Raw genomic sequence first — 95,977 nt, 5'->3', positions numbered from 1 at the left:
CCGAAGTGGTGCAGGGAAGTGAAAGAGTGTCGCTGAAGCTGCTGAAGCAAGGCAATTAATAACAGGATGTCCTCTATCATGATTATAGGACCGGCCGGAAGGCCGGTCCTTTTTTTTGTGCCCTGCCGTCTGGAAGCCATAGACGATATCAAGAAGCTGATGCACCAGAGCAGCCGGTTCATCAGCCTGAGCGGGTGGAAGGAAGGACCGATGTAGCCCCAAACGGCCTTATCCGGATCAGTGGCGATTATCAGCCGGGCATCTACCTGATAGCAGTAAGGCCGGGAAAAATCAGGCGGACCTTAAAGCTGGTGAAGCTGTCCAATAAAGCGGCGGCTTCTTTGTTATTATACCAGCTGAAGGTTGCGCGGGATTTTGTTAAAAATTTCTAAAAGGGAAAAGAGAGCACCTCCTGAAGAGCTTTTGGAGCGGTTATTGGTAAAAAGAGAGAGCAAAATAATTTGAAAAGAGAATGACCGATCTGCGATAGAAGAAAATACATATAGAACGACCTGGGTGTTTTTCGGGATTATATTGGCCCTCAATAGTTAACCGACACACCACCTATAAAAAAAAGAAGGCCCGCTCTTGAAAGAGCCGGCCGTTGCTAACCTATGAAAAACACCAAGGTCAAATATAGTGCATATTGCCGTATTTACTGCAATATGCTTTCAATTCTTTTATTAAATCGGTCATTTTTATTTTGCATCCGCTCCTGTCTTACCTTTTTCACTTCGTCTACAAAGTCCCGTTCATACGTAAAAACGTCATTACTACGCTTTTCGCCGATGATCGGACGAAACTGGTCGCGGTACTGTAAGCGCAGCTCCACGATCTTTTGCTGCAGCACCAGCCGGTCGCCGCTGAAATCCCTTGCGATCTTGCGTTGGTCCTTTACATAATTCAGGAAAACCGGTCCAAAGCGTTCGGCTTCGGCCCGCGACAGGCCTAAGCGCTTTTGTATGGATTCGGTCATAAGTTCCCGGATCTTTTCTCCGCCTGCATCGTGGCCGCCCTGGGCCAGGGTGGCAGTGGACAAAAGAAGGAAAAAGGAAAGCAGGTATAAAAGTCTCTTCATATAAAGCTTGTTAATTAATGATGGATAGGTCTTCGTTGTCGGAAGGCACCTGGTTTAAAAAGGCATCCAGCTCGTTGTCCGGTACGTTGGACAACTGCCGGCGCACATCGTTCTGGGCCTTTCCGGAAGCGGTTTCCTGTCCCGTGAGGGTCTTTGCGTCGGCCTGTTGGATAAATTCTTCCAGGTCCTGGTTGGTAACGTTTTTCAATTTGTTGGCGATCCATTGCTGCGGGTGGCTTACCAGGTCGGCGGTGGATTTATTGTCCTTATTGAAAAGCAGCAGGCCCCCCAACGCGATCGCCCCGGTTACCACGGCTGCCGCCGCATACCGCATCCATTTCCCCAGCCGCATGGACACCAGCCGGCCGCCGCTGCCGCCGGTAGCGGTCACCTTCGCCAGTACCGTTGCGGGGAATTGCTCAAAATATCCTTCCGGCGCCTGGTAGGGCGTCAACCGGGCCCCCTGTTGCAATAGGGGGGACAGTTGCTCTTCCTGCACCAGGGAGGAAAGTCCGTCCAGGGATTGTTCAAAATAATTTGCGGGCACCGAATAAGGTGTCTGGCGGGAGATCCCGGCCAGGAGCGGGGAGAGCGCCTGCAATTCTTCGGTCACCTCATTTGGCTGCTGTTGCGGCTCCCGTACCTTGGAAAGGATGGAAGCGGCCAGTCCGTCGAAATAGCCTTCAGGAACCGAAAACGCAGGGTTGCGCGAAATGCCTGCCAGCAACGGGGGGGCTTCTTGCTCTGCGCCGCCGGTGGCCGCCTGCTGCTCCCGGATTCTTAAAAGCACCGAGTCGGCCAGCCCATCAAAATACCCTTCCGGGACCGTGTAGGTCCGGGGGACTTCTGGGGGAAGGTTGCTGTTCAGTTCTTTCAGTTCGTTCCGTATGTCATTCCTGTTTTTCATTATCGACCATTAAGACCCGGAGGGGGTCTGAAAGTTTAATAATCAAAAAAAAATTAATGATTAAGGATGTAATCCTCAATTTTCTTGGCCGCATGATGGTAGCTGGCTTTCAGGGCGCCTTCGCTGGTTTCCAGCACCCGGCTCATCTGCTCATACGGCATCTCGTCGTAGTACCTGAGGTTGAATACAATGCGCTGTTTTTCAGGTAGCTGCTGTATCGCCAACTGCAGTTTCCATTCCAGTTTGTTGGCGTCAAAACCTTTGTCGGCCTTGATTTTATTGCTTAGCCCGGTTTCCACGTCGCTGAGCGACACGGCCGAGCGCTTTTTCTGTCCTTCCAAAAAGGTCAGGCTTTCGTTGGTGGCGATCCGGTACAGCCAAGTGTAGAGCTGGGCGTCTTCCCGGAAATTCTGCAAGCCGTTCCATACCCGGATGAAAACGTTTTGCAGCACATCGTTGGCATCGTCGTGGTCCACGACCATGCGGCGGATGTGCCAGTACAGCTTTTCCTGGTATTTTTTGATAATAGTGGTAAATGCCCCTTCTTTGGTTTCCGGGTTCCGGAACTGGATCAACAATTCGGTATCTGAGCGGTCCGCTAATGCCATGAATATTCCTCCTGCGTAAAGATAACGCCCTGCGTGGGAATTGGTTAATTGGGATATTGGTTAATTGGTTAATTGGGTATTGGGGTATTCGGCTGGAGGCCCCTAAAAAAATAGGGAAGCATGGTGACTTCCCTATTTTTTAGAATGTATTTCTGTCGGAGGGTATTCCTAATACCCTAATTAACCAATTAACGAATTCCTCAATTAAATTGGGATTTGCTGGGGTCAAAAAGCTTCTCGTCCTCTTTCAGCCGTACTTCCCATTTCCAGGCGGTCGACATCATGTCGTCGAGGGACAGCTGTGGGTCCCAGCCCAGGTTTTGCTTTGCCTTGTCGTTATTGGCGTAGATGGCCACTACGTCGCCCGGGCGGCGGGGGCCGATCTCGTAATTGAGCTTCTGGCCGCTCACCTTTTCAAAGGTGTTGATGGCTTCCAGTACCGTTACGCCGTTGCCGGTACCCAGGTTGAACACCTCGCAGCTCGAGCTGTTCCGGCCTTCCTGCAGGTATTTGATGGCCAGGGTGTGGGCGTGGGCGATGTCGCATACATGGATATAGTCGCGCAGGCAGCTGCCGTCGCGGGTAGGGTAGTCGTTGCCCCACACCATCATCTTGGGCAGCTTGCCGATGGCGGTCTGGGTAATGGCCGGCACCAGGTTCTGGGGGCGTCCTACCGGCAGCTCGCCGATCAGGGCCGAGGGGTGGGCGCCTACCGGGTTGAAATAGCGCAGCAGGATGCATTGGGTGCCGGTGCTTTTGCGGAACTCGTTGAGGATCTGCTCGCCCATCTGCTTGGTGAAGCCGTAGGGCGACTCCGCCGGCTTGGGGGAGGTTTCCTCGGTCACCATGGTCTCGTCGGGGTTGCCGTAAACGGTGCAGGACGAGGAAAACACAAACCAGGGCGTATGGAACTCCTGCACGCATTTCAGCAGGTTGATCAGCGAAACGAGGTTGTTCTCGAAATACATCAGGGGCTTTTCCACCGATTCGCCCACCGCTTTATAGGCGGCGAAATGGATGATGCCGGCGATGTCTTCGTTTTCCTGGAAAATGGCAAAAGTATCATCGTAGCTGCACAGGTCGACCTTGTAGTGCTTTACGGGCTTGCCGGTGATCTCTTCAATCCCTTTTAAGATGCCGGGATTGGAGCGCACGTTGTTATCCACGCAGATGACGTCGTACCCGCTTTCAATAAGGTCAACCAGGGTGTGGGAGCCGATGTAGCCGCAACCACCCGTAACTAAGATTTTTGCCATTGGTTCTGTTTATAGGCCAAAACTCGGAAATATCACCAAGATTTATTCGAAAAAGTGGAATACATAGTACACAATGGCGGCCAGCAGCGCGCTCACCGGGATGGTCAGGATCCAGGCCCACAGCAGGTTGATGGTGACCCCCCAGCGTACGGCCGACAGGCGCTTGGTGGCGCCCACGCCCATGATGGAGCCGGTGATGGTATGGGTGGTACTTACCGGGATTTTAAGCGACTCGGTCACAAACAGGGTGATGGCCCCGGCCGTTTCGGCGGCCACCCCTTCGAAGGGCGTTACCTTGGTAATGCGGGTGCCCATGGTCTTGATGATCTTCCAGCCACCGCTGAGCGTACCGAGACTGATGGCCGAATAACAGGCCAGCGGTACCCAGAATACCATATGGTCGATGCTGTAATGGGCCGGGTCGTAGGCGGCCAGGGCGGCCATGATGATCCCCATCACCTTTTGGGCGTCGTTGCCGCCGTGGCCGATGCTGAAGGCCGCCGAGGACACCAGTTGCAGGCGTTTGAACCAGGCCGTGCCTGCCGCCGCATTCAGCGTATTGAGCCAGAAGGTAAAGACGGCCATGATGGTAACGATAAAGGCCAGCAGGATCCATTTAAAGTTTTTGGAAAAGAACACCACTTTCCAGACATACGATTCGTAATGCGACTGGATTTTGGTGGCGTCGGTCTCCAGGTTGGCATACAGCGCATAGAGCACTGCTGCGATGATCGCCATAGACAGTATCCGTGGACCCATGGTTTTGCGGAACGAGTAAATGAACCAGATGGAAATGATAAAGGCCATGAGCATGCCCACCAGGGGCGCCAGCAGGATAAAGGAAGCGGTTTTGATCACCGGTTCGGAGTTGATGGCCCCGAAGCCGCCGTGCGCAATGGCCGCGCCTGCAAAGCCGCCGATGAGGGTATGCGAGGAAGAGGAGGGGATGCCGAACCACCAGGTAAACAGGTTCCAGGCAATGGCGGCAATAAGGCCCGAAAACACCACGGGCAGGGTGATCCAGTCTTCCTTGACCGTTTTGGCGATGGTGTTGGCCACGCCGTGGTCCTTAAAAATAAAAAAAGCAGCAAAGTTGAACAGTGCTGCCCAGAGAACCGCCTGGAAAGGCGTAAGCACCTTGGTCGAGACGACCGTGGCAATGGAGTTGGCGGCATCATGAAAGCCGTTAATATAATCGAAGATCAATGCCAGTGCTATGATAACAACAAGAAATGTCATAACTATAAAGTACAAGTGTAAAAATAGACCTGTGCGAAAAGATAGATGAAAATTTTAATAAAAGAGGGCAGCCCGGGTTGCTGGCGGGTTTATGCTGCCATTTTTTTTCCAATGGACCCGGATGCCTGCTGCATCAGGCGTATTTTACAATGATGCTTTCAATTACATTGGCGGCGTCTTCGCATTTGTCGGTAACGTCTTCGAGCACCTGGTACATTTCGCGTTTTTTCAGGATCTCGCGGGCATCCATTTCCATGCTGAACAGGCGTTCGATATAGATGTCGCTGATGTCGTCGGCCTGGTTCTCGAGGCTGTTGATCTTTACCAGGGCGTCGGTGATATTGCGCATATTCTTCATGTCGCGCAGCTCCATCACCGCTTTACGTACTTCCTTGGTGGCCTGGCATACCAGGTCGGTCAGCTTGTGGATGGCTTCGTCCTTGATGTCGACGTGGTACAGCTTGATCTTCTTGGCGCAGGAGTAGATGTAGTCGGCGATATCGTCGAGGGCGGTAGCCAGCAGGTGGATGTCTTCGCGGTCGAAGGGGGTAATGAAGTTGCGGCCCAGTTCGGTAAAGATTTTGTGGGTCAGCTCATCATTGGCATGCTCCAGGTCTTCAATGGGCTGGGTTAAGGTAGCCCGCACGTTCCGATCGGGTTCTTTTACAAGGGCGGACAGCTTTTCGGCCATCAGTGCCCCGTTGGTAGCTGCCTGCTCGAACAAATTATAAAAAACTTTGTCCTTCGGCATGAAAAATTTCATAAATGAGCTTGCCATAGAGTCTTGTTTAAAATATGTGCGAAATTAAGTGGAAGCGGTCGCAGGACCGGAACCGGGGCTAAAATTAATGATTAGTTAATATAGCCTTAATAATTAGGCAATATTCGCACCGCATATGATAAACGGTTCCTATGCACCTCTGCGTCCCTGGCGGGCTTGGGGCTCCCGGCGGGCCCGGCAGGGGCAACAAAAAAGGCCGGAACGGCCGGCCTTTTTTGTTGATTGCGTTACTGTCCTATTAAAAGTTCAGCTGGGCCTGCAGGCGCAGCAGTTGTCCTTTCTGCCGGTTGTTCATCTTGCTGAAATCCTCGAACGTCCGGTCGGAGATGGTGTATTGGGCCACCAGCTCGAAGGCCCTGAAGGGTTGCCATTCAACGCCGAACTCGCATTCCTTCACTTTGTAGCTCCGGGCGTCGGTCTCGTGCTTTTTGCCGCCATCGTAGTATTGGAGGCGTACAAAGGGATAAATAAATTGCTTGTTGGCCTGCAGCAGGTAGTTGAAGGTGGCATAGCCGCCCTTCAGGTTGCGGGTTTCGATGGTGCCGGTGTATTTATTGAACTGGGGACCGCGGCCAAAATTGTACTCGGCCTGGATGCCGAAAGGCTTGGGATACAGCACCAGGGAGCCGGCCACCCGTTCGTCGCGGTAGCTGCCGCCGTCCTGGATTTTTACGCCCGAGGTCATCTGGTCGCTGGTCACTACATAGCGTCCTTTATAGGCCTGGATCGAAGGTTCGATGATCTGCGAGCCGACCTCGAAGGGATAGGTCAGGCGGGCCACCACGTGCAGGTTGTTGTTTTGCTCGGGTTTGTTGGCGGTTTGGCCGTTGAAGACGCCGAAGCCGAACACGCCGTAATCGCCGGAGCCTTTGAGGCCTTCGCTGACCAGTGAGGAAAAGCGCTTGCGGATCTTGTCGGGCGCCCAATAGAAAAAGCCGGCGATGTCGCGTTCATTAGAGAAGGCGCTGTTCAGGGCGTCGTTACGGTCGAGGGGCAGGCGGTTCTGACTGGACTGCATGTTCTCGAAACCGAAGGGAATCTTGCTTTGCCCCAGGCGCAGGCGGAATTCATTCTTTTTATCGATACCCAGGTCGATATAGGCGTCGCGGATCTGGGCGAAGTTCAGGGCAGTGGAGGAGGCATTGCTGGCGAAGTCGGGCTGGATATAGAAGTACACGCGCTCGTGGATCTGGCCGAAGAAGATGATGCGGGCGCGGCGGATGAACAGGCCGCCGTTCTCACCTATGGAGCGGTCGCACTGGTCACATTTTAATTTGGGGTTGGTTTCCAGCAGGCGGTTGTAGCGCACCTGTACATAGCCCCTCACGGAAATATTCTCATACCACTTTTTGGGCTTGGGCTTGCCGTCCTCCGCGGCGGGTTGGAGGAAGGTTTTTTGTTCTGCAGGGACGATGGTCTGCGGGGCTGCGTTGGTGGCAGTGTCTGTTTGTCCGTAAGCCCCGAGCGAACAAAGCACCAGGCCGATTAACAATTTTTTCATGATAATTTAATGATAGATCAAAGGTACCTGCCTTAAATTTTAATGCCCGGTTCCCTATTTTAAGTAATTATTAAGTTTCCAATAATTAATTAAAAAGAGTACCGGGCATTGGGGCTGCAGGCGGCCGTTGCCTACTTTTTATGGGAATGTTTGATCACTTTGGCTTCCACATAAAAGATAATTTCTTCCGCAATATTCTTGGCCTGGTCGCCGATGCGTTCCAGCTTGCGGATGATGGAGAGGGCGTAGAGCGCCTGGTCGATATCTTCGGGATGGACCTTCAAATAATCGATGACGTTCTCGTTGGCGCTGCGGTTGATCTTGTCCAGGGTTTCGTCCTTGGCGAAGATGCCCCGGGCCAGGGCGGTATTCTCGGCCTGGAAGGCGCCTTTGGTTTCTTCCAGCATCCGGATACCGGCGTCGAACATTTCGATCACCTGCGTTTTATCCAGCAGGTCCTGGGCAAAGGGCTGGTCGGCATTGATCACGAACTTGGCCACGGCCTCCGCGATGTCGCCGGTACGTTCCAGGTTGGAGTTGATCTTGAGGATCGCCAGCAGGAACCGCAGGTCGATGGCTACGGGCGAGAACAGGGCGAATACATTTTCGCAATCCCAGTCGATCTGTATTTCGGTGGCATTCACCCTTTTCTCCATGAACACCACTTCGCGGGCCAGGTCCTTATCGAAATTCAGCAGGGACGACAGCGACTTTTGCAGCTGCGATAATACCAGGTCCCACATCAGGAGGATGCCTTCCCGGACCGCTTTTATATCTGATTCTAAATGCGACATACTGTGTGTTTTTTGCTTCAGTGGTGATGGGTCGATGATCATAGGTCAATAGTCATTAGTCATTAGTCAATTTTCCGGAAAGTAACTCAGGAACTCAGGAACTTGAAGTTAGCTGAACCTGCCTGTAATATAGTTCTGCGTCCGGCTGTCCTTGGGATTGGTGAACATGGATTTGGTGGATTCGTACTCCACCAGCTCGCCCATGTAAAAGAAGGCCGTCTTGTCGCTGACGCGGGCCGCCTGCTGCATGTTGTGGGTAACGATGATCAGCGTATAGTTCTGTTTCAGCTCGTACAGCAGGTTCTCGATGCCGGCGGTGGAAATGGGGTCGAGGGCCGAGGTGGGCTCGTCGAGCAGCAGCACTTCGGGCTCCATGGCAATGGCGCGGGCAATGCACAGGCGCTGTTGCTGGCCGCCGGAAAGGAAGGTGCCTTTTTTGTGCAGGGAGTCCTTCACCTCGTTCCACAGGGCGGCCTTGGTGAGCGACTCCTCCACGATGCGGTCCTTGTCGGCCTTGGGCAGCTTCATGCCGTTCAGCTTATAGCCGGCGATCACGTTGTCGTAGATACTGAGGTTGGGGAAGGGGTTGGGGCGCTGGAACACCATGCCGATCTTCAGGCGTACGAAGATGGGGTGCATGCCGTAGACGTCGTCTTCGTTGAGGAACATCTTGCCCGCGCTGGTGGCGCCGGGAATGAGTTCGTGCATGCGGTTGATGCAGCGCAGGAAGGTGGTTTTGCCGCAGCCCGAAGGACCCATGACGGCGATGACGTTGTTTTTCGGAATTTCAATATCCACGTTCTTAACCACGTGGTTGCCGCCGAAGTAGGCGTTGAAATCCGTGCAGCTTATAATTGGACGTTCCATTTTTTGGAGATCAGCTTTGTTGAGATGTTTAAGATTAAGATCCAGACCAGTAAGATCAGCGAAGCGCCCCAGGCCAGGTTGTGCCATTCGTCGTAGGGCGAGGTGGCGTAGTTGAAGATCAGCAGGGGCAGGCTTTGCATCGGCTTGGTGATGTTGGCGGTCAGGTAAGGGTTGCCGAAGGCGGTGAACAGCAGGGGAGCGGTTTCGCCGGCAATGCGGGCCACCCCCAGCATGGCGCCCGACAGGATGCCGCTCATGCCGCAGGGAACGATCACCTTCAAAATCACCTTGTGATAGGGCAGTCCCAGCGCCAGGCCGGCTTCCTTGAGGGTCGAGGGCAGCAGCTTGAGGGTTTCTTCGGTGGAGCGGATGACGATGGGCAGCATCATGATGGCCAGGGCCACGCTCCCCGACAGGGCCGAAAAGGTGCCCAGGGGTTTTACCAGCCAGAAGTAAATGACGATCCCCACCACGATGGAGGGAACACCCTGCAGGATGTCCACCGCCAGCCCGCTCCAGTAGGCGAGCTTCGTATTGCGGTTCTCGCTCAGGTAAATGCCGCAGAAGATGCCCAAAGGAATAGCTATAAGGGCCGCCGCGGTAATGATGATCAGGCTGCCCAAAAGCGCGTTGGCGATGCCGCCGCCGCTTTCGCCCACCGGTTTGGGCAGGTTCACGATAAAGTCCCAGTTGACCTTCGTAATGCCTTCCCGGATCACGAAGAACAGGATGAAGACCAGGGGCAGGGTGATCAGGAAAGCAAAAAAGAGGATCAGCCCTTTGAACAGGTTGCTCTTGGCAATGCGGTATTTTAATTTTGCTTCCATAACTATTCGGTTGTAAAGCGTTTGATGATCCGTTTGCCGATGATGTTGATCACCACCGTTACCAGGAAGAGGACGAGGCCCAGCTCGATGAGGGCGGAGAGGTAAATGGTGCGGTCGGCTTCGGTAAATTCGTTGGCGATGACGCTGGCCATGGTATTGCCGGGGGCGAAGATGCTGTCGGGGATGATGCTGGTGTTGCCGATGACCATGGTCACGGCCATGGTTTCCCCCAGGGCCCTGCCCAGCGACAGCAGGATGCCGGCAAAAAGGCCCGACCGGGTGTAGGGCACCGACACGTGCCGGATCACCTCGTAGCGGGTGGCGCCCAGCGAATAAGCGCCTTCCTTGAGGCTGGAGGGCACCATGCGGATCATCTCGCGGCCCAGGGAGGCGGCATACGGAATGATCATGATGGCCAGTACCAGCGAAGCGGTGAAGATGCCGATGCCGTAAGGGGTGACGCCCATTTTGGTTTCGAGGTTGCGTACGATCGGCACCAGCACCACCAGCGCCCAGAATCCGTAAATTACCGAGGGAACGGCGGCAATGAGTTCGACAATGTTTTTCAGCGTGTTGGAAAGCCAGCCCTTGGTGTTGTATTCGCCCAGGTAAACGGCGATGGCAAAGGAAAAGGGGAGGGAGATGAACAGGGCCAGGAAGGAGGTCAGCAGCGTGCCTAACAGGAAGGGATAAGCGCCGTAAACATCGCTGACCGGGTCCCAGGTCTTGCCCCAGAGGTAACTGATTCCCAGGTGTTTCAGCGAGGGGATCGACTGCACCACCAGTGTCAGGAACAGGCCGGTCACCAGTACCACCAGCACCAGGGCGGTAAGGATCAGCGTTCGCTGGAACACTTTCTCCATGCGGACGGTGCCCTGGGAGAATTTTACTTTTTTCACGGGAATAGTGGTTGCGTTATGTGCAAAGCACTTATCCCCGGATTGACCGTCGGAGATAAGTGCTGTAGGATTGTTATTCATAGATCCTTATTGTTGTAAGATGGTCTTTCCGTCGTAGGTGGCCGACTTCAGGATGGTTTCCGCTACGGTAACGGCAGCAGGGGAAAGGGGTGCATAGTGCAGGCTTTCGCAGTACTGTTGCCCTTCGTGGATGTTCCACCACAGCAGCTTCACCAGGCTGGTGGCTTTTTCGGCGTCGCGGTTGTTGTACTTCTGTTCTTTATACAGCAGCGCCCAGGTAAACCCGCTGATCGGGTAGCCGTCGGCGGCATCGGTATTGGTCAGCGACACCTTGGCGTCGGCAGGCAGCTGGATGTTGCCGGCAGCGCTGGTAGAGGCTACCGAAGGCGTGATGAAGTTGCCGCTCTTGTTCCGGATCTTGGCATAGGCCATTTTGTTCTGCATGGCGTAGGCCAGCTCGATATAGCCGATGGCGCCGGGGGTTTGCTTGACCAGTCCGGCCACGCCTTCATTCCCCTTTCCGCCCAGCCCGGCAGGCCAGTTCACCGAAGAACCCTTGCCTACTTTCTTTTCCCAGGCGGGGCTTACCTTGGTCAGGTAGGTGGTAAAGATGTTGGTGGTGCCGCTGCCGTCGGAACGGTGGGCGATCACGATGGGCATATTGGGCAGCTGTACGCCGGGGTTCACGGCCGCTACCGGCGCATCGTTCCATTTTTTTACCAATCCCAGGTAGATGTCGGCCAGCAGGTCGGGCGTCAGTTTGATGGTATCTTTCAGTTCGGGCAGGTTGTAGCTCAGGACTACGGCGCCGGCGCACATGGGCACGTGCAGCACGGGCACTTCCATTTTTTGGGTCTGTTCTTCGTTCAGCGGCGCATCGGAAGCCCCGAAGTCCACCGTTTTATTGGTCAGCTGCAGGATGCCGCCGCCGGAACCGATGGATTGGTAGTTGACCCGCAGGCCCGTAGACTTGTTGTATTCTGAAAAAAGCTTGGAAAACAGCGGGTAGATAAAGGTGCTGCCGGCGCCCAGCAGGGTGCTTTTATCGCCGGAGGCCTCACCGGCCATGCTTTTGGGGTTACTTTCGGAGCCGTTGCAGGCCAGGAGGGACATAGACGCAGCCGCAACGCCCACAGTAAAGAGCTGTTTAATTCCAGATAAGATATTCATTGTGGTTAATTTAATCGGATCCTGTTGCAGCAGCCGGAACACTTCCCGCTGCTTTTGCTTGGTGGTTTTCAGGTACCGGATTGTATTTGCAGTGCAAGATATTTTCATTGCCAGGCTGCAAGGGTATAAAGTGTATTACCAAATTATTAATTCAAAATCTCAGCCCAAGCGGGCATCGCTTCTATTCGATAAATTGCTCGTTATTAATTATATATAGCGTGAAAAAGATAACGGTAGTTCTGAATGGCACCCTGCCGCCGCGGCACGTGATCGCCGCGGCCGTTCAGGCGGCCCGGGCAGGAGATGCGCTGCTGCATGGCGTGTTCCTGAATTGCGGGGAAACGGACGTCGATTACCCCTTTCCCAACGACCTGGCGCTGACCGGCTCCGGGCTGACCGCAGAAAGCGAGGCAATCGATACGGAGCGGCTGATTGCCGCCAATATACGCGTATTCCGCGATGAATGCACCGCGGCCGGTGTTTCCTGCATCTGCGACCAGTACGAGGAAACCTCCCTGGAACACCTGGTGCTCCAGAGCGTGTATTCCGACCTGGTCATGGCGGATGCCCGGGACGGGCGGGACGACTTTCCTTTAAAGGATTTACTGGTGGAGGCGCATTGCCCGGTTTACCTGGTGGCCCCGAATGCCGGGGAAGTGCAGCGGGTGTTCCTGGCCTATGACGGCAGCCCTTCCAGCATGTATGCGATAAAGATGTTCAGTTACCTGTTTCCCGAATGGTGTTCCCTGCCCACCTGCCTGCTGTCGGTGCAGGAAGGGGGCAACGGTCCTGTAAAGAATGAGCCTTATATCCGGGACTGGCTGCCGCTGCATTTCGGCCGGTTGGAAACCTGTACCCCCAGCGGCCCCGTGGCCCGTGAGCTGGTGCATTGCCTGGAGGAAGAGGCCCCCCGTTCGCTGGTGGTCATGGGCGCTTACGGGCGGGGCGTCGTTTCGCGCTTTTTCCACCAAAGTCTTGCCAATACTGTGACCCGGGAAACGGAGGCTTCTTTATTTATTGCCCACGAACGCTGAGGTTGGTAGCTCTCTATACAAGGAAATAAGGGCATTGGGGTATTCCGGTGTGTTTTTCCCGTGCCCGTAACATTTCCCTAACATTCCCTTCATCTTTCCTTAAACTTCGAGTAACGTTATCGTAACACCATCAGAGTTCCTTTGTGGAAATAACAAGCTGATGTTTACCCGTTCTTTTACACTCCTGCTCTTTCTCATTGGTTCCTTAACCGTGATGGCCCAGAACATAAGGCTGACCGGTAAAGTAGTTAATGATAAAAACGAGCCGCTGACCGGCGTGTCCGTCAGTGCCGGCGGCGCAGGAACCACCACCGATGTTGACGGAAACTACACGTTGTCCCTGACGCCCGGTAAAAAATACGAGCTTACGTTCTCCGCCGTGGGTTATGCGGTCAAGAAAATAAGCGAAACCGAAGTGGCCTCCGGCGCCTCCAATGTTTTAAATATTACCTTATCCGTTGCGGCCAGGGACCTGTCCGCGGTTACCGTTACCGCCGCCCGCTCTGCCCGCCGCGAATCGGTAAACTCCCTGATACAATTCCAGAAAAATACCAATACGGTGGCCCAGGTGGTATCGGCCGAACTCATTCGCCGCTCCCCCGACCGCAGCACCGGCGAAGTGCTGAAGCGCGTACCGGGCACCAGCGTCCAGGACGGCAAATACCTGATCGTACGGGGCCTTTCGGACCGCTACAACCAGGCCATGCTGAACGGCATCCTGCTCACCAGCACCGAAGCCGACCGCAAGACCTTTTCCTTCGACCTCTTCCCCGCTGCGGTGATCGACAACATCATCATCAACAAGGCGTTCGTGCCCGAGCTGCCCGGCGAATGGGCCGGCGGCCTGGTGCAGGTAAATACCAAGGATATCCCGGCCAAGGGCTTTTTCCAGGTACAGGCCGGCATCGGCGGCAACACTCAGACCATGGGCAAGGACTTTTACCGCTACAAGGGCGGCAAGTACGACTGGCTGGGCTTTGACGACGGTTCCCGCGGCCTGCCTTCCTCCTTTCCCCTGAAAGGCCAGTTCAACAGCCAGAACACCACGGTAGCGGACCGCATCGCTTATGGCAACAGCCTTCAGAATGTATGGTCCGCCGAGGGGGGCAACGCTCCTGTGAATACCTCCTTCCAGGTGAACGGCGGCTTCAATACCCGCGTATTGGGCAAGAAAGCCGGCGGCGTGCTGGCCCTGACCTACAGCCGCAGCAACCGCAACGTGGATTTTCAAAACTCCTTCTACAACATCAACGACGGCAAGGCCGACTCCAGCTTCCGCTACCAGAACAACCGCTATGCCCAGGACGTGCTCTGGGGCGCCCTCGGCAACCTGAGCATCCAGCTGGCCAACAACCACAAGATCAGCATCAAGAACCTGTTCAACGTCAACGCTTCGGATTACGCCACCCTGCGTACCGGCCGCGACTACGAAAGGGGACCCGACCAGCCCGAAAACGTCCGGGCCCGCGAGCTGGGTTTCCGCTCCACTATCTATAACAACTCACAGCTGATCGGCGAGCACAGCTTCGCTGCCGGCCGGCTGCGGGCCAAGTGGTACGGCGGCTTTACCATCCTGGACCAGTACACCCCCGACCAGCGCCGGATCCAGTACAACCAGGCGATCGGCGTACAGAACGCCCCCTACATCCTGCTGACCTCGGATAACATTTCCCAAAAATCCGGCAGCCGCTTTTTCTCCAACCTGAACGACTATATCTACAATGGCGGCGCCGACCTGTCGGGTACGGTAAATGCCTTTGGCTATAAGCAAACCATCAAGGCCGGATATGCCCTGCAGGTGCGGGACCGCCTGTTCGACTCCCGTCCGTTTGCGGCCTACCTGTACAAAAGCGACGCCTCCAACCTGGGTATGCTGACACAGGACGAAAGCACCATCTTCAGCCCCGAAAATTTCGATGCCAGCGACGACTACAAGTTCAAGTTCGGCGAGCTGACCAGCAACCGTTTCCGCTACATGGCCAACACCATCCTGAATGCCGGTTACCTGCAGTTCGACAACCAGTTCAGCGAAGCCATCCGCCTGGTGTGGGGCGCCCGCCTGGAACACTTTGACCAGGTAGTGGGCAGCATGCACACCAAGGACGACCGCCATGTGCACAACTCGGTGCTGGACGTACTGCCCGGCGTGAACCTGACGCTGAAAGTAAACGACCACACCAACGTACGCCTGTCGGGTTCGCAAACCGTGATCCGCCCCGAGCTGCGCGAACTGGCCAGCTTTGCCTTCTTCGACTTCGAACTGGGCGCCACCGTACTGGGCAACCCCAACCTGCAGCGCACCAAGGTCACCAATGCCGACCTGCGCTACGAGCTCTATCCCCGGGCCGGTGAAATGTTTACCGCCGGTGTGTTCTACAAGCGGTTCAAAAATCCCATCGAGCTGTATTTCAACCAGTCGGGCGCCGGCACCAGCAATACCTTCAACTACGTGAACGCCGCAAGGGCCACGGGCTTCGGCCTGGAAGTGGAAGGCCGCAAGAAGCTGGATTTCACCCCTTCGCTGGAACGCTTCACCCTGTCGGGCAACCTCTCCTACATCTTCAATAAAGTGCAGGACGAAGAGTTCAATATCGACCGCCCCATGCAGGGACAGTCGCCCTACGTGGTCAACCTGGCGCTGCAATACGATATCCAGAAAGCGGGCCTCAATACCACCCTGCTGTTCAACCAGATCGGCCGCCGGATCATTTACGTGGGCAACGACCAGATCCCCGCCATCTGGGAAAATCCCCGCCCCGTGCTGGACCTGCAGCTGGCCAAGAAGCTGCTGAACAACAAGGCGGAAGTGAAGCTGAACGTGTCGGATGCCCTCAACCGCCGCGCCTACTTCTACCACGACCTCGATAACAGCAAAAGCTTCCAAACCTCGAAGGACGCCATCGCCATCAACCGCAAGTACGGCACCTCCTTCAGCCTGGGCTTCACCTACAACATCAAGTAACCACCGAACCACAATACCTCAAAGCATCCATTCAAAAACCACAAGTATGAAGAAGATATTTTTATGCGCAATTTCCGCCGCCCTGTTCGCCTCCGGCTGCCGTAAGATCGTTGAAGACGGCGAAACCATTGTGATCAACAACCCTGGTGGCAGCAACAATACCACCGGCCAGACCATTACCCTTACCGGGAAGATCAATAAAGACACGGTACTAAGAGCCAATAACACCTACCTGCTGGAAGGCATGGTGTACATGACCAACAATGCCACCCTGACCATCGAGCCCGGCACCACCATCAAAGGCGCTTATACCGCCAGCAAAGTGGGCGGACTGGTGATCACCCGGGGTGCCAGGATCAATGCCAGGGGCACTGCCGAAAAGCCCATCGTATTTACCTCCAGCGCTGCTTCGCCGCATGCCGGCGACTGGGCCGGGATCGTGATCCTGGGAAAAGCTAAAGTCAATGCTTCGTACAACGGCCAGGCCGGCCTGGGTGAGATCGAAGGCGGCGTGAACGATGCCGACGGCAACGGCCTGTATGGCGGCACCGACGATACCGATTCTTCAGGCGCCCTGCAGTATGTGCGGATCGAGTATGCCGGTTACGCCTTCCTGCCCGATAAAGAGATCAACAGCCTTACCCTGGGTGGCGTGGGCAATAAAACCCGGATCGACCACGTACAGGTAAGCTATGCCAAGGACGATGCCTTCGAATGGTTTGGCGGCAGCGTGAATGCCTCTTACCTGATCGCTTACCGTACGCAGGACGATGACTTCGATACCGACAACGGTTTCAGCGGCAAGGTGCAGTTCGGCCTGGTCGTACGCGATTCTTCGGTAGCGGATATTTCGAAATCCGAAGCCATGGAAAGCGACAACGATGCCAACGGTACTTCGCTGACGCCGCAGACCAGCGCCGTGTTCAGCAACCTGACGCTGATCGGGCCCAAGGCCGCCCTGGGCAATACCGGCAATAGCAACTATCTGGCTGCCGTACAGATCCGCCGCAATTCTTCCATTTCCATTTTCAACTCGGTGATCCTGGGCTGGCCCATTGGCGTGCTGATCGACGGCAGCAAGGGCCGCTTTACCGAGCTGAATATTGCCGACAGCTCGCTGCGGATCCGCAACACCATCATTGCGGGCTGCGATGCCGCCGTGAAATATGCTGCCAATACCTCTACTCCTTCCGGAAAGACCGATGCCGACATGCTGACCTGGTTGAACACGCCCTTCTTTGGGAATACGATCTATTCCAAAGTGGATGATGCCCGTTTTGTTAATCCGTTCCAGTACACCAACCCTGACTATTCGCCTTTCGGAACATCCGCTGCGGCTACCGGCGCCAGCTTTGCCGATGCCAAGCTGAGTGGCATGAAGTCCGTAACCTTCCGTGGCGCTATTGCTGCCGCAGGCGAAGATGCCACCTGGTGGAAAGGTTGGACAAAGTTCAACTAACCAACGCCCTTCATTGTGGTTCATTCAGGCCGCTTCCGCTCTGTGCGGGGCGGCCTTTTTGTTGCTAAGAGGAAAAGAGGGGAAAGAGATAAAGAGTATGTATTGAAATTGGTTCGTTATACCGGGTAGATGGTCCCTCTGACAAGGACCAATGGGCTGGCTTTACGTTCACGAACAAGTTTAAGGCTGTCATCCTGAGGACTCATTTGGATGCAACAATCATAAACCTGGTAACGACCTTTAAGACTGTCATGCCGAACGCAGTGAGGCATCCCCTCGGGAAGGGAGGATCATTTCATTTCGAAGGAGGGGTTTATTGTTCCAGAAAAAGACTTTTCAGGCATCGAGGGGATGCCTCCCCCGCTGAGGCGGGGCGGGATCTGCGTTCGGCATGACAGTCTTAAAGGTCGTTACCAGGTTTATGATTGTTTCGCTAAAATGAGCTGGTGGGATTTGTGCGCATCAAAGTATTCCCTGAAACTCTTTGGCATTTGCAAGCCTGCTCCTTATCTCTTAGCATAAAAAAAAGCCCGTTGTAGAAACAACAGGCGTTAACGATTGCTTGCCATATGAATACTCTAGTAATGGCAAATTGCTTGCCAGAAGTTTTTTATTTTGTTTCTCCCCGGCAAAAAGTACAGGGCCGGTTACCGGGAGTAGCTGGTATCGGTAAGCGTTTTCAGGAAGGCTACCAGGGCACCCTTTTCCGGGGCGGTCAGGTGCAGCCGGTCTTCGGGCAGCGTCTGGTTTTCGATCTTCATGCCCATGCCGGCGCCGCCGCCACGGTTATAAAATTCCACCACCTCTTCCAACGTCCGGAACACGCCGTTGTGCATGTACGGAGCCGTCAGCGCAATGTTGCGCAGGGTGGGTGTTTTAAAGGCATGGCGGTGCAGCTCGATCTTGAAAACATTGTATTTCCCCGGGTCTTTATCCAGGCGGGGCTTCACCGTATCGGCGGTGGCCGGCACGCCAATGATCTCGGCGTCGATCTTGTCGCATTGCGGCGGCACCGAGCCGTTGAAAAGAGGAACAAAATGACAGGTGGCGCATTTGGCTTTTCCCATGAACAAATTGAAACCCTCGATTTCCGTGGGGGTCATTGCGGAAAAATCGCCACGCATGTATTGGTCAAATGGGGCATCCAGCGAAGTAAGCGAACGGATATAGGAAGCGATCGCATTGCTGATGGCGTCTTCCGTGGCGGTATCGCCGTATGCCTTCTGAAACAGTTTCCTGTATTCTTCCCGTTGATTGAGCTGTCGCACCGCTTTTTCCAGCGAGCCGCCCATTTCTTCTTTGTTTTCCACCACCTCCCTGATCTGGTCCTCGAGGAAAGCAACGCGGTTGTCCCAGAACAGCGAGGGCTGCAGCCCGGCATTCACCAGTGAGAGGGCATTGCGTTGGAGCGGTTTGCCGTGCACCGACATGCTGGTGGGCAAACCGTCGGTAAAGGCCTTCTGCGGCTGGTGGCAGGTGACGCAGCTTCTTTTGCCGTCGGCCGATAAGCTGTTGTCGTAAAAAAGTGCCCTGCCCAGGGCGATCTTGTCCGCCGTCGTTACTTCAGAGATATTGGGGAGGTAATAGTTGGCGTTGAAAATGCCCTTGGCGAACAGGGTTTTGGCGCCGGCACGAATGGCGCGGGGCTCCTTGAACACGGGGAAGTTCAGTTGCTGCTGCGCCGCCAGCAGGTGCTCCGAGAGCGGGTTCAGGCACTGGGTGATCAGCTGCATGCGGTCAAAGCTGTTGAAGTCCCGGTGTTGCTGCAGGTAAGCCTGCGCCTGCCGGAAGGTGGCCTCCAGCTTCTGGTCCAGCTCGGGGTCGGCCTTTTTTACCTCTTCGCGGTAAAAGGAGTAAGCCTGCTCCAGGGCCTGCAGGCTGGCGGCCGCTTCGGGCAGGCTGTGGCGGGCTACCGGCGAATCGAAGCCGGAAATGCCCAGGGCGATGATGCGGAACACTTCCAGGCGCAGGGCGTCGAACAGGTAGGCGCCGGAGGTTTGGAGGTAATCCGAATTGTTGCGCAGCCGGCCGATATTCGATTTCAGGATTTTACATTGCTGGATGATGGCCGCCTTGCCGCTCCGGTCGTAGGTGGGGAACAGGTATTCTTCCACTACCTGGAAACCCTCCGGTTCGATAATGGTGGTCTTTTGCTCGGGGTCAACCTCGGGAATGGCCGGTCCGTTGATGAATTTGGTGGTATAAGCATTGAAGTACTCGGCCATCCATTCGATCTTTTTATAGGCGGTCCGGGTCTTTTTAAACTGAAGTTGTACCTGCTTTGTCCCGGCGCCGGTTTCGGCCAGCTGGGTGAGCAGGGTCACTTCCCGGGTCAGCAGGGTAAGGTCCTGCTGGTATTGCCGGATCACCAGTTGTTCGGTGGAGAGCTTTTTGGTGCGGCCAAAACTGGCGATAGCAATAGCTCCTGCCAGGCAAACGCAGAAGAGCAACCGCATTTTTTTCATGGTTGAGTGGTATTAGCGTGTTTGGGATTGATTTTCCGGGTGTAACCCGCCACTTTCCGCTTTTCCCGGTCTTTAAATTTACCGAATTACCGGAAGCTTGTCAAGTAGGCCCTATTATAGGAAAACCCCCGGCAGAAATGCCGGGGGAGGAGGTCACAGGGTATGGATTAAAGAAGTATTTAGCGGGGCAGGCCCTTGATGAGAACGATCTCGCTGCCTTGTTTTTCGGTCAGGCGTTTGCTGCCGCCGTCCACGCCGGCAAACCGGGCATCGGTCCAGGAGTGGGGTTGTACGCACAGCACAAAGGTGTTTTCCAGGCCAGTTTCTTCCGATACGTCGAGCAGGGCGCCGTACTCCCAGCTTCCTTTGGCGGAGGTGCCGCCTACGTTGTATTTGGCAGCATCCGGGGCGGTCCTGCGGTGGTCCAGTTCCAGCACCTTTTTCAGCTCGCCGGTGGCGATGTTGTACTGGTAGATGTAGGCGTCGTGGTCTTCGGAGCCGTAGGTGTTCGAGTCTTCCTGGATGTATACGTAGTTGGTGGTCACGCACAGGTTATCGGGGTTCTGGAAGTCGCGGGCCGGGCCGTTGTCGTTGTCGCCGTCGAGGATGCAGGTCAGCTTTCCTTTCAGGGGGTTGCTGGCATCCAGCACCAGCTTGTACACGCGGCCCATGACGGTGCGTGAGCGGTCGGCATTGACGCCCACGGGGTCCTGGCCGGTCACGTTGAAATAGATCTCGCGGTAGTTGGCGGCGCTGCCCTTGCGGGTATCGATATCTTCCACCCGACCGAACTTGATGGCCTGCAGGGGAGCAGCCAGGGCCTGCATCTGGGCGCCGGTGATGGTTTTATGGTTGTCCACCTTCACAAATTCCACGTCGTAGGCGGTGCCGGCGGCCATGTCGGTTTCTTTGGTGTTGCCGTCCACGCGCTTCATCATGTACTGGGTGCCGTTATCCAGGTTGCCCACCGAATGGGACAGGTACAGGGCTACCTGGCCGCCGCTGGCATCGGAGGCGTCCTCACCGGTGAGGATCACGGTCTTGCCGGGGTAGGCTTCCTTGTACAGGGGCACGGCGTTTTCGCCGCTCCAGCGTCCCAGGCCGGGCAGGCCGCGGGGCGTGCTGGGGGTGGAGAAGCTGGCGTAGGGGTCCAGGGCGTGCACCATGGCTTCGGCGCTGCTTTCACCTACCGACAGGTACATGGGGCCGAAACCGTGGCGGGCGGGAGTGGCCATGGTGCCCGAGCACAGGCGCCACTGGCCGCCGTCGGAGTTCAGGGCGTATTCGCCTTTGAAGGGCTTCAGGTTCTTGTCGAGGTACAGTTTGGAAACGGCGTAGTTATCCTCGTTGTTGACCATCATGATAAAGCCGCTGTCGTTCTGGGCCTTAATGAAGCCGGCGCCGTCGGCGGAGCCGCCAAAGCGGAAGTTGGGCAGGGAGTCTTCGCTGCTGATGAGGGTAAACAATTCCAGTCCTTCAAAGCCGGAAAGCTTTTTCAGCAGGGCAGGGGTGGCGGAATAGTTCCGGACCTGGGGAAGGGCGGACCCGGCAGCTGTCGAGGGCGCATCATCATTCTTGCGGCACGCATAGGCCAGGGCGAGGGTGGCCCCCAGGGTGCACAGCACCAGGGGAGTGGCGAACTTCTTATTCATACAATTGGTTTGATGGCCGCGAAATTGCAGGCCCCACGTTACCGCAGAGTTAAGCCAATGTCAACTGTGTGTAAAGACCGCGTGGAGGAATAAGGAATTGGTTCATTGGGATATTGGGAATCAGGGAACAAACTTCTAACCCAGGAACTCAGGAACTCAACTCGTAAACTCGTGAACTTGTGAACCCGTAAACTTTTCCCTCGCTTCCCCCAAAAAGGCCCTTACAAAATGCCCCGAGGCTTTGATGGTGCGCTTTTGCGTGGGGTAGTCTACGTATACCAGGCCGTTGCGGTGGTGGTAGCCGGCGGTCCATTCAAAGCTGTCGGTAAGGCCCTGGTGGAAAAAGCCGTGTACCGGTACGCCCTCTTTTTTTGCCCGCAGCACCTGTTCGAGGTGGGCGTTCAGGTAGCGGATGCGGCCCTCGTCCTGCACCTGCCCGTTGTGCAGGCTGTCGTCGAAGGTAGCGCCGTTTTGGGCTACCAGGAGGCTTTTGACCTGGGGGTAGGCGGCAAACCGTTTCAGCTGGTGGTAGATGCTCTGGGGGCGGATCTCCCGGTGGCGGGCGGTCAGGGGCACCTTGCGGTCGGCGGCCTTTACGATCCGGGCGTGGAGGTAGGGCATGACGCGGCTGTATTTGACCACCTCGCGGGAATAGTGCTGCAGGCAAAAGAAGTCCATGTCGAAGCGGAGCGCTTTTTCGTCTTCGGGGCGCAGGAAGGGTTCGAGGTGGTGCAGGAAGTCCAGTTCCCCGAAGGGGTAGCCAAGGCCCAGCAGGGGTTCCAGGAACAGGCGGTGGAACAGGGCGTCTGCTTTGAGGGCCGCCTCGCCGGCGGTTTTGCTGTCGTCGGCCGGCTCGAACTGGACGGAAGAAAGCGCCGTGCCCACCTTTAGGTTGCGGTTCACCGATTTAAGCACCTGCCCGCCCAGCGACTGGCAGAGGGCCGCGTGGTGGGCGGCGGCCAGGAAGTTGGTCAGGCCCTTGCGGCCCGGGGCATGGGTGCCCAGGAAGTAGCCGGCGCCGGTAAAGACCACCGGTTCGTTCAGGACGGTCCAGTGCTTTACGCGGTCGCCGAAGCGCCGGGCGCAGGTCTCCACGTAGCGGGCAAACCAGTCCAGGATGTTGCGGTTGGTCCAGCCGCCTTCCCGTTCCAGGGCATGGGGCAGGTCCCAGTGGTAGAGGGTGATCCAGGGTTCGATCTCCATTTCCAGGCAGAAGTCGATGATGCGGTCGTAAAAGTCCAGGCCGGCTACGTTTCTGCCGCCGGTGCCGTTGGGGAAGATGCGGGGCCAGGAGAGGGAGAAGCGGAAGTGGCGGCAGTTCAGGTAGTGCAGCAGCAGGATGTCGTGCAGGTAGTGGTTGTGGAAGTCGCAGGAGACCTGCGGGTGGTGGCCGCCGGCAGTAGTGCCGGGCAGGGACGAAAAGACATCCCAGATCGATAAGCCTTTTCCTTCCTCGATGTAGCCGCCTTCCGTCTGGCAGGCCGATGAAGCGATGCCCCAGAAGAAGTTCTTCCCGAAATCGTTGACATGTATCATGCAGTATCTTATTAGCGCAATTCGTTAGGGCCTTCCAAGGGAGGCTTCTTCAAAGAACGTCCGGGAGTATGAAGCGAAGGTTATGGCAGGTTTATGGAAAGGTTAAAGGCCTATCCCTTGGCGTCGAGGGTAAAGCCGATGGTGGTGCCGACGGCTTCCTTGCTGCGCACGTGGATGCCGTGGCCATGCGCCTCGATGATGTGTTTGCAGATGGCCAGCCCGAGGCCGGTACCGGTAATGCTGCGGTTGCGCCCTTCGGGGGAGCGGTAGAAGCGTTCGAAAATGCGGTTCAGGTTCTTTTCCGGGATGCCCATGCCGTCGTCGGAAATCTCGATAAGGATGTTGTTGTCGTCGGTATTGTACATGCTGGCGGTGGTATGGCCACTGATGCGGCCGTACTTGATGGAGTTGTCCACCAGGTTGATGATGACCTGCCGGATCTTTTCCTTGTCGGCAAACACGGCCATGGGTTTTTCGCACCCTTTTTTAATGGAAAAGGAGATGTGCTGCTGTTCGGCCTTGAGTGACAGGCTTTCGAAAACCTCCCGCACCAGGTCCTGGATGACGAAGGTCTGCTTGCTCAGGCGGAGCTCGCCCCGTTCCAGCTTGGAGATCTCGTCCAGGTCCTGGATGAGGTGTACCAGGCGGTCGACGTTCTTGCCGGCCTTTTCCAAAAAGCGCTTGTTCACGTCGGGGTTCTCCATGGCGCCCGCCAGCAGGGTGTCCACATAGCCCTGGATGGCAAAGACCGGGGTTTTGAACTCGTGCGACAGGTTTTGCAAAAATTCCTTGCGGAACGACTCGTTCCGTTTCAGCACCTCGATCTCCTTTTTGCGCTGCTCGGCCCAGGCTTCCACGTCTTCCCGCACGTCTTCAATGCTTTTCTGGGGCAGGATATATTTATAGTACATCTCTTCCTTGCGGTTGGCCTTGGTCTGGTAGATGAATTTATAGATGAGCTTGATCTTCCGGTAGATAAAGCGCTGGAAGATGGCGAGGATCAGGGCGAAGCTGCCCATGAAAAAGACCGCGAAGGCGCCCCCTGCCCAAGACCATTTGCCGCTCAGAAAGAAAACGAACAGGCCTGCCGGCACCGACAGGATCAGGGCGGTAAGAGCGGAGAGTTGGCGGGGGGACAAATTTTCTTTATCGAGCATCAGCTTCTTTAGAGTTTACGAGTTCACAAGTTCACGAGTTCACAAGTTCAGTTCCGGAGCTCAGAGGAAACTACAAAAGTCTTCAAGACTTTTGTAGTTTGGCGTTCCTGCAGGTTACTTCCCGGCGGCGTTACGCCAACTTTGGAACTCGTGAACTTGTAAACTCTGGAACTTCTCAGAGTTCAAACTTATAACCGACCCCTTTGACGGTGGTAATGCAGTCGAGGTCGAGTTTCTGGCGGATCTTGCGGATGTGGACGTCGATGGTGCGGTCCCCGACGATGACGTCGTTACCCCAGATCTGGCTGAGGATCTCGTTGCGCAGGAATACCCGGCCGGGTTTGGAGGCCAGCAGGTACAGCAGCTCGAATTCCTTCTTGGCCAGCACGAAATCCTTTCCTTCGTATTCCACCACGTAGCGTTCGGGGTCGATCTTCAGCCCGCTGACCGTCACGGCCTTGGTCTCTTCCTTGTGGATGCGGCGGAACATGGAGTTGACCTTGCTCAGGAAAACCTTCGGACTGATGGGCTTGCTGATGTAGTCGTCGGCGCCGGTGGTCAGGCCCCGGATCTGGGTGGCGTCATCGCTCAGGGCGGTGAGGAACATGATAAAGGTATCTTTGAAGGCGGTCTGGGCCCGCAGGATCTCGCAAACCTCCATGCCCGATTTTTTCGGCATCATGATGTCCAGGATGATCAGGTCGGGCGACGCCTGCTTGGCTTTCTCAATGGCGTCATCGCCGTCTATGGCCGTCACCACGTCGTATCCTTCCGTTAACAGATTGTATTTCAGGATCTCAATGATGTCCGGCTCGTCATCGGCGATCAGGATTCTTCCGGTGCTCATGTTCATGGTGGGGATGTTTGGGCAAACCTACAGGAAAAAGGCCGGAAAGGGGATTAGTTAATAATTTCTTAACCTGTAACGAATTCATTGGCATGAACAAATTGCCAATTGGTAATAAGCAATAGGCAATTGGCAAGAATCCGGGCCAGGAAGCGTTCATCATTTCCGTAAAGGAGGGCCCATTGTCTATTGCCTATTGCCCAGTGCTTATTGCCAATTGGCAATTTTTCTAAGGTGGAGCAATCTTTGCTGAGCTTGTAGCGTTGGTGCTTTAGCGACGATCTTATAAATCTTTAAGATTTTGCTTTACCTTATAGTGGTTTCCACGGTATTAAATTTGTACTATGAGCCCCATGCATGCAACTTTACGAACCCTGTTCGCCAGCATCCTGCTTTTCGGTTGGTTGTACCCCCAGGCCCAGGAACCGAAGGACAAGGATCTGAAAAACTTTAAACCCCATATCAGCCGGCAGCTCTTTCACAGCTACGTGGACCAACAGCAGAAAAAAGCCCTGGATGCCGACGGCCGCATGGACCACCTTTTTTACAACGGCCCCGACGAGGAGGTGAACTTTATGATCACCGACGCCCTGACCAAGAAAGTGGACCGGCTCCAGTACAAGATCGAATACGACAGCACCATCGCCCATAACAAAAAGCTGATATACCTGCGGGGCATGGAAAACATGCTCAAAACCTTCACCCAGCGGGTAAAAGGCCGCAGCATGAACGCCAATATCTGGCCCTCGGTCATTAACCTGTACGAGGTGGCCATCAATAAAGATAAGCGCGGCGAGTCCATTGCCGACATGATCAGCCGCAACAACGACGTGGTCGGCGACCTGCTCGTGGGCAGCCGGGCCTTCGACGCCAACCCCGGCTACCTGGCCATCAAGCAGGAAGTGCTGCGCAAATTCTGCATCGCCAATCCCGACAAGATCCTGTATACCTTAAAGGATAACCCCGACCTGCCGTTCCGGGACAGCCTGATCCTGATCGCCGCCTATAAATATCCCAACCAGCTGTACGACTATGCCGCGGCCAGCAACAAGCTGGGCTACGCCATTCGTAAGCTCAACGATCCGATCGTTAAAACAATTTCCCGCATGGCCACCAGCGGCGGCAGCGGCCAGATCTACCTGCCCTTCCTGGACAACATCCTGAAAGGCAAGATCACCTTCGACGAAATCGATGCCGTGAAAAACGACAGCCTGGCTTATTACCGCCTGCTGGTGAAAACCCGCCTGGACTATGTCCAGCGCCTCCAGGCCAAGGATACCATCTACCAGCTCCAGGCGCTGACCAAGATGCTGGCCAAAAAAGGCAAGGACGTCTTTATCCGCACCATCAATGGCCTGCACGAAGAGCTGGACCCCGTGCGCTTCAAGATCCTGCAGCCCCTGACTGCCCAGGAATTGTACTACCTGATCGTTTTCGGCGAGGAAGAGATCTATACCTCCAGCTATACCCGGGGCGTCTACCCCCAGATGATGGCCAAGATCGGCAACCACGGCGACTCGCTGATGCTCAGCGTGCGGTTCGACCATTTTAAGAAATTCATCAAAATGGCGGCGGCCTACAACACCCTCAACGGCTTCCTGAACACCTTTGCCAAAAAAGGCGATGCCCAGCAGCTGATGACCGCCTTTGTCAACGGCCTGGAAAAATCGGCCGGGCTGGAAGAAGGGGTGGACGTGGCCGACAGCTACGTGAGCATAGCTGAGCACAACAAGCCCCTGGCTGAGTTCGTGCTGAACCTCACCAAGTCCAACTTCGAAAAGAACCAGCAGCAGAACAACCGCCGCGGCGCCGTCATGTACAACCTGCTGTACAAGCTGTTCCTGTCGGCCGATACCTCCAACAACGTCGACCTGTCGCAGGAGTTCGGCATCCCGCCGGTGTACAAGGTGTCCTATAATTCCCTGGCCAACGAAGAGCAGAAAGTAGTGATGCAGGTGTTCTTTTACGGCGACGAGGACGGCGTGTTCAACTATAAGCGCTTTATTCCCAAATTCTCCAATGCCGGCTGGAACATCGTGACCAATCCCACCGACCAGTGGGTGACCATCAGCTCGACGAAGGGCAAGCCCATCGTCATTTACGTCAACAAACCCCTGCCCCAGGAGGACGACCAGGACGAAAAGGCCCAGAAGGCCCTGTGCAGCTGGCTGGAGGAGAACGGCGTGCAGCCCACCGTGATCGTGCACCGCGGCCACAGCTACTTCGCCCCGTCCACCATCGCCAAGATCCCGTCCTCGGCCAAGATCGTCTTTTTGGGTTCCTGCGGCGGCTTCCACCTGATCCACGACGTGCTGACCCACGCCTCGGACGCCCATATCATTGCCTCGAAGCAGATCGGTAAAACCGTCATCAACGAGCCCTTCCTGGACCTGCTGATGGATAAGCTCCGCACCGGCAGCAATATCGACTGGATCCCCTTCTGGCACGAGTTCGGCAAAATGGTCAGCGTCAAAGACGGCTTTGGCGACTATATCCCGCCGCACAAAAACCTGGGCGCCATCTTTATTAAAGCTTATTCGAACCAGATGGGCGAGAACCTGGCGAATGAATAAGCTGAGTAGTTCCTGAGTTTCTGAGTTCCTAAGTTCCTGAGTTAAGGGGCACCTGCCGAGAAAATACAACCCGGAGTGACGCTAACTCAGGAACTTAGGAACTCAGAAACTCAGGAACTTTTTACCTTCGCGGAACTAAAGAAGAGGAACTTAATTTGAGCAGTAATCCATCCAAGAGCTTTTTCGATGTCCAGCTATTAAAACGAGTACTCCAGTTTGCCCGGCCTTATCGAAACAGGTTCTACCTGTCCGTATTCATGGCCATTGTGCTGGCGGCCTTTACCCCCATCCGCCCCTACCTCATCCAGCTGACCGTGGATAAATATATCCGCAACAATGTCGCCCAGGCGGTCATTAATATTACGATTATCCAGATCCTGTTCCTGCTGCTGGAAACCGGCCTTCGGTTCTGGTTTTCCTTTCTCACCTCCTGGCTGGGCCAGTCGGTGGTGAAAGATTTACGGGTGACCGTCTATAAAAAGGTGCTGCACCTCAACCTGCGCCAGTTCGACCGCACCCCCATCGGCACCCTCACTACCCGCACGGTGGACGATATCGAGCGGGTGAACGATATTTTTTCCGACGGCCTCATCCCCATCTTTGCCGACCTGCTCTCCATCGTATGCGTGCTGGGGGTGATGGTGTGGATGGACTGGCGCCTGACCCTGGTGTGCCTCATCCCGTTTCCCATACTGCTGCTGGCCACCCATTATTTCCGCAAAAGCGTCAATAAGTCCTTCCATGCCGTGCGGAATGCCGTATCCAACCTCAACGCCTTTGTGCAGGAACACCTGACCGGCATGCAGATCGTGCAGGCCTTTGCCCGCGAGGAAAAGGAATTCGGCAAGTTCCGCCAGATCAACAAGGAGCACCGCAATGCCAACATCCACGCCATCTTCGCCTATTCGGTCTTTTTTCCCGTGGTGGAGATCATCCTGGCCACCTCCATGGGCCTGATCGTCTGGTGGGGCTCGGGGCAGCGGCTGGATGCCGGCATCCTGGTGGCCTTTATCCAGTACCTCAACCTGATCTTTCGCCCGCTGCGGGTGATCGCCGATAAGTTCAACGTGCTGCAGATGGGCATCATCGCCAGCGACCGGGTGTTCAAGGTGCTCGACAACGACGACTTTATCCCGCCTGCGGCCGGAGGGGCCTATGCGCCTGCCGGTTCCCTGCGGGGAAAGATCGACTTCGACCGGGTGTGGTTTGCCTATACCGGCGACAAGTATGTGCTCAAAGACGTCAGCTTCGTGGTGGAGCCCGGGCAGACGGTAGCCATCGTCGGGCATACCGGTAGCGGCAAGACCACCATCATCAGCCTGCTGAACCGCCTCTACGAGATCAATAAAGGCCAGATCCGCATCGACGACGTGCCGGTGGAGGACTTCCGGCTCGACCGGCTGCGCCGCAATATCGGCGTGGTGCTGCAGGACGTCTTCCTGTTTTCGGGTTCGGTCATGGACAACATCAGCCTGCGCAACCCCGACATTTCCCCCGCCCGGGTGGAGGAGGCGGCCCGGCTGATCGGCATGCACGACTTTATCATGAGCCTGCCCGGCGGCTATAATTATAATGTCATGGAGCGGGGCGCCACCCTTTCGCTGGGCCAGCGGCAACTGCTGTCCTTTATCCGGGCCCTGCTGTACGATCCCTCCATCCTGATCCTGGACGAGGCTACCTCTTCCATTGATACCGAAAGCGAACTACTGATTGAAAAGGCTATTCATACCCTTATTGCCGGCCGTACCTCTATTATTATTGCCCACCGGCTCTCCACCATCCAGCGGGCCGACAAGATCATCGTGCTGGACAAGGGCGAGGTGAAGGAGGTCGGGTCGCACAGCGAGCTCCTGGAAAAGGGCGGCTTTTACGCGAAGCTGCACCAGATGCAGTTCGACAAAAAGCAAACGCTGGTCTGAACGGACCGCCGGCACTGTCCTGCACGATCCTGCACTTCCCGGTAGCCGGGCAGGATGGATGGGGTGTGCGGGGTGGGCCGTAGTTGCATGAAATTTTTATTAAATGTTACTCGTTTACTTATCTGTCTGGGGTATTTTCTCTTAAAGAAAAGAAATAATTAACGAAAAAATAGAAACGGGTCGGTTATTGGGGTAGTAATTGCCAATATATAGCATTAATGAAAAAACTATTATGGCAGAGATTTTCCCGTCATTCTGACAATGTTGGGGTGGGGCGACGAATCCCGAAAGGGCAGAGCGCGAGGGTCAGAATTATCTGTTTAAAGAACAAATTCTGCACATTAAATCAACAGTGCTTCCTTATCTTTGCGGCAAATTTCAAAACAGGATATGATCTCTAAACGTGTGAAACGCTTGTTGGTAGCGGCTTTCAGCTTAATCAGCTTTACTTTCGGCTCTCCTACATTTGCCCAGGAACACCACGAAGGCGAAACTGCCCACGAAGAGCAGGTTCATCTGGAAGGGGGCGAAGAAGCTCATGAAGAAAACAAATTCGATGCCAACGAAGTTATCTTCGGACACGTTCTGGATGCTCACGAATTTCACTTCTTTTCCTACGAAGGCAGCGACGGCCAGGAGCACCACGCCACCCTGCCCCTGCCCGTAATCTTATACTCGCCCCAGAAAGGCCTCTCTACCTTCAGCTCCGCCCGTTTCCACCACGGACACGAGGAAGTGGACGGCTACCGCCTGGTAGAAAACAAGGTGGTTCCGGTAGAAGAAGGCGTGCAGGTATACGACTTCTCGCTGACCCGCAACGTCGTGCAGATGATCCTCGCCCTTATCGTGCTGGTAGTGGTGATGATCAACGTCGCTAAAAAATACAGCAAAGGCCAGGGCGTGACTACCGCTCCTAAAGGCTTCCAGAATGCGATCGAGCCGGTGATCACGTTTGTGCGTGACGAGGTGGCTAAGCCCAACCTGGGTAATAAGTACCTGAAGTACATGCCCTACCTGCTGACCGTATTCTTCTTTATCCTCATCAACAACATTTTCGGCCTGATCCCCGGATCGGCCAACGTAACCGGCAACATCGCCTTTACGCTGGTGCTGGGTGTGATCTCCTTCCTGGTCATCACCTTCAGCGGTAACAAGCACTACTGGAGCCACATCTTCAACCCGCCCGTTCCCGGCGGCGTGAAAGCCATCATGATCCCGGTAGAGATCCTGGGCATGTTCACCAAGCCCTTCGCCCTGATCGTCCGTCTGTTTGCCAACATGCTGGCCGGTCACATCATCATCATCTGTCTGATCTCCCTGATCTTCATCTTCGGTAACCTGAGCAAAGGTGTAGGCGCCGGCTTCTCGGTGATCTCCATCGGCTTCTCCGTATTCATTTATTTCATCGAGATCCTGGTAGCCTTTATCCAGGCCTTCATCTTCACCAACCTGACGTCGGTATTCATCGGCCAGGCCATTGAAGAGGCCCACCACGGCGACGACCACGGACACGGACATCACGACGAACCCGTATACGGAGCCTAATCAACGTTTTTTCATTAATCATTTATAAAAGCACAATTATGGATTTAATCACTGTTTTGTTGAGCACTGTAGCCTGGGCTAATGCTGGTGGCGCTTTAGGTGCAGGTATCGCTGCAATCGGCGCTGGTATCGGTATCGGTCAAATCGGCCGCGGCGCGGTAGAATCTATCGCCCGTCAGCCGGAGGCTGCTAACGACATCCGTGCAAACATGATCCTGACTGCAGCCTTTATCGAGGGTGTATGTCTGTTTGCCGTAATTGCCGGTATCCTGGCAATGTTCGTATAGGCCAACTAAAAAAGCTAACGGCACCCCAAGCACAGGGCGAACGGGTGCCGTTACTTCCAAACCCCCGGTTTGGCAACAGTATTGAAAACAAACGAATGGAGGTGGAAGGGCAACCCGAAGCCGCTTGCAAAACGAATCTTTAAACTAGAAATTATCATATGAGTCTGCTCACACCCGCATTGGGCTTGATCTTCTGGACGCTGGTAGCGTTCATTATTGTGTTGATTGTCCTCCGCAAATTCGCCTGGAAACCCATTCTGGCTTCCCTGGGCGAGCGCGAACGTACCATTGCCGATTCGCTGGAAAGCGCCAAGCGCGTAAAGGCGGAGATGGCCCAGCTGAAAAGCGAGAACGAAGAACTGATGGCCAAGGCCCGCGAAGAAAGATCCGTGATGCTGAAAGAAGCCCGCGAAACCAAAGACCGCATTGTAAACGAAGCCAAGGAGCAGGCGAAAGCCGAAGCTTCCAAGATCATCGCTGAAGCCCAGCAGGCTATCCAGGCCCAGAAAATGGCAGCCCTAACCGACGTGAAAAACCAGGTAGGCCAGCTCGCCATCGAGGTGACCGAAAAGATCCTGCGCAAGCAGCTGTCGACCACGGAAGCCCAGGAAGCCCACATCAAAGGCCTGGTAGGAGAGGTGAAATTAAATTAATCAACCAGGACCCGGCACCGCATTTCAAGGCACAAGAACCAACCCTTGTGCCTTGAGCTCGAAAGGCCGGTCCCTGAAATTTCATAAAAATGCTTAATCCACGTTTAGCAGCAAGGTACGCGAAGTCGTTGATCGACCTGGCACAGGAACAGGGCCAGCTGGAAAAAGTTTATGCCGACATGGTGCTGCTGCAGAACATTACCCGCAGCAACCGCGAATTTCTGAACTTCCTGCGCAGCCCCATCATCAGCGCCGACAAGAAAGAAAAGATCCTGACGGCCGTGATGGGCACCAAGGTGGGCCCCCTGACGGCCGCCTTTGCCAAGCTGCTGGTCAATAAAAGCCGCGAATCGGCCCTGCCCGAGATCATCACCGCCTTTATCCAGCAATACAAGGACATCAAAGGCATCCGCACGGTGAAGCTGACCACCGCCGCTCCCATCAGCGAAGCGGTAAAGAACGCCATCGTGGAGCAGGTGAAGAAAGCCGGCAACATCAAGAACCTCGACCTGGAGACCAGCGTGAACGAAAAGCTCATCGGCGGTTTCGTACTCCAGACCGGCGACAAGATGGTCGACGTTTCCATTGCCCACGACCTGAAGGAAATCGAACGCCAGTTCCAGAACAACGATTTTATTTATAATATCAGGTAAGAAAAGGGCTGCGGCCTTTTTTTTCGTGAAGGAACAACTATTCAACTAACAATTTTTTCAACTTTACTTTATAATTAATAAAAATCATGGTAGAAATTAAACCAGATGAGATAAGTGCCATACTGCGTCAGCAGTTGAGCAACTTCAACGCCTCTGCCGACCTGGAAGAAGTAGGTACGGTACTCCAGGTAGGTGACGGTATTGCCCGTGTGTACGGCCTGGGTAATGTTCGTTATGGTGAACTGGTGGAATTTGAAAACGGTGTGCGCGCTATTGCCCTGAACCTTGAAGAAGACAACGTAGGTGTTGTATTGATGGGTGAAATGGGTGTGATCCAGGAAGGCGCCAAAGTACGCCGCACCGGCCAGATCGCCTCTATCAAAGTTGGCGAAGGCATGGTTGGCCGCGTAGTCAACACCCTGGGCGAACCGATCGACGGTAAAGGCCCCATCGCCGGTCAGCGTTACGAAATGCCCCTGGAGCGTAAAGCCCCGGGCGTAATTTACCGCGAGCCGGTTAAAGAACCCCTGCAAACAGGTATCAAAGCCATCGACGCCATGATCCCCATCGGTCGTGGTCAGCGTGAGCTGGTGATCGGCGACCGTCAAACCGGTAAGAGCGCCATCTGTATCGATACCATCATCAACCAAAAAGAGTTCTACGACGCAGGCAAGCCTGTGTATTGCATATACGTAGCCATTGGCCAGAAAGCCTCCACCATCGCCGGTGTTATGAAGACCCTGGCCGATGCCGGCGCCATGGACTACACCGTTATCGTAGCCGCCTCCGCTTCCGAGCCCGCTCCCCTGCAGTTCTACGCTCCCTTCGCTGGTGCTGCCATCGGTGAGTTCTTCCGCGATACCGGACGCCCGGCCCTGATCATTTATGATGACCTGTCCAAGCAGGCCGTAGCCTACCGCGAGGTGTCGCTGCTGCTGCGTCGCCCGCCCGGCCGCGAAGCCTATCCCGGTGACGTATTCTACCTGCACAGCCGTCTGCTGGAGCGCGCCGCCAAGGTGATCAACAACGACGAAGTGGCCAAGGAAATGAACGACCTGCCGGAAAGCATCCGTCACCTGGTAAAAGGTGGTGGCTCGCTGACCGCCCTGCCGATCATCGAAACCCAGGCCGGTGACGTATCCGCCTACATCCCGACCAACGTGATCTCCATCACCGATGGCCAGATCTTCCTGGAAGGTAACCTGTTCAACGCCGGTATCCGTCCCGCCATCAACGTGGGTATCTCGGTAAGCCGCGTAGGTGGTAACGCCCAGATCAAATCCATGAAGAAGGTAGCCGGTACCCTGAAGCTCGACCAGGCCCTCTACCGCGAGATGGAAGCCTTCTCCAAGTTCGGTGGCGACCTCGACCCCGCTACCAAGCTGGTACTGGACAAAGGTGCCCGTAACGTGGAGATCCTGAAACAGCCCCAGTATTCTCCCTTCTCCGTAGAAAAGCAAGTAGCCATCATTTACCTGGGTACCCAGGGCCTGTTGCGCAACGTGCCGGTGAGGAAAGTACGCGAGTTTGAAGAACAATTCCTGCTGGAAATGGAAAACAAACTGCCCGATGTACTGGCTGAGTTCAAGAAAGGCAACCTGCCCGAAGCCGGTGTGAAGAAGATGGTGGAGCTGGCAAACAGCATCATCGCCCAGTACAAATAAGTACATAACTTCCTATAATAAAAAAAGGCGGCCTTCGGGCCGCTTTTTTTATTGGGGCTGGCGCGGAAGGAACACGGAAAGGGTGCAGCCCTCTGCCGGCTGCGACTGGATCCAGACGTTGCCTTGCAACAGGGCCACCCGGCTGCGGATGTTCTTCAGGCCGATGCCCGCTCCCACCACGGAGGTGTCGAAGCCTTTGCCGTCGTCCTTCAGGCGCACCTCCACCGCATCGGGGCCGGCGGCCAGGTGCAGCCATACGTTGGCGGCTTCGGCATGCTTGCTGATGTTGTTCATCTGTTCCTGCACGATCCGGAAAACGGTCGACTGGATGTCGGGGTGCAGCTGTTCCAGGTCGCCTTCGGTGGACAGGTGGACGGCAAATTTATTGGCCAGCAGGTAGGGCTGCAGGGAGTTCTGTATGGCGCTCAGTAGCCCGATTTCCCGCACCGGTGGCGCCGCCAGGGAGCGGGAAAGCAGCCGGATCTCCTCCATGGCCCGGGCAATCTGCTCAATGGATTTTTCCAGCAGGGAACCGCAGATGTCGGGCCGTACCAGCGCCAGCTCCAGGAACATCTTGGTGCTGGCGAGGACCTGGTTCACGTTGTCGTGCAGCTCCTTGCCAATATGCTGCCGTTCTTTTTCCAGGGCGGCCAGGGAGGTCTGGGTGATCTTGCGCTGCTCCTGGACCTTTTGCCGCGTCAGCCGTTCCTGGAGCCTGATTTTATCGGTGATATCGTTGACGGTCGTCAGCCGGACGCGCTGGCCCTGGTAATCGACCCGGGTGGTGATCAGTTCCACTTTTATTTGTTCGCCGTTTTTTTTGAGGTGGGTGCCCATCAGCCGGAGGGTGCCTTTTTCGGTCCGCAGGCGCCGGGCCGTCCGGTGGAAGGCCGGGTGGTCTTCGGGGGGCCGGATATCGTACAGCGTCAGGCGGAGGAATTCCTCGCGGCTGTAGCCATAATGCCCGACGGCGGCATCGTTCACGTCTACCAGGCGCAGGTGCTCCAGCTCGTAGATCAATTGGGGCAGGGGCGCATTGTTGAACAGCGTTTCATAACGGTCGCAGGCTTCCTTGAGCCGTTGCTCGTTCCTCTTTTTGTCCGTAATGTCCTTGGCCACAGCATAGATCAGTCCTTCCTTTTCCACCAGGGTCGACGACCACGACAGCCAGATATATTCCCCTGTTTTTGTCCGGTACCGGTTTTCAAAGGACCCCGATTTCTGTCCCTGGCGGACAGCATGGCTTTCCAATTGGGTTTTATGGCGGTCGTCAGGGTGTATCAGGTCCATAAAGGGTAGGGCCAGCAGCTCCTCCTCGGTAAAACCCAGGAGGGCGGAGAAAGCGGGATTGACCTTTTTAAAGTAGCCGTTCGTACCGGCAATGCAGAACAGGTCGATGGAAAGGCTGAAGAACTGCGCAGTGTCAAAAGCGGTGTTGGAAAAGTGGTGTTCAGGGTCGAAGGATTGATTCATGGTAAGGTTATGCGTTTATCTATTTCCGGAACCAGCCTGCGTCCGGGCATGGCGGCGCCATGTGAAATGACAAGCCAAAATAGGAAAAACAGGCAGCTCCGGCCGGCAAGGAAAAATTAAAAGAAAGACAATTATGTGAAACTTTTGCGAACCTGTAAGTAGAATTTCTTAAACGAAACGAGGGCAAGTCCATAGCTAACTGGGGAAACCGCCCTAAGGATTCCGGGAACATAACGGTTTTGCAGCGGATTTTGTTTCGTTTCCTTCAGGAAAGTTTCTACACGGGCTTCAACAAACTGCCTATAAAAACAAATGCCAGGGGAAGATTGGAGGTGGTTGATTTAGAATATGTTGAGAAAAATGCTCCTTTGATCCTGTAATCAGCTGTCCGCCCGAAGGAATGCTTCCCGATTTTATTAAGCGAAAACGTCTAATGATTTTAAAGGGTTGGCCTTAACGCACAGGGCAGGCCTATTTGCCTGGAAGACAGAATGGTAGAGGCTCTCAGCCGAATTGAAAATTAAAAGTTTTCCCGATTCCCCATTTCATCAGGGCGCCTTCGCCCATTTTTTACAACGGGGATATGGAGCAGAACGCCAAAAATGGCAACTTCTTTGCAAAATTTTGAAAGGATATACCTGCTCCTTTGATGCTGCTAGGTAAAAGGAAGCAAGTGTCTTATACATTCCGAAAATAAAGAGGCTGTATCCATGGAGAGGGTTCAACGGGTAGCAGGTGCAGGAAGTCGGTAGCCTTGCTTTCATTTTCAAAATTTTCAGTCCTAATAGTGCCTATTCTATGAGAGAAATGTACACGAAGCTTTCTTTGCTGGGAGTTGTTTTATGCCTGTGCGCCCTTACGTTTACCGGGAGGGCCCAATCACCGGGATTGATCATTCAGCCGCCCACCAATACGCGGAGCGCGGTGCTCGATCCCAACCAGGACGGGTATACATCGGCCACTACCAGCGGCTTTTCCTCCTCCGACGTGGGAGCCGGCAACAGCGAGATCCCCTACAAAACCGTTCCACCTTTCGTGGTGGAGCCGACATCGGACCTGTTGCGGGGACCAAACACCCGTTTTACCGACCTGGTTCGCTCCGCCGATGGCACGGAGAGCGGCTTTTACATTTATAACGACGGCACCAATATTCTATTCCGCCTCCGCTTGGGCAGTATCGTCAGCGGGGCCAAGGGATACAGCATCCTGCTGGATACGGACCTTAAGTTTGGCGGCAGCGGCCCTTATGCCGATCCCAATTACCGGCCCGCCACAACCGGCATCAACGGCAACCCGGGCTTCGAGCTGGAGATCGTGCTGGAAACAGGCTTCCAGGTGGCAGTATACAACGTGGACGGCCAGGATGCCGCAACCAACCCCGTCAGGACCTATCCCCTGAATTCCAGTCATATCGTTTCCATCGCCCGGTCAACGGTATCGGGAGACAATGATTACTTATACGATTTTTATGTGCCCATTGCCGACCTGGCGCCTTACGGGGTAACGGCTTCCACGCCCCTGCGCCTGGCAGCCACCACGGTGATGGCGCCGAAAGGGGCGGTGGGCGGTCCGAAGTCGGATACGTACGGCTTTAATGACGCCCTCTATAATAACTATATGCGGAGCTGGGAAACGGTGGTGAATGCCCAGCCCGCCTTTCGCTTTTCCGATGTCACCAATGCCGGCGCCGGCATCCAGGCCACCTGTACGGCGGCGCCCACGCTGAACGCACCCATAGGTGCCGGTACGGTGAACATCAGCGGCCGGTGGACGGCGGCAGACCCCACTTCGGTACCGCAGACCGCCGTGATCACCCTGTACAAAAACGGCGTGGCCTGGCCTACGACGGCCACCATAAGCAGCGGCGGCACCTGGACCATCTCCAACGTTACGGCGGCGGCCAACGACGTTTTCTATGCCAAAGCCCAGGCTTCGGGCGAGTCGTCCTGCCTCCAGTCCAACTCCGTAAGGGTAGTGGGCTGCACCAACCTTACTTCTTCCACCGGCTTTGCCGTTACCTGCGCCACCGTCCGGGGCATCAGCGGTACGCGGCCTGCCGGAACCTCGGTACGGATTTACAGCCAGACGTCCACCGGCACCACCTTATATGCTTCGGATGCTGCCGCCTCTCCCACGGGCTTCCTGGTTACCTACCCCACCGCTACCACCTGGGAGTACCAGGGGGCCAATACGCAAAACAACGATCCCTGCGGTGGCGGCTCTCCGGATATTCCCGCGGGCAGCTATGCCTATACGGTGCAGGCCCCGGGCCAGTGCGAATCGGATTTTATACGCTCCTGTATCGGTTTGACGCAAACAGCCGATCCCACCATTACCCAGGCCACCTTCTATTCCGGTACCAATACGGTATCGGGCACGGCGGCGGCAAATTCCTTTATCCGCCTGTACAGCAACGGCCAGTTGTATGGCACCACTACGGCAGGTGCCGGCGGCGCCTATACTTTTGCCAATGTGGTCATGAATGCGGGCGACGTGCTGGGCGTATCGGCCCAGTCTTCCGGCCTCTGCGCCAGCAACCGCGTTACCCGTTCGGTCACCTGCTTTACCACCCAGCCCACGATCACCACCAATGCCTCCGGAAGCCTGGTGGCAGGCGCCAATTCCATCAGCGGTACTTCCACGGAACCCGCCGGCACCATTATCCGGGTGTACAATTCTTCCAACACGCAGGTGGGCAGCAATGCCGTGGTGGGCGCCAACGGCCAATGGACCGTTACTACCACGGTGGTGGCAGGACAAACCTATTATGCCACCGCGCAGAACGGCACCTGTTCGGTAAGTGCCGCCTCCGGTACGGCCACCGTTTTAAGTGCTCCCAGTACCGTCTGTGCCAGCGTAACCGGTACGTATGCGGAAACCACCGGTCCTGTAACGGTAACCGGGACCTTTTCAGCTCCCTTCACCGGAACGGTACGCCTGCTGCAGGACAGCGATACCATTGGCGCGGCTACTGTAAGCGGCGCTACCACCTGGAGCATTACCGTCAACAACAACACTGCGGCTGCGGGCTACAACATCCTGTATGCCGGCGGTGTGCTCACCGCCGCTACCCAGGCTACGGGTGCGGCCGTAAGTGCTCCCTGCGGATCGTCCGTAACGGTAGGCTGCCGGCCTATTGGCACCGCCTTTACTGTTTCCCCGGGCGGATCCTCTACCCTGGCTGCTCCTTATTATATAGGTGCCGCCACCCAGACCATCACGGTTACGGGGGCGGAAACAGGCGTGCTGTACATTCTTGAAGATGCCGCTACGGGCGCGGACCTGGCAAAACCCCTGTATCCTTCGGGCGGCGTGGTCACCTTCAGCAATGTCACCATGCCCACAACGGCGGGGATCTACAACTGGCGCGTACGGGCAACCCGGTTCTCCGATAATTGCACCGACGTTTCCAAAAACATTTATTACCAGATCACCAATGCGGGTCCCGATGCGGTCCCGGATGCGGTGGACCAGGATGACGACGAGGACGGCATCCCCGACACGGTGGAAAGCGGCGGCCTGGATGCAACCGGCGATGCGGACAACGACGGCATTCCCAATTACCGCGATGCCCAGTTCTGCACCCTGAATGCGGCCGGCGTATGCGCCAGCCTGGATAAGGACGGCGACGGCATCATCAACCAGTTTGACCTCGACTCCGACAACGACGGTATCCCCGATATCGTGGAAGCCGGCGGCGTGGACACCAACGGCGATGGCCGCGCAGACTACAGCGGCACCTTTGCGGCCAACGACTCCGATAACGACGGCCTGATCAACAGGTACGATCCGACCACCGGCGGTACGGCCATTGCCAACCTCGATACCGACGGCGACGGCATCGCCAACTACCTGGACCTTGACTCCGACAACGATGGCATCGCCGACGTGGCCGAAGTGGGGGGCGTGGACGCCAACGGCGACGGCCGCCTGGACAACTTTAACGATACCGATAGGGACGGCCTGGACGATACCGTGGACGGCGACGTGGGCAACGACGGCACGGCGGAGAATACCGCCAAAGCCCTGCTCCTTACCGGGGCCGATGCTAACAACGACGGCCGGCCGGATACCTACCCGCAAGGCATTAATAATACCGATGGCGCCGGCCTGCCCAATCCGTATGACCTGGACAGCGATGGCGACGGCCTTTCCGACATTACCGAGGCCGGTGGTACCGATAATAACAATGACGGTAAGGTGGATACCTTCACCGACAGCGACGGCGACGGCTTTGCCAACGCGTACGACGGCGATGCCAATAACGACGGCACGGCGGAGAACACGGCCAATACCCTGCTTTCCACCGGGCCGGATGCCAACGACGATGGAAAGGCCGACGCTTATACAAAGGCCAATGCCGACGGTGCGGGCCTGCCCAACCCTTATGACCTGGATTCGGACAACGACGGTGTGCCCGACCTGATCGAGCAGGGCGGTGCGGACAACGACGGCGACGGACGGGTGGATGGCAGCAGCGATGCCGACGGCAACGGCTGGCAGAACGCCTACGATCCCACGCAGGGCGGCATCAACCTCAAAACCCTGGACGCCAACGGCGCCGCTACCGGCGGCAGCGTCTTTGACTTCGACGGCGACGGTGTGGCCAACTACCTCGACCTCGACTCCGATGGCGATGGTATTCCGGACCTCATCGAGCAGGGTGGCGTGGACAGCAACAACGACGGCAAGGTGGACGCCACCGCCGATGTGGACAACGACGGCTTTGCCGACAGCGTGGACCCGGTGAACAACAGCACGTCGGCGGCTTTGGGTACGGCGCTCATTACCGCCTCCGGTCCTTTGAGCAACAGCCTGCCCACCGTTTATTCGGCAGGTGACAACCTGGATGGTACCGGCCTGGTCAACATGCTGGACCTGGACGCCGATGGCGACGGCATACTGGACGTACGCGAAGCCGGTCTGGCCGACAGCGATAATAATGGTATAGCCGATGGTACCACGGGTGCCGACGGCTGGAGCGATACGGTGGATGCCCTGGCATCGCTGAACCTGCCCAATACCGATGCAAAGGGTGGCGCCAACTACCTCGATATCGACTCGGATGACGACGGTATCCCGGATATCATCGAAGGACAGACCACGGTGGGTTACGTGGCTCCGTCGGGGGCTGACAGCGATGCCGACGGCATCGACGATGCCTACGACAACAACGACGCGGCTTATGCCGGGGGCGCCAATAACGGCATTGCCCCCGTCAATACCGGCAACGTGGACGAGCCGGATTATATCGACACGGATTCGGACAATGATGGCGTGCCGGACCGCATCGAAGGCTGGGATACCAATGGCAACAACAGCATCGGCGCGGGCGAAATCGCCTACGTGGGCACTACCGATACCGATGGCGACGGCCTGCTGGACGAGTACGATGTCAATGATGCGGCTACCAATCCTACCAACAACACCACGCCTTCGTCCTATCCCAACGTGGACAATCCCTCCACACCGGAAAGGGACTGGCGGGAGGACCTGGATACCGACAACGACGGTGTGCCCGATACGGTGGACGCGGACGATGACAACGACGGCATTCCCGATACGGTGGAAAGCTACGGCGTGGACCCGCTGGGTGATGCCGATAACGACGGCATCCCCAATTACCGCGATACTACCCCCATCGCGGGTGTGCCGGCCTTTACCGACAGCAACGGCGATGGCATCAACGACGCCTTCGATGCCGACAGGAACGGCATCATCAATGCCTTTGACCTGGACAGCGACAACGACGGCATCCCCGACCTGGTGGAAGCCGGCGGCGTGGACACCAACGGCGATGGCCGGGTGGACGGTCCCTTTACCGACACCAACGGCAATGGCGTGGCGGATAAATACGATCCGTCGGCCGGCGGAACGGCCATTGCCAACCTCGATACCGACAAGGACGGTATACCCAACGCTTATGACCTGGATTCCGATAACGACGGCTTACCGGATGTGCTGGAGGCCGGCGGTACCGATACCGACAACGATGGGGAGTTTGATCCCGCTACCGATACGGACAGCGACGGCCTGGCCGACGCGGTGGACGGCGACGTGGGCAACGACGGCGTTGCGGAGAACTTTGCCAATGTATTAATATATACAGGGCCTGATAACAACGGCGATGGCCGTCCCGACACTTATCCAAAGGCCAATGCCGATGCCGGCGACCTGCCCAACCCCTACGACCTGGATTCGGACAACGACGGCGTGCCCGACCTCATTGAACAGGGCGGCGTGGACAGCAACGGCGACGGACGGATCGACGTGATCAGCGATCCGGACGGCGACGGCTGGCAGAACAGCTACGATCCCACGCAGGGCGGCATCAACCTCAAAACGCTCGACGCCAACGGCGCCGGTGCCGGCGGCGGCGTGTACGACTTCGACGGCGACGGAGTGCCCAACTACTTCGACCTGGATAGCGATGGCGACGGTATTCCCGACATCATCGAGCAGGGTGGGGTGGACAGCAACAACGACGGCAAGGTGGATGTCACCACCGATGTGGACAACGATGGCTTTGCCGACATCGTGGACCCGCTGAACAACAGCACGTCGGCGGCTTTGGGCACACCCATCATTACCGCTTCCGGTCCTTTGAGCAACAGCCTGCCCACGGTTTACTCCGCCGGCGACAACCTCGACGGCAAAGGCCTGGTCAACATGCTGGACCTGGACGCCGACGACGACGGCATACTGGACGTACGCGAAGCCGGTCTGGCGGATAGTGATACTAATGGCATAGCCGACGGTACCCCGGGTGCCGACGGCTGGAGCGATACGGTGGACGCACTCCCCTCGCTGATCCTGCCTAACCAGGATGCTTTCGGTCGACCCAACTACCTCGATATCGACTCGGATGACGACGGTATCCCGGATATCATCGAAGGACAGACCACCCTGGGTTACGTGGCTCCGTCGGGGGCTGACAGCGATGCCGATGGCATCGACGATGCCTACGACAACAACGACGCGGCTTATGCCGGCGGCGCCAGTAACGGCATTACCCCCGTCAACACCGATGGGGTGGACAACCCTGATTATACGGACATCGGTTCGGACAACGACGGTATCAACGACCGCGTCGAAGGCTGGGACTTTAACGGCAACAACATCATCGACGGCTCGGAGATCGCCTACGTGGGCACTACCGATACCGATGGCGACGGCCTGCTGGACGAGTACGACACCAATAATGCGGCCATCAATCCCACCAACGGCAGAACGCCTTTGTTCCATCCGAATACCGACAACCCCTTCACACCCGAACGGGACTGGAGGGAAGATGTGGATAATGACAATGACGGCATTCCGGATGCGGTGGACGCCGACGATGATAATGACGGCATCCCCGACACGGTGGAAAGCTACGGCGTGGATCCGCTGGGCGACTACGACAACGATGGTATCCGCAACACCTTCGACAGGGACCCGATCCCTGGCGTGCCCCTCTTTGTGGACCGCAACGGCGACAACATCAACGATGCTTTCGATGCCGATCTCAATGGGATCATCAACGCCTTTGACCTGGACAGCGACAACGACGGCATTCCCGATATCGTGGAAGCCGGCGGCGTGGACACCAACGGCGATGGCCGGGTGGACTATGCCGGCACCTTTGCATCCAACGACAGCGACAACGACGGTCTTATTAATATTTATGACGCTTCTACCGGCGGCACGGCCATCGCCAACCTCGATACCGATGGCGACGGCATTACCAACGCCTATGACCTGGATTCCGACAACGACGGCATCGCCGACGTAGCGGAGGTAGGGGGCGTGGATGCCAACGGCGACGGCCGCCTCGATAACGTGACGGATGTGGACAGTGATGGCCTGGCCGATGTGGTGGATGGCGACGTGGGCAACGACGGCACGGCGGAGAACACGGCCAATGCCCTGATCGTAACCGGCACCGATGGCAACAGCGACGGCCGCCCGGATACCTATCCGCAAGGCAGGGCCAATACCGATGGTGGCGGCCTGCCTAATCCCTATGACCTGGATTCGGACAATGACGGCCTGGCCGATATTACCGAGGCCGGCGGCACGGACAATAATAATGATGGCAAGGTGGACACCTTTATCGATACGGACCGCGATGGCCTGGCCGATGCGATCGACGGGGACGCGGGCAATGATGGCACCGCGGAAAATACCGCCAATGCCCTGCTGCCCACCGGCGCCGATGCCAACAACGACGGCAAGGCCGACGCTTATACAAAAGCCAATGCCGATGGCGACAGCCGTCCCAATCCCTATGACCTCGATTCGGATAATGACGGTGTGCCCGACCTGGTGGAAAGCGGCGGCCGCGACAGCAACGGTAACGGTATGATCGATGTGCTGGCGGATGCCGACGGCAACGGCTGGCAGAACGCCTACGATCCCACGCAGGGCGGCATCAACCTCAAAACCCTGGACGCCAACGGCGCCGCTACCGGCGGCAGCGTCTTTGACTTCGATGGCGACGGTGTGGCCAACTACCTCGACCTGGACAGCGATAACGACGGCATTCCCGACATTATCGAACAGGGCGGCGTAGACAGCGATAACGACGGCAAGCTGGACGCCACTGCAGATGTGGACAACGACGGCTTTATCGACAGTGTCGATCCGTTGAACAACAACACTTCGGCAGCTTTGGGTACGGCCATCATCACCACCGGCAGCACATTAGGTACTAATAACCTTCCCACTACCTATTCCACCGGGGACAACTTCGACGGCAAGGGACTGATCAACATGCTCGACCTGGATGCCGATGACGACGGCATACTGGATGTGCGGGAAGCAGGCCTGGCCGATGCCACCAACGACGGCATTGCCGACGGCACCACCGGGGCCGACGGCTGGAGCGATACCGTGGATGCATTGGGTTCACTGACCCTGCCCAACCGGGATGCTTTTGGCGGCGCCAACTACCTGGACATTGACAGCGACAACGACGGTATCCCCGATGTCATCGAAGGACAGCTGACCCTGGCGTACGTGGCGCCTACGGGAACCGACAGCGATGCCGACGGCATTGACGATGCCTACGACAATAACGATGCTGCTTATGCCGGCAACGCGTCCAACGGCATCACGCCGGTGAATACCGATGGTACGGACAATCCCGATTATACCGACCTGGGTTCGGACAACGATGGCGTCAGCGACCGCATCGAAGGCTGGGATACCAACGGCAACAACATAATAGACGGTGCGGAGATCGCTTATGTGGGCACCACCGACAGCGACGGCGATGGCCTGCTGGACGAGTATGATGCCGATGATGCGGCTATTAATCCCACCAACGGGGCCACCCCCTTGTCGTATCCTAATGTGAACACGCCTTCCACGCCGGAAAGAGACTGGAGGGAAATAGGGGATACGGATAATGACGGCATTGACGATATCACGGACCTGGACGATGACAACGACGGCATTCCCGACAAGGCGGAAAGCAGCGGTGTGGATCCGCTGGATGATGCCGATGGCGATGGCATCCGCAACTACATGGATACCAGCCCCGGTTCCGGCCTGCCTGCCTTCACCGATACCAACGGTGACGGGGTGAACGATGCCTATGACAACGATAAGGACGGGCTGATCAATTCATGGGACCTGGACAGCGACAACGACGGCATTGCCGACCTGGTGGAAGCCGGCGGCGTGGACACCAACGGCGACGGCCGGGTGGACTACACCGGTGCCTTCGCTTCCAGCGACAGCGATAACGACGGCCTTATAAATACCTACGATGCCTCCACCGGCGGCACGACCCTGGGCAGTCTCGATACCGACAGCGACGGCGTTGTCAATATCTATGACCTGGATTCCGACAACGACGGCATTCCTGATGTGGCCGAAGTGGGAGGCGTGGATGCCAACGGCGACGGCCGCCTCGACAACTATGGCGATACCGACGGCGACGGCCTGGATGATACCGTGGACGGCGACGTGGGCAACGACGGCACGGCCGAGAATACGGGCAAAGTGTTGCTCCTCACCGGTACGGATGGCAATGGCGACGGCCGCCCGGATACTTATCCGCAAGGCACCGGCAATACCGATGGTGACAACCTGCCCAACCCCTATGACCTGGATTCAGACAATGACGGCCTGGCCGATATTACCGAGGCCGGCGGCACGGACAATAACCATACAGGCAAGGTGGACGCCTTTGACGATGCCGACGGCGATGGCCTGGCGGATGCGATCGACGGCGATGTGGGCAACGATGGTACGGCGGAGAACACGGCCAATACCCTGCTGTCCACCGGCGCCGATGCCAACAACGACGGCAAAGCCGATTCCTATACCAAGGCCAATGCCGATGGCGACAGCCGTCCCAATCCCTACGACCTGGACAGCGACAACGACGCTGTGCCCGACCTCGTCGAACTGGGAGGCGTGGACAACGACGGCGACGGCCGGGTGGACGCCCTCAGTGATGCGGATGGCAACGGCTGGCAGAACAGCTACGATCCTTCGCAGGGCGGCATCAACCTCAAAACCCTGGACGCCAACGGCGGCAGCACGGGCGGCGGTGTATTCGACTTCGATGGCGACGGTGTGGCCAACTACCTCGACCTGGACAGCGATAACGACGGCATTCCGGACATTATCGAACAGGGCGGCGTAGACAGCGACAACGACGGCAAGCTGGATGCTTCGGCCGATGCGGACAACGACGGCTTTATCGACAGTGTCGATCCGCTGAACAACAACACCTCCGCAGCTTTGGGCACGGCCATCATCACCACCGGCAGCACGTTAGGTACTAATAACCTTCCCACTACCTATTCCGCCGGGGACAACTTCGACGGTAAGGGGCTGATCAATATGCTCGACCTGGATGCCGATGACGACGGCATACTGGATGTGCGGGAAGCAGGCCTGGCCGATGCCGCCAACGACGGCATTGCCGACGGCACCACCGGGGCCGACGGCTGGAGCAATACCGTGGATGCATTGGGTTCGCTGGGCTTGCCCAACACCGATGCCTCCGGCAGCGCCGACTTCCTGGATATCGATGCGGATGATGACGGTATTACCGATAACGTAGAGGGGCAGGGTACCTTCAGCTATGTTCCTCCTTCGGGTGTGGACAGCGATGCCGATGGCATAGATGACCAGTATGACAACAATAATGCGTCGTTTGCCGGCCTTGCCTCCAACGGAATTACGCCGGTGAATACCGATGGTGCCGACAATCCCGATTATACCGATACCGATACGGATAATGATGGCCAGGCGGACCTGGTAGAAGGAAACGATTTCAACCGGAATGCCGTGGCGGATGATGTTGTCAGTCTTACCGGCCAGGATACGGACGGCGATGGCCTGGACGATCGCTTCGAAAGCGTGCCGGCGGGCGGCCCTACGGTAACGGTCTACGGCTTCGGCGGTGCCCTCGGCAGCAGTGTTTCTCCTGCCCAGCAGAGCAATATTGCTTCTATCGACCGTGACTGGAGAAATGCAGCCTTTCAACTGGCGGCCACCGTGCTCCCCGTTCGATTCCTCTCCGTGAAAGCCGTGCTGGCAGGCCGAAATGCCCTGGTATCCTGGATGGTGGCCGACGAACAGAACGTGCTGCACTACGAGGTGGAACGCAGCACCAACGGTACCAGCTTTACCGTGGCCGGCACGGTGCCCTACGATTCTGCCCGGTCGGCAGTGAAAGAATACCGGTTCGAAGATGCCCGCTTCCCGGGTGTGCGCACCTGGTACCGCATCCGCCAGGTAGACATCGATGGCAGGTATATGTACAGCGCCGTCGTCAGCCTGGATCCGGGCGCCGGCCTGACCACAGGGCTGGAGGTGTATCCCAACCCGCTGCAGCCCGGTTCGGTCATTTCCATCACCGCCGCCACCAGGCAGAGGGCAGTGCTGGTGCTCTCCGATATGAACGGTCGTATTCTCAGTACCCGCCAGGTGAACCTGGAGAAAGGGAAAAACGCTTTCCCGGCAGGTTTCGCCGGCAGCCTGGCCAACGGCACCTACGTGCTGCGGGCCCTGGTAGACGGCAGGCCGCTGGAGGTGAAGCTGGTGAAATAAAAAAGCAGCCGCAGAAAACAGCCAGATAGGCTAAAGCCAGGAGGTCCATCCTCCTGGCTTTTTGTTTTGGTGCCGGGGAAATTACACATGCCTTCCTTGTGGAAATCTTTTGCGCTTTTCCGGGCACCGATTTAAACAGTGGTTTTACTTACCCTTTTGCCAGGAAATAGCCTGCATGAAAAAAATCACCGACAGAAAAGCCCTTCTGCCGACAAAAAGAGCCATTCCAGCTTTAATAATTGGATTTTCAAAGCGTTAAGTGGAAACAATTATGCTCCTGAGGTATTTTGCATTATAAATCATAATGACCAGTGAAGTGTGTTATCCTTTAGAATTAAATAGAAGCAACCTCTAGTTCGATAATGGCCGGAAAGAATAGTACCGCCGGTTTTTTTTCTCCCTGTTTCGATCCCTGGAAGCGTTTAAAGTGGTGTGATGGAGTACGTGGCTGACGGATCATTAAATGCGCAGGTCTTGTAGCGTTTGCAGCTTTCTTTTTTCACAGGGCTTTCCCTGTTTAGATATTATTCTTTCTGATCATATAGTTCGCCGTACCAATCCCATATTTATGAGAAATTACTCTAAAGCTTCCCTGTTCGTATTTTTCTTCTTTCTCTTTTTGTTTTCCCTGCATGCAGGTGCCCAAACCTATAAGCCCGGGTATATCATCCGGCAGAGCACCAGTGCCGCCGGCAAATTGATTCTCAATCCCAACGGGGATGATTATGCGTCCAAAGCCTCCCTGGGAACCGCCGGTTTCGGAACCGCCGATATTTACAATTCGGAGGTGCCTTACAAAACGGTAAAGGCCTTTTCGCAGGAGCCCAACAGCGACCTGCGCCGCGGGCCGAACCGCCGGTTTTCCGATTATGTTCCCGATTCGTCCAGCAGCGGGTACTATATGTACTTCGATCAGGCCAAACAGGCCCTGATGTTCCGCATGCGCATGGGATCGATCGTCCCCGGAGCCAAAGGATTCAGCGTACTGATCGATGCCGATGGAAAGTTTGGCGCTACCGGCCCGAATGCGGATCCGAACTACGAAGCGGCCACTACCGGCGTTAACGGCAACCCGGGCTTTGAGATCGAGCTGGTGCTGACCACCCAGGCCGCCGGCCAGGTGGGCCTGGAGATCATCAACGTAGACGGTACCAGCAATCCCACGCAGAGAACGACCTTTAATACGTATACCGACTATTCGCAGGTTTCCATTGCCGGCACCAACGATAACGGCGATCCCGACTTTTACCTCGACTGGTATGTTCCCTGGGGCGCCGTAACCGCCCTGGTGCCCTCGCTGAACCTGTCCACTTCTTCGTCCCTGCGGATGATCCCGACTACCGTAATGGCGCCGAAAGGTGCCCTGGGCGGCCCCAAGTCCGATATTTATGGATTGAGCGATGCGAATTATAAAGATGCCAACGCCCAGTACGAGGCCTATATCAATATGCAGCCTTCCATTGTACTGAACCAGTGGCAGGACGCGACCTCCACCACCAGCCCCATGGGCAATATCTGTACGGCCGCACCGGTCCTGACCGCGGTAACCCCCGGCACCGGCTCCGCCCAGGTGACGGTCAGCTGGACCCGCACCAATGCCTCCGCTGCAGCCGGCACGGCCCGGGTGTACCTGTATAAAAACGGTTCGGCTACCTCTTTCGCCGATCAGCTCGTGACTTCAGGCACCCCCTACACCTTTACCGGCCTCTCCATCAACGGCGGTGACGTGATCACTGCTAAAGCGCAGGCCTCCAACGAAAGCATGTGCTATACCAGCAATGCGTATACGGCAACCACCTGTAACAGCCTTACCCGGCCCGCAAAAATTACCAACCTGTGCGTCTCCAACAAGGGCGCCAGCGGCGGCGGCTGGACTACCAACCATTACGTAAGCCTCTGGCGCATGACCGCCGGCGGCATGATCCATATCGCCAGCGGCATTCCCGGCACTACCACCAACTGGGCCAATAACGGCAGCGGTGCCTGGGCTTACTCGGGAGGCTGCGCCGGCAACGGCAATGCCAAGCTGGATTACGGCACCTATATCGCCTACGACTCGGTCCCCGGCGGCTGTATTTCCGCTTACGCCATGGTCTGCAACACCAGCGGTAACGGCGGCACCACCCAGGGCACTTCCCCCGCGATCACCATCAGCAATTCGTCTTCCATAACTCCCTATACGGCCTCCATTTCCGGTACCTACACGCCGGTAAACGCCGCTACCGATAAGGTGCGGGTTTACGTGGACAGCGTTTTAATGGGAACGGCTACTCTCGCTTCCAATACCTGGTCGTACACCTTCAGCGGTGCCAACCTGAGGGCCGGGCAGGTCATTACCGTGACCGGCATGGCGCAGGAAACCGCCAGCACCTTTTATTGCCAGAGCACAGCCCTCGCTACCATCAGCTGCGGCATCACGCCCCCGGTGATCACGACCAATGCCGCCACCGGCCTGCTTTCTGCCGGCCAGACCATTACGGGTACCTCCCCGATGCCTGCCGGCACCTGGGTGGTCTTATATAACAGCAGCAATACCCGTCTGGGCCTGACCACGGTGCAATCCGACGGCTCGTGGACCATGGCCGGCGCTACCTACTTCAGCCCATTTACGGGCACGGCGGTAGCAGGCATCTCTTATTATGCTAAGGATTCAAGCGGCGCCAATTGTGTGGCCACTTCCGGCACCTATGCCACGCCTTCCGGCGTAACGGCTTCCGGCCGTTGCGGTACCATCACGTCGCCGGCTACCATTTATTCCACTACCACTTCGCTGTCGGTAGCGTATAACAGCGCCTCCAGCCTGAAGATCATGCTGTTCGAAGACGGCCAGCTGGTAGATTCTTCGGCTACCCGCCAAACGGGCTCCGGCACCTATAACTTTAACTGGGGCGCCGGCAATTACAAGCTGTATGCAGGTAACGGCGCCACTACCGGCGTATTGTCGGTGGTGGTCCAGGAATGGAGTCCTGCCGCCCAGGAAGCCTTTACCTGCCCGTCCACCTATTACGTGGTCACCAATTGCACGGGCGTATCCGTAGCGACGCCCTCGGTTTCGCCGGCCAGCACCGTCATTGCTCCGAACCATTCCGTTACTTATACGCTGTCCAACCTCACGGCCAATGCCTATTATTCGATCTCGGACAACAGTACGGGCAACGCCCTGGGTGCCGGCGTATGGGCGACCGACCCGGTTCCGGCCTCGGTATCGCTGACCACGGCCAACTTTACCGCCAGCACCGTGGCGAAGATCAACGCCATGACCATGATCGGTTCCGGACCCGCGGCAGGCGAGGTGTGTTATGCCGCCCCTGCTACGGCTTCGATTAGCGTCATCGGCAGCACCACCGATCTCGACGACGACGACGACGGCATTCCCGACACTACCGAAAACGGCGGCGTGGACGCTACCGGCGACGCCGATGCCGATGGCATTCCCAACTACCGCGACGCCAACTCCGGCACCCTGAACGCGGCCGGCGTGCTGGCCAGCCTGGATAAGGACGGCGACGGCATCATCAACCAGTTCGACCTGGACTCGGACAACGACGGCATTCCCGACCTGGTGGAAGCCGGCGGCGTGGACACCAATGGCGACGGGCGTGTGGACTTCACCGTAGCGGCCAACGACAGCGATAACGACGGCCTGGTAAATATTTACGACGCCTCCACCGGCGGCACCGCCCTAGGCGCCCGCGATACGGACGGCGATGGTATCCCCGACTACCTGGACCTGGATTCGGACGATGACGGCATTGCCGACATTACTGAAGCCGGCGGTACCGATGCCAATAACGATGGTAAAGCAGATACCTTCACCGACACCGACAGCGACGGCTATGCCGATGCCCTGGACGGCGACGTGGGCAACGACGGTACGGCGGAAAATACCGCCAATACCCTGCTGGCCACAGGCCCGGACGCCAATAACGACGGCAAGGCCGACTCCTATACAAAAGCCAATGCCGATGGCGACAGCCGTCCCAATCCCTACGACCTGGACAGCGACAACGACGGTATTCCCGACCTGGTCGAGCAGGGCGGCCGCGATACCAACGGCAACGGCATGATCGATGTGCTGGCGGATGCCGACGGCAACGGCTGGCAGGACAGCTACGACCCCACGCAAAGCGGCATCAACCTCAAAACCCTGGACGCTAACAGCTCCGGCCCGGGCGGCGGCATATACGACTTCGATGGCGACGGTGTGGCCAACTACCTCGACCTGGACAGCGATAACGACGGCATTCCGGACATTATCGAACAGGGCGGCGTGGACAGCAACAACGACGGCAAGCTGGATGCCACTGCAGATGTGGACAACGACGGCTTTATCGACAGCGCCGACCCGCTGAACAACAACACCTCCGCGGCTTTGGGTACGGCCCTCATCACCACCGGCAGCACCTTGGGTACCTATAACCTTCCCACTACCTATTCCGCCGGCGACAACTTCGACGGTACCGGCCTGATCAACATGCTGGACCTCGATGCCGACGGCGACGGCATCCTGGATGCCCGTGAAGCCGGCCTGGCCGATGATACCGACAACAACGGTATCGTCAACGGAACGAAGGGCGCCGACGGCTGGAGCGATAACGTAGATGCCCTGGGCGCGTTGAACCTGCCCAATACCGATAACACAGGTGGCGCCAACTACCTGGATATCGACGCCGACAACGACGGCATTACCGATAACGTGGAAGGGCAAACGACGGCCGGCTACCGGGCGCCGCTCGGAACCGACACGGATGCCGACGGTATCGACGACCGCTACGACAATCACATCACCGCTTTTGGCGGCAATGCCTCCAACGGCATTACTCCGGTAAATACCGATGGAATCGATAACCCCGATTATACCGACACCGATACGGACAACGACGGCCAGCTGGATATTGTCGAAGGCAACGATTTCAACAACGATGGCCTGGCGAATGATGCGGTGACCCTGTCCGGTACGGACTCTGACAACGACGGCCTGGACGACCTGTTCGAAAACACGCCTGCAGGCGGTCCGGCGGTGACCATCGCCGGCTTTAGCGGGCCCGCCGCCAGCGGCCGCTCGCCCGCCCAGAAAAGCCTGGCCTCCATGGGTGCCGACCGCGACTGGAGATACTTTGGCTTCCTGCTGCCCCAGGCCACCATCCTGCCGGTACGCTTCGTTTCCGTCAAGGCTGCCCTGAAAGACCGCAGCGCCCTGGTGTCCTGGACCGTGGCCGAAGAAGAAAACGTACTGCACTACGAGGTGGAACGCAGCACCAACGGCACCGACTTCGTGGTGGCCGGAACGGTAGCCTTCGACCCGGTGGCCTCCGTAGTGAAGGAATACCGCTTCGACGACAGCCGCTTCCCCGGCGTACGTACGTGGTACCGCATCCGCCAGGTGGATATCGATGGCAAGTTTATGTACAGCGCCACCGTAAGCGTGGACCCCGCTACTGCCGCTACCGCCAGCCTGAGCGTGTCGCCCAATCCCTTGCAGTCAGCCTCGGCAGTCAGCCTGACCGCCCGCAGCAGCCAGAAAACGTTGCTGGTGGTTTACGACTGGAGCGGCCGGGTGATCCACTCCCGCACCGTGCAGCTGGAGAAAGGAAGGAACCTGTTTCCCCTGAACCTTTCTGCGCAACTGCCCGCCGGTACCTACATCCTGAATGCCGTAGTGGATGGCACGCCGTTGCAGGTGAAGCTGGTAAAATAAAGCCCCCGGTAAGTTTACAAGTTTACGGGTTTACGGGTTTACGAGTTGTTTCCCTACGGGGCAGAACTTGTAAACTCGTAAACTTGTAAACTCGTAAACTTTTTCGTTTATGGTTATTGAAACAGAAAACCTGTCCAAGCATTTTAACGGCCTGCAGGCGGTGAAGGACCTTTCCTTTACCGTGGCCCGTGGGGAGGTGTACGGCTTCCTGGGGCAGAACGGGGCGGGCAAGTCCACCACGCTGCGGATGCTGCTCACCCTCATTACGCCTTCTTCGGGCCGCATCCGCCTCTTTGGAAAAGACCTGCACGCCCACCGCCGGGAAATCCTGCGGCAGGTGGGCGCCATTATCGAAAAGCCCGACCTGTACCTGTACCTGACCGCCCTGCAGAACCTGAGGATGATGGCCCGCCTCAGTGGGGTGCGGGCGACGCAGGGCGAGCTGATGGCCCAGCTGGCCGTCGTCGGCCTGGCCGAAAGGGCCCGGAGCGAGGTGCGGACCTTTTCGCAGGGCATGAAGCAACGCCTGGGCCTGGCCTGCGCCCTGATCCACCAGCCCGGCCTGATCATCCTCGACGAGCCCACCAACGGCCTCGACCCGCAAGGCATCGCCGACATCCGCGGCCTGATTTTACACCTGAGCCGCAATGAAGGAAAAACCCTGGTGGTATCGTCGCACCTGCTCTCCGAAATGGAGGTGCTGGCCGATTCCATGCTCATCATCGACCGGGGTCGGAAGGTGGCCGAAGGAAGGCGGAGCGAACTGCTGAACCCTGCCGACACCCTGATCGAGATCAGCACCACCGACAATGCCGCCGCCCGGCAACAGCTGCAGGCCTCCGGCTGGAGCTCCTGCCTGCAGCCCGCCGCCGACCGCCTGCTGCTGCGCCTGCACCGCAACCGGGTGCCCGAACTGAACCGCAGCCTGGTGGACCTGGGCATAGGGGTGCTGGCCCTGCAGCCCCGCCATTCCTTAGAAGATTATTTCCTTTCCCTCACCAACCCCGTAACCGATGTGGCAGCTAACCCGCCTGGAACTGTTCAAGATCTTTAAAAAGCCGCGCACCTATATTGCCTTCGGCGCCATTGCGGCCATCATCCTCCTGGTGCAGCTGGCCCTCTATATCGACGGCGAGGTGTACCTGGGCTTCCTGATGCAGTCGGTCAATGAAACCTTTGACATCGAAGGCAAAAAGCTGAACGGCTATTTTGTCTGCTTCAACATCCTGCAAACCCTGCTGGTGCATGTGCCGCTGCTGATTGCGCTGGTGGCCGGCGATATGGTGGCCGGCGAAGCCAACCGGGGCACCCTGCGCCTGCTGCTGACCAAGCCGGTGAGCCGGGAGGCCCTGCTGCTCAGTAAGTTCTGGGCCAGCATCCTCTATACCTTCCTGCTCCTGCTGTTCATGGCGGTGCTGGCCCTGTTCGGCTCCATGGCCCTCTTCGGAGTAAGCGACCTGATCGTTTTTAAAAGCGATATGCTCCTCATCCTGCCGCAGAACGATGTGCTCTGGCGTTACGGGGCCGCCTTTGCCTTTGCCCTCCTGTCCATGGTGACCGTAGCCGCCCTGGCGTTCCTGTTTTCCATCTTTGCCGACAATTCCATCGGGCCCATCATCGCCACCATGAGCGTGGTGATCGTGCTGACCATCCTGACCACCATGGATATACCCTTCTTCAATGCCATCAAACCGTTTTTGTTTACCAACCATATGCTGAACTGGAAAGGTTTTTTCGATAACCCCGTCGACAGGGCCGAAGTGTTAAAGTCGGCCGGCGTGCTCCTGTTCCATAGCGTATTCTTCGTTTCTTTGGCGGTGGGTATTTTCCGGAAAAAAGATATCCTGTCCTAAAAACTTTTTGTCATGAAGCGCCTGATCGCCCTGGTTTCCTTTTTTCTTTTTACTGCTGTCCCCCTGTTTGCCCAGGCCGACCTGCTGAAAGCGGTAAAAGCCAAGCTGGATAAAGTGGCCGATTACACCGCCACGGGTAAAATGAACGTGGATGTTTCCTATATCCGGGTGCCGGAAGCGCCGGTGACCGTTTATTACAAGCGGCCCGACAAATTCGCCATCCGCAAGGCCGATGGTCTTTCCATCCTGCCCAAGGGCGGCGCCAGCATCAACGTCAGCACGCTTTTAAGCGGCAGCAATTACTCCGCCGTACCCGCCGGCAAGGCCGTGGTTGGCGGGCTGCCGGTCACTGTGGTGAAGCTGCTGCCCCTGGACGAGAACAGCGATGTGGTGCTGACCACCCTGTACATTGATGAAAAAGCCCTGCTGGTACGCAAGGCGGCCGTGACCACCCGCGACCACGGTTCCTACGAGATTGAAATGGAGTATGGCAAATTCAGCAGCTGGGGCCTGCCCGACAAGGTGGCCTTTGTGTTCAATACCAGCGAATACAAGCTGCCCAAGGGCATTACGTTCGAATACGAAAAGGGAGATAAAAAGCCGGCGCCTGCGGCCAAAAACAAGAAAGGAAAAGTGGAGATCTTCTACTCCAACTACACCATCAACAAGGGGGTCAGCGACGCGGTGTTTAAAAAAGCATAAAAAGGTTTGTGGTTTGCAGTGATCTGCAAACCACAAACTCATCATATCTGATCATCCAATCGATTCGTCGATCCGTTCGTCTTCCACGTTCTTCAATACTTCGGCGGTGATCTTACGCAGGGGGTTTTTGTTGCGCTCCTCGAATTCCTCGCGGTGCCGGATAATGTCCAGGCATTCGAACAGGGCGGAAATGAAGGAGGTCGGGTCCGCTATATTTTTACCGGCGATGTCGAAGGCCGTGCCGTGATCGGGAGAGGTTCGTACGAAGGGAAGACCGGCGGAATAGTTCACGCCCTCGCCCATGGCGATGGTCTTCAGCGGTATGAGGCCCTGGTCGTGGTACATGGCCAGCACGGCGTCGAACTGCAGGTAGCTGCGGCGGGCAAAGAAGGCATCGGCGCTGAAGGGCCCGAACACCAGCATGCCGTGGTGGTTCTTGGCTTCCTTGATCACCGGTTTCAGGATGCGTTCGTCCTCGCTGCCGATCAGGCCCTCGTCGCCGGCATGGGGGTTCAGGCCGAGCACCGCTATTTTGGGCTTGTCGATGCCGAAGTCCTTGCGGAGGCTGTGGTGCAGCAACTGCAGCTTGGAAATGACATTTTCGCGGGTAATATAGCTGGCCACGTCTTTGATCGGCACGTGCTCCGTCACCAGGGCCACCTTCAGGTTGTGGGCGTACAGGATCATCAGCACGTCGCGCACGCCGGCGGCATCCCGCAAATAAGGCGTGTGGCCGGTATAGTTGAATTCTTCGCTTTGCACGTTCTTTTTATGGATGGGGGCGGTGATCAGTCCCTGGATATGGCCTTCACGCAGGGCTTCCACGGCGGCCTGCAGCGAGCGCACGGCATATTTGCCGCCGGTTTCGGTCAGCTGGCCCGGGGTAATGGACACTTCCTCCTCCCAGCAGTTGAACACGTTGACCTGCTTGTGGAAGACTTTGGTAAAATCTTTAATGATCTGGTAGTTGAAATGCGCATCGGTCAGCGACTTGCGGTAGAAGTTCATCAGCTTGCCCGAAGCAAACACCACCGGAGTGCACTGTTCCGTAATGCGGGGATCGGCCAGCGCCCGGATGATCACTTCGGGCCCGATGCCGTTAATATCGCCGCAACTGATGCCTATAATGGGTTTGTTCATCTTGTTTCTATATTAAGAAGGTAAAAGTAATAGTTTACGAGTTTACATTTGCACCCATGTACACGCTGAAAAAGTCGCTGGGACAGCATTTTCTGAAGGACGAAGGGGTCTGCCGCCGCATTGTGGAGGAGCTGACCGCCTGCCCCTTCCGCCAGCTGGTGGAGGTGGGGCCCGGTGGCGGCGCCCTGACCAAGTACCTGCTGCAACTGCCCGAGATCGACTTCAGGGCCGTGGAAGTGGACGAGGAAAAAGTGGTGTACCTCAAAAAGACCTATCCCGTCCTGGCCGACAAGATCATCCACCGCAGTTTTCTGGAGATCGACCCGCCCTTTGCCGGGCCCTTTACCGTGGTCGGCAATTTCCCCTACAACATTTCCACCGAGATCGTTTTCAAGGTGCTGGAGTGGAAAGAACAGGTGGAGTGCATGGTGGGCATGTTCCAGAAAGAGGTGGCCCAGCGCATCGCCGCCCCCCCGGGCAGCAAGGTTTATGGCGTTACCAGCGTACTGGTGCAGGCCTTTTTCGCCGTAACCTATTTATTCGACGTGGACGAAAACAGCTTTAACCCGCCTCCCAAGGTGAAAAGCGGCGTGATCCGCTTTGTTCCCCGCGCCGATAAGGTGGACCTGCGGAGCGAAAAACACTTTTTCAACCTGGTGAAAACGGCTTTCCAGCAACGGCGCAAAACCCTGCGCAACGCCTGCAAGGGCCTGTTTACTGCTGAGGTGCTCCAGCAGGATATCTTTAACAAGAGGGCCGAGCAACTGACCGTTGCCGACTTTGCCCGCTTAACTTTTCTCATGCAATAATGAACGGACAGACAACTAAAAAGATCCTGATCACCGCCCCGGTGCACGAACTCCTGGTCGACCGGTTCACCGCCCTGGGCTATACCCTCCTGAACCAGCCAGCCATCACCTACGAGGAAGCGCTTGCTTCGGTGGGTGCGATCGAGGGGCTGGTAGTGACTACGCGGCTGAAGATCGACCGCCGCCTGCTGGACGCAGCCCCGAACCTGAAGTGGATCGGCCGCCTGGGCAGCGGCATGGAGCTGATCGATGCCGACTATGCCGAAAGCAAAGGCATTTTGTGCGTCAGCACCCCGGAGGGCAACAGCAATGCCGTGGCCGAGCACGTGCTGGGACTGCTGCTGAACCTGCTGAACAACGTTTCCCGCTCCTTCAACGAAATCCGCCAGGGCGTCTGGCTGCGCAATGAAAACCGCGGCGTGGAGCTCAGCGGCAAAACCGTGGGCATCATCGGTTATGGCAACAACGGTTCGGCCTTCGCCCGCCTGCTGCAATGCTTTGGCGTAACGGTGCTGGCCTGCGATAAATACAAGTCGGGCTTCGCGGGCGGCTTCATCCGGGAAGCCAGCATGGAAGAGATCTGCCGCCAGGCTGACGTCATCAGCCTGCACGTGCCGCTGACCGACGAGACCTACCACCTGGCGAATGCCGCATTTTTTGCCGCCTGCCGCCAGCGGCCGTATTTTATGTCGGCCTGCCGCGGCCCGGTAACGGACACCGCCGCGCTGATCGATGCGCTGAAAAGCGGCCAGGTGTCCGGCGCCGCCCTCGACGTGCTGGAAAATGAAAAGTTCGCTACCTATAGCGAAACGCAAAAAGAGCAGCTGGCGTTCCTGACCAGCCAGCCCAACGTAGTGCTGACCCCCCACATTGCGGGCTACAGCGTGGAGGCCTACCGCAAAATGGCCGAAGTGCTGCTGCGCAAGCTGGGCATGGCGTAGGGGATTTCCATTTCTTCGATACATAATTATTTTTATCTTTGTCGGAGCAACGCTTCAGTATTTACTGGGGCGTTGCTATTTTTTTCGTTTATCTCAAAAGCCATTAGTATGAGTAGCATACAATATGTGACCAAGGAAACACTGGAACAAATGCGGGCGGAACTTCAGCACTTGAGGTCGGTTGACCGTCCGGCAGCCTCGCGGGCCATCGCCGAAGCCAGGGAAAAGGGCGATCTGCGGGAAAATGCCGAGTACGACGCCGCCAAGGAAGCGCAGGGTTTGCTGGAAGCTAAGATCGCGGCGCTGGAAGGACAGATCGCTACCGCCCGCATTGTGGATGAAACCACCATCGATACCAGCAAAGTATCTATATTGACCAAGGTAAAACTGACCAACCTCAATACAAAGAAACAGGTGACCTACCAGATCGTGAGCGAAAAGGAGGCCGACCTGAAAGCCGGCAAGATCTCCAGCTCTTCGCCCATCGGCAAAGGCCTGCTGGGCAAACAGGTAGGCGAGATCGCCGAAGTGACCGCCCCCGCCGGTGTCATCAAATTCAAGGTGGAAGAAATCTCTATCTAGCCAGATAAGTTTGGAATTTGAAGTTTGAAGTTTTAGCTTAACTCCTGATTTTAAATTCCAAACTTTTTACAATGACCATCTTTTCCAAAATTATCGCCGGCGACATCCCCTCGTACAAGATCGCCGAAAATGATAAGTTCTTTGCCTTCCTCGACATCGCTCCCCTGCGCGAAGGCCATACCCTGGTGATTCCGAAGGTGGAAGTGGATAACCTCTTCGACCTGGGAGACGACTACCTGTCGGAGCTCCTGGTATTTGCCCGTCCCATTGCCAAAGCCATTGAAAAAGCCTTTTCCTGTAATCGTTGCGGCATCACCGTTATCGGCCTCGACGTTCCTCACGCCCATGTACACCTGCTCCCTATTAACGGCGCCAACGACCTCAATTTTACTCAGTCCCATTCCAAAGCCTCAGAAGAGCAGCTCAAAGGGGCGCAGGCGAAGATTTTGGAACAGCTTTAGAAGTTCCTGCGTTTCTAAGTTGGTGTAATACCGTTTTAATTATTGTTGACCGGGATGGCCCGGAAGCCCGCAGGGCTTCAACAAAAGTAGCCCCGGGTGCAACCCGGGGTCAGCAGTAGGTAGGCATTCCAACCCCAACGGGGTTGAATGTGGAACCCACAGCAAACGGTCAGTCAGGGATCTGAAAGGCTTTGCGAAGAGGCCTTTAGCAGTGAAACTGTTGTAAATCGAACAGGACACATTCAACCCCATCCGGGGTTGAGGCTGATGAACTACGGCTGACCCCGGGTTGCACCCGGGGCTACTTTTGTTGAAGCCCTGCGGGCTTCCGGGCCATCCTGGTTGATCCACGCTAAATGGGCATAACTCCGCAATGATAAAGGATTGGGGCTGAGCCAAATTACAAACTCCTACAAGACTGTTGTAGTTCAGCTCCAGCGAGCAGCGTTTAACTTTGGAGTTTTAGAACTTATACTACCCGACTCGGATTTTGCTGAATAAACGCATCCCATCCTTTCTTCGAACTGCGTTTTGCGGCGGTGGTTTTCGTGGCGTAGGGCCGCTGGGCCATGAAGTGGTGGCAGATGGCGACGGCCAGGGCGTCGGTGGCATCGAAGTATTGGGGGCGGTCGGGAAGGACGATCATCTGGTGCAGCATCTGCCATACCTGCTCTTTTTCCGCGTTGCCGTTGCCGGTAATGGACTGCTTTACTTTTTTGGGCGAATATTCCGTTACCGGGATGTTGCCGGCCATGGCTGCGGCGATGGCCACGCCCTGGGCACGTCCCAGTTTCATCATACTTTGTACGTTCTTGCCGAAGAACGGCGCCTCGATGGCAAACTCGGTAGGCCGGTATTGCAGTACCAGTTCGGATACCTTCTGGTGAATCAGCTGCAGCCGCTCGTAGTTATCTTTTTTGGCGGAAAGCTTCAGTACGTCGATCTCGACCACGGAAATTTTATCGCCGCACACATGAATGACGCTGTATCCCATGATCAGGGTGCCGGGGTCGATGCCGAGTATGATTTTCGAAGGCGTTTGCACAGAGGTGGTTATTTTTACTGCACATGCAGCCGAACAAAAGTATTAAAATCTTTCTCAACTATTTTTTAGGCCCCGTACTCTTCCTCTGGCTTTCGGTTTCCATTTACCAGCAAATCCTTCACCAGTCGCGCCTCGGCGCCTCCTGGCTGCATATCCGCGCGTCGGTACAATCCTCCAAAATTGTGTACCTGGTGCTGGTGCTGGCCCTTATGTTCGTGAACTGGAGCCTGGAGGCCTGGAAGTGGAAACTGTCGGTAGCCACTATTTACCCCATCAGCCTGGCGCGGGCCGTGAAGGCCGTGCTGTCGGGGGTTTCCTTTTCGGTGACCACGCCCAACCGGGTGGGGGAGTACCTCGGCCGCATGCTGTACCTGCCCGAGGGCAGCCGCCTTAAAAGCATATCCGTTACGCTGGTGGGCAGCCTGAGCCAGCTGCTGGTGACCTTTATTTGCGGCCTGGCCGGTTTTATTTTTCTGAGGAATGAGCTGATCGCCCATGGATTTTTCAGCCCGCTGGCCTTCCGCTTCGCCTTCTGGGGACTGGTGGCGGTGATCGCCCTGCTGGCGATGGTGTATTTCCAGGTGGCCTTTTTGGAGCAGCTGCTCGAAAAATGGGTGCCCCGCAGCAAGTACTTATACCTGGTGCAGTCGCTGGGCGCCTTCGACCACCCGCTTTTATGGAGGCTGCTGCTGCTCTCCTTTGTCCGCTATACCGTTTTCATCGTGCAGTATTTTTTATTGTTTTCCCTGTTCCAGGTGGCCGTGCCGCCCGGGGTGGTGTGGTGCGTGGTGAGCGTGCTCTTCCTGGCTATGGCCGTCATTCCGTCGGTGGCGCTGGTGGAGGTGGGCCTGCGCGGCGAGGTCAGTTTGCAATTAATGGGCATCTTCAGCGATAATAGTCTGGGAGTTGGCTTAACTTCGGTAACGATCTGGCTGATCAACCTTATACTGCCGGCCATCCTGGGAAGCATTTTATTTTTAGGATTAAAAGTGTTTAAGCGGAAGAATGAAACTGTATAACTACGCGCTGGTGTTGCTTTGCGGCCTGGCGGGAACAGCGATGACGAAGCCCCTGCGCCCGCAGGAAGAGTTTTGCGGCATTCACAATACGGCCTTTTCTGCCGGCGAGCAGCTGACCTATACCGTTTATTACAATGTGGCCGGCGCCTTTATCAACGCCGGTACGGCCACCTTCAACAACGCGCTGGAAAAGCTGGGGGGCAAAACCGTCTACCACATGGTGGCCGAGGGAAAGACCAATCCCAGCTACGATTGGATCTTCAAGGTCCGCGACCGCTACGAATCGTATATTGATACCGGAAGCATGCAACCGCTTAAGTTCATCCGCAACGTGGACGAAGGCGGTTACAAAAAGTACGAGAACATTACCTTCAACCGTTCGGCCAGCACGGCCGTCACCAACAACGGGGTGTTCAAGGTGCCCGGCTGCGTGCAGGACGTGGTGAGCTCCATGTACTATGCCCGCAACATCAACTTCAACAAGTACAAGGCCGGCGACCGCATTCCCTTTACCATGTTCCTCGACAACGAGGTCTACCACATGTACATCCGCTACCTGGGCAAGGAGGAGGTCAAGACCCGCTACGGCCGGTTCACGGCCATCAAGTTCAAGCCGTTGCTGGTAAAAGGAAACATCTTCGAGGGCGGCGAAAAAATGACCGTCTGGGTGTCGGACGACAACAACCATATTCCCCTGCGCATCGAAAGTCCCATCATCGTCGGCTCCATCAAGGTAGACATGATGAGTTACCGCAACCTCCGCTACCCGCTTTCTTCCCTGAAGAAGGCGAGAGGCATGTGAGTGTTCGTTTACGAGTTTACAAGTTTACGGGTTTACAAGTTCCTGTCGGGCGCAAGCAACTCGTAAACCCGTAAACTTGTAAACCCGTAAACTTTCAAAGGAACGGTACGATTTTATAGGAACATTTATTCAGTGCAGAAGTTTTAATTTTATGGTCAACTAAACACATGAATCATGGATGGAAAGAAACCAAAAATTTTGTTATGCGAGGATGATCCGAACCTGGGCAGTGTACTAAAGAATTACCTGGAGCTTAATGATTATGATGTAACACTGGAGCGTGACGGCCGCCTGGGCCTGGCCGCCTTTCAGCGGGAACGCTTTGACCTTTGCCTGCTGGATGTAATGATGCCCAACATGGACGGATTTACACTGGCCGAAGAGATCCGTGATGTGGACCCCGATATTCCCCTGTTCTTCCTGAGCGCCAAAACCATGAAGGAAGATATCATCCAGGGTTACAAGCTGGGCGCCGACGATTATATTACCAAGCCCTTCGACAGCGAAGTGCTGCTCCATAAAATCAAAGCCATCCTCAAACGCAACGAGGAGCTGAACAAAGAATCCGAGAACCGCGAGTTCGACCTGGCCTCCTATCACTTCAATCCCAAGCTGCGCGAACTGTCGCACGACGGCAAGACCCAAACGCTCTCGCCCAAGGAAAACGAGCTGCTGAAGATGCTGGCCGAGCACATGAACGACCTGCTGCCCCGCGAGCAGGCGCTGAAAAAAATCTGGGGCAGCGACACCTACTTCAACGGCCGCAGCATGGACGTGTACATCGCCAAGCTGCGTAAGTACCTGAGAGACGATCCAAAGATCGAGATCGTGAACATCCATGGCAACGGGTTCCGGCTGGTGGTGCAGGAGTAAAACCGACACGGCCGCTTCATAAATCGTTCAAAGCACCGGGCTTTACGGCCATGGTGCTTTTTATTTTAACTGTAATGGTGTGTGTTTCAGGTGGTTATCGGCCCGGGGCAGGCAGGCGGGCGCCGGTTTTGACAAGCCCGACAGGGATTTTACTTTAACGAATAACTCCATCGGAAAAAATTATATTTGCAAATGCCTTAACACAGGCATATTTTCAATCAGGCCTGGACGAGTGGAGAACGATGAGGTAAAAGCTGGTTAATACTTGCCATATTCTGACAGTTATTGCTGTTCTTTCCTCCCCCCTCCGCAGGACGCCCCCGCACGTTGAACGGCTCTTTCGACAGAAGCCCCGTTCTACGACAGCCCGGCGCCTGCATGTGGATCGTACCCCTGTCCCCCGAGCCTTTTATATATAACCATAAACAATCATGAAACAACAACAGGGAATAAAGTATGGGATGTGGTAATTGTGGAACCGGAACACCGAAAGGTTGTAAAAGCAACGGCAGTTGCGGAACGAACAGCTGTAACCGGATGAACGCCTATGATTGGCTGGTCAATTTGCCCCTGGCCGACGCCGATGCGGCCTGCCGCGTGGTGGAGATCTCCTTTAACCAGGGCAGCCGCAAGGATTTCTACCGGAACAGCACGCTGCAGCTGTTTGAAAAAGGAGACCTCGTAACCGTGGAGGGCGTTGCCGGCTTTGATGTGGGCGAAGTATCCCTCACCGGCGAGATCGTACGTCTCCAAATGAAAAAGAAAGGTATCGGCGAGCATAACCAGGAAATGAAGAAGATCCTGCGCCGCGCTTCCGACCGTGATATCGATATCTGGCAGCAAAACAAGGCAAGGGAAAAAGAAGCCCTGGTCAAAAGCCGCGCCATCGCCCGCCAGCTGAAGCTGGAACTGAAGATGAGCGAAGTGGAGATCCAGGCCGACGGCAAGAAGGCCACCTTCTTTTACATCGCCGACGACCGCGTGGACTTCCGCGAGCTGATCAAGATCTATGCCTCCGAGTTCAAGCTGAAAGTGGAGATGCGCCAGATCGGCGCCCGCCAGGAATCGGCCAAAGTGGGCGGTATCGGCAGCTGCGGCCGTGAGCTGTGCTGCGCAACCTTCCTGACCGATTTTAAATCGGTGAACACGGCAGCGGCCCGCTACCAGAACCTGTCCATCAACCAGACAAAGCTGAGCGGACAGTGCGGGCGCCTGAAATGCTGTTTGAACTACGAGCTGGATACCTACCTCGACGCGCTGCAGGGCTTTCCGGAAAATGCCGACATGCTCCAGGTAACCCGGGGTACGGCTACGCTGATCAAGAAGGATATCTTTAAAAACCTCATGTGGTACGTGCTGCCCGACAGCACGAAGCAATACCCCCTCACCATCGAGCGGGTACGCAAGATCAAGGGGCTGAACATGCAGAACGTCATTCCCGAAGAGCTCGAAGCCGTGGAAGTGGTGACCAGCAAGCCCAAAGAGGTGGAGCCCGAGTTCGTGGACGTGGTCGGCCACATCAGCCTGCGCAGCCTGGAAAAGGCCGACAAGAAAAGAAAGCAGAAGCAGGGCGGCCCGGGTGGCCAGCGCCCGCAGGGCGGTTCCCAGCAAAAAGGCCTGCCGGCAGCCCAGAAGGGTGCCGCCGCACCCCCGCCGCAAAAGCCCGGTGGCGGTGCGCAACAAAAGCCCGGAGGCCAGCGGCAGGGAGGACAACCACGCCAGGGGGGACAGCCGCAAGCCCAGGGCCAGGGACAAGGACAGGGTCCGCGCCCTGCCGGCCAACGCCCGCCCCAGAACAAACCGCAGCAGCAACAGGGTGGCGGCAATGCCCAGATGCAAAAGCCCCGGCCCGAAAACCGGCCCAAGCAGCAACAGCAGCCGCCGCAGCAGCAACCGCCCAAAGGGCAGCAGCCGCCGCAGCAACAGCAGCCGAAAAGAAGGCCGCCTTCCAACCCGAATCCAAATCCCGACGCGCAACAGAACTAGCGCCCGGGTACCGGCCTGAAAAAAGAAAAGGGACGAATCGAGGATTCGTCCCTTTTCTTTTTTCAGGCCGCGCCTAACGGGCGGCGGCCGATGGAGCGGGCGGAAGGGGCGTGTTTACCAGTTCGGCCTCTTCCCGTTTCAGGGCTTTATAAATGACGTCCTGGATCTTGCCGCGGATATTCAGTTCCGACAGCAGGTTATCGTCCTTGGTATTATATACCCGGTTCGACAGGAAAATATACACCAGCTTCGATTGCGGGTCTACCCATACGCAGGTGCCGGTAAAGCCGGTATGGCCATAAGTATCCGGGGAGGCGAAGATGGAGGGGTAGGGCGATCTGCGTTTGGCATTGTCCTTTTCGGGCTTGTCGAAGCCCAGGCCCCGGCGGCTGATGCTGCTGTGGTAGGCCGTGAAGTAGGAAATGGTTTCCGGCTTCAGGTAGCGGATGCCGTTCAGCTGGCCGCCGTTCAGCAGCATTTGGTACAGCAGCCACAGGTCGAAGGCGTCGGAAAACAGCCCGGCATGGCCGGCCACCCCGCCAAATAGGGCGGCACCCTCATCGTGCACGTAGCCGCGCAGCATCTGGTGGCGGAAGTGGGTTTCCATCTGCGTGGGTACCACCCGCTCCGTACCAAAGCGCAGCCAGGGGTTGAAGCCCGTGGTGGCCAGGCCGATGCGGCCGTAGAAGTTCTTTTCCATATACTTATCCAGCGGCAGGCCCGAGAGGGACTCCACGATCTTCCCCAGCAGGATAAAGTCGTTGTCGCTGTATACGTACTGGCCCTGGGGGCGCAGGGGGCTTTTGACGATCCGCTGCAGCATGGAGTCGTTCCAGTCGTTGCGCAGGTAGATGTCGCGGGCCACCGGCACCGAATAGCCCGGCTGCAGCGAGGTGCTGTAGTATTTGGCTAAAGGAGCGGTGGTCTTTTTGTCCACGGTTTCCCGCGAAAAGGAGGTGGTGGCCACCAGGCCGGCCTGGTGCAGCAGGATGTCGCGGATCTTCAGTGCTGCCTTGTCCGAGTTCAGGGTCCAGGGCAGGTAGTCGCCCAGGGTCTTGTCCAGGTCCAGTTTGCCCTGCTCGTACAGCTTCATCACCGCCAGGGTGGTGGCCGAGGTCTTGGTCACCGAGGCCAGGTCGTAAATGCTTTCGAGGTGTACCGGCAGCGAGGCGGTGTCGAATTCGTAGCGGCCGAAGGCCTTGTGGTATTTGATGCGCCCGTTCTGAGCCGCCAGCACCACGCAGCCCGGGAACACCTTCCGCCTCATGGCGTCGTACACGATGCTGTCGATGCCCAGCCAGTAGGAGCCGGTGACGGGGTGCAGGTTGCGCATGGTCAGGCCGGTGCCGTAGTGGAAGTCGCCCACGGTAACGGGTGCCTTGCCTTTGGCGGTGGCCTCGCCGGAGATAAAGCCGACGGCCACGTTCTGCGTGAGGGTATCGTCCTGGTGCATGGCTACCAGGGTCTTGGCCGAGTCGAAATTCCGGGCGGCGTAGATGTTGCCGAACAGGAAGGTGACCGAGCGGTTCTTTTGAAGGCCCTCCCAGAGGCGGATGGCCGCCGGGCTGATGCCGTAGTTGTTGGCCGGGCGGATGCTGTAGTCGTGCACCCCGATCACCACGGAGCTGTAGCCGCCACTGTCGATCTGCTGCAGGATGGAGCGGGCGCTGGAGTCGGCATCGCGGTACGAAAACAGGAACATGTCGGCGTCATAGTCCTGCAGCAGGCGGGTGGCGAAGGTGTTGGGTTCGGAAACGCCCAGGCCCACGTAGGCCACTTTTTCTTTTTTATAAAAAGGAAAGAAGTTCCAGCTGTTGCGCAGCACGGTAAAGCTGTTGCGGGCCACCTGGGCGATAATGTCGCGGGTGTCGGCATTGAGGTCGTCCACCAGGTGGGCGGTATCCACCACCTGCTGGCGGTTGAGGCCCAGCTGGTACTTGGCGTACAGCACTTTTTTTACTTTTTCGTCGATGTCTTCCGCTTTCAGGCGGCCGTCGGCCACGGCTTTTTTCACCGCTTCGAGGGCCTGGTTCACGTTGTCGGGCAGGCACAGCATGTCGTTGCCGGCCACCAGGGCCTGCACCGCCACTTCGCCCGCCGGGAAGAATTTCGATACCCCTTTCATCTCCAGGGCGTCGGTCATGATCAGTCCTTTGTAGCCGAGCTTTTGCTTCAGCAGGCCGGTCACGTTCTTTTCCGAGAGGGAGGTAGCCCGGTTGGGGGTATTGTCGATGGCAGGGATGTAGAGGTGGGCGTTCATGATGCTGCCCACGCCGGCCGCGATCAGCCGTTTAAAGGGGTAGAGCTCCAGGGTGTCCAGTTGTTCGAGGCTTTTGTTGATCACGGGCAGGTCGAGGTGGGAGTCCACTTCGGTATCGCCGTGGCCGGGGAAGTGCTTGGCGCAGGCCATGATGCCGGCGTCCTGCATGCCCTTCATGTAGGCAACGCCCATGCGGGCCACCTTGTATTTGTCCTCGCCGAAGGAGCGGTAGCCAATGACGGGGTTGCGGGGATTGTTGTTGATGTCGATGGTGGGAGCATAGTTGATGTGGATGCCCAGGCGCTTCATCTGTGCGCCCACGGCCAGGCCCATGTCGTACACGAGGGTGCTGTCGGTAAGGGCGCCCAGGGTGAGCTGGTAGGGGAACTTGATCATGCTGTCGAGGCGCATGCCGAGGCCGTACTCGCCGTCGATGGACACCAGCAGGGGCGTTTTGGCCAGCGACTGGTACAGGTTGGTGAGGTTCGCCTGCCGTACCGGTCCGCCCTGGAAAAAGATCAGGGCGCCCACATTATAATTTTTTACCAGGTTGGATACCTGGGCCACGTGGTCGGCGCCGAGGTTGCTGTGCGCCCGGATGATCATCAGCTGGGCGATCTTTTCGTCCGGCGTCAGCGACTGGAAGACGCTGTCCACCCAGGCGTCCGCGGGCAGGGTACTGCTGTATTGAGAAAAAGAGGCCGTCCCGAAAAAACAGGTAATAAGCCAGGCTAATAATACTTTCTTCATATTCGTTCAAACGGATCAATGGTGCAGTACAATATTAATAATAATCGGGGGTTGCCCTTCTTAAAGCAATCACAACTAAAAGAGTTTACGGGTTTACGAGTTGCTGGCGCCTGAAATGAACTCGTAAACTTGTAAACTCGTGAACTCGTAAACTTTTTAAAGGAAGTACAACACTCTATTCTTTGCGATATTCCGCCCTGAACTGTATTTTTGAAGCTAAGGAGAATGTACAGTGGCAGATAGAATTCAACTGCTTCCCGACAATATTGCCAACCAGATAGCCGCCGGTGAAGTGATCCAGCGCCCTGGCAGTGCCGTGAAGGAACTGCTGGAGAATGCCGTGGACGCCGGCGCAACGGAAATCAAACTGATTGTGAACGATGCCGGCAAATCGCTGCTGCAGGTGGTCGACAACGGCTCCGGCATGAGCGAGACCGACGCCCGCATGTGCTTTGAACGGCACGCCACGTCCAAGATCAGCAGCATCGACGACCTGTTCCACATCCGCACCATGGGGTTCCGGGGCGAGGCCCTGGCGTCCATTGCGGCCGTGTCGCAGGTGGAGCTGCGGACCCGGCGGGCCCAGGACGAAGTGGGTACCTGCCTGGAAGTGGAAAACAGCGCCGTCAGGCGCCAGGAGCCGGTAGCGACCCCCGTAGGCACCAGCATCGCCATGAAGAACCTGTTCTTCAACGTGCCGGCCCGCCGCAACTTTCTAAAAAGCAATGCCGCCGAAATGCGCCATATCGTGGACGAATTCATCCGCGTGGCCATGGCCTTCCCGCAAATATTCTTTTCGCTGACCAGCAACGGCCAGCAGATCTTTCACCTGGAGGCGGGCACCCTGAAACAGCGGGTGGTGCAACTGCTGGGAAATAACTACAATGCCAAAGTGGTATCGGTCAAGGAAGATACCGACTACCTGAACATTCATGGCTTCGTGGGCAAGCCCGATACGGCCAAGAAAACCCGGGGCGACCAGTACTTTTTCGTCAACAGCCGCTTTATCCGCAGCGCCTACCTCAATCATGCCGTGCTGAGCGCCTACCAGGAGCTGATCCCCGCCGACAGCTTTCCCATGTACGTGCTCTTTATCGACCTCGACCCCACGCAGGTGGATGTGAACGTGCATCCCACCAAGCAGGAGATCAAGTTCGAGGACGAAAAGATCGTCTATGCCTTTGTGCAGGCGGCGGTAAAGCATTCGCTGGCACAGTTCAGCATCACCCCCACGCTGGATTTCGACCTGGACGCCTCCATCCAGGGCCTGGCTTCGGTGCAGCAACCCTTTACCGAGGAGCGAAAGTCGGCTACCAAAGCCTCCAACCTGTTCCAGACCTTTACCCAGGCCAACCAGGCGCACCTGGTGGAGCCCACCCGTGCCACCGAGCTGCGCCACTGGAGCGAGTTTGCCCCCAGGGTCGAGCCGAAGCCGGCGGAGCCAATAAGCAATAAGCAATGGGCCACAGGCAAGGAAGAGCCGGCAACAGTGGGTAGCGGTCAACCGGCGGAGGCCGAACAGCAGACCGCACCGTTCCCTTCATTGCTGCAGACGCATTTTGCGCACCTGTACACTTATGATAATCCCAAGCTGACCCAGCTTTTTCATACGTATATCCTGCTGCCCGCTGCCGGGAGCTTTATCCTCATTCACCAGCAGTCGGCACACGAACGCATTATTTACGAGGGATTGCAAAAGGCCATCCTGGGGAAGCCGGTAGCTACCCAGCGCAGCTTGTTCCCCACCACCATCGAGCTGACGCCCGTGGATGCCGTGCTGCTGTCCGAGCTGCTGCCCGACCTGCACCAGTTTGGCTACGTCATCGAGCCTGCCGGCCGTCAGTCCTTTACCATCCAGGGCACGCCGGCCGACGTGGTGAACGGCAACGAAAAGCAGGTGCTGGAGCACCTGCTGGAGCAGTTCAAGCACTTCAGCAGCGACCTGCGCTACTCCAAGCGCGAAATGCTGCTGCGCACCCTGGCCGGCCAGCAGGCCGTAAAAGCCGGTACCATGCTGTCCGAAAAGGAAATGCAGGGACTGGTGGAAAGCCTGTTCGCCTGCCTCCAGCCCAACGTCACGCCCTCGGGCCGCCCCACTTATTTAGAGTTCAAGAAAGACCAGTTGGAAAAGATGTTTGGGCGCTAAAAAATTTACGAGTTTACAGGTTTACGCGTTTACAAGTTCCTTACGGGCGCCAGCAACTCGTAAACTTGTAAACCCGTAAACTCGTAAACTTTATATTTTTGGCCCATGAAAATTCATAAAGAGGGTTATCCCAGCATTGGCATTGCATTTTTATTCCTTGCAGTGGTCAATATCGCATCGTTTTTCTTTGTCCGTCCCTATTCCGCGGCCCTGGCCTGGTTCATTTTTGCTGCCACGCTCTTCCTGTTCCTGTTTATCATATCCTTTTTCCGGATCCCTGCCCGGGAGCACACCAGCGGCGAGCATGCCATTGTCGCCCCCTGCGACGGCACCGTGGTGGTGATCGAGGAAGTGGAGCCCGACGAATATTTTAAAGAAAAGCGCCTGCAGCTGTCCATCTTTATGAGCCCGCTGAACGTGCACGTCAACCGCAACCCGGTCAGCGGCGAGGTTTTATACAGTCAATATCATCCCGGAAAATACCTGGTGGCCTGGCACCCGAAATCCTCCACCGAGAACGAGCGGCATTCCGTAGTGTACCGCAGCGGCGAAAGGGAAGTGCTGGTGAAGCAGATCGCCGGCGCCCTGGCCAAACGGATCGTCAACTACCTGAAGCCGGGCGATAAAGTAAAGCAGGGCGACGAGATGGGCTTTATCAAGTTCGGCTCGCGGGTAGACCTGCTGCTGCCTGTCGATACCCAGATCGACGTGCAGATCAACCAGAAAGTGCAGGGCGGCGTGACCGTTCTGGGACGCTGGTAGGCCCCCTCCCGGCCTCCCCGGTGGGGGAGGAGTGAGGGATCCGTCCGATATTTTTCGCGCGTGCATTTATACGCCGTTATTTATATCAATAAAAAAGCACTCCTTTTCGGTGAGTGCTTTTTTTATGGGGCCAACAATTTCTATTAAAAGTTTGCGCGGGGCTATTTGGAGTGCGCCCCATCTCCTCCCCGCCGGGGGAGGCCGGGAGAGGCCGGGAGGGGGCTAGAGAAACGCCTGCAGCTCTTTCAGCGCCTTTACCGTATAAGTCGGCCGGATGTCCTGTTCGAGGCCGTTGTAGTTGACGTGCACCTGGTCCATGCCCACGTTCATGGCGCCCAGCACGTCCACGTCCAGGCCGTCGCCGATCATGAGGCTGTTGGTGACCGTGGCGCCGGTCTTGTGCAGGGCGTATTCAAAAATCTCTTTTTTGGGCTTCAGGCTGTTGGAGCTTTCGGAGGTGACCACCACCTGGAAAAACTCGTTCAGGCCGCTGTTTTGCAGCTTGCAGTGCTGCACTTTTTCAAAGCCGTTGGTGATCAGGTGCATCCGGTAGCCCTTGTCGGCCAGGTAGCGCAGCACCTCGAGGGTGTCGGGGAACAGCAGGGTGCGGGTCGGCAACTCCTGCAAAAACAGCTCGCTCAGCTGGCGCGCCAGCCCCGTGTCGCCGATCTTGAAGTCGAGCAGGGTCAGCCACATACGCTTCAGCCGCAGCTCCTCCTGCTTGATGTAGCCGTTGCGGTAGCGGGCCCACAGCCGCTCGTTATGCGCCAGGTAATTGCGGTGAAACCTGTCGAAGTCGTCGATGCCGCGGTCGGCCAGCTTCAGGTCGATATGGAGTTGCTCCAGGGTCTGGCGGGCATTGGCGTCAAAGTCCCAGAGGGTATGATCCAGGTCGAAAAAGAGGTGTTGGTACTTCATGAATGCTTTTCGGAATTAGCGTTATTTGTAGATACGAAAACTTCAAAGTTAAAACAAAGGATATGAATGCAGTTATTACCGGCGCCTCCAGGGGCATTGGAAAGGCCGTGGCGCAGGTGTTTGCCCTCCATGGATACAATTTGTACCTCAGCTCGCAAAGCGAGCGCAAGCTGCTCCAGACCGTCGAGGAGCTGACCACCAGGTTCCCGCATATTTCCATCCAGGCCAAGGCCTTCGACCTGGGAAAAAAGCAGCAGGCGCAGTTGTTTGCCGAATGGGTGGCCACCGCTGCCGATACCATCGACGTGCTGGTGAACAATGCCGGCAGCTTTGTGCCGGGCAACGTTTCCGACGAGCCGGACGGCGCCCTGGAAGAAATGCTGGCGGTGAACCTGGGCAGCGCCTACCACATTACCCGGGGACTGTTGCCCAAAATGAAGGAAGCGAAAAACGGGCATATCTTCACGCTTTGTTCCATTGCCTCCCTGCAGGCCTATCCCAACGGGGGCTCGTACAGCATCAGCAAATATGCCTTGCTGGGCTTTACCCACAACCTGCGGCACGAGCTAAAGCCCCACAACATCAAAGTAACGGCGGTGCTCCCCGGCGCCGTCTACACCGATTCGTGGAAGGGCAGCGGCCTGCCCGAGAGCCGCTTCATGGAAGCCGACGATGTGGCCACCCTCATTTATTCCGCCAGCCGCCTCTCTCCCGGCGCTACGGTCGAAGAGATCGTGTTAAGGCCGCAGTTGGGCGATATTTAGTTTACGGGTTTACAAGTTTACGAGTTCCCTGCCGGCGCCAGCAACTCGTAAACTTGTAAACCCGTAAACTCGTAAACTACTCGATGTATTTATACCCCACCCCCCTGACAGAGTGGAAGTGTTTGGGATTGCGGCTGTCCTGTTCGAAGTATTTGCGAAAGTTCAGGATAAAGTTGTCGATGGTGCGGGTGGTGGGGTAGACGTTGTAGCCCCAGACCGATTGGAGGATCTTTTCGCGGGTCACCACCTCGTTCTTGTTCTCGATGAGCAGCTTCAGCAGCATGGCTTCCTTCTTACTCAGCTCGATCTTGCCGCCGGTGGCGGTTTGGGCCACCTGCGCCTTGAAGTTGATGGTATTGCCGCCAAAGCTGTAGGTTTCGCCTACGGTGGATTTGTCCTGCAGGCGTTTGTTCTTATTGATCAATTTCTGCACCCGCAGCATCAGTTCTTCCAGGTCGAAGGGCTTGGTCATGTAGTCATCGGCGCCCTTTTTCAGGCCCAGCACCTTGTCGGCGCTGGTGTTCTTGGCGCTCAGGATCAGGATGGGCACCTCGTTGTTGGTGATGCGGATGTTCTGCGTGACGTTGATGCCGTCGATCTCGGGCAGCATGACGTCGAGGATGATCAGGTCGAAATACTCGTTCTGTACGGCCTTCATGGCCGCCGCCCCGTCATAGGCCGAAGTGACGTCGTAGCCTTCCAGCTCCAGGTTCAGTTTTAAGGCCTCGTGCAGGTTCTCTTCATCTTCCACCAATAATATCGAAGGCTTTGCAGAATGGTCCATGCAATAGAATAGGTTGTTTGTTAAAGGAAAAATGCCACCGTAAAATTACTTCCTTGCGGGAGATTGTCCGTGACCGAGATGTCGCCGCGGTGATAGGCGGCGATCTTTTTACATAAATACAGTCCCAGGCCCGTGCCCTGGGTTTTGCGGGTCTGCTCGCTGCCGATGCGGTAAAACTTCTGGAACACCTTTTTCTTTTCCTCCCCGGCGATGCCCGGGCCTTCGTCGACCACCTGCAGCTGTATGGTGTCGCCGGTACGCGACAGGGTGCACCAGACCGGCGATTGTTTGGGGGTGTACTTGTTGGCGTTCTCCAGCAGGTTGCTCACCAGCAGCTTCAGCAGGATGGCATCGCCCTGGAGCTCGAGGCCCGGTTCGATGCGGGTTACTACCTGGCGGTCGGCATAACGTACCTGGAACTGGTGCACGGTGTCGCCCACCAGGCTGGAAAGGTCCAGCTCTTCTTTCTCGGACTGGTAGCCGCCGGCGTCCAGCTGGGAAAGCACCAGGATGTTGTTGATCAGCGTATCCAGCCGCAAGGTTTCCTGCAGGGTGGACTGCAGCAGCTTTTTCTTTTTTTCTTCGGCCAGCGTATGGCGCAACAGGGTTTCCAGGCTCAGCCGCGTCACCGAGATGGGTGTCTTCAGTTCGTGGGTAATGGCCATCATAAAGTTCTGCTGCTGCAGCTGCAGGCGGAAGTGCCGGCGTACCGACCGGTAGATGAAGAAGGCGCTGATAATGATGAACAGCAGGAAGGTGGCGCCTTCGCCCACATATTTGGCGGTGGCCCATTTTTTCTCGTTCTGGATGGTGCGGAGCTTTTCGCGGAAAGCGGCCGTATGATGGTTGGCGGTGCTTTTATACAGGAGTTCTTCTTTCAGCTGGTGCAGGGCGGCATTCTGGTGCAGCAGCATGATGGCCCACCATACCAGGGCCACGATAATGTACAACAGCAGGATCCAGTACAGGAAGGTGGTGATCCGTAAGCGGGCGCGGGCGTCGGCCATGGGCTAGGGTTGTTTTTTTTCCAGGCGCAGGCCTACATTCATGGCGTTGGCCAGCGGGTCTTCGCGCATGATGTGCTCGATGGTGAAGGTGTACAGGCCCGGTTGGCGGAAGTAAAATTTTTGTGTTGCCGGGGTGAGGGCCACCCGGTGCTCGTACAGGTCGTCGAGGCCCGAGCCCAGCCAGCCCTTTTCGTTGGTGGCCAGCGGTATCTCGTACTGCACTTTGGCCGGGGCCTTGCTGCCCGGCGTCTGGGTATAAATGTTCAGCCAGAGGTTGTTGTAATTGTACCGGTCGTTGTGCCGGAAGATCAGGAACAGCTGGTAGGGGGCGGCGGTGTCTTTGATCTCGAACTGGAACCGGGGCCGGTAGCTGCTTTTCCATTGGTAAGCCGGGATGGTGTCCACTTTTTCATACAGGTCGATGCGGGAGCAGGAGATAGAGATCAGCACAAAGAAAAGGGCCAGCAGGAGGCCTGCGGCGGGCGGCCGCAGGCCTATAGGGGCCGGGGTTTGGGGAAAAAGGGATAACATGCCGCAAAGTTGGGGTTTCCGCACCAAGTTACCAATCCTTAAAGCACGTTCAGCACCTGTTCCTTGGCTTTTTCCAGCTCGTCTTTCATCAGCACCACGCACCGCTGGATGGAAGCATCGTAGGCCTTGGCGCCGGTGGTATTGATTTCGCGGCCGATCTCCTGCAGGATGAACGACAGCTTTTTGCCCTTGCCCTCTTCCTCATCGTTCAGTACGGTAGTGAAGTAGTCGCAGTGATTTTTCAGGCGCACCTGTTCTTCGCTGATGTCGATCTTTTCGATGTAATAGATCAACTCCTGCTCCAGGCGGTTGCCGTCGTAGTTTTCCTTGCCTACGTTTTCTTCCAGCAGGCGGGTGATGCCTTCGCGGATCTTCTGCTGGCGCAGGGGCTCCAGGCGGCTGACCTCTTCCTGTTGTTTCAGGATGTTCTGGATGCGCAGCCGCAGGTCGTTGTGCAGCGACTGGCCTTCGTCCCTGCGGTGGGCGTTCAGGTCGTCGGTGGCGGCGGTGAGCACCTGCTGGAACTGGCCCCATTCCTCATCGGTTAACGTGTCGCTGGTAGGGGTGATCACCTCCGGCAGCTTGATGAGGGTGCTGAGGATGGAAGACGTATCCAGGCCCAGTTCGGCGGAAAGGTCGGCCAGCGGCTTGTAGTAGGCGCGGGCCAGGTCGGTATTGATGGAAACCGGTTTGGCGCTGCCGGTTTCTTTCAGGCTGATGGTGCAGTCGACCGAGCCGCGGCCCAGGCGTTCCGACAGCAGCTTGCGAATTTCGAATTCAAAGGGCTTCAGGAAGGCCGGCATTTTCAGCTGGAGTTCAAACTGTTTGCCGTTCAGCGATTTAATATCGATCAAAAATGTCTTGTCTCCTACCACTTGCTCTGCTCGTCCGAATCCCGTCATTGATTTCAGCATGTATGTACTTTTTGATGAAGGTAAAGTTATTGGAAATTGTACTTAAAAACCCGTCGGGGAAGCACCCCATCGTGACAAATAAAAAAGCCCCGCGATCGCGAGGCTATTATGTAGATGGGTTAGTAAGTACAGGAAAAGAATTTCCTGACACAATATTAAAAAGATTTTTTGCGAACTAAAAAAAAATCAACCAGTTTTTATGCACATTTTTTTGAAAGGGATTGTGGATGGCGTTTCTATCTGTACAAATACCTGTTGCTCCTGCCCGCGACGGTGCATTCCTGCACCGCGGCATAGCCGTAAAGAGCCTCTGGCAACAAGGGTTTCAGGGCGTGCATGCAGGCGTTTTCTTTTTGCCGTCATTCATGCAACAACCTGTTGCGCCGCTTACCTTTGCCCAAAATCTTTTTATGCGCTTTGAACGTCCTGTGCCTCTAACAGAAATAGCACAACTGATAGGAGCGGAAGTCATCGGCGAAGCCGAGGGCGCTGCTACCGGCATCAACGAAATACATAAAGTGGAAGAAGGCGACCTGGTGTTTGTGGACCATCCCAAGTACTATCAAACCTGCATCCGGTCGGCCGCTACCTATATCATCATCAACCAGAAGACCGACTTTCCTCCGCATAAAGCTCTGCTGCTTGTAGCGCAGCCCTTTGAAGCCTACCAGAAGATCGTACAGCACTTCCGTCCCTTCCAGCCGCTGCAGGGGGTACGGAGCGAATCGGCGGTGATCGGCGCGGACACCACCATTATGCCGGGTGCGGTTATTGGCAACAGTGTGCGCATCGGCAGCAACTGCGTCATTTATCCCAACGTGGTCATCATGGACCATTGCATCATCGGCGACAACGTGATCATACAGGCCGGTACCGTCATCGGCAGCGACGCGTTTTACTACAATAAAAAAACCAACCGGGACATCCACTACAAGAAGATGCTGAGCTGTGGCCGCGTGGTCATCGAAGACAGCGTGGAGATCGGCGCCAACTGCTCCATCGACCGGGGCGTGAGCGGCGATACCGTCATCGGCGCCGGCACCAAGATGGATAACCTGGTACATATCGGCCACGATACCGTGGTGGGCAAAAACTGCCTGTTTGCGGCGCAGGTGGGTATTGCCGGCGCTACCACCATCGAAGACAACGTGATCCTGTGGGGACAGGTGGGCGTCAGCAAAACGCTGACCATCGGCAAAGGCGCCGAAGTATATGCCCAGAGCGGCGTGCCGGCCAGCCTCGAGGGCGGCAAAAAATATTTCGGCTCGCCTGTCGAAGACGCCCTGCACAAAAAGAAAGAATTCATCTGGATCAAACGCATCCCCGAACTGTGGGACCGGGTAATGGGCAAGTAGGAATTCGTTAATTGGTTAATTGGGAATTGGGGCGGTAGTGTCCATTGAAAAAAGCCCGGAAGTGGAATCGCGGTTAGCGATTTCCTTCCGGGCTTTTTCGTGTTGAAACATTAAGGTAAAGGGTGAAGGATCGTTGCGGAATAATGGTGCGGATTCAAAGGGCAGGAAGAAGAAAAAGGGAGGAGGGTACGGGAAAATTTTGTTTGGTGCCGGCAAGGCATGCCTATGCAGGGTTAGTGAGCGCAGCAGGCGAACATATAAGGCAGATCGCTATGTGTGCCGGCGCAGCGGTTATTCTATGGCCGTGGAATAGGTGTGCAGGCTTTTTTTCTGCCACAGGTGGGAAAGGCTGATCAGCATCCAGCCGATCCAGAAAAGATACCCGCCGAGGTGGAAGCTTCCCCCCAGGAGGCGGTGCGACAGGTGGTGGCGGAAATCGTAGTAGGTGAAATACAGGCCGGCGCCGGCAGCCATCAGCGCCGCCACGTGCAGGGTACGGGAGAGGTTCTCGCCCAGCAGCCGGTGCACCAGGCGGTGCAGCCCCCACAGCGCCAGCCAGACCGCAAAGACGGCCAGGGCTGCCTGCCACCATACGTTTAGAAAATGATATTGCCGGAAAAACAGGGTGATGCCCGTTCGGCCTGCCAAGGAAGCGTGGGAAAAAAGAATTCCGGCAATAGCCGAAAGGATGGCCAGCACGATGAGGATAAATGCCGTTCGTTTCATATGACGTTTAATTTACTTCTTTAAGATAAGCGAAAAGTTTAAATTAAAACCGGATTCTGCAGGAAGTAAAAGAAGTTTAATGATCTTCTAATTATGCACTAATAGCGGGAATCCCCGGTATCCAATCGTTTCGTCACCAGAAGGAACGGTTTTGTATCCCGTAATCTTTGTATTATTGAGGCCGGACATATTTACTGATCACCTAAAAAAATTTCAATGAAAAAGTCGGTTGTGGTTTCCTGTTTTATGTTATTATTCATGGGATTGTTTTGTTCGGTGGCTGCATGGGCGCAGTCTGCGCCCAAGCCACCTGCCAGCCCGGCTGATTCGGTTTCGGGCACTTTTGGAGAAGCCAAAGTAACGATCCGCTACAGCAGTCCTTCGGTAAAAGGGCGCAAGGTCTGGGGCGAGCTGGTGCCTTACGGCAAGGTATGGCGGGCCGGGGCCAACGAGGCCACTACCATTACCGTCAGCGAAGGGGTGGCGGTAGAGGGAAATCCGCTGCCGGCCGGCACGTATGCCCTGTTCGCGCTGCCCACGGAAAAGGAGTGGACCATTATTTTCAACACGGAAGCCAAGCAGTGGGGCGCCTTCAAATACGACGAGAAAAAGGATGCCCTGCGGGTGACCGTGAGCCCGAGGCCCGCGCCTTCATTCAGCGAGCGGCTGGTGTACCTGGTAGATAAGGATGGGATTGTTTTGCGCTGGGAAAACCTGGAAGTGCCGGTGAAGATCCGGTAATGCACCTGCTATGCATCCGCACCTGAACCTTTATTTTATCAGCGGCCTGGGGGTGGACCGGCGGGCCTTCCAGCGGCTGGAGGTACCGTCCTGCTGCACCGTGCACCATATTGCCTGGATCCGGCCACTGCCGGGAGAGCCCATAGGCGCCTATGCGCGGCGCCTGTCGGCCGCCATCGACCCGTCGCAGCCCTTTGTGCTGATCGGCATGTCGTTCGGCGGCATGATGGCCGTAGAGCTGAACCGGTTCGTGCAGCCCCGCCAGACCATTCTTATTTCCAGTGCGGCTACGAAAAACCACCTGCCGCCTTATTTCCGGCTGGCGGGGCGGCTGGGCCTGCACAAACTGGTGCCTCCCGGCCTTTTCCGGCGCCCCAACGGGATGTTTCACTGGCTGTTCGGCGTGCATACCCCGGAAGAAAAAAAGCTGTTTAAAGACCTGATCGCCGATGCCGACCTGCCGACGGTGCGCTGGTCGGTGAACGCGGTGGTCAACTGGGAAAACACGCAAGTGCCGCCCAACCTGGTGCATATTTCGGGTGCGGCCGACCGGCTGCTGCCCCCGCATTGGGCACGGCCCGATATCGCCGTAGCGGGCGGCGGCCATTTGATGGTTTTCAGTAAGGCGAAGGAGATTTCCCGGATAATGGCAGAAATAATAAAGGGTTTGTAGTGGGTGCCGCCCACAAAGAACGCCCCAGCTACAAACCCAACTCGTAAACCCGTAAACTCGTAAACGCGTAAACTACTCGGCGCATCCGCACGCCATCGCTTCCATATTCACCTTCCGTGCGGGAAATTCGTAGCCGTCGTATTGTTTTTCCACTTCGTTCAGCACCTCGTCGATCTCTGCCACTTCGGACAGGGTCACCAGCTTCAGGCGGTATTCCTTGATGTTGGGCAGGCCCCGGAGGTAATTGGTATAATGGCGGCGCATTTCGTTGATGCCGGGCTTTTGGCCCTTCCACTCCACCGAGCGGTGCAGGTGCTGGCGGATCACTTCCACCCGTTGCTGGATGGTAGGAGGGGGCAGCTCTTCGCCGGTTTGCACGAAATGCTTGATCTCGTTAAAGATCCAGGGGTAACCGATAGCGGCCCGGCCGATCATGATGCCGTCCACGCCGTAGCGGTTCTTGTATTCCACGGCCTTTTGCGGGGAGTCGATGTCGCCGTTGCCGAAAATGGGGATTTGGATGCGGGGATTTTCCTTTACCGCGGCAATGGGGTTCCAGTCGGCAAAGCCTTTATAGAGCTGGCAGCGGGTGCGGCCATGGATGGAGAGGGCCTTGATGCCCACGTCCTGCAGGCGCTCGGCCACCTCGCCGATGTTGATGTTGTCGTGGTCCCAGCCCAGGCGGGTTTTGACCGTTACCGGCAGGGAGGTGGCGTTGACCACCGCCTTGGTCAGGCGCACCATCATGTCCACATCCTTGAGCACAGCGGCGCCGGCGCCCTTGGTCACCACTTTTTTTACCGGGCAGCCGAAGTTGATGTCCACCAGGTCGGGCTGGGTGGCGTCCACGATGCGGGCCGCCAGGGCCATGGCCTCTTCGTCGCCGCCGAAGATCTGGATGCCGATGGGGCGTTCGCTGTCGAAGATGTCCAGTTTCTGGCGGCTTTTGATGGCGTCGCGGATCAGGCCCTCGCTGCTGATGAATTCGGTGTACATCAGGTCGGCGCCATTGGTTTTACAAACGGCGCGGAAGGGCGGATCGCTCACATCTTCCATGGGCGCCAGCAAAAGCGGGAAGGAAGGCAGTTGGATGTTGTCTATTTTTACCATGACGGGAGAAAACCGGCCTGCTTTAAAAAGCGGTGTTCACTGGGAGCTTATCTTGCAGCCGAATTGCAAAAATACAATTCGCAAACCGAGCAGATATGCAATCTTATCTTAAAACAAGGCCGGTCTGGATCCAGTTGCTGGTGTTCCTGGGACTGGCGTTTGGCTGCATGATGGTCATTTCGGTCATTGCCGCCACGGTGCTCAGTAGCCTTACGGGCATCAGCCTGACGGACCTGCAGGACGTGTCGAACTGGGATGTGCGCCATCCCGGCCTGCTGTTTTATATCCGGGGCATGCTGCTGGCCCAGTTCCTGGGCCTTTTTGTGATCCCCTGCCTGTTGTTCGCCTATTATTCCGATCCGCAGCCCCTGGACTACCTGGGCGTGCGCCCACCCACCCACAACAGCTACTGGGTGCTGGGCATCGCCATCATGATCCTGGCCGTGCCCCTGGTGGAGTACCTGGGCCTGCTCAACCACCGCATCGACTTCGGCAAGGACCTGCACGACTGGATCCAGGCAAAGGAAAAGGAAGCCATGACGCAGATCGAAGTGATGATTACCCGCCCCAGCCTCAGGGACCTGCTCCTGAACCTGGTGTTCATTGCGCTGTTTGCCGGCATCGGCGAGGAGCTGCTGTTCCGGGGCGTGCTGCAACGGCTGTTCATCCGGGCCTTCCGCAGCCCCTGGGCCGGCATCCTGGTCACCGCCTTTCTCTTTTCCGCCATCCACATGCAGTTCCTCGGCTTTCTGCCCCGCTTTTTCCTGGGCATCCTGCTGGGCGCCATTTACTGGTACAGCGGCAGCCTGCTGGCCGCCATGGCCGCCCACTTCGTGTACGACGGCTTTTTTATCGTGCTGGCCTACCGCAACCCCGACCTGGTGAAGAAATCGGATGCCACCCTGTTCGACCCATCCACCCTGGTGTTTTTTGCCCTGGGCAGCGCCTTGGCCGTAGCCGCCGCTTTGTGGCTGATGAAAAAGAAATCGCAAACCACCTACGCTCGGGTGTACCAGAACGACGACACCCCTTCCCGGCACAATTTTACCTTCTGACGACTTATGGCTTTTAACTGGCAGACATTTCGAACGCGGGCACTGACCTCGGTGGTATTCGTAGGGGTGATGATGGGAGGATTGCTCTGGGACCGCTGGTCCTACTTTATCTTGTTTTCGGTGGTGCACTTCGGCTGCTGGTGGGAGTACCAGAAGCTGGTAGGCCTTTTCGATCCCGATTACCGCGACATCATCCCGGCGCACCGCTACGGCATTATGTTCGCCGGCTGGCTGATACTGGTGTACTTTACCAATGCCGAACTGGTGGTGGGCGGCGTGCACATCAACCATGTGGGCTTCTGGCTGGGGCTGGCGCTATGCTTTATCCTGCCGGTCATTATCCTGTTCCAGTCGCGGCGGTTTTTCCTGAAGAATATCGGCTATTCCGTTTTCGGCCTCCTGTATATTTCCCTGAGCCTCGGCTTCATGGTGGACCTGCGCAACCACTGGTCGGAAGACAATTACCAGCTGAACCTCACCCTGCCCCTGCTGATCATCTTTACGCTCTGGCTGAGCGACACGGGCGCTTACCTGGTAGGCTCGCTGATCGGCCGGACGCCCTTTTCGCCCATCTCGCCCAAGAAAACCTGGGAGGGCACCATCGGCGGCATTGTGCTGGCCATTGCGATCATGAGCCTGGCGGCCCACCTCACCCAGCGCCTGCCCGTGGTGCATGCGGCCGTCATCGCCGCCCTGGCCAGCATTTCCGGCACCTACGGCGACCTGTTCGAGAGCAAGCTGAAACGGATGGCGGGCGTCAAGGACAGCGGCCGGATCATGCCCGGCCACGGCGGTTTCCTCGACCGCTTCGACTCCCTGCTGTTCGCCTCCATGCTCGTCTGGTTCTACGTGGAGCTGTTTATGTAGGCGGAGGCCGTGGGGCTTCTTTACTTATCTTTGCGGCATGGAAGAACTGTTACAGCAAATTGACGCTTACCGTAAAGAAATTGAATCGTTTGAGATCGCCTCGGCGCCGCAGCTGGAGGAGTACCGGATCAAGTACCTGGGAACAAAAGGCCTGGTAAAAAGCCTTTTCGGGGAAATGAGGAACGTGCCGGCCGACCGGAAGAAGGAATTCGGCCAGGTGCTGAACGAGTTCAAGCAGTTTGCTGAAGCCAAATACGAACAGGCTAAAGAAAGCGCCAACGGCAGCTCCGGCGCTGCGGAAAGCGCCCTGGACCTGTCGCTTCCCGGCGACGGCCTGGCGGTAGGCTCGCACCACCCCATCAACCTTGTCCGCAAACGCATCATCGATATTTTCCACCGCCTGGGCTTTGCCGTGGCCGACGGCCCCGAGATCGAGGACGACTGGCACAACTTTACCGCCCTCAACATGCCGGAAAACCACCCGGCCCGCGACATGCAGGATACGTTCTACCTTAGTCATCCCGCCGGCGGTGGTGGCGACTGGCTGCTGCGCACCCACACCAGCAACGTGCAGACCCGCGAAATGGAAAAGCGCAAGCCGCCGATCCGCATTATCTGCCCTGGCCGCGTGTACCGCAACGAGACTATCTCGGCCCGCGCCCACTGCTTCTTCCACCAGGTGGAAGGCCTCTACATCGACGAGCACGTAAGCTTCGCCGACCTGAAACAAACCCTTTACTTCTTTGTCCGCGAGCTGTTCGGCCAGGACGTGAAGGTGCGCTTCCGCCCTTCGTATTTCCCCTTTACCGAGCCCAGCGCCGAAATGGACATCAGCTGCCTGATCTGCAACGGCAACGGCTGCCGCGTGTGCAAGCATACCGGCTGGGTAGAAATCCTGGGTTGCGGCATGGTGCACCCCAAAGTGCTGGAAAACTGTGGCATCGACCCCAATAAGTACACCGGCTACGCCTTCGGCATGGGTATCGAGCGCATCACCATGCTGCTCTACCAGATCAACGACCTGCGCCTGTTCAGTGAAAACGACGTCCGCTTTCTCCGACAGTTTACAGGTGCGTTATAGGAGAAGTTTACAAGTTTACGAGTTTACAAGTTTACAAGTTCCTGACGGGCGCCAGCGACTCGTAAACTTGTAAACTTGTAAACTCGTAAACTATCTTTGTCGCATGACAAATAGCGACGATCTGCAAGTACGGTGGTGGAAGCTGGAAGAAAAGCTGCTGGAACGCTTTGGTAAAAAGCCCGATGTGGAGTCCGTTCTTTTCCTGATCGGCGTCCAGGAGCTGGGCGACATCCGGAAAAAATTCTCCAAGGAACAAAAGCAGGACCTGATGCACATCGCCATCTGCACAGTTCTTTCCTCGAGCGGTTATTACGAGCTGGCGCACGTGGATGAAGACGGCTGGCCGCACTTCCGCCAACTCAAACCCATGCCCGAACTCAATCCGTTCGAGCAGGAAACGTTCCTTAAGGACCATATCCTGCTGTATTTCCAGAACCAGGGCTTTTTGTAGGTCCGGGAAGGGAAGAAAGGGCTCCGGGAACTAGTGAACTTACATTAATATTGCAACACAAATTATTACTTATGAATTTTCCTGAAACGCTTAAGTATACAAAAGATCATGAGTGGATTCGCATCGACGGCGATGAGGCGGTAATAGGCATCACCGATTTTGCCCAGCATGAGCTGGGAGATATCGTGTACGTGGATATTGAAACCGTGGGACAGGAAATGGAAGCCGGCAGCGTGTTTGGCACCGTGGAAGCCGTGAAGACTGTCAGCGACTTGTACCTGCCCGTTAGCGGTACCATCCTCGAAGTAAACCCCGGTCTGAATGACAGCCCCGAGAAGATCAACAGCGATCCTTACGGTGATGGCTGGATGATCCGGATGAAAGTAAAAAGCACCGCCCACCTGGAAGAGCTGCTGACCTCCAAGGCCTATGAGGAGCTCGTAGCCTAAGTGGTTGCGGACGGGCTGGTTCTTTCTTTTCCCGTTTCCTTAATATTTTTTCGCCCGGCCCTTGGGTGCGGCCGGGCGCTTTTCAAATTTGCGGGGCCTTATGGCCCTTTTTTGTTTTACCGAACTGATCAAAGTGGAAAAACGCTATCGATTTTTTTTGGCCGGCGCCTGGCTGCTGGCCGCTACGGTGCTGTTTGTACTTCCGGGCTCGACCCTGCCGAAAATCCGGTTATTGTTGGGGCTGCCAGTGGACAAAATTGTGCATGTGGGTATTTTTTGGGGATTGCTTTACCTATGGAGTAGTGCCTTGCACATTTATACGCTTCGGGCCGGTAGCCTGTTGCTGCTGGTGGCCATGGCCTATGGGTTATTGATAGAGGTGGTGCAGCACCTGTTTATTCCCTTCCGTACGTTCAGCGGGGAGGACCTGGTGGCGGATGGGGCGGGCGCAGTCGTGGGATTGCTTTGCTGGAGTGTGTATGGGGCCCGGAGGGCACGGGCATGGGTAGAAAAAAATAGACCCCTGTAGAAACAGGGGTCGCAACCAAAACTAACTGCTTATGAGAAAATTGACTGCTTTATAAGATGCATTTATAAAGCAAATATCTTGCCAATATATTTATAGGAGTCAAAAACTACCTTTGGGATTATTTTTATTTAAGAGCTTTTAAAACGTTTGTCTCGTTTCCATATACACTGAAAAAACTGTGCCAGAAATTTCGCTACGCGCTCAAAAAGAAAATAAAAAAAAGAACTAGCTGGAATTTTTCCGGAAATCACCGGTGACGCATTGGTAATCAATGTTGTTCGTCAATTGTATCAGAGTAAAAATAGTACTCTTGAAATGATTTCCTTGTCAAAGATTAGTAATTATTGGGACATTCAGGGTTTCCTTTATGCCCTTCTAATCCATTTTTAATTCTGGCGGGTCATCTTTTCGGCGTTCTCTGCAAACTGCAGGGCGTCGATCAGTTCCTGTACGCTGCCGTTCAGCACCTCCTGCAGGTTGTACAGGGTAAGGCCGATGCGGTGGTCGGTTACCCGGCCCTGCGGGAAGTTGTAGGTGCGGATTTTGGCGCTGCGGTCGCCGGAGCTCACCAGGCTTTTGCGGTGCCGGGAGATTTCTTCTTCCTGCTTACGCACCTGCTCTTCGTACAGCTTGGTCCGCATCATCTGCATGGCCTTTTCACGGTTGCCCAGCTGCGTCCGTTCGGTCTGGCACACCACCACGGTACCCGTGGGCAAGTGGGTCAGCAACACCTTTGTTTCCACTTTGTTTACGTTCTGTCCGCCGGCGCCCCCGCTTCGGGCGGTTTCCATCTTCACGTCGCTTTCCTTCAGCTCGAAATCCACTTCCTCGGCTTCGGGCATCACCGCTACCGTGGCAGCGCTGGTATGCACCCGGCCGCTGGCTTCGGTATCCGGCACACGTTGTACCCGGTGAACCCCGCTTTCAAATTTCAGGGTGCCGTATACGTCGTCGCCCACCACCTCGATCTGGGCTTCCTTGTAACCGCCTGCCGCACCTTCGTTCTCGCTGAGGATAGCCGTTTTCCAGCCCCTGTGTTCGCAATAGCGCAGGTACATCCGCACCAGGTCGCCGGCAAACAGGCTGGCCTCGTCGCCACCGGTACCGGCCCTGATTTCGATAATGGCGTTCTTGTCGTCCTGGGGATCCTTGGGGATCAGCATCTGGCGGATGCTGCTTTCCAGCTTTTCTCTGGATTCTTCGATGCCGGGCAATTCCAGTTTGGCCAGTTCCCTCAGCTCCTCGTCGTTGCCGCTTAAAGCCTCCTTGTAAAAGTCCACATCATCCAGTATCTTCCGGTAGTCCTCGTACGCCTTTACAATCTTTTCCAGACTGCGGTATTCCTTACTTAGCTGGCCGAATTTTTTATTATCGGCAATGATCTCGGGATTGGTTAAGGCAACACCAATCTCGTCAAAACGGGCTTTTATGGCTTCTAACTTGTCGAGCATTGTAAAAATTGGGAGGCAAAATTACAAAGAGACCAGCGAATAAGAACGTTAATACTAATTTTAAGCCTTATGGGATATCGAAAATTTTTAGCCGGACATCTTTTTGACGGCCGATCTTTTTTAAAAGAGGACACTGTGCTCATCACCGACGAAGGGGGCACCGTACTGGACTGCGTCGCCCGGGAAGCGGCCGGCGACGGCATCGAGCCCCTGCAGGGCATCCTGGCGCCCGGCCTGGTCAACTGCCACTGCCACCTCGAGCTCAGTCATATGAAGGACGTGCTTCCGCGGCATACCGGCCTGGTCGATTTCCTCATCGGCGTCGTCACCCGCCGCGAGGCGCAACGCCCGGAAGTGATCCGGGAGCGGATCGCGGCCGCGGAAAAAGAAATGGCCGAAGCCGGCACCGTCGGGGTGGTGGATATCTGCAATACCGACCATGCCCTGGCCGTCAAGGCGCAAAGTGCCCTGAAATGGCACAGCCTGGTAGAGGTGCTGAACCTGTTCGACCACACCCTGCCCGAAAAGCTCCGGCACTACCAGGCCATCCTCGACAGCTACCAGGCCCAGGAGGCAACGGCTTCCCTGACGCCCCATGCACCTTATTCCATCAGCATGGCCACCTATGCCGCCCTCGACGCCCGCACGGCCGGCGGCATCATTGCCATCCACAACCAGGAAACGGAGGCGGAGAACGAGCTGTTCCGCACCGGCACCGGCGACTTCCTGCGGCTGTTTGCCGCCCTGGGCCTGAAGCACGTGCCTTTTGCCGCCAGCGGCAAGACCAGCCTGCAAACCTACCTGCCTTATATTACCGGCGGGCAGACCCTGCTGCTGGTACACAATACCTACACCACCACCGAAGACCTGCTGTTTGCCCGCGCCCATGCGCAAAAGCACGGCCTGCGCCTGGTGTATTGCCTGTGCCCGAATGCCAATCGCTATATTGAAAACAAGCTGCCGCCCGTGGAGCTGCTGGTAGAGCAGGGCGCGGAGATCGTGCTGGGCACCGACAGCTACAGCAGCAACCAACAACTGAGCATCGCGGCCGAAGTGGCGACCCTGCAACAGCATTTTCCCCACCTTCCCCTTGAAACCCTGCTGCAATGGGCTACCTCCAACGGCGCCTCCGCCCTGGGCTGGGGGGAGCTGGGCGCCTTTCGCAAAGGCACCCGTCCCGGCATCGTCCTGCTCGATACGGTCAGCGGCAGCGATAAACGGCTGACCGGAACTTCGAAAAGAATCCTCTGAGGAGTTTACGGGTTTACGAGTTCCTTACGGGCGCAAGCCAACTCGTAAACCCGTAAACTTTCAAAGAATCCACTCTATCTCTCCCACAGCGAACCGTTCTTCTAAAGCGTGTTGTACGACGAGCTGGCCGTCGTCGGTGACGTCCTTTATGCTGGCGTCGAACACCCGTTCGCCCTGCTTCAGGCGGACCGGCTGGTAGCGCCTGAACAGGTGGGAGCGGTAGTGGTCGGCAATGGTATCGGGCTGGGAGCGGAGCTGGTCCAAGGCGCTTTCCAGGTCCCCGAGGAGTTCTTTGGCCAGGGAAAGCGGGTCGTGGGTGCTGCCGGTGATCTGCTTGAGGGAAACGGCTTTGCGGTCCATCGGAGGAAAGTCGGTCTGGTTGAGGTTCAGGCCGATGCCGATGATGGCATATTTCCACTCGCTTCCCTGCAGCACGTTCTCGATCAGGATGCCGCCTGCCTTTCTGTCACGCCAGTACAGGTCGTTGGGCCATTTGATGCGGGTTTCGTCGCCGGCATAGCGGCTGAAAAAGCGGTGCACGGCGGTGGCTACCGCCATGCTGAGGAGAAACAATTTGCTAATATTTAAGGCAAAAGGAGTGATAATTACGCTTAAAGTTATATTTTCATTCCGGGTGGAAACCCACTGTTTCCCCCGCTGACCTTTTCCCTTTCTTTGTTCATGGGCAAACACGGCTGTTCCGTGCTGTGCCAGTCCTTCATGCACCAGTGCCATGGCATAGTTGTTGGTGCTGTCCACTGAGTGTAGCTCTATAAAGATGGAGCCGAGGGGATTTGCCGGAACCATTTAAGATATAAATTTGGGCAAAGAAACAAACGAAATCAATTCCTTCCCGTTGCGGCCCAGGCTGCACCGACAGAAACAACCATAATTCTATCATTAAATATTTTTATTTGGAACCATTAGAAGTATTGACCAACCGAAAGAAGAAGAGCGTTGCCCGGTTAACCCGCAACTCTAAGATTCTGAAAACCATTATCAAAGCCATCCAGGACAAAAAAGGAGAACGGATCGTATCGCTGGATCTCCGCAAAATAAACGAGGCCGTAGCCGACTTTTTTATCGTCTGTGAAGCCAACAACCAACCCCAGATCCGCGCCATCGCCGACCAGGTAGAGGATGAAGTACGAAAGCTGTGCAAGGAGAGCCCCTATCACCACGAGGGCAAGCAGGCCTTGCAATGGGTATTGATCGATTACGTGAACGTAGTCGTACACGTCATGATGCCCGAAAGCCGGAAATTTTACAAGCTGGAAGAGATGTGGAGCGACGCGGTCCTGGAAGAACATAACGGCTAGTGCGTTATTTCCCTAAAAATTGCAGAGAAAGAACGTTTTCTCGGAAAAATATCTTATTTAGCACCATTCAAGTAAAAAGCACAATGTCACAGGAACCATATAAACAGGATAATAAGTCGAAATTGCCGAAGTTTCCACCTAACAGATCGTCGGGGAATGACGATAACGAACCCCGCAGAGGGCCCCGTTTCAGCATCTATTGGGTCTATACCATCATTTTTGCCGTACTGATCGGCTTTTCGGTCTTTAGTCCCTTTACCCCAACTGCCCCCACTGTGGGCCAGCAGGAGTTCCAGGAAATGCTGAAGACCGGCGACGTAGCCCAGTATGTCATCGTTCCCAACCGCAACCTCGTCCGCATTTATTTAACCAAGGAATCGCTTCCCAAGTACCAGGCCCGCTACGGCAAAGCCATCTCCGGCAACGAAGCCGGCCCGCACCTGGTGAACCGCATCGTTTCCGGCGACTCCTTCAAGGACGACATGCGCAAGTTCTATACGGATAACCCTACAGTGAAGAACGCGGAAAAGGTGGAAAACGACCGTGACTGGTTCAGTCCCCTGCTCAGCACCTTGCTGCCCGTACTCATCTTTATTGCCATCTGGATCCTCCTGATGCGCAAGATGGGCGGCAGCGCCGGCGGCGGCGGCGGTCCCGGCGGTATCTTCAACATCGGTAAATCCCGCGCCACCCTGTTCGATAAAGGCACCCGCGTCAACATCACCTTTGCGGATGTAGCCGGGCTGGACGAAGCCAAGGTGGAAGTGATGGAGATCGTGGACTTTTTGAAAAATCCGAAGAAATATACTTCCCTCGGCGGTAAGATCCCCAAGGGCGCCCTGCTGGTAGGCCCTCCGGGTACCGGTAAGACCCTGCTGGCCAAAGCCATGGCCGGCGAAGCCCAGGTTCCCTTCTTCAGCATGTCGGGTTCCGATTTCGTGGAACTGTTTGTGGGCGTAGGCGCCAGCCGCGTACGCGACCTGTTCAAGCAGGCCCGGGAGAAAGCCCCCTGTATCATCTTCATCGACGAAATCGACGCCATCGGCCGTGCCCGTGGAAAGAACATGATGATGAGCAATGACGAACGCGAAAGCACCCTCAACCAGCTGCTGGTGGAAATGGACGGCTTCAGCGGCGAAAGCGGCATCATCGTGCTGGCGGCTACCAACCGTCCCGACGTACTCGACTCCGCCCTGCTGCGCCCCGGTCGTTTTGACAGGCAGATCTCGATCGACAAGCCCGACCTGAAAGGCCGTGAAGCGATCTTCAAAGTGCACCTGTCGCCCATCAAGGTATCCGAGCGACTGGACATCCATAAGCTGGCCGAGCAAACCCCCGGTTTTGCCGGCGCCGATATCGCCAACGTCTGCAACGAAGCGGCCCTGATCGCCGCCCGGAAAAACAAGCCCGCCGTGGATATGGAAGACTTCCAGGATGCGGTGGACCGGGTAATTGGCGGCCTGGAAAAGAAAAACAAGATCATCTCCCCGGACGAGAAGCGCATCATCGCCTACCACGAGGCCGGTCACGCCATCTGCGGCTGGTTCCTGGAGCATGCCTACCCGCTGCTGAAGGTAACCATCGTGCCCCGCGGCACCGCTGCCCTGGGCTATGCGCAGTACACCCCGAGGGAACAATACCTCTATAACACGGACCAGCTGTTCGACCAGATCTGCATGACCCTGGGCGGACGGGCCAGCGAGGATATCTTCTTCGGAAAGATCTCCACCGGCGCCCAGAACGACCTGCAGCAGATCACCCGCATCGCCTATGCCATGGTGACCGTCTACGGCATGAATGACAAGGTGGGCAACATCTCGTTCTACGATCCGCAGCAGGACCAGAGCTTTACCAAGCCTTATTCCGATGAAACCGCCAAGCTGATTGACGAAGAAGTGCGGCGCATTATTGAAGAGGCTTATGGACACACGAAGCAGTTACTGCTGAACAAGAAGCGTGAAGTGGAAAAGCTGGCCGAAGCCCTGCTCGAAAAAGAGGTGCTCTTCCAGAGCGACGTGGAAAACCTGATCGGCAAGCGGCCCTACGAGGAAAAGAAACCCCTGGGCGTGGAAGACGACAAGCACCACGAAGGCGGCATCAGCGAAGGGGTACCCCCTTACGATCCGAATGTGATCAATCAGCAACCTGCCGCGAAATGAGTGGATCTGCCCGCGACAACATTCTGAAAAAAATACGCATGGCGTTGGAACATCCAACGCCATTGCCTTTTCCGGACAGTGAAGGCGGGGAGCCCGTGTTCCAGCCCCTGCGGGAAGACCTGGAGGTGGCCTTTGCCGAGCAGTTTACCCACCTGCAGGGAAAGTTCATCTTTTGCCTCAACCGGGTGGAGCTGTTGCAGCAGTTTGCCCGGCTCTGTTACCAGAACCACTGGTCACGGGTCTACTGCGCCGAAGAAGCGCTGCGCCAGGAGCTGCAGTTACATAAAGTTTATACGGATATCGCCACCTGCGAGGTGGCGGTAACCACTTGCGAGGCGCTGGTGGCCCGGACGGGCAGCATCCTGCTGAGTTCGGCGCAAAACGGCCGCCTGCCCAGCGTGTATGCGCCCATCCATGTGTGCGTGGCCTGGGCCTCCCAGCTGGTGTACGACATCCCGGAAGCCCTGGAGCGTGTCCGCCAGCGCTACCACCCGTCCTTCCCGTCGCTGGTGACCCTTGCCAGCGGTCCCAGCCGCACCGCTGATATCGAAAAGACCCTGGTGGTGGGTGTGCACGGTCCGAAGGAAGTGTACTGCCTGGTAGTGGAAGAGGAGGCTGTCCCGGCGGCAGCTCCCGTTTCTCCTGAATGATTTTATTGTTTGAATTCTCTTTAATCTGATGCAAGTTCCTCCCGGTAAAAAAGTATTTTTCTTATCCGATTTTCATTTAGGTGCTCCCGATGCCCCCCGCAGCCTGGAGCGTGAAAAGCTGATCGTTCGCTTCCTCGACGAGATCAAGGAAGAAGCCTTTGCCATTTTTATTGTCGGCGACATGTTCGACTTCTGGTACGAGTACCGCCGCGTGGTACCCCGCGGCCATGTGCGGCTGCTGGGAAAGATCGCCGAGATCACCGATGCCGGAATTCCCGTCCACTTTTTCGTGGGCAATCACGACATGTGGATGAAGGACTACCTCCAGCAGGAGCTGAACGTACCGGTCTATTTCGAGCCGAAGGAGTTTACCTTCGACAACCGCCTGTTCCTGGTAGGGCACGGCGACGGCCTGGGCCCCGGCGACCACGGCTACAAGGCCATGAAGAAGGTGTTTCGCAACCCGGTCTGCCAATGGCTGTTCGGCGCCTTTCCGCCCTATATGGGCATTGGGCTGGCCGATTACTTCAGCCGCAAAAGCCGCGAGGCCACCGGCGAGCACGAAGAACACTTCCTGGGCGAGGACAAGGAATGGCTGATCATCTACGCCAAAGAGGTGCTGCAGGAAAAAAAGGTGGACTTTTTTATCTTCGGTCATCGACACCTGCCCATCGATTTTCGTCTGAATGGCAACAGCCGCTACCTCAATACGGGCGACTGGATCCGCTACCAGACCTATGCGGTTTACGACGGCAGCGACATGCAGGTGAAATCGTATACCGGCAAAGAAGAAAAGATTATTCGCAACTGGTGAAATACCTTCTGACCATATGGCTCTTTTGGGCAGGGGCCGCCGCCGGCATTGCCCAGGACGACAGTTCGTTCCGCCTGGAGCGGTCGTACAGCGGCTCTGTAGCCGATGCCGCCCTGGACAACCTGGGCAACCTGTACGTGCTGACCGCCTCCGACCAGCTGAAAAAGTACAGTCCCCAGGGCGATTCGATGGCCGTTTACAACAATGTGCGGAAGTTCGGCAAGGTGTCCGCCCTGGATGTGTCCAACCCGCTGAAGGTATTGCTGTACTACAAGGACTTTTCGACCATCGTGGTACTCGACCGCCTGCTGGCCGTCCGCAGCACCCTGGACCTGCGCCGCCGCAACATCCTGCAGGCCTCGGCCATGTCCCTGGCCTACGACGGCAACATCTGGCTGTTCGACGCTTTTGACAGCAAGCTCAAAAAGGTAAACGAAGAGGGCGAGCTGTTGCTGGAGACCCCCGACTTCCGATCGCTCTTCGGCGAGGCCGTCCAGCCGCAGCAGATCATCGACGAGGACAACCTGTTGTACCTCTACGACACGGCCCGCGGCCTGTACCTCTTCGACCGCTACGGCACCTTCAAGCGGAAGGTGCCGGTTGCTGGCTGGAGTGGTATCCGCCCCGCCGGGCAGCAACTATGGGGCATCACCGGCCACAGCCTGCGTTCCTACAATCTTTCCAACCTGCTGGAAACGCAATACGCCTTTCCGGCTTCCTTCATGCCTTACCAGCGCTTCCGCCTCTCCCACAACAAGCTGCTGGCCCTCACCCCCGACTCCCTGCGGATCTACCAATTCCCCACTCCTTGATACGGGATACCGTTAGTACACTCTTTCTTAGTCCAGAGACTAGTTTTTGCCGGAACGGGAAGCCCGCAGGGCTTCAACAAAAGTAGCCCCGGGTGAAACCCGGGGTCAGCAGTAGTTCACCGCCACAACCCCAACGGGGTTGCATGTGTCCTGTTCGATTTACAGCAGCTTTCAATTATGGAAAATACTTCGAATAGCCTTTTGGAAGGGTTCCCCGTTGTAAATTGTGGGTTCCACATTCAACCCAATTCAGGGTTGCGGGAACGAACTACTGCTGACCCCGGGTTTCACCCGGGGCTACTTTTGTTGAAGCCCTTCAGGCTTCTCGACCCGAAACCTGCTGAGTCGCTTCTGGTCAACAAATGCGTCCTAACAGTAGTCCTAATACCCCAATTCCCAATGAACCAATTCCCTAATTGGCCATTGCCTATTATCTTGCAGGCATGTCATACCATACGATTATCGATTTTCTGACACCTGTAAATAAGGACATGATCTCGGAGGATGTGGGCTACAGGGACGGCCAGATCGGTTATTCCATAGAAGTGCACGAAGAGGAACTCCCTTCCATTGAAACGGCCGACCTGGTGCTGGTGGGCTGCAACGAGCAGCGGGGTGCCGGCCAGGTGGCGGAAAGCAGGGCCGCCGATGCCATCCGCACGGAATTTTACCGGCTCTACCAATGGCACAACGACATCCGCATGATCGATATCGGCAACGTACGCACGGGCAAAAGCATGTACGACACCCATGCCGCCCTGAAAGTGGTGATCCAGGAGGTGATGGCCGCCGGCAAGATGATCGTGGTCCTGGGCGGCTCCAACGACCTGACCCTGTCGCAGTACTATGCCTTTGCCGACAACGAAACGTCCATCGACGCCGCCGGCATCGACGCGGTGATCGACATCGATACCGACTCGCCGCTGCCCTGCGATAATTTCGTCATGGAAATGATGACCGGCGAGCCCAACTACCTGCGGCATTACAACCACCTGGGCTTTCAAAGCTATTTCGTGCACCCCCGGATGCTCGAGACCCTCGACAAGCTGCGGTTCGACTTTTTCCGTACAGGGCATGTAAAAGAACATATCGAAGAAATGGAGCCCGTGCTGCGCAACTGCCACATGGCGAGCTTCGATATTTCGGCCCTGGCCCACGCCTTCGCGCCGGCCAACCCCCTTACACCCAACGGCCTTACGGGCGAGGAGGCCTGCATCCTGATGCAGTATATCGGCATGAGCACCCAGATGCACAGCCTGGGCATTTACGGCTACCAGCCCCAGCGTGACCGCGACAGCATGACCGCCAAGCAGATCAGCCAGATGCTGTGGTACCTGGTCGACGGCCGCAGCCGCGGCAAGCGGGAAGCCTTTTTCGACGAGCGCCACCTGTTCAACGAGTTTCATACCGCCTTTGCGGAAGTGGATACGGTGTTTTTGCAAAGCAAGCGCACCGGCCGCTGGTGGATGCAGCTGCCCGACCAGAAATACATTGCCTGCTCGCACCGCGACTACCTGATGGCCAGCAGCAATGAAATCCCGGAGCGCTGGTTGCGGGCGCTCGAAAGGCAGTAAGCCAGCCCCCTCCCGGCCTCCCCCACCGGGGGAGGCCGGGAGGGGGCTGGCTTACCAGATTTTAATACGTTGCTCGGGCGCTTTGTACATTTTATCGCCGGGCTGCACGTTGAAGGCTTCGTACCAGGCGTCGATGTTGTTGAGCGGGCCGTTGGCGCGGTGTACGCCCGGGGAGTGCGGGTCGGTCAGGATCAGCTGCGCTTCGGCCTGGGGCGTAATGTTGGTGCGCCAAACCTGCGCCCAGCTCAGGAAGAACTGCTGCGCCGGGGTAAAGCCGTCGAT

At 56.6% G+C, this 95,977-nt stretch carries 74 protein-coding genes (1 of these 74 running past the window's edge); 43 read left to right on the top strand and 31 right to left on the bottom strand.

All coding sequences use genetic code 11. The features are described from left to right. Window positions 1–78: 78 nt before the first annotated feature. Window positions 79–216 (top strand): hypothetical protein, encoded by a 138-nt coding sequence (locus V9K67_RS12655; RefSeq protein ID WP_336722965.1) that lies wholly within the window; start codon window positions 79–81, stop codon window positions 214–216. 439 nt (window positions 217–655) lie between these two features. Here V9K67_RS12655 and V9K67_RS12650 read toward each other — a convergent pair whose 3' ends face one another. From V9K67_RS12650 to pstS, 12 genes are all read right to left on the bottom strand, one after another. Next, window positions 656–1,078 carry a hypothetical protein gene (locus V9K67_RS12650; RefSeq protein ID WP_336722964.1) on the bottom strand — a complete coding sequence of 141 codons (423 nt, stop codon included), beginning with the start codon at window positions 1,076–1,078 and terminating at the stop codon, window positions 656–658. 10 nt (window positions 1,079–1,088) lie between these two features. Continuing rightward, a complete protein-coding gene (locus tag V9K67_RS12645; RefSeq protein ID WP_336722963.1) occupies window positions 1,089–1,985 on the bottom strand; it encodes a hypothetical protein in 897 nt (298 codons plus the stop codon). Window positions 1,986–2,038: 53 nt separating this feature from the next. Beyond that, window positions 2,039–2,593, bottom strand: a complete 555-nt coding sequence (locus V9K67_RS12640; protein ID WP_336722961.1) for an RNA polymerase sigma factor — start codon at window positions 2,591–2,593, stop codon at window positions 2,039–2,041. A gap of 200 nt (window positions 2,594–2,793) precedes the next feature. Next, window positions 2,794–3,849, bottom strand: a complete 1,056-nt coding sequence (gene galE, locus V9K67_RS12635; protein ID WP_336722958.1) for a UDP-glucose 4-epimerase GalE — start codon at window positions 3,847–3,849, stop codon at window positions 2,794–2,796. Window positions 3,850–3,891: 42 nt separating this feature from the next. Then, complete coding sequence (locus V9K67_RS12630; protein WP_336722955.1) at window positions 3,892–5,088, bottom strand: inorganic phosphate transporter; 1,197 nt, start codon at window positions 5,086–5,088, stop codon at window positions 3,892–3,894. 133 nt (window positions 5,089–5,221) lie between these two features. Next, complete coding sequence (locus V9K67_RS12625; RefSeq protein ID WP_336722952.1) at window positions 5,222–5,866, bottom strand: DUF47 domain-containing protein; 645 nt, start codon at window positions 5,864–5,866, stop codon at window positions 5,222–5,224. A 241-nt stretch (window positions 5,867–6,107) separates the two neighbouring features. Beyond that, window positions 6,108–7,370: a porin gene (locus V9K67_RS12620; protein ID WP_336722949.1), complete on the bottom strand. Its 1,263-nt coding sequence runs from the start codon at window positions 7,368–7,370 to the stop codon at window positions 6,108–6,110. 131 nt (window positions 7,371–7,501) lie between these two features. After that, window positions 7,502–8,164, bottom strand: coding sequence for a phosphate signaling complex protein PhoU (phoU, locus tag V9K67_RS12615; protein WP_336722948.1), 663 nt, complete (start codon window positions 8,162–8,164; stop codon window positions 7,502–7,504). Between the two features lie 108 nt (window positions 8,165–8,272). Beyond that, complete coding sequence (pstB, locus tag V9K67_RS12610) at window positions 8,273–9,031, bottom strand: phosphate ABC transporter ATP-binding protein PstB (RefSeq protein WP_336722946.1); 759 nt, start codon at window positions 9,029–9,031, stop codon at window positions 8,273–8,275. After that, the gene (gene pstA, locus V9K67_RS12605) at window positions 9,013–9,858 is read right to left on the bottom strand and encodes a phosphate ABC transporter permease PstA (protein WP_336722944.1); all 846 of its coding nucleotides are present in this window, start codon (window positions 9,856–9,858) and stop codon (window positions 9,013–9,015) included. Before pstA ends, pstB begins: the two co-directional genes overlap by 19 nt. Before the next feature lie 2 nt (window positions 9,859–9,860). After that, the gene (pstC, locus tag V9K67_RS12600; RefSeq protein WP_336722943.1) at window positions 9,861–10,757 is read right to left on the bottom strand and encodes a phosphate ABC transporter permease subunit PstC; all 897 of its coding nucleotides are present in this window, start codon (window positions 10,755–10,757) and stop codon (window positions 9,861–9,863) included. An 87-nt stretch (window positions 10,758–10,844) separates the two neighbouring features. Then, a complete protein-coding gene (pstS, locus tag V9K67_RS12595; protein ID WP_336722942.1) occupies window positions 10,845–11,948 on the bottom strand; it encodes a phosphate ABC transporter substrate-binding protein PstS in 1,104 nt (367 codons plus the stop codon). Window positions 11,949–12,166: 218 nt separating this feature from the next. Between pstS and V9K67_RS12590 the strand changes: the two genes are divergently transcribed. The 3 genes from V9K67_RS12590 to V9K67_RS12580 all read left to right on the top strand — a co-directional run bounded on the left by V9K67_RS12590 (window position 12,167) and on the right by V9K67_RS12580 (window position 17,403). After that, complete coding sequence (locus tag V9K67_RS12590) at window positions 12,167–12,982, top strand: universal stress protein (protein ID WP_336722940.1); 816 nt, start codon at window positions 12,167–12,169, stop codon at window positions 12,980–12,982. Window positions 12,983–13,142: 160 nt separating this feature from the next. Next, on the top strand, window positions 13,143–15,944 hold the full coding sequence (locus V9K67_RS12585) for a TonB-dependent receptor (RefSeq protein WP_336722938.1): 2,802 nt from the start codon (window positions 13,143–13,145) through the stop codon (window positions 15,942–15,944). Between the two features lie 46 nt (window positions 15,945–15,990). Then, the gene (locus tag V9K67_RS12580) at window positions 15,991–17,403 is read left to right on the top strand and encodes a hypothetical protein (protein ID WP_336722937.1); all 1,413 of its coding nucleotides are present in this window, start codon (window positions 15,991–15,993) and stop codon (window positions 17,401–17,403) included. Window positions 17,404–18,050: 647 nt separating this feature from the next. On the opposite strand, the gene V9K67_RS12575 is transcribed toward V9K67_RS12580, so the two are convergent. The 5 genes from V9K67_RS12575 to V9K67_RS12555 all read right to left on the bottom strand — a co-directional run bounded on the left by V9K67_RS12575 (window position 18,051) and on the right by V9K67_RS12555 (window position 25,060). Further along, window positions 18,051–19,868, bottom strand: a complete 1,818-nt coding sequence (locus V9K67_RS12575) for a cytochrome c peroxidase (RefSeq protein ID WP_336722934.1) — start codon at window positions 19,866–19,868, stop codon at window positions 18,051–18,053. A gap of 179 nt (window positions 19,869–20,047) precedes the next feature. Next, window positions 20,048–21,520 (bottom strand): alkaline phosphatase PhoX, encoded by a 1,473-nt coding sequence (locus V9K67_RS12570; protein WP_336722933.1) that lies wholly within the window; start codon window positions 21,518–21,520, stop codon window positions 20,048–20,050. A gap of 156 nt (window positions 21,521–21,676) precedes the next feature. Continuing rightward, window positions 21,677–23,056, bottom strand: a complete 1,380-nt coding sequence (locus V9K67_RS12565; RefSeq protein ID WP_336722930.1) for a glycoside hydrolase family 1 protein — start codon at window positions 23,054–23,056, stop codon at window positions 21,677–21,679. A 110-nt stretch (window positions 23,057–23,166) separates the two neighbouring features. After that, the gene (locus tag V9K67_RS12560; protein WP_336722929.1) at window positions 23,167–24,213 is read right to left on the bottom strand and encodes a sensor histidine kinase; all 1,047 of its coding nucleotides are present in this window, start codon (window positions 24,211–24,213) and stop codon (window positions 23,167–23,169) included. Between the two features lie 175 nt (window positions 24,214–24,388). Further along, window positions 24,389–25,060, bottom strand: a complete 672-nt coding sequence (locus V9K67_RS12555) for a response regulator transcription factor (RefSeq protein WP_336722927.1) — start codon at window positions 25,058–25,060, stop codon at window positions 24,389–24,391. Between the two features lie 344 nt (window positions 25,061–25,404). On the opposite strand from V9K67_RS12555, the gene V9K67_RS12550 reads away from it, so the two are divergent. The 7 genes from V9K67_RS12550 to atpA all read left to right on the top strand — a co-directional run bounded on the left by V9K67_RS12550 (window position 25,405) and on the right by atpA (window position 34,354). After that, the gene (locus V9K67_RS12550) at window positions 25,405–27,633 is read left to right on the top strand and encodes a hypothetical protein (RefSeq protein ID WP_336722925.1); all 2,229 of its coding nucleotides are present in this window, start codon (window positions 25,405–25,407) and stop codon (window positions 27,631–27,633) included. A gap of 257 nt (window positions 27,634–27,890) precedes the next feature. Then, window positions 27,891–29,552, top strand: a complete 1,662-nt coding sequence (locus tag V9K67_RS12545; protein ID WP_336722922.1) for an ABC transporter ATP-binding protein — start codon at window positions 27,891–27,893, stop codon at window positions 29,550–29,552. A 390-nt stretch (window positions 29,553–29,942) separates the two neighbouring features. Then, complete coding sequence (atpB, locus tag V9K67_RS12540; protein WP_336722919.1) at window positions 29,943–31,097, top strand: F0F1 ATP synthase subunit A; 1,155 nt, start codon at window positions 29,943–29,945, stop codon at window positions 31,095–31,097. Window positions 31,098–31,135: 38 nt separating this feature from the next. Next, a complete protein-coding gene (gene atpE / locus V9K67_RS12535) occupies window positions 31,136–31,384 on the top strand; it encodes an ATP synthase F0 subunit C (protein ID WP_336722916.1) in 249 nt (82 codons plus the stop codon). 158 nt (window positions 31,385–31,542) lie between these two features. After that, window positions 31,543–32,037 (top strand): F0F1 ATP synthase subunit B, encoded by a 495-nt coding sequence (gene atpF / locus V9K67_RS12530; protein ID WP_336722913.1) that lies wholly within the window; start codon window positions 31,543–31,545, stop codon window positions 32,035–32,037. 89 nt (window positions 32,038–32,126) lie between these two features. Continuing rightward, on the top strand, window positions 32,127–32,690 hold the full coding sequence (atpH, locus tag V9K67_RS12525) for an ATP synthase F1 subunit delta (protein WP_336722910.1): 564 nt from the start codon (window positions 32,127–32,129) through the stop codon (window positions 32,688–32,690). Between the two features lie 86 nt (window positions 32,691–32,776). After that, the gene (atpA, locus tag V9K67_RS12520; protein ID WP_336722908.1) at window positions 32,777–34,354 is read left to right on the top strand and encodes a F0F1 ATP synthase subunit alpha; all 1,578 of its coding nucleotides are present in this window, start codon (window positions 32,777–32,779) and stop codon (window positions 34,352–34,354) included. Window positions 34,355–34,402: 48 nt separating this feature from the next. Here atpA and V9K67_RS12515 read toward each other — a convergent pair whose 3' ends face one another. Beyond that, window positions 34,403–35,827: a PAS domain-containing sensor histidine kinase gene (locus V9K67_RS12515; RefSeq protein WP_336722907.1), complete on the bottom strand. Its 1,425-nt coding sequence runs from the start codon at window positions 35,825–35,827 to the stop codon at window positions 34,403–34,405. Window positions 35,828–36,625: 798 nt separating this feature from the next. On the opposite strand from V9K67_RS12515, the gene V9K67_RS12510 reads away from it, so the two are divergent. The 5 genes from V9K67_RS12510 to V9K67_RS12490 all read left to right on the top strand — a co-directional run bounded on the left by V9K67_RS12510 (window position 36,626) and on the right by V9K67_RS12490 (window position 56,134). Further along, entirely contained in the window at window positions 36,626–47,881 is an 11,256-nt protein-coding gene (locus V9K67_RS12510) for a hypothetical protein (RefSeq protein WP_336722904.1), read from the top strand. A gap of 568 nt (window positions 47,882–48,449) precedes the next feature. Then, window positions 48,450–53,579 carry a T9SS type A sorting domain-containing protein gene (locus V9K67_RS12505; RefSeq protein ID WP_336722903.1) on the top strand — a complete coding sequence of 1,710 codons (5,130 nt, stop codon included), beginning with the start codon at window positions 48,450–48,452 and terminating at the stop codon, window positions 53,577–53,579. A 109-nt stretch (window positions 53,580–53,688) separates the two neighbouring features. Beyond that, window positions 53,689–54,633, top strand: coding sequence for an ABC transporter ATP-binding protein (locus V9K67_RS12500; protein ID WP_336722902.1), 945 nt, complete (start codon window positions 53,689–53,691; stop codon window positions 54,631–54,633). Continuing rightward, on the top strand, window positions 54,593–55,432 hold the full coding sequence (locus tag V9K67_RS12495) for an ABC transporter permease (RefSeq protein ID WP_336722900.1): 840 nt from the start codon (window positions 54,593–54,595) through the stop codon (window positions 55,430–55,432). Before V9K67_RS12500 ends, V9K67_RS12495 begins: the two co-directional genes overlap by 41 nt. Window positions 55,433–55,444: 12 nt before the next feature. After that, a complete protein-coding gene (locus V9K67_RS12490) occupies window positions 55,445–56,134 on the top strand; it encodes a LolA family protein (protein WP_336722899.1) in 690 nt (229 codons plus the stop codon). Between the two features lie 51 nt (window positions 56,135–56,185). On the opposite strand, the gene pdxA is transcribed toward V9K67_RS12490, so the two are convergent. Continuing rightward, window positions 56,186–57,274, bottom strand: coding sequence for a 4-hydroxythreonine-4-phosphate dehydrogenase PdxA (gene pdxA, locus V9K67_RS12485; protein WP_336722897.1), 1,089 nt, complete (start codon window positions 57,272–57,274; stop codon window positions 56,186–56,188). 56 nt (window positions 57,275–57,330) lie between these two features. On the opposite strand from pdxA, the gene rsmA reads away from it, so the two are divergent. The 4 genes from rsmA to V9K67_RS12465 all read left to right on the top strand — a co-directional run bounded on the left by rsmA (window position 57,331) and on the right by V9K67_RS12465 (window position 60,067). Further along, complete coding sequence (gene rsmA / locus V9K67_RS12480) at window positions 57,331–58,083, top strand: 16S rRNA (adenine(1518)-N(6)/adenine(1519)-N(6))-dimethyltransferase RsmA (protein WP_336722895.1); 753 nt, start codon at window positions 57,331–57,333, stop codon at window positions 58,081–58,083. Next, complete coding sequence (locus V9K67_RS12475) at window positions 58,083–59,024, top strand: NAD(P)-dependent oxidoreductase (protein ID WP_336722893.1); 942 nt, start codon at window positions 58,083–58,085, stop codon at window positions 59,022–59,024. The genes rsmA and V9K67_RS12475 overlap by 1 nt, the downstream gene beginning before the upstream one ends. Before the next feature lie 108 nt (window positions 59,025–59,132). Beyond that, window positions 59,133–59,606 (top strand): transcription elongation factor GreA, encoded by a 474-nt coding sequence (greA, locus tag V9K67_RS12470; RefSeq protein WP_336722891.1) that lies wholly within the window; start codon window positions 59,133–59,135, stop codon window positions 59,604–59,606. Window positions 59,607–59,677: 71 nt separating this feature from the next. After that, on the top strand, window positions 59,678–60,067 hold the full coding sequence (locus V9K67_RS12465) for an HIT family protein (protein WP_336722890.1): 390 nt from the start codon (window positions 59,678–59,680) through the stop codon (window positions 60,065–60,067). Window positions 60,068–60,536: 469 nt separating this feature from the next. On the opposite strand, the gene ruvC is transcribed toward V9K67_RS12465, so the two are convergent. Continuing rightward, window positions 60,537–61,112 carry a crossover junction endodeoxyribonuclease RuvC gene (gene ruvC, locus V9K67_RS12460; RefSeq protein WP_336722887.1) on the bottom strand — a complete coding sequence of 192 codons (576 nt, stop codon included), beginning with the start codon at window positions 61,110–61,112 and terminating at the stop codon, window positions 60,537–60,539. A gap of 23 nt (window positions 61,113–61,135) precedes the next feature. Here ruvC and V9K67_RS12455 point away from each other — a divergent pair, with 23 nt between their 5' ends. The 4 genes from V9K67_RS12455 to V9K67_RS12440 all read left to right on the top strand — a co-directional run bounded on the left by V9K67_RS12455 (window position 61,136) and on the right by V9K67_RS12440 (window position 65,792). Next, entirely contained in the window at window positions 61,136–62,131 is a 996-nt protein-coding gene (locus tag V9K67_RS12455; protein WP_336722886.1) for a lysylphosphatidylglycerol synthase domain-containing protein, read from the top strand. Further along, window positions 62,118–62,933 (top strand): DUF3108 domain-containing protein, encoded by an 816-nt coding sequence (locus tag V9K67_RS12450; RefSeq protein ID WP_336722885.1) that lies wholly within the window; start codon window positions 62,118–62,120, stop codon window positions 62,931–62,933. The genes V9K67_RS12455 and V9K67_RS12450 overlap by 14 nt, the downstream gene beginning before the upstream one ends. 174 nt (window positions 62,934–63,107) lie before the next feature. Next, on the top strand, window positions 63,108–63,806 hold the full coding sequence (locus tag V9K67_RS12445; RefSeq protein ID WP_336722883.1) for a response regulator transcription factor: 699 nt from the start codon (window positions 63,108–63,110) through the stop codon (window positions 63,804–63,806). Between the two features lie 537 nt (window positions 63,807–64,343). After that, window positions 64,344–65,792, top strand: a complete 1,449-nt coding sequence (locus V9K67_RS12440) for a PSP1 domain-containing protein (protein WP_336722881.1) — start codon at window positions 64,344–64,346, stop codon at window positions 65,790–65,792. A gap of 73 nt (window positions 65,793–65,865) precedes the next feature. On the opposite strand, the gene V9K67_RS12435 is transcribed toward V9K67_RS12440, so the two are convergent. Continuing rightward, window positions 65,866–68,802 (bottom strand): serine hydrolase domain-containing protein, encoded by a 2,937-nt coding sequence (locus V9K67_RS12435; protein ID WP_336722879.1) that lies wholly within the window; start codon window positions 68,800–68,802, stop codon window positions 65,866–65,868. A gap of 232 nt (window positions 68,803–69,034) precedes the next feature. On the opposite strand from V9K67_RS12435, the gene mutL reads away from it, so the two are divergent. Further along, window positions 69,035–70,948, top strand: coding sequence for a DNA mismatch repair endonuclease MutL (mutL, locus tag V9K67_RS12430; RefSeq protein WP_336722878.1), 1,914 nt, complete (start codon window positions 69,035–69,037; stop codon window positions 70,946–70,948). A gap of 105 nt (window positions 70,949–71,053) precedes the next feature. Beyond that, window positions 71,054–71,710 carry a phosphatidylserine decarboxylase family protein gene (locus tag V9K67_RS12425; RefSeq protein WP_336722876.1) on the top strand — a complete coding sequence of 219 codons (657 nt, stop codon included), beginning with the start codon at window positions 71,054–71,056 and terminating at the stop codon, window positions 71,708–71,710. A gap of 222 nt (window positions 71,711–71,932) precedes the next feature. Here V9K67_RS12425 and V9K67_RS12420 read toward each other — a convergent pair whose 3' ends face one another. Next, on the bottom strand, window positions 71,933–72,628 hold the full coding sequence (locus tag V9K67_RS12420; RefSeq protein ID WP_336722875.1) for a YjjG family noncanonical pyrimidine nucleotidase: 696 nt from the start codon (window positions 72,626–72,628) through the stop codon (window positions 71,933–71,935). 62 nt (window positions 72,629–72,690) lie between these two features. Here V9K67_RS12420 and V9K67_RS12415 point away from each other — a divergent pair, with 62 nt between their 5' ends. Further along, window positions 72,691–73,392, top strand: coding sequence for an SDR family NAD(P)-dependent oxidoreductase (locus V9K67_RS12415; protein ID WP_336722874.1), 702 nt, complete (start codon window positions 72,691–72,693; stop codon window positions 73,390–73,392). A gap of 76 nt (window positions 73,393–73,468) precedes the next feature. Here the strand turns inward: V9K67_RS12415 and V9K67_RS12410 are convergent, their stop codons facing one another. The 4 genes from V9K67_RS12410 to V9K67_RS12395 are packed head-to-tail and all read right to left on the bottom strand — an operon-like array spanning window position 73,469 to window position 76,628. Next, window positions 73,469–74,176, bottom strand: coding sequence for a response regulator transcription factor (locus V9K67_RS12410; RefSeq protein WP_336722872.1), 708 nt, complete (start codon window positions 74,174–74,176; stop codon window positions 73,469–73,471). A gap of 20 nt (window positions 74,177–74,196) precedes the next feature. Continuing rightward, window positions 74,197–75,183 carry a sensor histidine kinase gene (locus V9K67_RS12405; protein WP_336722870.1) on the bottom strand — a complete coding sequence of 329 codons (987 nt, stop codon included), beginning with the start codon at window positions 75,181–75,183 and terminating at the stop codon, window positions 74,197–74,199. Between the two features lie 3 nt (window positions 75,184–75,186). After that, window positions 75,187–75,714: a gliding motility lipoprotein GldH gene (locus tag V9K67_RS12400; protein ID WP_336722869.1), complete on the bottom strand. Its 528-nt coding sequence runs from the start codon at window positions 75,712–75,714 to the stop codon at window positions 75,187–75,189. A 38-nt stretch (window positions 75,715–75,752) separates the two neighbouring features. After that, window positions 75,753–76,628 carry a YicC/YloC family endoribonuclease gene (locus V9K67_RS12395; RefSeq protein ID WP_336722868.1) on the bottom strand — a complete coding sequence of 292 codons (876 nt, stop codon included), beginning with the start codon at window positions 76,626–76,628 and terminating at the stop codon, window positions 75,753–75,755. Between the two features lie 410 nt (window positions 76,629–77,038). Here V9K67_RS12395 and V9K67_RS12390 point away from each other — a divergent pair, with 410 nt between their 5' ends. Then, window positions 77,039–77,983, top strand: a complete 945-nt coding sequence (locus V9K67_RS12390) for a UDP-3-O-(3-hydroxymyristoyl)glucosamine N-acyltransferase (protein ID WP_336722866.1) — start codon at window positions 77,039–77,041, stop codon at window positions 77,981–77,983. Between the two features lie 291 nt (window positions 77,984–78,274). Here the strand turns inward: V9K67_RS12390 and V9K67_RS12385 are convergent, their stop codons facing one another. Beyond that, window positions 78,275–78,709, bottom strand: a complete 435-nt coding sequence (locus V9K67_RS12385; protein WP_336722864.1) for a cytochrome d ubiquinol oxidase subunit II — start codon at window positions 78,707–78,709, stop codon at window positions 78,275–78,277. Window positions 78,710–78,925: 216 nt separating this feature from the next. Between V9K67_RS12385 and V9K67_RS12380 the strand changes: the two genes are divergently transcribed. Next, window positions 78,926–79,450: a DUF2911 domain-containing protein gene (locus tag V9K67_RS12380; RefSeq protein WP_336722862.1), complete on the top strand. Its 525-nt coding sequence runs from the start codon at window positions 78,926–78,928 to the stop codon at window positions 79,448–79,450. Window positions 79,451–79,460: 10 nt separating this feature from the next. Continuing rightward, window positions 79,461–80,123, top strand: a complete 663-nt coding sequence (locus V9K67_RS12375) for an alpha/beta fold hydrolase (protein WP_336722861.1) — start codon at window positions 79,461–79,463, stop codon at window positions 80,121–80,123. A 72-nt stretch (window positions 80,124–80,195) separates the two neighbouring features. Here the strand turns inward: V9K67_RS12375 and dusB are convergent, their stop codons facing one another. Further along, entirely contained in the window at window positions 80,196–81,233 is a 1,038-nt protein-coding gene (gene dusB / locus V9K67_RS12370; protein WP_336722860.1) for a tRNA dihydrouridine synthase DusB, read from the bottom strand. Window positions 81,234–81,328: 95 nt separating this feature from the next. On the opposite strand from dusB, the gene V9K67_RS12365 reads away from it, so the two are divergent. From V9K67_RS12365 to V9K67_RS12340, 6 genes are all read left to right on the top strand, one after another. Further along, entirely contained in the window at window positions 81,329–82,288 is a 960-nt protein-coding gene (locus V9K67_RS12365) for a CPBP family intramembrane glutamic endopeptidase (RefSeq protein ID WP_336722859.1), read from the top strand. Window positions 82,289–82,294: 6 nt separating this feature from the next. After that, on the top strand, window positions 82,295–83,155 hold the full coding sequence (locus V9K67_RS12360) for a phosphatidate cytidylyltransferase (RefSeq protein ID WP_336722857.1): 861 nt from the start codon (window positions 82,295–82,297) through the stop codon (window positions 83,153–83,155). A gap of 37 nt (window positions 83,156–83,192) precedes the next feature. Continuing rightward, the gene (gene pheS / locus V9K67_RS12355) at window positions 83,193–84,236 is read left to right on the top strand and encodes a phenylalanine--tRNA ligase subunit alpha (protein ID WP_336722856.1); all 1,044 of its coding nucleotides are present in this window, start codon (window positions 83,193–83,195) and stop codon (window positions 84,234–84,236) included. Between the two features lie 103 nt (window positions 84,237–84,339). Further along, window positions 84,340–84,687 carry a hypothetical protein gene (locus V9K67_RS12350; protein WP_336722855.1) on the top strand — a complete coding sequence of 116 codons (348 nt, stop codon included), beginning with the start codon at window positions 84,340–84,342 and terminating at the stop codon, window positions 84,685–84,687. 71 nt (window positions 84,688–84,758) lie between these two features. Then, the gene (gene gcvH, locus V9K67_RS12345) at window positions 84,759–85,136 is read left to right on the top strand and encodes a glycine cleavage system protein GcvH (protein ID WP_336722853.1); all 378 of its coding nucleotides are present in this window, start codon (window positions 84,759–84,761) and stop codon (window positions 85,134–85,136) included. Window positions 85,137–85,236: 100 nt separating this feature from the next. Continuing rightward, on the top strand, window positions 85,237–85,665 hold the full coding sequence (locus V9K67_RS12340) for a VanZ family protein (protein ID WP_336722852.1): 429 nt from the start codon (window positions 85,237–85,239) through the stop codon (window positions 85,663–85,665). A 386-nt stretch (window positions 85,666–86,051) separates the two neighbouring features. Here the strand turns inward: V9K67_RS12340 and prfA are convergent, their stop codons facing one another. Further along, window positions 86,052–87,116, bottom strand: a complete 1,065-nt coding sequence (gene prfA / locus V9K67_RS12335; RefSeq protein WP_336722851.1) for a peptide chain release factor 1 — start codon at window positions 87,114–87,116, stop codon at window positions 86,052–86,054. A 135-nt stretch (window positions 87,117–87,251) separates the two neighbouring features. On the opposite strand from prfA, the gene V9K67_RS12330 reads away from it, so the two are divergent. After that, window positions 87,252–88,367: an amidohydrolase family protein gene (locus tag V9K67_RS12330; protein WP_336722850.1), complete on the top strand. Its 1,116-nt coding sequence runs from the start codon at window positions 87,252–87,254 to the stop codon at window positions 88,365–88,367. 60 nt (window positions 88,368–88,427) lie between these two features. On the opposite strand, the gene V9K67_RS12325 is transcribed toward V9K67_RS12330, so the two are convergent. Then, window positions 88,428–89,174 (bottom strand): biotin--[acetyl-CoA-carboxylase] ligase, encoded by a 747-nt coding sequence (locus V9K67_RS12325; RefSeq protein WP_336722848.1) that lies wholly within the window; start codon window positions 89,172–89,174, stop codon window positions 88,428–88,430. A gap of 107 nt (window positions 89,175–89,281) precedes the next feature. On the opposite strand from V9K67_RS12325, the gene rsfS reads away from it, so the two are divergent. From rsfS to V9K67_RS12295, 6 genes are all read left to right on the top strand, one after another. After that, window positions 89,282–89,686: a ribosome silencing factor gene (gene rsfS / locus V9K67_RS12320; protein WP_336722846.1), complete on the top strand. Its 405-nt coding sequence runs from the start codon at window positions 89,282–89,284 to the stop codon at window positions 89,684–89,686. A 122-nt stretch (window positions 89,687–89,808) separates the two neighbouring features. Beyond that, entirely contained in the window at window positions 89,809–91,845 is a 2,037-nt protein-coding gene (gene ftsH, locus V9K67_RS12315; RefSeq protein WP_336722843.1) for an ATP-dependent zinc metalloprotease FtsH, read from the top strand. Beyond that, window positions 91,842–92,495 (top strand): LutC/YkgG family protein, encoded by a 654-nt coding sequence (locus V9K67_RS12310; RefSeq protein WP_336722840.1) that lies wholly within the window; start codon window positions 91,842–91,844, stop codon window positions 92,493–92,495. Before ftsH ends, V9K67_RS12310 begins: the two co-directional genes overlap by 4 nt. Window positions 92,496–92,523: 28 nt before the next feature. Further along, on the top strand, window positions 92,524–93,309 hold the full coding sequence (locus tag V9K67_RS12305) for a UDP-2,3-diacylglucosamine diphosphatase (protein WP_336722838.1): 786 nt from the start codon (window positions 92,524–92,526) through the stop codon (window positions 93,307–93,309). Beyond that, the gene (locus V9K67_RS12300; RefSeq protein ID WP_336722836.1) at window positions 93,306–94,121 is read left to right on the top strand and encodes an NHL repeat-containing protein; all 816 of its coding nucleotides are present in this window, start codon (window positions 93,306–93,308) and stop codon (window positions 94,119–94,121) included. The genes V9K67_RS12305 and V9K67_RS12300 overlap by 4 nt, the downstream gene beginning before the upstream one ends. A 443-nt stretch (window positions 94,122–94,564) precedes the next feature. Continuing rightward, on the top strand, window positions 94,565–95,695 hold the full coding sequence (locus V9K67_RS12295; RefSeq protein ID WP_336722835.1) for a formimidoylglutamase: 1,131 nt from the start codon (window positions 94,565–94,567) through the stop codon (window positions 95,693–95,695). A gap of 51 nt (window positions 95,696–95,746) precedes the next feature. Here V9K67_RS12295 and V9K67_RS12290 read toward each other — a convergent pair whose 3' ends face one another. Next, window positions 95,747–95,977, bottom strand: the final stretch of a protein-coding gene (locus tag V9K67_RS12290) for a M13 family metallopeptidase (protein WP_336722833.1). The gene runs 1,800 nt beyond the window's last position; the window shows 231 of its 2,031 coding nt (coding positions 1,801–2,031); the start codon falls outside the window, past its right edge; it ends in the stop codon at window positions 95,747–95,749.

It is taken from the genome of Huijunlia imazamoxiresistens (assembly GCF_037132455.1).
Taxonomy (GTDB): Bacteria; Bacteroidota; Bacteroidia; order Chitinophagales; family Chitinophagaceae; genus Flavisolibacter; species Flavisolibacter imazamoxiresistens.
Note: the sequence above shows the minus strand (reverse complement) of the source record. Positions and strands in the feature narration are given on the sequence as shown.

Bases quoted from the DNA above. Each gene is read 5' to 3' on its own strand.
- V9K67_RS12640 (WP_336722961.1), bottom strand. From the start codon at position 2,593: ATGGCATTAGCGGACCGCTCAGATACCGAATTGTTGATCCAGTTCCGG.
- V9K67_RS12645 (WP_336722963.1), bottom strand. From the start codon at position 1,985: ATGAAAAACAGGAATGACATACGGAACGAACTGAAAGAACTGAACAGC.
- prfA (WP_336722851.1), bottom strand. From the start codon at position 87,116: ATGCTCGACAAGTTAGAAGCCATAAAAGCCCGTTTTGACGAGATTGGT.
- dusB (WP_336722860.1), bottom strand. From the start codon at position 81,233: ATGGTAAAAATAGACAACATCCAACTGCCTTCCTTCCCGCTTTTGCTG.
- V9K67_RS12580 (WP_336722937.1), top strand. From the start codon at position 15,991: ATGAAGAAGATATTTTTATGCGCAATTTCCGCCGCCCTGTTCGCCTCC.
- atpH (WP_336722910.1), top strand. From the start codon at position 32,127: ATGCTTAATCCACGTTTAGCAGCAAGGTACGCGAAGTCGTTGATCGAC.
- V9K67_RS12575 (WP_336722934.1), bottom strand. From the start codon at position 19,868: ATGAAAAAAATGCGGTTGCTCTTCTGCGTTTGCCTGGCAGGAGCTATT.
- V9K67_RS12465 (WP_336722890.1), top strand. From the start codon at position 59,678: ATGACCATCTTTTCCAAAATTATCGCCGGCGACATCCCCTCGTACAAG.
- V9K67_RS12405 (WP_336722870.1), bottom strand. From the start codon at position 75,183: ATGGCCGACGCCCGCGCCCGCTTACGGATCACCACCTTCCTGTACTGG.
- atpA (WP_336722908.1), top strand. From the start codon at position 32,777: ATGGTAGAAATTAAACCAGATGAGATAAGTGCCATACTGCGTCAGCAG.
- V9K67_RS12350 (WP_336722855.1), top strand. From the start codon at position 84,340: ATGACAAATAGCGACGATCTGCAAGTACGGTGGTGGAAGCTGGAAGAA.
- V9K67_RS12515 (WP_336722907.1), bottom strand. From the start codon at position 35,827: ATGAATCAATCCTTCGACCCTGAACACCACTTTTCCAACACCGCTTTT.
- V9K67_RS12570 (WP_336722933.1), bottom strand. From the start codon at position 21,520: ATGAATAAGAAGTTCGCCACTCCCCTGGTGCTGTGCACCCTGGGGGCC.
- V9K67_RS12475 (WP_336722893.1), top strand. From the start codon at position 58,083: ATGAACGGACAGACAACTAAAAAGATCCTGATCACCGCCCCGGTGCAC.
- V9K67_RS12505 (WP_336722903.1), top strand. From the start codon at position 48,450: ATGAGAAATTACTCTAAAGCTTCCCTGTTCGTATTTTTCTTCTTTCTC.
- V9K67_RS12655 (WP_336722965.1), top strand. From the start codon at position 79: ATGATTATAGGACCGGCCGGAAGGCCGGTCCTTTTTTTTGTGCCCTGC.
- V9K67_RS12420 (WP_336722875.1), bottom strand. From the start codon at position 72,628: ATGAAGTACCAACACCTCTTTTTCGACCTGGATCATACCCTCTGGGAC.
- V9K67_RS12340 (WP_336722852.1), top strand. From the start codon at position 85,237: ATGGCCCTTTTTTGTTTTACCGAACTGATCAAAGTGGAAAAACGCTAT.
- galE (WP_336722958.1), bottom strand. From the start codon at position 3,849: ATGGCAAAAATCTTAGTTACGGGTGGTTGCGGCTACATCGGCTCCCAC.
- greA (WP_336722891.1), top strand. From the start codon at position 59,133: ATGAGTAGCATACAATATGTGACCAAGGAAACACTGGAACAAATGCGG.
- V9K67_RS12440 (WP_336722881.1), top strand. From the start codon at position 64,344: ATGAACGCCTATGATTGGCTGGTCAATTTGCCCCTGGCCGACGCCGAT.
- V9K67_RS12395 (WP_336722868.1), bottom strand. From the start codon at position 76,628: ATGCTGAAATCAATGACGGGATTCGGACGAGCAGAGCAAGTGGTAGGA.
- phoU (WP_336722948.1), bottom strand. From the start codon at position 8,164: ATGTCGCATTTAGAATCAGATATAAAAGCGGTCCGGGAAGGCATCCTC.
- V9K67_RS12545 (WP_336722922.1), top strand. From the start codon at position 27,891: ATGGCCATTGTGCTGGCGGCCTTTACCCCCATCCGCCCCTACCTCATC.
- V9K67_RS12380 (WP_336722862.1), top strand. From the start codon at position 78,926: ATGAAAAAGTCGGTTGTGGTTTCCTGTTTTATGTTATTATTCATGGGA.
- V9K67_RS12415 (WP_336722874.1), top strand. From the start codon at position 72,691: ATGAATGCAGTTATTACCGGCGCCTCCAGGGGCATTGGAAAGGCCGTG.
- V9K67_RS12585 (WP_336722938.1), top strand. From the start codon at position 13,143: ATGTTTACCCGTTCTTTTACACTCCTGCTCTTTCTCATTGGTTCCTTA.
- pstB (WP_336722946.1), bottom strand. From the start codon at position 9,031: ATGGAACGTCCAATTATAAGCTGCACGGATTTCAACGCCTACTTCGGC.
- V9K67_RS12565 (WP_336722930.1), bottom strand. From the start codon at position 23,056: ATGATACATGTCAACGATTTCGGGAAGAACTTCTTCTGGGGCATCGCT.
- gcvH (WP_336722853.1), top strand. From the start codon at position 84,759: ATGAATTTTCCTGAAACGCTTAAGTATACAAAAGATCATGAGTGGATT.
- pstA (WP_336722944.1), bottom strand. From the start codon at position 9,858: ATGGAAGCAAAATTAAAATACCGCATTGCCAAGAGCAACCTGTTCAAA.
- V9K67_RS12435 (WP_336722879.1), bottom strand. From the start codon at position 68,802: ATGAAGAAAGTATTATTAGCCTGGCTTATTACCTGTTTTTTCGGGACG.
- V9K67_RS12375 (WP_336722861.1), top strand. From the start codon at position 79,461: ATGCATCCGCACCTGAACCTTTATTTTATCAGCGGCCTGGGGGTGGAC.
- atpE (WP_336722916.1), top strand. From the start codon at position 31,136: ATGGATTTAATCACTGTTTTGTTGAGCACTGTAGCCTGGGCTAATGCT.
- V9K67_RS12360 (WP_336722857.1), top strand. From the start codon at position 82,295: ATGGCTTTTAACTGGCAGACATTTCGAACGCGGGCACTGACCTCGGTG.
- V9K67_RS12295 (WP_336722835.1), top strand. From the start codon at position 94,565: ATGTCATACCATACGATTATCGATTTTCTGACACCTGTAAATAAGGAC.
- pstS (WP_336722942.1), bottom strand. From the start codon at position 11,948: ATGAATATCTTATCTGGAATTAAACAGCTCTTTACTGTGGGCGTTGCG.
- V9K67_RS12310 (WP_336722840.1), top strand. From the start codon at position 91,842: ATGAGTGGATCTGCCCGCGACAACATTCTGAAAAAAATACGCATGGCG.
- V9K67_RS12365 (WP_336722859.1), top strand. From the start codon at position 81,329: ATGCAATCTTATCTTAAAACAAGGCCGGTCTGGATCCAGTTGCTGGTG.
- rsmA (WP_336722895.1), top strand. From the start codon at position 57,331: ATGTACACGCTGAAAAAGTCGCTGGGACAGCATTTTCTGAAGGACGAA.
- V9K67_RS12560 (WP_336722929.1), bottom strand. From the start codon at position 24,213: ATGCTCGATAAAGAAAATTTGTCCCCCCGCCAACTCTCCGCTCTTACC.
- V9K67_RS12555 (WP_336722927.1), bottom strand. From the start codon at position 25,060: ATGAGCACCGGAAGAATCCTGATCGCCGATGACGAGCCGGACATCATT.
- V9K67_RS12625 (WP_336722952.1), bottom strand. From the start codon at position 5,866: ATGGCAAGCTCATTTATGAAATTTTTCATGCCGAAGGACAAAGTTTTT.
- V9K67_RS12455 (WP_336722886.1), top strand. From the start codon at position 61,136: ATGCAGCCGAACAAAAGTATTAAAATCTTTCTCAACTATTTTTTAGGC.
- V9K67_RS12410 (WP_336722872.1), bottom strand. From the start codon at position 74,176: ATGGACCATTCTGCAAAGCCTTCGATATTATTGGTGGAAGATGAAGAG.
- V9K67_RS12495 (WP_336722900.1), top strand. From the start codon at position 54,593: ATGTGGCAGCTAACCCGCCTGGAACTGTTCAAGATCTTTAAAAAGCCG.
- V9K67_RS12305 (WP_336722838.1), top strand. From the start codon at position 92,524: ATGCAAGTTCCTCCCGGTAAAAAAGTATTTTTCTTATCCGATTTTCAT.
- V9K67_RS12500 (WP_336722902.1), top strand. From the start codon at position 53,689: ATGGTTATTGAAACAGAAAACCTGTCCAAGCATTTTAACGGCCTGCAG.
- V9K67_RS12650 (WP_336722964.1), bottom strand. From the start codon at position 1,078: ATGAAGAGACTTTTATACCTGCTTTCCTTTTTCCTTCTTTTGTCCACT.
- V9K67_RS12510 (WP_336722904.1), top strand. From the start codon at position 36,626: ATGAGAGAAATGTACACGAAGCTTTCTTTGCTGGGAGTTGTTTTATGC.
- V9K67_RS12620 (WP_336722949.1), bottom strand. From the start codon at position 7,370: ATGAAAAAATTGTTAATCGGCCTGGTGCTTTGTTCGCTCGGGGCTTAC.
- pheS (WP_336722856.1), top strand. From the start codon at position 83,193: ATGGAAGAACTGTTACAGCAAATTGACGCTTACCGTAAAGAAATTGAA.
- atpF (WP_336722913.1), top strand. From the start codon at position 31,543: ATGAGTCTGCTCACACCCGCATTGGGCTTGATCTTCTGGACGCTGGTA.
- V9K67_RS12385 (WP_336722864.1), bottom strand. From the start codon at position 78,709: ATGAAACGAACGGCATTTATCCTCATCGTGCTGGCCATCCTTTCGGCT.
- V9K67_RS12630 (WP_336722955.1), bottom strand. From the start codon at position 5,088: ATGACATTTCTTGTTGTTATCATAGCACTGGCATTGATCTTCGATTAT.
- V9K67_RS12425 (WP_336722876.1), top strand. From the start codon at position 71,054: ATGAAAATTCATAAAGAGGGTTATCCCAGCATTGGCATTGCATTTTTA.
- V9K67_RS12445 (WP_336722883.1), top strand. From the start codon at position 63,108: ATGGATGGAAAGAAACCAAAAATTTTGTTATGCGAGGATGATCCGAAC.
- pdxA (WP_336722897.1), bottom strand. From the start codon at position 57,274: ATGAACAAACCCATTATAGGCATCAGTTGCGGCGATATTAACGGCATC.
- V9K67_RS12325 (WP_336722848.1), bottom strand. From the start codon at position 89,174: ATGGTTCCGGCAAATCCCCTCGGCTCCATCTTTATAGAGCTACACTCA.
- V9K67_RS12450 (WP_336722885.1), top strand. From the start codon at position 62,118: ATGAAACTGTATAACTACGCGCTGGTGTTGCTTTGCGGCCTGGCGGGA.
- V9K67_RS12550 (WP_336722925.1), top strand. From the start codon at position 25,405: ATGAGCCCCATGCATGCAACTTTACGAACCCTGTTCGCCAGCATCCTG.
- atpB (WP_336722919.1), top strand. From the start codon at position 29,943: ATGATCTCTAAACGTGTGAAACGCTTGTTGGTAGCGGCTTTCAGCTTA.
- V9K67_RS12400 (WP_336722869.1), bottom strand. From the start codon at position 75,714: ATGTTATCCCTTTTTCCCCAAACCCCGGCCCCTATAGGCCTGCGGCCG.
- V9K67_RS12390 (WP_336722866.1), top strand. From the start codon at position 77,039: ATGCGCTTTGAACGTCCTGTGCCTCTAACAGAAATAGCACAACTGATA.
- V9K67_RS12490 (WP_336722899.1), top strand. From the start codon at position 55,445: ATGAAGCGCCTGATCGCCCTGGTTTCCTTTTTTCTTTTTACTGCTGTC.